Raw genomic sequence first — 109281 nt, 5'->3', positions numbered from 1 at the left:
GCCGCAGATCCTGATGATAGCCTACCCAGATATCGCGTGAAGGCGGCGGCTGTGGGGTTGGAATCCGCTGCAGTCCGGCGGTGGCATCGCCCAGCGGCTGGGGTAACACCGCCACGCCCATGCCGCGCCGGCACATCTGCGCCTGCACCGCCCGGCTGGTGCTGGTAAAAGCCCGCCGTGACTGTGGAAATTGATCGAGCAGCCAGACGACGTCCGGAAAATGGGCTTGTGCGGTATTCATCAGGATCAGCCCCACTGAGGCGGGGTCGTGTTGCAATGCGCGGGCATTTTCAGGCGTGCCGTATAACGCATAGGGCATGCTCATCAGGCGCCGCTGGACAATATCCGGCTCGGTAAAAGGCACAATGCGAAAAGCCACGTCGGCGTCGCGCCGCGACAGATTGAGCAAACGGTAGCTGGCGATGATTTCCGGCACGATAGCGGGATGGCGCTGAGTCAGCTCGCTCAGTACCGGTGCCAGCACGGCGGTGGCAAACCACTCGGCACAGGAGATGCGTAAAATGCCTTCCAGCCGCGGGTGATTGCCCGCCAGTCGTCTCTCCATCGCCAGCGCAGCATTTTCCATACTTTCTGCCAGGCCCAGCACGGCGTCACCGGCATCGGTTAACACCAGGCCATCCGGCGTGCGGCGAAACAGCGCCTGATGGGCCTGCGCTTCCAGCACCTTAATGCGACGACCCACGGTCGGATGGCTGACGCCGAGCCGGCGCGCGGCCTCGCCATAGGATCCGCTGCGCATCACTGCCAGAAAGATCCGTACATCGCTCCATTCCATTGCGCTCGCCCCCGTTCAAAAATGAACGTCGAATATACAAAAATGGCAGTTCTCAAACAACTTTGTAACTATCACCATAACGGCATCATCCAGACTGAACTGATTGAGGATTGCAGAGCATGAAGAAGCTTCAGGACAAAGTCGCCCTCGTAACCGGCGCATCTAAAGGCATTGGTGCGGCGATTGCCCGCCAGCTGGCCGCCGACGGCGCAAAGGTCGTCGTCAATTATGCCGCGGATAAAAACGGGGCGGATAAGGTGGTCGCCGCTATTGAGGCTGCCGGTGGCACGGCGGTGGCGCTGGCAGCGGATGTCACCGATCAGCCGCAGGTTGAGGCACTCATTCAATCTACCCTCGCGCAGTTTGGCCGGCTGGACATCGTGGTGAACAATGCCGGTGTGTATCAGTTTGCGAAGATTGAAGAGAGCAGCGAAGCGCTGTATCGCAAGCAATTTGACATCAATGTGCTCGGGCCGCTGCTGGTGACGGGCGCCGCGGTGCCACATCTGGGCAAGGGCAGCAGCATTATCAATATCAGCTCATTCGTGACGCGGGTATTTCTGGCGGAGAGCGCTATCTACAGCGGCAGCAAAGGCGCGATTGATGCTATTACCGGCGTGCTGGCGCGCGAACTCGGTCCGCGCGGCATCCGCGTTAATGCGGTCAATCCGGGGTTAATCGAAACCGAAGGCACGCACAGCACCGGCGCGATGGGATCGGAGTTTCAGCGCTGGAACGAAAGCCAGACGCCGCTTGGCCGTATTGGCCAGGTACAGGATATTGCGCCGATTGTGGCTTATCTCGCTTCCGACGATGCCGGATGGGTGACGGGCGAGGTGATGATGGCGTCAGGCGGCATGCGTTAACGGGAGAAAAGGATGCATCAAATGATGGTGGTGTGCGTCGGCGATGAAACCCATCGCTTTGACCGCGACTATTATACCCACACGCACCTGCCGCTGGCGCTGGCGTGCTGGCAGGATTATGGGCTCATTTCGGCGGAAGCGTTCTATCCCGCTTCAGACCGCAGCGGCTGGCTCTCCATCGGTGTTTACACGTTTGCCTGTCAGCAGGATGTCAACCGGGCGCTGGAGTCCGAACAGACCAAAAGGGTGATGGCCGATGTGGTGCATTTTACCGATGCCCCCACGGTGATCCGCAGCCATTTCATTCCCTTCTGAACGGCAGCGACGCCGCCGCGCGCTTATGTCCTCCATTCACCGGTTTGATAGCATGCTTAATGAACGCATTGTGCATTAAGCAGGCATCGCGGCAGCAAAAACGGGACGCGCTGGTGCCAAATCAGGACAAACCAATCCCTGAATCTGGTACGTGGCGCTGCCTTTTGCTATTTCATGTGTGAGCTATCACCGCAGCAGCACACAGGACGCAAACATGAATTTTTACAGCAGCAGAGAATTTACGGGTTCCAAAGCCTGGGAGTCTCAGCATATTGCCAGCTTTGATAACACCAGCGTTAAACTGCACTGGACCGATCAACCCTATAAATGGCATATCAATGATGGACAAGAGGTGTTTGCCGTTATGGATGGTTGCGTTGACATGTTCTATAAACAAGCGGGCGAAGTGAGAACTCAACGATTAACCACCGGCGATATTTTCTATGCCAGCGAAGGCACTGAACACGTGGCACATCCGCAGGGCGTAGCCCGGGTGCTGGTGATTGAACAAGCGGGATCGGTTTGATGCGACGCCTCAACCCCGGTTATTTCACGATCGACGAAGCCTGATCGGCGCGATTACCGGCTATGACGCGCCGGCGATGACAGTCGGCGGGATCGAGTCGTTCTCCCCGGGCAGAATAAACGGCCAGTTCAGGTAACGGTTCGCCGTTGGCGTTATCCAGCAATACCGAGTGTGTCTCGCCTTTTTCAAATAAATAACGCTCTCCCCACTGGCGCATCGCCACGACGATTGGGAAGACGGCTCGTCCCCGTTCGGTCAGCACATATTCCTTGTAGGCGCTGCCATCTGACGCCGGACAACTCTCAAGCACGCCGACCTCAACCAGCAGTTTCAGCCGTGACGCCAGGATATTTTTTGCCAGCCCAAGGTTTTTCTGGAAATCACTGAAGCGGCGCACATCATCAAACGCTTCACGGATGATCATCAGACACCAGCGTTCGCCAATCACCTCCACGGTCCGGGCGACCGGGCATTCGCTGGTTCTGAGCCCTTCCTGTTTGGCCATCTTCTCTCTCACTCTGCTGATTTACTGACGGCAGCTTAGCCTTCAGCAAAACAAGTTGCAAAAAAAAACCTCCGCTGCTACTTATAGAATAAATCGGTTTCAAATAAAAACCACATAAGGATGCAACATGACTTGCACCAGTGATACCCCTGCAACCTCTGAGGCGCCTCTTTCGCCGGCGACGATCTCAGTGCTGTCGCCTCACATCATTTTTCTGTTCTCACTGACCTGCGCGCTGGCTGTCGGCAATGTCTATTCTGCCCAGCCATTGCTGGAATCCATCTCCGCAGCGCTACAGGTTTCGCCCGGCACCATCGGCCTGGTCATCACGGCAACGCAGGTGGGTTATGCCATAGGATTGTTTTCGCTGGTGCCGCTCGGCGATCGCTTTGATCGCAAAAAGCTGGTGATCACGCACCTGCTGCTGTCGGTGCTGGCCCTGATCGCGGCGGCGTTAGCAGAGAGTTTGCTGGCGCTGCTGGGGGCGATGCTGCTGGTGGGTTTGATGGCAGTGGTGACGCAAACCGTGGTGGCGTGGGCCGCTATCCTGTCGGCACCGGCTCAGCGTGGCAAGGTGGTAGGCAGCGTCACCAGTGGCATCGTCATGGGCATACTGCTGGCGCGGCTGGTCTCTGGCATCATCGCCGATATCGCCGGCTGGCGGGCGGTGTATATGACCTCAGCCGCGCTGATGCTGCTGATTACCGTGCTGCTGGTAAAAGTGATACCGGCTGCCGGTCCGCAGAACACAGCCACTTCCGTGGCCGGGCTGCTGGGGTCTGTCCCGCGTCTTTTTGTCTCCGAGCCCTTGTTGCGTCAGCGCGGCGCGCTGGCTCTGCTGATTTTTGCCGCGTTCAGCATGTTGTGGAGTTCCATGGTTTTGCCGCTCACGGCCATGTCGCTTTCCCATACGCAAACAGGGCTGTTTGGTTTGGCTGGAATAGCCGGAGCGCTGGCGGCTTCCAGAAGTGGTGCCTGGGCTGACAGGGGAACCGGGCAGCGCGCCAGCGGATGCGCACTGGTTTTACTAACGCTCTCGTGGCTCCCGATCGCCTTCGCGCAGGCCTCTTTATTCTTGCTGGTTATTGGCGTGATCATGCTGGATTTCGCCGTGCAGACGGTGCATGTCATCAACCAGAGCATGCTGATTGCCGGCAAACCCGCTATCACCAGCCGACTCATCGGTGCCTATATGTGTTTTTATGCGTCTGGCAGCGCGCTGGGCGCTATTACTGCCACTCAACTCTATGCGCACTGGGGATGGTATGCCGTGTGCGGCGGCGGGGCACTGGTCAGTGCCTGCGCACTTATTCTCTGGTATGGAACACGTCAATCATGAAATTATCACACCTGCTGCTGGCCATCGGTATTACCGCCATCTGGGGCATTAATTTTTCGGTGATTAAATTAGGGTTGTACGCCATCGATCCATTTATTCTGGCAGGGCTGCGTTTTACGCTGTGTGCCATCCCGGCGCTCTTCTTTATTAAAAAACCTGACGTCCCGTGGCGCTACCTTATTGGCTACGGACTGGTGTTCGGCATTGGCTTGTGGGGCCTGGTAAATCTGGGGATAAAAACCGGGCTGTCGGCGGGGATCGCCTCGCTGGTGCTGCAGTTCAGTGCCTTTTTCACTCTGCTGCTCGGCAGTTATGTGTTTAAAGAACAGCTCAGCCGCTATCAGATCGCTGGCTTTGTGCTGGCGTGCAGCGGATTGATGAGCATTGTGTTTATTACCGACGGCTCGGTGACGTTTGCCGGGTTGCTGCTGGTGCTGGCAGGCGCCATTGCCTGGAGTATTGCCAATATCATCATGAAAAAAGCCGGCACGAAGCAGGTATTCGCGTTTCTGGTCTGGTCGAGCGCCTTTTCGCCGCTTCCGCTTTTTCTGCTGGACGGATTAATTAATGGCAGCGCGGGCTATAGCGCATTAATCAGCCATATGGATACCCGTGCGATATTGTCCATTCTGTTTCAGGTCTACCCTAATACGTTATTAGGCTACTGGATCTGGAATTCATTGCTTAAGCAGTATCCTGTCTCCACCGTCGCGCCATTATCGTTGCTGGTGCCGGTATTCGGCATTCTCGGTTCGATGATGATATTTGGTGAAGCTATTTCTCCGATGAAAATCGTGGCGCTGGTGCTGATTATTGCCGGGCTGGCGGTTGGGTTGTATGGACAACGCATCAAACGTTATTTCATTCCGCAGTCGGATTCGCTGTGATCAGCAGCCCGCTGATGAGCCGTGATCCGACAAGAGCGGGCATCCTGCCCGCTCTCTCTGTCAATGAAAATCCGCTTACTGCACCACGAAACGCGCGACTGAGCCTTCCAGAGTCGACGCCTGATCGCGCAGTGCGCTGGCGGCGGCCGATGATTCCTGCACCAGCGCGGCGTTCTGCTGCGTCACGCTGTCCATCTGAACGATAGCGACGCCGACCTGCGAAATGCCGCGATTCTGTTCATCGGATGCCTGCGCGATTTCGGCGAGGATGCTGGTTACGTTGCCAACGGAATGCACAATTTCATCCATGGTTTTACCGGCCTGACCCACCAGCTGTGAACCACTGCTGATACGCGCCACCGATTCGCCAATCAGGGTTTCAATCTCTTTGGCTGCCTGAGCGCTGCGCTGCGCCAGACTGCGCACCTCGCTGGCGACCACGGCAAAGCCGCGTCCCTGCTCACCGGCGCGCGCTGCTTCTACTGCTGCGTTTAACGCCAGGATATTGGTCTGGAAAGCAATGCTGTTAATGACGGTGGTGATTTCGGCGATTTTGCCGGAGCTGGCGCTGATCTGGTCCATGGTTTCAACCACGCCTTTGACCAGCGAGCCGCCCTGATTGGCCTTCTCCGAAGTGGCACGCGCCAGTTCGCTGGAGTGATGAATGTTTTCCACGTTCTGCTTCACGGTAGCGGTCAACTGCTCCATGCTGGCTGCCGTCTGCTCCAGCGCGGCCGCCTGCTCCTCGGTGCGGGCGGAAAGATCGTTATTGCCTGCAGCAATTTCTGCGGAAGCGTGGCTGACCTGCATCACGCCGCTGCGAATGTTACCAATGATGCCGCGCAGATCGTTGCTCATCTCACCGACCGCCTGCATCAGCTCGCCCAGTTCGTCCTTACGTGAAGTTTGCAGCTGTACGCTCAAATCTCCCTGCGCAATCTGCCGCGCGACGTTCAGTGTTACCGCTAAAGGACGGGTAATCTGCCGGGTGATAAACACCGCAATCAGAATGCTGATTACCACAGCCGTCGCCAGGATCAGCGACATCCACAGAATTGCCCGGGCGATATCCTGGTGCGTGGCGGCCAGCTGCTGGCTAAATAATTGATTACTGGTGTTAGTCAGATGCAGGCCCGCGATGGCAAGCTGGCGGGTCGCTTCCACTTCTTCTTCCGCGGAGGCGTTGTAGTCCTGCACGCTGTCGCGTCTGGCCGCCAGCGTTACGGCAATTTTATCCAGCGCGTTGCTGTCATCAGCGCTCAGGCGTGGTCGAGCCTGGTCAATCAGTTGAATCGTTTCAGCTATAAAGCCTGACAAAGCCAGACGGTTTTCTTCACTGTTGTCCAGCGCCATCAGCTTTACACGAATACTGATACCATTCAGATATTTAGCGATTTCATTGAGCGCGGTTGCCGTATCCTGCTGTGTGCTGACGTAGTTTCTGGCCAGCGCGGCAACCGCTGTGGTTTCGTCACTGAAGCGCAGCGCCTGCAGAATGCTCTGGCGCTTATGCACTTCGTTCACCGTTTCTGCACGATGCTGACGATAAAGGTTCATCGCAGCCGGCAGAGAGGCAATCAGCGCGGTCTGCGCGCTATCCCATTGCCAGGTTTTCAGCTGGTTGATACTGCCCTCAATCGCCTGCAGTCGCGATTCGTTGTCGGCAATGAATTTTTCATCGTGGGTTTTTACGTATTGCAGGCGGGCATCTTTAGCCTGCGCGAACTGATCGTTGATGCCTTTCAACTGGCTGAGTTTTTCCGCACGTTCCGCGATGTCGTGCAGGTTTTTGATGCCACAGGAAGCTACAGCAATGCTGAGGATAAGCAGCACACCAAACCCGAGCATGAGTTTTCTGCTGACTCTGATATCTTCCAAAAAAACACGTATTTTGTTCATTAAGGTGAATCTCCCTGGTTGTTGTTGTCCACGCTTTTGCCTGATGGCAATGGCGTTATCGGCAGGGAGATGATTAATTTCAATTAAAATAATTAAAAAACATATAATCACCTAAATTTATTAGATGAGCTATGCTTGGGGAAGGGCTGCAACGGTAGGGCAGGCGTGGAGCTCGGGTTTTCTGTTTTAAACTGGTACTGATTTTGGCGGATAGCGGTGCGGGGGAAAGTATTGACGCAACCTGCCGGTTTGTCAAAGCGCCGGGATTTCAGGCGAAGGGCCCGATAGCCCTCAGACCAGGCGTTGCGCCTGAGGACATTCTGCTACGCCTGAAATCCTCAGGAATCCGCTGGCTGGTTCGTCAGCCACTGAGCGGCGCTGGTGGTGGCAATGTGCTTGCGGTAATTAAATGTCTCCTGTTTAGGCCATGCCACACCGTCCGGACGGGCAAAGGCCAGCCGGTAGGCCGCGCCAGTGTCATGGGGATGACGCTCTGCATCTTCCCTTAGCCTTTCCCGGCTAAGTAATACTCGCCTGACCGCGCTTTGCCAGTGAGATTGCATCAGGTCAGCCAGCTCTGCGTAAGTCAGCGTATCGCCAGCGATATAAACAATGTCGTTCTGAAAAGCGGGCTGATGAAAGAAGATATCGGCTGTCAGCTGCCCGATGTCGTCGGGCGTGGTGAGTGTCAGGGCATAGTTCCAGTCACCGAGGGCATAAACCGTTTTATTCCCGGCATCGATCACGCCAAAATCGGGTTCAAACAGATAGCTGGTAAAAATACCGGTCGAAACAATTACCCAGTCAGTGTTGCTTTGGGCGCGCAGCAGGTGGCGCACTTCAAGCTGCTCATCCCATACCGGTTGCCCACTCTCTTTGCCGATAACGTCATAATCCACGCCAAACTGCCAGGGGAAATAGCGGGCGACACCCGCCTTCAGCACGGCCTGAGTGATTCTGAGCTGCGTTCCCGGCCCGCCGACAAAACCACTGCAATTAATGATGGCATCATAAGAACGAAATAATGCTGAGAGTTCGCTCAGGCTATTTTTCTGCAGGTCGCCTTCCACCACAGTGATATTTAGCTTTTGCAGCGCATCCAGCCGGGTTTTAAGTGGGCCGGACGCGGCATGCGCAGCCTCGCTTCTGAGTAATACACTTATTTTAATCAGAGGATGTTGCTGCACTTTTTTAGCCATGGCGTTTAACACCGCCATGCCTAATTCTCCTGCGCCGAGGATAAGAATATTTTCGACATGTTGATCAACGGGTAGCATGCTTGTCTCCTTAGGTTATATCCGTCATCCTGACAGCGGACAAACCCTGATTCAATCAGGTACACCCGTGATACCGGAGGAGAGATGGAACCTAATCGCGAAGCCCTGCTGCAGTTTTCCAGACAATTTTGTGAGGCGTTGAGTCACGATGATGAAACATTAAAGCGTGAAATTCTTTCACACGCCGGCAATCGCTGGTCGCTGGGTATATTGCATATTCTGGTCACCCATGGACCGTTGCGCCATGCAGAAATGGGTCGTTTACTGCATGGCGTCACACAACGAATGCTGACGCGCACACTGCGAACGCTTGAGCGTGACGGCCTTATATCCCGTTGTGATTATCAGGAAAAAGTACCGCGTGTCGTCTATACGGCCACGGACGCGGGCGAAGAAATGATGATGAAAATGATGCCGCTCTGGGCGTGGATTATTTCGTCGGCCGACTATTTTAAGCAAAGCAGGATTACGTTTGATACTCCTGATCAGTAATGGCATTAAATTGCGCGATGACGACCTTGCTGAGGATGCGTGATTATTTCCCTGCTGCCAATAGTGCAAATTTTTTTGCACTATTAATCCTGTCCCGGTTTTGACAGGTTGTCTCGTGAGAATTCACGCATTGAGAGCAGCACGGGCATCAGATTATGGCCTGCATGCGTGAGTGCGTATTCAACACGTGGGGGCTGTTCACCAAAATCAGTGCGGGTTATCAGCCCATCACGTTCAAGCTTGCGCAGATGTTGAGTCAGGACTTTATGTGATATCTCCGGCATACTCTTCATGAATTGCGAGTGACGCATCGAAGGCTCCGCAAATAATCTGAATAAAATCTGCAGTGTCCATCTGCCGGAAATAATAGTTAAACATTGCGTGACATAAGCGACCGAACCTTCTGGTCCGAGACAACGTGTTTTCTCATCATCGCCTACAGGCACTTTCAGGTGCGTAATTGATTCATTCATCAGTTTATTTTCCAATAGATTTTTCACGTATTCTGGAGAACAGTAATGGATCTGAAACTCGACGGCAAAATTGCTCTGATAACGGGTAGCACCAAAGGTATTGGAGAAGCGGTAGCCAGAGGGCTTGCCGCTGAAGGCACCCGCGTTATTATACATGGCCGGGATCCGGCTAAAGCTGAAAATATCGCCAGCGATATCATAAAGCAAGGTGGACAAGCGTACGCAGTAACGGGAGATTTAACCCGTGAGGCAGATATTCAACTGCTTTATCAGCAAGTCTGTTCGCTTGTACAATCCGTTGATATTGTTGTTAATAATGCGGGTGGCTCCGGCCCGACAGAGGACTGGACGTCTACTTTGCCAGAAACCTGGGCAGCTGGGTATGATAAAAATGTCCTTTCAGCCTTACGTGTCATTAATCTTTTTCTTCCTGGGATGCGTGAACAAAAATGGGGCAGAATCATTAATATTTCGAGCCTGGCAGCGTTGATGCCTCCCGCCAGGCGTCCGGATTATGCTGCTGCTAAAGCAGGGATTATTGCCATGACCTCATCGCTGGCAAAAGCGGTCGCACACGATGGCGTAACCGTAAATACTCTCTCACCGGGTACTATTCATAGTGCAAGCCTCGAAAAAGCATTTCGTCAAACGGCCAAAGATGCAGGGCTTTCAGCTGACGCGCCATGGGAAGATATTGAACAGGCCGTATTGCCCCTGTATGCCAATGTGCCCATGGCGCGCGTAGGGACGCTCAAAGAAATAGCGGACGCCATCACCTTTCTGGCCAGCCCGTTGTCGGGTTACATAACGGGTTCAAATTTAAGGCTTGATGGCGGTATGTGGCCCGGACTTTAAAACCAGCCGCACAACATCCTGAATAAAATCTCTGTTTCAGCTACTACTTCATTCGATGACATCATCACAGCCGATTTAATTATCAGAACTGGGCGGGCTGCTGTTGCAGCCCTGCTCATACCCTAACGTCATCCTCTTCATGATGCACGCAGTCCCGGTCGATATGCCCAATCCTGTTTATTGACAGTCCACACCTGGTCATGCATATTGTTATGTTATAACGTAACAATGAAAGTACCATGATGAAAAACTCGCTCTCCCTGATTATTACGGCGCTGCTGTCGCTTCCTGTATTCAATGCTAATGCCAGTAACTATCCGCTCACCGTTGATAACTGCGGTGTCAAAGAGACCTTCGCTCATCCGCCTGCGCGCGTCGTCACCGTTGGCCAGCATGAAACGGAACTGCTGCTGGCGCTCGGTCTGGCAGATAAAATTGCCGCAACCTCGGTATGGTTTGGCGCGCTGCCCGCCGATTTGCAAGGGCAGGGCAGCCAGCTTAAACGGCTGGCCGATAACGCCCCAGGCTTTGAAGCGGTGGTGGCGCAGCGCCCGGAGCTGGTGCTGGCGCAGTACAGCTGGCACGTCGGGCCGCAGGGTGAAGTCGCCACGCGTGAACAGTTTGAACAGCTCGGCATCCGAACCTGGATTTCGCCTGCCGACTGCATCGGCAAAGCCGTCACCACCACGTCCAATAGCGACGGTGCACGCACCACACCGTATGGGATCGAGGTAATCTTTGCGGAAATCAGCGCGCTGGCGCGCATTTTTGATGTGCCGGCGCGTGGCGAAGCGCTCAAACAGCAGCTGGCCGCTCGTATAGCACAGGTTCAGCAGCAGCTGCACAAATCACCGTCAGCGCCGCTGAAGGTGGTTTACTGGTTTTCCAGCCCGCGCCTGAAAGGCGATCCCTGGGTCGCTGGCAATAAAGGGGCGCCGGGCTGGATCAGCCAGACGCTTGGTCTGACTAACATTATCGATTCAGACGAAGAGTGGCCGGCGGTTACCTGGGAACACATCGTCTCCGCGCAGCCGGACATCATCGTTATTGCCAGCATGGCGCGGCGGCTCTATCCCGCCGATGACGTCGCGGTTAAAAAACACTTTCTGCAAAGCGATCCGGTGACGCGTGAAATGCCAGCGTTGAAAAACGGCCACATTGTGGTGGTACCGGCCATGTCACTGAATCCCTCGTTGCGCAACGTAGAGGCCGTGGAGCTGATCGGTCAGCAGATCGCTGCTTTCGCACCTGCCCGATGAGCGCTCACGCTGTCTGTTACTGGCGCACCGGCCTGCTGATTGCTGCGGGCGCGCTCAGCCTGCCGGTGATGATGACGCTGGCCGCGGCGACCGGTGATGTCGCGATCAGCTTTACCCTGACCGCGCAGGCCATCACCAATGGTCTTGGCATCACCCATTACGACCTGCCGGCGCTGGAAGCCGGCATCGTCTGGCAATACCGCATGAGCCGCGCGCTGATGGCGGCGAGCAGCGGCGGCGGGCTGGCACTGTGTGGGCTGGTGTTGCAGTCGTTGCTGCGCAATTCGCTGGCCGACCCTTATCTGCTGGGTATTTCCGCCGGCGCATCAACCGGCGCGGTGTGCGTGATGCTGCTTGGCATCGGTGGCGGCGCCATCACCACCGGTGCCGGCGCGTTTGGCGGTGCCTGTCTCGCATTTATGCTGATTGTTATGCTCTCCGGCGGCATGCGGGAAAACACCGCGCGCATCATTCTGGCCGGTATTGCCGGGACGCAATTATTTAATGCGCTGACCGCTTACATTGTCAGCACGGCGGCCAATGCTGAGCAGTCGCGCGGCGTGATGTTCTGGCTGCTCGGCAGCCTGAGCGGTGTGCGCTGGGCGGATGCATTACTGTGTTTTGCCGTAACCCTCGCCGGTCTGCTGACTGTGCTCTACCATGCGCGCGCGCTGGATACCTTCTCGTTTGGCGCGGAAGTCTCCGCGACGCTGGGCACGCAGGTTTCAGCGGTGCGCATCGTATTACTGCTGACCACTGCGTTAGTGACGGCGGTGATCGTCAGCGCGATTGGTGCGGTCGGTTTTGTCGGGCTGGTGATCCCGCATATCACCCGCATGATTGCCGGGCAGCGTCATCTGGTGACGATCCCGCTCGCATTCCTGGGCGGCTGCCATTTCATGGTGATTGCCGACCTGGTATCGCGCAAGTTAATCACCCATCAGGTGCTGCCGATAGGCGTGGTGACGGCGTTAGTCGGCGCTCCGGTGTTCGCCCTGATTCTGTATCGCAACCGGGAGAAATCATGAAATATGTCGCGGTGGATAAACTGAGCGTGACGCTACAGGCGCGCAGCGTGTTATCTGACATCAGTTTTGCGGCGCAGCGGGGACAAACGGTCGGGTTGCTCGGCCCTAATGGCTCGGGAAAATCGACGCTCATCCGTGCGCTGGCGGGCGTTCAGCCCTGTGCTTATAACGGACTGGAAATGGGCGGCACGCGGCTCAACCAACTCAGCCGGCGGCAGCGAGCCCGTGCGCTGGCCTTCGTGCCGCAGCATGCCGAAATGGAAGCTGAGATGTGCGTTAGCGACATCGTGCGTCTGGGGCGGGCGCCGCATCGCAACGCGTTCAGCCCGTGGCGGACGGCAGATGAAACGGCAGTGCAGCACGCGCTGTCGCTGATGAAACTGGATGCGCTGGCCGGGCGGTCGTGGCAGCGGCTGTCCGGTGGCGAACGCCAGCGCTGCCAGATCGCGCGTGCGCTCGCGCAGCAGCCGGATATCCTGTTGCTGGATGAGCCGATTAACCATCTGGATATTCAGTTTCAGCTTGAGCTGATGCGGCTGATTGCCGCACTGCCGGTCACGGTGATTGTGGCCCTGCACGATCTGAATCTGGCGGCAAAATTTTGCCAGCATCTGGTGGTGCTGCAGCACGGGCAAGTGGTGGCGAGCGGTGAGCCCGCCGCCGTGCTGACGCCTGCCCTGATTCAGCGGACGTGGCAGGTCGAGGCCATCGTCAACCGCAGCGAGCGCGGCTCCATGAATATTCAGTACGCCTGAACCGGGCTGATCTTAACGCTCGTCGAACGGCACGCCGCCTTTAGATTTATGATGCTTCGGCGTTTCGATAATCGACACGGTGACCACATCAGCATCGATCTCAAACGAATCCACCACCGCCTGGGTGATGGCTTTGAGTAACTTTTTCTTCTGCTCAACGCTACGGCCTTCCGCAGCATAAACGACAATCTCTGGCATAACGGCGTTTCCTCACGGGTTAGAGTTCTTCTCAAGCATACCTCAGCCACGCTGCCGCGCGCAGCGTTAACCTGTCGCGAAGGTTAAAAGGCAACAAGCGGCTGACGAATTCCCTGCAATCGCCGTGTGTTAAAGTGTGAATTGTTATGTTATAACGTAATTGATTCGATGATAGTGTAACGGTTTATTCGGAAAATTTAATGAAATCAATGCATAATTTGCTGATCGCTGCGGCGCTCGGCCTGGCTTCCTGCGCCGTTGTGGCGGCGAGCACCCCCGAAAAACCGGTGCGGATTGCCGCACCGTTTGAAATTAAAGGCAGCGATCCGGCGCTCTCCGGCGACATTCTGTTGCGCATGGATGTGGTTGAAACGCTGGTAGAAGTGAACGAACGCGGTGAGCCGGTGGCGGCGCTGGCGCAGCGCTGGCAGGTCTCTGACGATGGGCTGCGCTGGCAGTTCCAGCTGCGCGACGGCGTGCATTTTCACGATGGTTCGCTGCTGGATGCGGTTGCCGTGGTGAAATCACTCAACACCGCACGCGGCAAAGCGGGCTTACTGGACAAAACGCCAATCGCCGACATCAGCGGGGCAGGGCAGCTTGTCACCATCACGCTGCGTGAACCCTTCACGCCGCTGCTGTCGGTCCTGGCGGAAAGCCGCTCGCAAATCCTCGCACTGGCCAGCTGGGATGCGCAGGGCAACATCACGCGCATTATTGGCAGCGGACCGTTTAAGCTTACTTCCTTCCAGCCGCCGCAGTCGCTGACGGTGGCGCGCTTCGCGGATTACTGGGGCGAGAAACCGGCGATTGCCGCCGCCAGCTATCTGGCGACCGGTCGCGCGGAAACCCGTGCGCTGCTGGCAGAAAGCGGTGATGCAGATTACGTGTTTAACCTTGATGCCGCCAGCCGGCAGCGGCTGGCACGCAAAGCGTCGCTGCACATTCCGGCGATTCCGGTGCCGCGCACGTTGATGCTGAAGCTTAATCTGGCCGATCCGCTGCTGGCGGAACTGCCGGTGCGTGAGGCAATCAGCATGGCGATCGATCGCAACGCGCTGGCGCAGGCGGTGCTGCGTTATCCGGGCGCAGCCAGCCAGCTGTTTCCCCCTAACATGGCAGAGTGGCACAACCCGGCACTCACGCCGCTGCACTATCAACCGCAGCAGGCTGCTCAGTTATTACAGTCGGCCGGCTGGCAACGCGGCGCGGATGGCGTACTGACGCGCAACGGCCAGCGCTTTAGCCTGACGCTGCTGACCTATCCCGATCGCCCTGAGCTGCCGCTGATGGCGATGGTGATTCAGCAGCAGCTGCGTCAGGTTGGCATAGACGTGCGAATCAACGCGACCAACGCCAGCGAGATCCCGGCACAGCACCACAACAACCGTCTGCAGCTGGCGCTGTTTGCGCGCAATTTTGCCCTGACGCCCGATCCGACCGGAACGCTGCTGCAGGATTATGGCACCCACGGCGGTGACTGGGGGGCGATGAACTGGCATGCGGCAGGCTTCGACGCGGCGCTCCACACGCTGACGCAATCCACTGATGGCGCAGCCCGCGCCGGGGCGCGCAGCGTCATCACCCGCGCGCTGCAACAGGAACTGCCGGTGATTCCGCTGGCTTGGTATCAGCAGTCGGCGGCGGTTAACAGCCAGCTGCAGGGCGTCAAACTCGATCCGTTTGAACGCCACTTCGGCCTGCGCCAGATGCATTGGGGGAGCCATGATTAAACAACTCAGCTGGCGCATGGCGCAGGCGCTGTTCGTGGTGCTGGCGGTGGGATTACTGACCTGGCTGCTGGTGCAGGCGCTGCCGGGCGACATGGCGTGGCGCATCGCCACGGGGCGCTATGGTTACGATCGCGTCGATGCCGACGCGGTGGCGCGGGTACAGCAGGAGCTGAACGGAGCGCTTAGCGGCGGCAGTGCGCTGCTGCACTGGCTCTTCGATCTGCTGCAGTTTAATTTCGGCCGCTCGCTGGTTTCCGGTGAGCCGGTGATGGATGAGCTGCGCTGGCAGCTGGGCCAGACGCTGGCGCTGGCGGGTGTCTCGCTGCTGCTGGCGTTACTGCTGACGCTGCCGCTCGGCATCTGGGCCGGTTGCCACGCCAACGGCCGGCTCGACCGTGCGCTGTTCTGGCTGACCGCCTTGCTGAAATCGGTGCCGCATTTTGCACTCGGCCTGCTGCTGATCCTGCTGTTCGCGCTGCAACTCGACTGGCTGCCGAGCGCCGGTCACGGCGAGCTGCGCCATTTCCTGTTGCCGGCACTGACGCTGGCCCTGTCGCTGACGGCCGTCGGCGTGCGCGTGGTGCGCGAAGCCACCTGGCAGGTGGTGTCGTCCGGCTACTATCGCTGGGGAGCGCAAAAAGGACTGGCACCCGCGCGCCTGCTGCTGCGTCACGGCCTGCGTAATCTGAGCGCGCCGGTGCTGACGTGGTTTGGCATGCAGTTTGTCTGGCTGGTGGAAGGCGTGGTGGTGGTGGAAACCCTGTTTGCGTGGCCGGGAATCGGTCACGCTCTGGTGCACGCCATTTTTGCGCGTGACGTACCGGTAATTCAGGCCAGCGCCATGACGCTCGGCCTGCTGTTTGTCCTGCTGAACATGCTGGTGGATGCCGGTTGTCATCTGCTCGATCCCCGGGGGGCGCGCGCATGAAGATGACGTTTTCACGCTGGGTGGGTCTGGTACTGCTGGTGGCGCTGCTGGCTTACGCGTTTGTGCTGCCGCTGATTCAGCACGGCGATCCGCTACAGCAGGATTTGCTGCAGATGTTGCAGACGCCGAACCGCAGCCATTTGCTCGGTTTCGACCATCTTGGTCGCGATATGTTAACGCGCCTCAGCGCCGCGCTGCGCCTGTCACTCGGGCTGGCAGCCCTTTGCGTGATCAGTGCGCTGATAGCGGGCGTGTTCACCGGTGTGCTCAGTGCGCTGTACGGTGGCTGGCCTGAGCGATTGCTGAGCATCGTCGGCGATATGTGCCTCGCGCTGCCGGGATTGCTGCTGGTACTGCTACTGGCCGCCATTGCGCCAGACGCGCCCCAGATGCTGTGGCTGGGCATTTCGCTGGTGCTGTGGGTGGAATTTTTCCGCGTCACGCGTGCCACGCTGCGGCCAATTGTGCAGGCGCCCGGTATGCAGGCCAGCAAACTGCTCGGGTTCTCTGCCTGGTATCGTTTTCGTCATCATCTGTGGCCTGCGCTGGCACCGGTACTGCTGACGCTAACCTTGTTCTCTTTCAGCAGTGCCATCATGGTGGTGTCGGCGCTCGGTTTTATCAGTGTTGGCGTGCGTCCGCCCACGCCGGAGCTGGGCCTGATGATGACCGAACTGCTGCCGTTTGCGTGGGAAGCGCCGTGGCTGCTGATGCAGCCGGTAGCCGCACTGTTTTTACTGTTGATCAGCCTCAATCTGCTGATGAAAAAGGAGCGATGATGAAGGGATTACAGATCACCGGGCTGAGCGTTGCCACAGCGACTGAAACACTGGTTGAGCCGGTGGATGTGCGGCTACAACCCGGTCGGCCGCTGACGCTGCTCGGCGAAACCGGATCGGGGAAAAGTCTGCTGGCGCAGGCGATCATGGGGATATTGCCGCCATCGCTGCAGGCCAGCGGTGAGTTGATGATCAACGGTAGACGCTTTCAGCTGCCGCAGGATACGGTGCAGCTGCGTCGGCTGTGGGGCAATACGCTGGCTTCGCTGCCGCAGGAGCCGTGGTTGTCGCTCGATCCGACCATGGCGATTCAGCAACAGGTGGCGGAAGGGCATCGCTTCGTGCGCGGTTTGCCGCCCGCCGCCAGCGCTGCAGCGGCGCAGCAGGATCTGCAGCAGCTTGGCCTGGCCGCGGCGGCACGGCGTTATCCGTGGCAGCTTTCCGGCGGCATGGCACAGCGCGCCGCGTTTGCGGCAGCCCGTGCCGGTGGCGCGCAGGTTCTGATTGCCGATGAGCCGACCAAAGGGCTGGATGTGGCGCGCCGCGATGAAGTCAGCCAGCTGTTACAGCGCGAAGTGGCCGATGGCGGCATGCTGTTGACCATCACCCACGACATCGCCCTGGCACGCCAGCTGGGCGGCGACGTGCTGGTGATACATAAAGGCAGCGTGATTGAACAGGGCCCGGCGCAGCAGGTGTTTCAGTCACCGCAGCAGCCTTACACGCGCGCGCTGCTGGCTGCCGATCCGGCCGTCTGGCCCGCCCGACAGCAAACGGTGATCGGTGCCAGGCCGGTGATCAGCGCCCAGGACATTGTGCTGGCGCGCGGGGGCAAAAGATTGGGTGTGCCACGCGATTTCACGCTGCACGCCGGTGAAATCGTTGGCCTGCACGGTGCCAGCGGCAGCGGCAAAAGCAGCTTCGGCGACGTGCTGTTAGGGTTGCTCGCGCCGCAGCAGGGCCGCGTAACGCACCACGCTGATGCGGATGCGCTGAAATATCAGAAAATCTATCAGGATCCTTCCGCGCTGTTTCCGCCGCAGCGCACGCTGGGGCAAAGCATCAACGATGTGCTGCGGCGTCACGCTCTCCCGCCGGCACAGCGCGATGCGCTCATGGCGCGGCTGGCCTTGCATCCCGCGTTGCTGACGCGGCGACCAGAGGCGCTCTCCGGCGGCGAACTGCAGCGCTTCGCGCTGCTACGGGTGATGCTGCTGCGGCCGGTATTTCTGTTTGCCGATGAGCCGACGTCACGCCTCGATCCGCTGGTGCAGCAGCAAACATGGCAGTTGATCGCGGAACTGGCGCGTGAGCAGCAGTGCGCGGTGCTGCTGGTGAGTCATGACCGCGATCTGCTGGAGAAAGGCACGCATCGGGTGATTGCCATGGAAGCGGCTTAGCGATCGGGCGGCTGGCTGTCACCCGGCCCGAGGCTCCGCTGCATTACCACGGTGTCCAGCCAGCGGCCATGTTTGTAACCCACCGATTTCATCACGCCGGTGTGCTCAAAACCGAGCGCCCGGTGGACTCCCAGCGAGCCCTGGTTGGCGCTGTCACCGATAATCGCGATGATCTGGCGAAAGCCAGCGGCTTCGGCCAGCGCCACCGCTTTTTGCAGCAGCGCCTTACCGATGCCGCGTCCGGTTTGCTGCGGGTCGAGATAGATAGAGTCTTCCAGCGTGAAGCGGTAGGCGTAACGCGGACGATACGGCGCGAGATAGCAGTAACCCAGCACCTGATCCTGCTCCTCAGCCACCAGCCAGTAACCGCCGCGCTCATGCACGTCATTAATGCGCCGCAGCATTTCACTCTCCGCCGGCGGTTCCGTTTCGAAGGTTGCGGTGCCGTGCAGCACGTGCCAGGCGTAGATCATCTGAATCGCCGCCGCGTGATGCGGCTGCGCGGGAATAATGTCCATATGTTCCTGCTGTTCTGCCAATGATGCTGACAGCATGCCACCGCGCCGCAGCGCAATCATCCGCATTAGTCATAGGAAATTGTGATAGTCAGGCGCAGCGAAACTTCTTTAATTCTGCTCTGACAACTGTACCGCCATGGTGTCTGCTTCGAGCGCCTCGAAGATGTGCGGTTCATCGGCGGGATAACAAATATAATCGCCCGGGAACAGTTCGACCGGCGCTTCCATCAGGCCAACCCGCGCGCGGCCGCGAGCCAGGATGATGTGTTCGACGGAACCCGGTGGATGCGGTTTTGACGCGCGCGGTGCGCCGGGCTGGCTGGTAATCAAATACAGATCGCGGCGGCCGCCCGGCGGACAGCTGGCCAGTAGCGCGGCCTGAAAGTCCGCTAACTCTGCTGACACCACCATGCCTTCGCCACGCCGAATCACCTGCATCTTTTTCACTTCCGGCTCCATCAGCCGTGCAAATGGAATATTCAGCGCCACACACAGTGACCATAACGTCTCAATGCTGGGGTTACCGTTGCCTGCCTCCAGCTGCGACAGCGTTGACTTGGCGATGCCAGCGCGGCGCGCCACTTCCGTCAGCGAAAGTCCGGCGCGCTGGCGTTCGCGCACCAGTCCGGCGGCAATGATAGCAATGGGCGGGGTCACAATTACTCCTGTTCTTTATATCGAACGATTTGTTCATCTTGTAAAACACGTACGGCGCGTTCATTATAACGGCTTTCTTGTTCGTTATGAGATCAAATTGTGATGCGTCTGGGTGCCGTACCGCTTGATCGCGGCGTATTGAAAGCGATCTTCCTTGTTTGTCTGGCCGACGGCATCGTTGGCCTTTCCTATGGTTCTCTTGCCGCTGCCGACGGTTTTCCGCTCTGGGTGCCGATTGCGCTCTCGACGCTGGTGCTGGCGGGGGCGTCCGAGTTTTTGTTTATTGGCATCGTGGCAGGCGGCGGCAGTCCGCTAACCGCTGCCGCTGCTGGTTTACTGGTCAACGCACGTCATCTGCCGTTTGGCATTGCGGTGAAAGACCTGGTCGGGCAGGGCGGACGCAGCCTGCTGGGCTGCCATATCATGAATGACGAGAGCGTGGTGTTCGGTATTTCACAGCCGAAGCTGGCGCAGCGTCGGGCGGCTTACTGGATTTGCGGACTGGGTATTTTTGCCATCTGGCCGCTCACGGTGATTGCCGGTGCGGTGATTGGACGCTTTATTCCTGATGTGTCGGCGATTGGCCTGGACGCGGTGTTTCCGGCCATCCTGATCGCGCTGATTTTCCCGGCGCTGCGCCAGCGTCGCACGCGCATTCCGGCCACCCTCGGTGCGCTGCTGTCCGTACTGGCAACGCCTTTTGTGCCAGCCGGTATGCCGGTGCTGTTTTCTTTACTCGGTTTGCTGAGCTGGCGGGAGCGCAAAGATGCAAAATAGTTTAGTGATTGCCGGCATCGCGCTGCTGGCTGCAGGGACGTATGCGATTCGCTTTGCCGGTTACCGGCTGGGCAGCCGGATGCACATGTCGGAACGGGTGCGCAACATGCTGTCCGACGCGGCAACGGTGCTGCTGCTGGCTGTCGCTGTCACCACCGCGCTGTTTGAGGGCACCGATTTCGCCGGCGTCGCGCGACTGACCGGCGTGTTGTTCGCGGTGTTTCTCGCCTGGCGTCGCGCGCCATTGATCCTGGTAATCATCGGTGCGGCGGTGATGACGGCGCTGCTGCGCTATTTTGGCGTGCCGTAAGCGGCGGCGAGATGACCGGCGCAAAGATGACGGCGCACTGGCACCTGCTTTGCAGCTATGATTAGGGATAGTGAGTACAACAAGGACAACGCGAAAATGGTGATTAACTGCGTGGTGTATCGCCACGGCAAACGCGAAGAGCATGTCGAAGTCGATCAAATCAGCGAAGTGCTGAAAGAGGAAAAATCGTTCGTCTGGCTTGGCCTGTATCAACCCGATCCGGCGTTCATGCAAACGCTGCAGGAAGAGTTTAGCCTGCATGAGCTGGCGATTGAGGATGCGCTGGTGGCGCATCAGCGGCCCAAGATTGAGCAGTACGGCGAATCGGTATTTATCGTGGTGAAAACCGCACACATGGAAGATCGCCAGCGCATCAGCTTTGGCGAAACCCACTTTTTCCTCGGCAAAAATTTTCTGATTACCGTGCGTCACGGTTCGGTTGAGGGCTATAAAGCGATCCGCGCTAAAGCCGAGAAAAATCATGCCATGCTGTGCCAGGGACCCGGCTACGCGCTCTACTGCATTCTCGATTTTATCGTCGACAACTACAGCAAAATCACCGAATCGCTGAGTGAACGTATTGCTGACCTGGAAGACGGCATGTTCACCACCCGCTTTGACAGCGTCACGCTGGAGAATGTTTACCATTTGCGGCGTCAGCTGCTGTCGTTGCGCAATGCGGCGATGCCGGTGACAGAGATCTGTCCGCAGCTGGTGCGCTTCCATGAAGATATCATCCCGAAAAATCTGCGCGCCTATCTGCGCGACGTGCAGGATCACGCGCATCACGTCATGATTGATGCCGAAGATATGCGCGAAACGCTGGCCAGCGCCATGCAGGTGAATCTGGCGCTGGTCTCGGTACAGCAGAGTGAGGTGAATAAAAAGCTGGCCGGCTGGGGGGCAATCCTGATTGTGCCGACCATCATCTTCAGTATGTACGGTATGAACTTCTCAGACATGCCCGAGCTGCACAGCCACTTTGGCTATCCGGCGGCGCTGGCGGTCACGCTGGTGATCTGTTTCGTTATGTGGTGGCGGCTGAAAAAAGCGGGCTGGCTGTAAGCGTGATGGCCTGCGCGCGCTGTCACCAGACGCGCAGGCCAGGGCGATTTCAGCCTGAAATCGCCACGCTCCATTAGCCTCAATGCGCGCTGGCAGTAGGGCGCACCGTGATCTCATTGACATCAACTTCGCCAGGCTGATTAATGGCCCAGCTCACCGCCTGCGCAATGGCTTCGGGTTTTAACGCAATCTGACGATAGCTCTGCATGGCCACGCGTGCGGTCTCGTCAGTGATGGTGTCCGCCAGTTCCGATTCCACCACGCCGGGATTAATGACCGTCACCCGCAGCTGGCGCGATTCCTGACGCAGGCCATCCGAAATGGCGCGAACGGCGAATTTTGTGGCGCAATACACCGCTGCCGTCGGCGATACCGCCAGCGCACCAATCGAGGCGATATTGATGATATGGCCGCTTTGCTGCGATTCCATGACTGGCAGCACGGCAGCGATGCCGTACAGTACGCCACGCACGTTGACGTCGAGCATACGATCCCATTCATCCACCTTCAGCGAACTGAGCGGCGACAGCGGCATAACGCCGGCATTGTTGATCATTACATCAACCCGACCATATGTATCGCGGGCAAAATCGGCCAGCTGCTGCGTATCGGCTCGCTGCGTTACGTCGGTGGCCAGATAATCCAGTTGCGCGCCGCTGGCACGCAGTTCATCACACAGTATCGCCAGCCGATCGGTACGGCGCGCGCCCAGCACCAGTTTATGCCCCTGACTGGCCAGCAGACGCGCTATCGCTTCGCCGATGCCGCTGCTGGCGCCGGTCAGAATAATCACTTTCGCATTAGAATGAGCCATGAAGGTTTCCTCGTGTTGGTTGACGAGGCTATTGTGGAAAACGCCGGCTAAAGCGAACAGACCGGATTGTGGCGTATCATTGCCTGATTCTCTCGTCACCGTTGTGAGCAGGGAAGAAACCTGGCTATGCTTTGCCTGAACCTCTCACCGGAAACCCGTTATGTCGCAAACCGTACAACAGCAGACCTGCGCGCTGCTGCGCCAGCTGGCACCGCAGGAAGGTTATACTGCTTCACTGCTCGACAGCGTGCGCTTTATGCGTGCCGACCGGCAGTGGGCGCGCACGCCGGTTCTTTATGAGCCGAGCATCATCATTATCTGTCAGGGCTCGAAGCGGGCGTTTCTGGCCGACAAAATGTATCGCTACGACGCACAGCACTATCTGGTGTTGTCGGTGCCGCTGCCGTTCTCCGCTGAGACTGAAGCGACCTCGGCTGAACCGTTACTGGGACTGGCTATCCGTCTGGATGCGGCCACGCTGGCGCGCCTGGTGACGCAGGTCGCAGCGGCAGACATTCCGCTGGCGAAGACACCAGCCAGCATTATTTCGACGCCGGTAAATGAGACGCTGGCGGACAGCACGCTGCGCCTGTTGCAGGCGCTGAGCGATCCGCTGGAAGCGCAGGTTTTAGGCCCGGCACGGGTAGAAGAGATTTGCTTTCGTGTGTTGCTGGGTGAGCAGGGCGGTGCGGTGCGCGCAGCGCTGACCTATCAGGGGCATTTTGGCCGCATCGCGCGGGCGTTGCAGCGCATTCATGCTGACTGGCAGCAGCCGCTGGATGTGCCGCATCTGGCCAGCGAAGCGGGCATGAGCGTTCCGCGCTTCCATCTGCATTTCAAAAGCGTCACGCAGACCTCACCGATCCAGTATCTCAAGTCGCTGCGGCTGCATCAGGCGCGTTTGATGATGATTCGCGATAATCTCACCGCCGCCGGTGCCGCCGCACGCGTCGGTTACGAAAGTGATTCACAGTTTAACCGGGAGTTTAAGCGGATGTTTGGTCGCACCCCGGCTGACGAGGCGCGGGTGATGAAACGCGCATTTGCGCTGCTGCCGCCGGAACAATTATCCGCGCGGCTACAGGCACATTAAGTCAGTACGCGATGACGATTGCCGCCACTACGCCAATCCAGAACAGCAGGCTGGCAGCCAATGCCAGCTGGCACAGTAACCGGCGGGAAAAACTCAGCAGCGCACTGAGGCGCGGCGATAACATTAATACCATAATCATCCCTCACAACAGCCAGCAACTCATCAGCGCAGCCCCATCACGGCAACCACCAGCAGAATCCAGAAAAATGCACAACCTGTTAGCAGAAAACGCCAGACAAGATGGCGTTCGGGAGTCAGCAGCGTGTGCAGACGCATACGAAGAAGCAGTGGCATAGCGACCTCAAATCAGAAAGTTTTACCGGGAATATCCGGCAGCTGAGAACAGAAAATTCTGTCAGCGAATAAGAACATTCTGACGTGTTATAAGGCCGCGAAACGACAAGACCAGTCTTGAAAACAGGCTGAGAAATTCCTTAGCAGGCAGGTAATAGCCACAGCGGATATCAGATGCCGCTGTGACCATCAGGCACAGCAAAGCCGGTTACACGCTGCGCGTGACGCCGCCGTCCACGCGAATATTTTGCCCGGTGATATAAGCCGCGCCGGGCGAAGCAAGAAACGCAATGGTAGCCGCCACTTCTGCAGCCGTGCCATAGCGCTGCATGGGCACGCTGTCGCGCCGTTCATCCGTTTTCGGCAGGCTATCAATCCAGCCTGGCAGGACGTTATTGATACGAATATTCTCAGCTGCGTAGGTGTCGGCAAAGATTTTACTGAAAGAAGCCAGACCGGCACGGAACACGGCCGAGGTCGGGAACATGTCGGTGGGTTCAAACGTCCATGCCGATGAGATATTAATGATACTGCCGCCACCCTGCTGCTGCATGATCGGCGTGACCAGACGTACAGCGCGCACTACGTTGAGGAAGTAGGTTTCCATTCCCTGCTGCCACGCGTCATCGCTTAATTCGAGGATCGGCGCGCGCGGACCGTGACCGGCACTGTTAACCAGCACGTCGATACGTCCCCAGCGCGCCAGTGTGGCATCAACCAGTTGCTGCAAATCGTCTACTGACCGATTCGAACCGGTAATGCCGAGTCCGCCCAGACGATTCGCCAGCGCCTCGCCTTTGCCGGAGGAGGAAAGAATCGCGACCCTGAAACCCTCGCTGGCCAGCTTCTCCGCTGCCGCTGCGCCCATACCGCTGCCACCTGCGACAATTACCGCAACTTTTTCTACTGTCATGTGAGTCACCTCATCAATTAAATATCCTGTCATGTCAGTATAATGGCCGGGAGATGCCGCAGAGAGTCAGCTCAGCTGGCAATTGACGATAGGAAAACTACAGGATGAATCAGGGCTTTCAGGCATTACCGCCGCTGAATGCGCTACGGGTATTTGAAGCCGTGACGCGGCACCTTAATTTTCGCCTCACCGCTGAAGAGCTCGGCGTGACGCAGGGTGCGGTTGCGCAGCATATTCGCGGTCTCGAGGCCAGCCTGGGCCTGAAACTGTTCGATCGGCTGCCGCGTTCGCTGGCGCTGACCGCTGCCGGTGCAGGCTATGCGGTGCACATTCGACAGGCATTTGAGCTGATTGATGAGGCGACGCGCACGCTACGCCCGGAGCCGGATCGCCTGACGCTGAGCGTAACGCCAACCTTTGCCAGCCGCTGGATGCTGCCGCGTTTACCGGCATTTACCGCGGCCTGGCCGGATATCGACCTGCGCGTGCTGGCCTCTGAACGGCTGGTGCAGTTTCACCATGAAGGCGTCGATCTGGCGGTGCGCTATGGCCGACCGCCGTTTGGTAGCGGGCTGGAGGCCACGCTGCTGTTTAGCCAGACGGTGCTGGCGGTGGTCAGCCCGGCGCTGCTGGCACAACACGGTGATGCAGCGCAGCCAGAAAATTGCCTGCGCTATCCGCTGCTGCATGATGGCCATCACCTGTGGCCAGCGTTCCTGGCGTTTATGTTCCCTGGCCAGTCGCTGCAGCATCAGCATCATCTGCGCTTCAACCAGACCGCGCTGGCGCTGGAAGCGGCACTGAGTGGTCAGGGTATCGCACTGACCAGCCCGCATTTTGTGCAGAACGATCTGGCCAGCGGTCGGCTGGTTCCCGCCTGGCAGCGTGAGATGCCCGTTGATGCCGGCTGGTATCTGGTGGCTCCGCGACGTCCGCGTGAGCAGGCAACGGTGAGTGCGGTTCGTGCGTGGCTACTCAGTCAGGCGGAGCAGAGCAAAGCAAAGATTGATGGCTGAGCAACGCGATGCTTTTATGTTCAATAACAAAATCAGTAAAACTGATGATTGTCTGCGAATTATGAATGTTATAACTGACTGAGCATGCATTTTATAAGGTTTATCCTGCACAGGCAGGGTTTTAGAAAAATATCACGCAAATTCAGCAATTAAGGGAAGGAATTGTGCGTTGCAATCTGCTGAGGGCTGTGAATAAATAAAACGCTGAATTTCATAAAAATGCCATAACGGCCAGGCGACAGCCTGCATAACCGTATTACCACCATGACCGATCATAAAATTCTTTTAGCCAGGGATATCAGCGCCAGAAGTGAAAGCATGCAGGCGCACCTCATCGCCATCCGGCGCGATATTCACGCACATCCGGAACTCGGTTTCGACACCGTCCGCACCGCAGCCATTGTGGAGCAGGAGTTGCTGCGCCTCGGACTGACGCCGCAAACCGGCGTGGGCCGCACCGGCGTGATGGTGGACATTGCCGGCGCGCAGCCGGGCAAGACCGTGCTGCTGCGCGCCGATATGGATGCGCTGCCGATTCATGAGCAAACCGGTCTGCCGTTTAGCAGCATCTGGCCGGGTAAAATGCACGCCTGCGGCCACGATATCCACACGGCTACGCTGCTCGGCGTCGCGGCGATCCTCGCGGACCTGCGCAGCCAGCTGCACGGCACGGTGCGGCTGATTTTTCAGCCGGCGGAAGAGACGCCAGAGAGCGGCGCGCAAGCCATGATTGCTGCCGGCGCAGCGGACTGCATTGATGTGGCGATCACGCTGCACAATAAGCCAGAGCTGGCCGCAGGAGAAATCGCCCTGACGCGCGGTGCCAGCACCGCCTCCAGCGATGAATTCGACGTAGTGATTCACGGCAAATCCACCCACGCCGCCCGTCCGCACATGGGTACCGATCCGATCATTGCCGCCGCCAGCCTGGTAACGCAGTTGCAGACCATTGTGTCGCGCGAGCTCGATCCGGCGAACTCTGCTGTGCTGACGATTGGCCATATCCACGGCGGCACCACCCATAACATCATCTCCGACAGCTGCCTGATTCAGGGCACCATCCGCGCTAAATCACCGCAGGCGCGCGCTCACATGGAAGACGCTTTCCGCCGCATCTGTGCCGGTGTCGCGCTGTCGCTCAATACGCGTATTGAGGTCAATTATCAGCGAGGCGTACCGCCGCTGATGAATGATGATGCGCTGATTGATGCACTGGAGCCGATCCTCTCGCACCAGTTCGGCAAGCCGGTGGTGGCAAAACCCAGCAGCAGCTTTGGCGCGGAAGATTTCTCGCTGTTTACCGAGCGTGTGCCGGGCTGTCAGATCCATATCGGCTCTGGCGCGCCGGGGCGCGACGACCATCTGCACAACTCCGACTATCAGCCGGATGAACGCAGCATTCACGCTGGCACACAGGCTCTGGCCCGTATAGCGATCGACTTACTCTCCTGATAATAATGAGGTTTTATGATGATGCGTAAAGGGCTGTTCTCCGCCTCCGCGGGCCTGTTGCTGCTGGCTGCTGCCGCTGTGGTTCAGGCCAAAGATTTTGGCACGTTAAAATTCGCCACCGAAGCGGCCTATCCGCCGTTTAACCAGTCCACGCCGAGCGGCAAAATTGTCGGCTACGAGCCCGATATGGTGGCCGAACTGGCGAAACGCGCGGGATTCAAATATGAAATCGTCGCGCAAAAGTGGTCCGGACTGATCCCCGGCCTCGCTGATGGCAAATATGATGCGGTGGTCGATGCCGTCACCGTGACGCCAAAACGTCAAGAAGTGGTGGATTTTACCCATCAGTACACCGTGAGCGTTTCGGGCTTCGTCACGCTGAAGGGCAGCGCAGTAGATACCCTGCCGGGCAACGGTGAAGTGGTACAGGCAACCGATGAAGCCGGTATGAACAAAGCCATCGACGCGCTGAAGGCGAAGTTCAAAGGCAAAACCATTGCGGTGCAGGTCGCTACCATTCAGGCCGATTTCCTCAATAAATACCTCGGTGATGTCGCGACTATCCGTACCTATCAGGCCGGCCCGGAAACCTTCGCCGATCTGCTCAATGGCCGGGTTGATGCGGTCATGGCATCGCGCACCAACCTCAATGCTTATGTGAAAAAACACGCGGATACGGTAAATAGCACCGGTTACGGCTTTGTGGGGGGGGTACTGGGCCAGGGCTCGGCGATTGCCATTCGTAAAAACAATCCGGAGCTGAAAGCCGCGCTGGATCAGGCGCTGGTGTCGATGATCAAAGACGGCACGCTGAAGCAACTGTCAGAGAAATGGTTCGGCGAGAACGTCGCGCCTGCGGAATAATGCTGAGCGCTTATGACTATTGACTGGCAACTGTTAGGTTTTGGTGACGAAGGCTGGGGCGGCGTGCTGCTGGACGCCGCCACCGTCACGGTAACGGTCTCGCTGTGTGCGTGGCTGCTGGGCGCGATGCTCGGCAGCCTGCTGTGCTGGATGCAGATTGGTGGCGGCCGCTGGCAGCAGCGTGTTGCCAGCGGCTACATCACGCTGTTTCGCGGCGTGCCGGAGCTGCTGGTGATCTACCTGTTCTACTTTGGTGGCCGACAGGTGGTCGGGTTTATCGGTGAAGCTATCGGCCTGCAGGGACCGTTTGACGTTAACGGCTTCGTTGCCGGCGCGATCGCCATCGGGCTGATTTCCGGCGCTTATCAGAGCAGCGTATTTCGCGGCGCGTTTTACGCGATCCCCGCCGGCACGCTGGAAGCCGCTACGGTCACCGGTATGGGCCGTTTTATGCTGTTCCGCCGCATGATTGTGCCGCAGGCGCTGCGCACCGCGCTGCCGGGCATGGGTAATCAGTGGCAATCGGTGATTAAGGAGTCGGCGCTGGTATCGGTGACCGGGCTGGTGGAAACCATGAACCAGATTTCCACCGCGTCGAATTCCACCCAGATGCCGTTTTTCTTCTACAGCGTAGGCGCGGTGATTTACCTGATTATCACCACCTGTTCAGATTTCTTCTTCCGCTATGTGGAAAAAGTGGCCATGCGCGGGCAACAACGCGCGCGGTTGTAAGGAGCCACGATGGATTTCACCTTTTTACAGCACACGCTGGCGGCGCTGCTGCGCGGACTGCCGCTGACGCTCAACCTGGCGGTATTGTCCCTGCTGGGCGGCGGAATACTGGCGCTCCTGCTGAATCTGCTGCGTCAGCATCGCCTCGGCAGCTACGTTACGCGTTTTTATGTCTGGCTGTTCCGCGGTACGCCGCTGCTGATTCAAATCTTCATGATTTACTATGGCCTTGGCAGCCTGCCGGCGGTGCGCGAAAGCGTGCTGTGGCCGCTGCTGCGTGAGCCCTACTGGTGCGGGCTAATTGCGCTGATTCTCAACGACGCGGCTTACACCGCCGAGATCCTGCGCGGCGGACTGAATGCGGTTAGCGTGCAGTCACTGGAAGCGGCGAAAGTGTGCGGCATGTCGCGCTTCACCACGCTGCGGCGCATCACGCTGCCGCTGGCGGTGCGACAGGCGCTGCCGGCCTACAGCAATGAGATCATCTCGATGATCAAATCCACGTCGCTGGTGAGCACCATCAGCCTGATGGAGATGACCGGCATCGCCGATTCCATCGTGTCAGAAACCTTCCGCGCGCTGGAGGTGTTTATCAGCGCGGCGATTATCTATCTGCTGCTGACCGTGCTGGTGAGCAAAGCGGTGGCGCTGCTGGAGCGCCGTTTGTCCCCTTATCACGCTGGAGCACGTTAATGAACAAACCCACTATTGCCCTGAGCCATCTCAGAAAAAGTTATAGCGGGCATGAAGTGCTGCATGACATCAGCCTGACGGCGCAGGATGGCGACGTCATTTCGTTGATCGGCGCCAGCGGCTCCGGTAAAAGTACGCTGCTGCGCTGCATCCCGTTTCTTGAAGTGCCACAGGCCGGTGAGATTGCCGTCGGCGATGAAGTGGTCACCCTCGATAACGCGGACGAAAAGCTGAGCCGTGAACAGCGCCGCCGCATTAAGCTGATGCGCATGCAGCTCGGCTTTGTGTTTCAGGGCTTCAATCTGTGGCCGCACAAAACCGTGCTGCAGAACATCATTGAAGCGCCGATCCATGTGCAGAAGCGCAGTCATCAGGAGGCCGTTGCTGAGGCCGAAGCGCTGCTGCAAAAAGTCGGGTTATACGAAAAGCGAAACGCGTGGCCGTCGCAGCTTTCCGGTGGCCAGCAGCAGCGCGTGGCGATTGCCCGGGCGCTGGCGCAGCAGCCGAAAGCGATACTGTTTGATGAACCCACTTCCGCACTCGACCCGGAGCTGGTGGGCGAAGTGCTGCGCGTCATCCGCAGCCTGGCGGAAGAGGGGCGCACCATGATTATCGTCACCCATGAAATGGGGTTTGCGCGCGATGTATCAAACAAAGCGGTGTTTCTGCATCAGGGCAAAATCGAAGAGTCCGGATCGCCGCAGCAGGTGTTCAGCGAACCGATCTCGCCGCGCTGTCGCGCTTTTGTCAGCAGCCACCTGCAGCGCAACAGCTAACCAGATTTGTGCCAATGGTGTTCTAAGCCAAATTATGGAAAAATCGCCCTCCCTCAACGGAGGGCTTTTTTATCGGCGCAGGGAAGGTGCACGTCGTTGCGCACTTCACGTCCATCGATAACCAGCTACCGTCAGGTCTGGCTGCTGTTGCGTCACCGCGCGACAGAGAGGGCCGAAATTTTCCTCATTTTTCTACAGGCGGAGTACGTAATGGGCGCGAAGGTGTGGTTAGTGGATGATGATGTATCCGTGCGCGAGTCGCTGGGATTTCTGCTGCGAACCGTGGACTACGAGGTCGCCGACTTTGCCGACCTTGCATCGTTCGAAACCGCCGCCGCCGGTCAGCAAGCCGTATGCGGCTGTCTGCTGCTTGATGTGCGACAGCCAGAGAGTAGCGGCCTGAGCTGGCTGGCCCGGCAGGGCGCACGCCATCCGCTGCTGCCGGTGATCATCATGACCGGGCACGACACGCTGGAGGCCTGCCGTCGCTTGTTTGCTCAGGGCGCCTTTGCCTTTTTCACCCGGCCGCTGGAGATTGAATCGCTGCTGGAGACGGTCCGGCTGGCGATGCGTGAGAGTGAGCAGCGCGCCAGCCTCTAATGATGCCGCACCGTGTTGCCGGAAAGCGCGCGTCGGGAAGCCAGCGCGCACAGCAGCGGCACCGGCAGGGTAAACAGCAGTAACAGCCACAACAGCACATACACCGCATCCACGCCGTCGTTTTGCAGATTGTTGTACAGCTGCGCCGGCATTCCGTGGGGAAACCAGGCGAAAATCATCACAATGCCGAATTCGCCCATCGCCCGCACCCATGCCAGCGCCGTAGCCGACGCCAGGCCCGGTGCGGCCAGGGGCAGCGCCAGCCGCCAGAAGCGTGGCCACGGCGCGGCACCCAGCGTCCGACCCGCTTCAAGGATCTCCTGCGGCACTGCGATAAACGCCGAGCGTGCGCTGGTGACAAAGTAGGGCAGCGCGCCATACCACTGCGCCAGAATAAAGGCGGCGGGATTGTTCACCAGCGTCCAGCCCAGCTTGCTCAGCAGCTGGCCGGGTAAACTGTACGGACCGTACGCGCTGACCAGCAGGATTCCCATCGCCAGCGGCGGCGTCAGCAGCGGAATCATCACCAGCGTTTCCACCAGCCAGCGTATTTTTCCCCGCGCCTGCGACAGCCACCAGGCCAGCGGTAAGCCGGTCAGAAAAATCAGCACCAGCGCGATCGCTCCCAGACTGAGCGACGTGGTAATCGCCGCGCCGTCACCCCACGCCAGCCGCAGGTGTTGCCAGTGTGTGACGCCCGTCAGGGTGATAAACGGTACGGCCAGCAGCACCAGGGCGGGTAGCGACAGCCACAGCGCGCCAGCATGGCGGATTTTCATGGGATATAAAGCCCATCGCCCTTCGGTGCGGCATAACCTTGCTGTTTAAACAGCGCCTGTCCTGACGGACTCAGCATGAAATCTACAAAGGCTTTGCCAATGGCCGTACCGTGCGGCGCATTCCTGAGCACCGCCGCGTAGTAGACCAGTGGCTGGGTGTGCAGCATTTTATCTTTACCCTGGCTGTCTTTGACGCTAAAGCTGACCGTATTGTACCACTTAGTCGCCATCGCCGGATTGCTGAGGTTGATTTCATCGGGCAGCGCAATGTAAGGCAGATGGGCAGAGATCACTTCGCTTTCATAGCCTGCAGCCGCATCCACCTGACCGCTCTCGAGCCGCGTCAGCAAGCCACCCTCCAGATGGGTTTGCGCGGGATTCTGGTAACCGCCGAGAATGTTGTCAGCGATGCCGGGCTGCCGGTAATACTTCTGCGCCAGTAGCAGGGTAAAAATAATGTTCTGGCCTTTAGGATCGTTTACCGGATCGGTCCGGCCAAATTTCAGTCCCGGCGCTGCCAGCAGCTGAAGCCAGCGGCCATCATTGCCTTTGGCTGCGGCAAACTGCGGCGCAAACGGCCCTTTTGGGTTATAGGCAATCACCATGCTGGTGCTGGCTACCGGTACTGCGTTGTCGATCAGCCCGGCGTCTTTCAGGATCTGCATCGGACCGGGAGTAATAGACACGAACACGTCAGCGGTGATTTTTTTGCTCGCCAGCAGGCGCGCCATACCATAAGCCCCCTGGCCCTGACCTTCATACTTACCGTCATGCTGTTGTGCAAATGCCGGGCCCAGTGCCTGATCCATCACTTTTCCCATCGAACCGGCATACGTCACGCGGATATCCATGGCGGCCTGCGCCGGTAAACTCAATCCGCCGGCGGCAGTCATTAACAGTAGGGTAAGCGTCTTCACGCGGAGATTCCTTTTCGCTATATAAATGAGTAGATAGCGATTATCGGAATTCTCCGTTTTAGCGCAAGGTAAAATCTGTTGCGAAATCCTGCGGTCGCGCGCCAGCGCCGGGTTTTAGTACCATTGCAACGCGTGCTGAGAGAAAAAAATTCATTTACCGATCCGCAAGCTACCGCAAACGCAGGCGGCCAGCCGTTTGCTGGTTAAATAAGCGGCTATAGTTATCCCAGTTGGATTATTTTGCATGCCGCTGGGCGTGCACCTTTTCCTCATTTGCCTGGAGCCCGTTACTACGTCACGAGGTTTAACGTGTTTGCCGATCTTTCCTGGAAAATCATTCATCAGGTCATCAACCAAACCATCGCTGAGATGGTGGATGAACAGCAAACGCTGGACGTGCTGAGCCTGCGCAGGCGCTTGAGGGAAATGGCGGAGAACGAAACTAACGAAGAGATGGTGCTGTGTTACTGGCAGGCCAGCAAAGTGCTAACGCGTTTGCCGCCCACCGTCACCGCCAGCCAGCTGATAGAAGAGGCGCGCCATGCGTTCCGCAGTCCGCCCAGTCACGATTCGCTTTAACGCGAAATGCTTTTCTTTCCCCGTTGCGCTTAACAGACTCTAATTGGCTGAAATTTAATCATAATCATGCAATACGCTCTGCTAGACTTCCTGGGTTAACAATGCTGAAAACAGAGGACAGTAATGAAAATCAAAAGTTATGCCGCACACAACGCTGGTGATGCGCTGGTACCGTACGAGTACGAAACCGGTCCGCTGGCGGCGGAAGAAGTGCTGGTTGAGGTCGATTACTGCGGTGTGTGCCATTCTGATTTGTCGATGATTGATAACGAGTGGGGCATTTCCTCTTATCCGGTCATTGCCGGTCACGAAGTGATTGGTCGCATCAGCGCACTCGGCGATGCGGCGCAGGACAAAGGATTGAAGGTCGGCCAGCGCGTGGGTATCGGCTGGACCGCGAAAAGCTGCCAGCACTGTGATGCCTGCATCAATGGCGAGCAGGTCAACTGTGAGAACGGTTCAGTGCCCACCATCATGAACAAAGGCGGTTTCGCCAGCCATCTGCGCGCCGACTGGCAGTGGGTGATTCCGCTGCCGGAATCCATGGACATCACCTCTGCCGGTCCGCTGCTGTGTGGCGGCATTACCGTATTCAAACCGCTGCTGATGCACCATGTAACGGCCACCAGCCGCGTCGGCGTTATCGGTATTGGCGGCCTAGGCCATATGGCGATCAAACTGCTGCGCGCCATGGGTGCAGAAGTCACGGCGTTCAGTTCGAATGCCAGCAAAACCGAATCCATCAAAGCCATGGGTGCCGATCGTGTGGTCAACAGCCGCGATCCGCAGGCGCTGAACGCGCTGGCCGGGCAGTTTGATTTGATTATCAGCACCGTAGCCGTCGATCTGGACTGGCAGCCGTACTTCCAGGCGCTGGCTCCGCACGGTAAGTTCCACACCGTGGGCGCGGTGATGAAGCCATTTGAAGTGCCAGCGTTCAGTCTGATTCTGGGCGATCGCGCGGTAACGGGTTCTTCTACCGGTTCACCGGGCCAGCTGCGTAAGCTGATGCGTCTGGCGTCACGCGCCGATGTGGCACCGCAGGTGGAAGAGTTCCCGATGTCAAAAATCAATGAAGCGCTGGATCACGTACGCGCCGGTAAAGCCAATTACCGCGTGGTGCTGAAGGCCGATTTCTGAGTCGGAATCTGAGGCGGATAACACGCTGACGTTTGTCAGACAAAACGGCGGATGGGGGATCATCCGCCGTTTTTTACGCCTTATCCCTGCGAATCATCCTTTTCGCCGAGGAAGAAGTACCACAGCGGAATCGACATCAGTGCGGTGAACACCGTGGTGTAAAGCGCGATCATAAAGCCCTGCGTCAGATACATGGTCAGCGTCCAGTGGCTGAACGGGATGCCGTATTGATCGATCACGCCGCCGATAATCGCATTGCTCATCACCGTACCGACAATCAGCGCCAGAATAAACAGCCCACGCAGGTAGTAACGCATCTCCTTGCGTTTCACCGTGAAACGCGCCCGTACGATACCGAGCGGCGACTGCTGCGCGGCGAGAATTTCCGCTTCGCTCATCGGCGCCCGCTGTTGTCTGCGCCAGCGCAGTACGTCCACCAGCACGAAGGCCAGCAGGCTGACGCCCATCACCGGCAGGGCATAACCTAGCGCCAGCGCCAGCATCAGGCAGACCCCTTTGGCATAGTGCGGCAGCGCCAGCCAGCTTGCGCTCAGGGTTTGCGCCGGACTGGCCTGATCCAGCGCCGGGCGGCGCAGCCACCACATGCGATAACCCAGCACAATCATGCTGCACAAACCCAGGCCAAACAGCGCCAGCAACAGCTGATTAGGCCAGCCAAACAGCACGCCCATGTGCGCATCGACACCCCAGCGCGTCAGTTTTGCCACCAGCGGGAAGCGATCAAACCAGACGTGATCGACAATCGCGAAGCTGTGCGGATTCACGGACACCGCATCCACCTGGGTGGGCCAGCTGCGATCAATCTCACTGACCGTCCAGGCTTTGCCCTCGCTTTTCGGCTGGCGCAGCTCAACTTTAGCCGCGCGGATGCCATCCTGACGCGCCGCCGCCAGCACGCGATCCCAGTCAGCGTCGGCGGCATTTGCCGGCAGTGACTTCGCTGGCTGCGCCGCCGGTTTCGCCATCGACGACATTGGCATGCTGGTCATGTCCATGTCCGGCATACTGCGGTGATCGGCGTGAGGATCCGCCGGCGCGGCGGGCGCATCACCGCTGAGCGCCGTATTTACCTGTGGCGTCAGCCAGTTAAGCTCGGTGCGCATCTTATCGATATTGCTACCTGCCCATTGTGACCAGGTGAGGCCGGTAACAGAGAAGAACAGCAGCCCGAGCAGCAGCGTCAGCCCTAGCGTGATGTGCCAGTGCCGGTTAAAGACAAACCCCTTTCGCACGGTTTTCAGCCGGCGTTTTGGTCGCGTGCCCAGCCACAGCAGCACACCGCCGAGCGCGGCCACCCACAGCCAGCTCGCCGCCAGTTCGCTGTAGTTGCGACCAAAGTCACCGAGTAACAGGCTGCTGTGCAGCAGATCGAGCGTGGTGCGCAGCGGCAATACGCCACTGGTGCCATACACCGTCATGTCGCCGGTTACTTTGAGGCTGTAGGGATCGATAAACACCGCGCGCGACTGCGACGGACCGAGTGTGGCATCGCTGAACTGTACGCGCGTGGTATCGCGCGCGGCGGGCGCGGGTCGAACCGCATAAATGTGCTGATTTTCGCCCGCATAGGCGCGTGCCGCGGCGATCTGCGCCGAGAGCGGTTGCACATTGCCCTGCGGCTGCGCGGTGAGCGCATCGGCGTAGAGCAGATTTTCCAGCTGCGGCGTCAGCACATACAGCGTGCCGCTGAGCGCCGCCACGAAGATGAACGGCGCGACAAACAGGCCAATATAAAAATGTAAGCGGCGTAGCAGATTAAGCACCGCGCCGCGCGGTGCTGCAGAGTGAACAGCAGACAAAGCCGTCTTCCTTCCGATAAGAGAATGTCAGGGCACAGCGCAGGCGTTGTACCGATTAATGAGATTCAGCAGGAAAGAAAAACCGGTGGCGCGCGCGGACGATGGGTACCGCTGAAGCGGCGCGGCCGGGGTGCCACCAGCGGCAGCAGCGGTGGGGCGCGCGAGATCACCAGCATCAGCCAGATGAACGGGATAAACACCCACATCATCAGCGGCACATGCACCAGCAAATCACAATAGCCGCAGGCAAATTCGCCGTCGTCCATGTTGTGATGCATCATGCCCGGCATCGCCATCTCCATCGGCATATCGTGATGGTGCATTGGCATGGCAGATGAAAGGCTGTGCGACGCCACGGGGTCAATGCGCGTTTGCCGCTCCAGCAGCGTTTTCGACACAATCGGCGCGACGAACAGCAGCAGCACCGCCACAATGGCGACGCAGGCGGTCAGGCGCTGGCGAAAGTGATAGGAAAACGTCATGGCAAATACTGAGTGCTTCAACAAATGAGGCCGAAGTGTAACGCGATTGCCGCACAAGGGTTAATAAAAGTGAGGCTGGGAGCGACAAAATTCGCACCTTTTGAAAAGGGTCACTTAACGTGGTGTGTTTGTTAACTTAATTGCAACCTGATGAGTACATTAGAGAAACACTCTGAGCTGTACAGCGAGCTCTGACTGTCAGCAACGATTTGCTGCAATCAACGGTGTTTTCTGTTGTTGTTGCAATGGTGTGGAACCTGTACTATTGACCTGTACAAGTCTGAGGCCACTATGAATAAATTCACCTATACCAGCGCGCGTGAGAATTTTTCTCAGGTGCTTGACCAGGCCATTGCGGGCGAAGCTGTGGAAATTACACGTCGCAGCGGCGATTCTGCCGTCGTCATTAGCAAAGCGCATTTTGATGCCTATCGTAAAGCTGCGCTTGATGCAGAGTTTGCCGAACTGATCGGGGAGTTTGATGCCTCAAATCAGGCGCTGGCCGATAGATGAATCATGTTTCAGCCGATGAAGTCATTGCGCTTCACGATTATGTGTTGAGACGTTATGCCGGTGTTACGGGAATGCAGGATCCGGGCCGTGCGCAAGCCATCGTTACCCGAGTCATTAATCGGCAGTTTTATGAAGGTGTGCAGGATGTTTACGAGCTCGCTGCAACCTATTGGGTTGCTATTTCTCGTGGTCACATTTTTGCTGACGCTAATAAACGGACTTCTCTCAACGTCACCATGCTATTTCTGAAACGCAACGGGGTAAAGGTGCATGATCGGCCAGAGTTAGTTGAGCTGACCGTTATGGCTGCCACCGGTGAAGCGGGCATTGACGATCTTGCCCGCGCATTACGCTCATTCTTTAGCGCTCATTAACCCGCATCAAAATATCGATCGCCCCAGCCGCTCCGTGAGTTTCTCCAGCATGGCGGTGCCGGCCAGCGAGTTACCGGAATGATCCAGCGCCGGTGACCAGACGGCAATACTCATCTCACCGGGAATCACTGCGACAATCCCGCCGCCGACGCCGGATTTAGCCGGCATGCCCACGCGCCAGGCAAACTCTCCGGCGCCGTCGTACATGCCGCTGGTCATCATCAGTGCGTTCACCTGCCGCGCCTGGCGTGCAGAGATCACCGCCCACTCATCATCCAGCGTGCGGCCGTGATTGGCGAGATAGAGAAACGTGCGCGCCAGTTCGCTGCAGCTCATTGCCAGCGAGCAGTAGTGAAAGTAGGTTTCCATTACTTTACTGACGTCATTATGAAAGTTGCCAAACGACTTCATCAGCCAGGCAATGGCGGCGTTACGCGCCGAGTGCTCATATTCAGAGCGCGTGACCGCACGGTCATACTGAATGTCCGGCTGCTGTGCCAGACGACGCACAAACTCCAGCATGCGCTGGCGTGGCGCGGTGAGCCGGCTTTCCAGCAAATCGCACATCACCAGCGCGCCGGCGTTAATGAATGGATTGCGCGGCTTTCCCTGTTCCAGTTCAAGCTGCACCAGTGAATTGAATGCCTGGCCGGATGGCTCTTTGCCTACGCGCTGCCAGATCTCGGCGTCCTCGTACAGCGTCAGCGCGACGGTAAGCGACAGGACTTTAGAGATGGACTGGATCGAGAAGCGCGTGCCTGCATCGCCGGCCTGGTAGCTGCGACCATCGGCGGTGGCAATGGCGATGCCCAGTTGATCGGCATCCACGCCGGCCAGCGCCGGGATGTAATCTGCCACTTTCCCCTGACGGGTGAGGGGGCGTACGTCCGTGATAATTTCTTCAAGCAATGCATTACTGAGTTCCGACACCTTGTGGCTCCGGGGTGACTAATCCTGGCGCGATCATGGTGATTTGCCGTCGGCGCGTCAATCCACCGCGCAAAATTCTGTGAGCATGCTGCAGCAAGCCTGCCACCGCATTGCGGATTTTCTGCCCGGTTTGTTGCGCCCGATCGCAACCCAGCCTGGCGCCGACGCCACATTGCGCGGCCTGAGGTAAAATTATGTTGCGAATGATTGAGTTACCGATCAGGTAATTTTGGTTATGCTAAGCCCCAACTCTTTCCGGCGCTGCCAATGCGCTCAACTGTTGTAATTGAGGATGACGATGTCTGCCTTACCTGATGCCACCGAGCCTGCCAACGCGATGCGCGCCGGGCGCTTTATGCTGCTGCAAAAACTGCTGCGACGCGACAAAACCCCGCTGGCATTGCTGCTGCTGGCCGCGCTGGTCGGTATCCTCACCGGGCTGGTGGGTGTGGCTTTCGATCGCGCGGTCAATTTTATTCTCCACCTGCGGATCGGCTGGCTGACAGAGCGGGCGGATAACCTGGCCATGGCGTTGCTGAGCGCGTTTTTTATCTCGGCGCTGCTGGGCGGCATCGGCTATTTTCTGGTGCGCCGCTTCGCGCCAGAGGCGGGAGGCTCGGGCATTCCGGAAATCGAGGGCGCGCTGGAAGAGCTGCGCCCGGTGCGCTGGTGGCGCGTGCTGCCGGTTAAATTTATCGGCGGCATGGGCGCGCTGGGCTCTGGCATGGTGCTGGGACGCGAAGGACCCACGGTACAGATTGGCGGCAACATCGGCGGTATGTGCCTCGATCTGTTTCGCGTGCGCGATTCCGAATCGCGTCATACGCTGCTGGCGACCGGTGCGGCGGCGGGGCTTTCGGCGGCGTTCAACGCGCCGCTGGCCGGCATTTTGTTCATTATCGAAGAGATGCGCCCGCAGTTTCGCTATAGCCTGATATCGATAAAAGCGGTGTTTGTTGGCGTGATCATGTCGAGCATTGTCTTTCGCGTGCTCAACGGTAACGAAGCCATCATTAATATCGGTCAGCTGCGTGACGCGCCCACTGAGACACTGTGGCTCTATCTGGTGCTGGGTGTGCTGTTTGGCGGCTGCGGCGTGGCGTTCAACCGGCTGATATTTCTCGCACAGGACCAGTTTCAGCGCCTGCATCTCGGACGTACCGGGCGCTGGGTGCTGTTCGGTAGCCTGCTGGCCGGACTGTGCGGCGTGCTGGGTTTACTGCTGCCGCAGGCGGTGAGCGGCGGAACGACGCTGATTCCGGATTTCGCTACCGGACACTATGGCGCGCTGGCGCTGTTTGCTCTCTTCGCGCTGCGCACGCTGGTCACCATTTGCTGCTTCTCTTCAGGCGCGCCGGGCGGCATTTTTGCGCCCATGCTGACGCTGGGCACGCTGCTGGGCACCTGCTTTGGTCAGCTGAGCGCCGACTGGTTCCCGCATTATCAGCTGGAAGCCGCCACCTTTGCCGTCGCCGGGATGGGCGCGCTGTTCGCCGCCTCGGTGCGCGCGCCGCTTACCGGCATCGTGCTGGTGCTGGAGATGACCAATAACTATCAACTGATCCTGCCGATGATCATCACCTGCCTGGGCGCGACGCTGGCAGCGCAGTTCTTTGGTGGCAAACCGCTCTATTCCTCAATCCTGGCACGCACCCTGGCCAAAGCACAGCTCACTAACCGCGCCAGCGCCCGGACGGATTAGGCGTTTTTCCGGCGGCCATGACAGTTGAAGCCGGTTAACACTATCGGCTTCACTCTCCGTCCTTATCGTGCTGTTAAAACTCAACGGTGGCAGAATCGATCCCGCAGGCTTTGGCGTAACGCGCAATGGTTTCAAAGCTGGCAGAGGTAATATTCTTTTCCATGCGCGAAACCGTGGGCGGTTTTACCCCCATCCGCTCAGCCACTTGTGCACTGGTCAATCCGGCATGCTGCCGCCACGCTTTGAGCAAGGCTTGCATACGGTCTTTTCGTTCCTCTGCTTCCCAGGCTGCGCGGTATTCAGGATCCTGAAGCATTTCTTCATGTAGCTGATTATGGGTTTTATATTTCATTGAGCATCTCCTCCAGACGACGTAACGCTTTTTGAATCTCAGCTTCCGGGGTTTTTTGACTTTTCTAAATGAAAAGCTGCCACATATATCGTGGCGGGCCAGGTCTGCAGGAGTGTATTAACTCAGGGGGATTGAGACGCCCGATGCGATCAATGCTTCAGGTGCTGGTCTATGAAAGTTTTGATTCGATCGGGCGTGTTGATATCACCTCACGCCCGGCTTTTAACCCATCTGATGCGCTGGCTGAGGCTCCAGAGCATCAGTGCGGCGAGGGCAATGCTGCCGAGTACGGCGAAAGCGACCTGATAAGACCAGGCGGCGGCGATGCTGCCGGTCAGTGCCGGACTGCATGCCGCGCCCACGCCCTGCATCAGCATGACGAAACTCTGGCCGGCATTGGTGTGTCCGCTGCCGTCAAGCACGCTGACGATGTAGCCCGGTACTGCCACGCCCAGCAGCCCGGCGGCCAGACCATCAAGAATCTGTACCGGTACCATCGCATAGGTGCCATCGAACAGGGAGGCGATGCCGGCACGCACCGGCAGCACCACCAGCGCGAGGGTAATCAGCAATGGAAAACCGAGGCGGCTGGCGTTTCGGGCGGCGAATAACGCCACGGGAATCATCACGCATTGCGAAATCACCACGGTTGCAGCGGTATAAACACCCGGGCTGAGCTGTCCGCTGTGCGTTGCCGCCGCGCGAATGCCCAGCATCGGCAACAGCGCGGCGTTGCCGAGGTGAAACAGCAGCAGCGTCAGGCCGGTAATCAGCAGCACCGGATTGCGCAGCAGGGCAGAGAAACCCGGAAGCTCTGCGGCCTGCTGTCCGGCACCGCCGCGCGCCGCGCGGTCATCGATCGCGTTACGCTGAATGGCGGCCACTGCAAAACATGCGCACAGTGCCATCGCGGTCATCAGGATAAAAACCGCATCGGTGCCCCACAGCCAGACGGCAAACCCGGCAAACAGCGCGGCAGTCATATTGCCGCCATGATTGAACGCCTCGTTTCTCCCCATCTGCTGGCTGAACCCCTGAGAGCCGGTCAGGCCGAGGGTGACGCCGGTCAGTAACGGGGCAATAAGCGCGGCCGCGAGACCGGTAACCACCTGCGAGCCAACCACCACTCCACCGTAAGGAAACCACCACAGCATTAGGGTGGCCAGCGTAATGAGCAGTGAGGCCAGAATCAGCAGCCCTTTTTTATGGTGCGTGGCATCGGTTGCCAGACCCGCCGGCAGCGTAGCCAGCAGTCCGGCTAAACCACCGGCAGTCATCGCCCAGCCAATATCATCCGCTCTCCAGCCATGTTCAGTAAGAAATATTCCCAGGAAAGGGCCGAGTCCATCCCGCACATCGGCCATGAAAAAATTGACCAGGCACAACGCCTGGAGAGACCGCAAAGCAGCGGGATGCGCTATCGGATTTGCATTCATGTTGTGATGAGGAAAGAGTGGAGGATGGTGACAAGCATAGAGCAGCAATGTGACATCGTAAATTAGCGCAGCGCGATTGGCGCACCGCTCGTACTGCGCTATACATCGCCCGCCGACTCACGGATAATTTGCTGTCTTACGCCCTTACAGAGATAAGCAATGCTGGAAAATCATCCGTCGCGTGACGCCATCAGGCTGGAGAATGTGCTGGCCGCGCTGGGCAATCCGATGCGCATGGCGGTCGTCGCGCTGCTGGCACAGGGGGAGGCGCGCAGCTGCGGTTCGCTGCTGCAAGGCGTATCCAAATCAACCTTAACCCATCACTGGCGGGTACTGCGTGACAGCGGCGTAATCTGGCAAAAACCCTCTGGCCGCGAGAATCTGCTGTCACTGCGGCGCGACGATCTGGACGCGCGCTTTCCTGGTCTGCTTGATGCGCTGCTCAGCGCCGCCGTTGACGATGCCGCCACCCGAAGCGCGTTGCAGGCTTTTCAGCACGCGGAGTAGCGCCCTTTTCGCCGGAGCGGCTGCAATTGCAACAGCCTGGCGACAGCGGCTGCTGCATCCGCAACAGACATTCCTCATCCTATCATTCAGTTAGCCCGCAAATCAGACGTTTAATCTCTGCCAGCAACTGGCACGCTCACTGCATAGCTTCTTATAGCCAAAAGCATTAATGAAGATGATTTTCCATTAATCCAGCTATAAGAAGTCTCAGGAGAAACCTATGTCACAGGTAAAACCGCTGCAGTTTGCTTACTGGGTGCCTAATGTTTCAGGTGGTTTAGTTATCAGTCAGATCGAGCAGCGCACGCGCTGGGACGCGGAGTACAACCGTGAACTGGCGAAAATCGCTGAACGCGCTGGCTTCGATTATGCCCTGACGCAGATTCGCTTCACCGCCGGCTATGGCGCTGATAATCAGCACGAATCAGTCACCTTCTCTCAGGATTTGCTGAGCCACACCACAAAACTCAAAGTGATTGCCGCGCTGCTGCCGGGGCCGTGGAACCCGACGCTGGCGGCGAAGCAGATCGCTACCATCAGCCATCTGTACGGTCCGCGCATCGCGGTGAACATTGTCAGCGGCTGGTTTCGCGGCGAGTTCAAAGCGATTGGTGAACCCTGGCTCGATCACGAAGAGCGCTATCTGCGTTCGGAAGAGTTTATTCGCTGCCTGCGCGGCATCTGGCGTGAAAGCAGCTTCAGCTTCGCCGGAGATTTTTATCGCTTCCGCGACTACGCGCTCAAGCCTAAACCACTCGATCCGCTACCGGAAATTTTTCAGGGCGGCAGCTCGCGCGCCGCGCGGGACATGGCTTCACGGGTGTCTGACTGGTACTTCACCAACGGCAACACGCCACAGGGCGTACGCCAACAGGTGGACGATATCCGCGCCAAAGCCGCCGTCAATCAGCACGCCGTTAAAATCGGCCTGAATGGTTTTGTCATCGCCCGCGAGAGCGAACAGGAAGCTCAGGCGGTGCTGCAGGAGATCATCGCCAAAGCCAATCCGGATGCAGTGAAAGGCTTTCAGCATGAGGTGAAAAATGCCGGCAGCGCGTCGCCGGAAGGCGAGGGCAACTGGGCCAAATCCTCCTTCGAGGATCTGGTGCAATACAACGACGGTTTCAAAACCAATCTGATTGGCACGCCGCAGCAAATTGCTGAGGGCATCATGGAGCAGAAACGCGCTGGCGTGGATTTACTGCTGCTGGCGTTTCTGCATTTCCATGAAGAGGTGGAGTTCTTTGGGCGTGAAGTTATCCCACGCGTGCGCGAACTGGAACGACAGGAGGCGCTTAACGCCGTCACGGTCTGAGGTCAGATAGCGCGGTCGCGTCCGGCCAGCAGCGCCATCGCCATTTGCAGCGCGCTTACTGCCAACAGCATCAGCAGCGGGAGCTGCCAGCTGCCGCTGACATCATGCAGCATGCCGAAGCACAGCGGTCCCAGCGCCGCCAGCCCGTAACCCACGCACTGCGCCATGCCGGAGAGTTTCGAGGCCTGGCGATGGTCCCGGGTGCGTAAATTAAACAGTGACAGGCTGATCAGCAGCGAGGCGCCCGCACCGAGGCCTGCCAGAATCAGCCACAATAGCGACCATGCGGGTGCCAGCAGCAGGCCGGTCACCGCGATGAAGATCGACAGCGAGGCCAGCAGCCCGATCAGACGCTGATCGCGCAGCTGCTTCAGCGCCCGCATACAGGCCAGATTGGAGGCGATCGCCACAATTTGATAGACGAACAACATGCCGCCCGCCTGCAGCTGACTGATGCCATTATCCTGTGCGAACGGGGTAAACCAGCCAATCAGGGTATAAAACAGTAACGACTGGCTGGCCATGAACAGCGAAACCTGCCAGCCGATCGCGGAACGCCACGGCGAACGCGTTACGGTGACCTCTGTCGCGCGCTGCGCATGCGTCGCGGGATTTTTCAGCTGCGGCAGCCATGCCAGCAGCGCGATCAGCGCCGGAATCAGCCAGACCGCCAGCGACAGACGCCAGCCGGCGCTGCTGAGTTCGGCCAGCGGCACGGCCACGCCGGAAGCGATGCTGGCGGTGATGCCCATGGTCATGGCATACAGCCCGATATAACGCGCGGTGTGCGCGGTGTAATCCCGCTTAATCAGCGGCGGCAGCAGGACGTTGGCCGCCGCGATCCCGCTGCTGAGAATCAGCGTCCCCAGCCACAGTGCCGTTTCGCTGCCGCTGATTCGCAGCAGTGAACCCAGGACGATCAGGAGTAACGCTCCCCACAGACTGCGCTCCAGGCCAAAGCGATTGCCAAACCAGGCGGCTGGCGGAGCCAGCGTGGCGAACATCAGCAGCGGTAAAAAGTTAATCACGCCGGCAGCGCTGGCGCTCAGGCCAAATGTCAGGCGAATATTTTCCAGTACCGGCCCGGTGGCGGTGATGGGCGTGCGTAAGTTGGCGGCGGTCAGTAACAGCAGCAGCAGGAAAAACCCGGAACGACGCAGGACAGAATCAGCAGATAAAGCGGTATGGGACATGTTTGCGCACCATAGAAATGAGGCAGAAAGTCTCTGCATATGGTGCGTTGATTGACGTTAACGCGTACGCAGCAGCCTGGACCGCTGAACCGCTGGCTATACTAACCAGCTGTTAAATCGATGTAAAGCAGACCCACTCGGCCTCCATGCAGGATAACCTTCTTGCCGCTTTGCTTATCTGACGGTGATAGCACGCGTCCGTGACCTGGCTGGTATTTACGCTGCCGGTGCGTTTTTTTGCCGGGGACTTGCGCCTTTCGCTATCCACGTCCACCTTTATACTCTCACTCTTCGCAAATGGACCAATGATGCTCTGGTTATGGAATGCGCTTATCCTGCTGGCTACCGTGATACTGATGGAGATCGTCGCGGCGCTGTCGCATAAATATATTATGCATGGCTGGGGATGGGGCTGGCATTTGTCGCATCATGAACCACATGAGAGCAAATTTGAGCTCAACGACCTGTATGCCGTGGTGTTTGCGCTGCTGTCGATTGGCCTGATTTGGCTGGGTGTCAACGGTGTCTGGCCGCTGCAGTGGATTGGCGCTGGCATGACAACCTATGGCGCGCTCTATTTTATGGTGCATGACGGCCTGGTCCATCAGCGCTGGCCGTTTCGCTATATTCCACGCAAAGGCTATCTGAAGCGATTGTATATGGCGCACCGCATGCATCATGCCGTGCGGGGACGGGAAGGCTGCGTTTCCTTTGGCTTTCTTTACGCCCCGCCGCTGCACAAGCTGCAGGCGACGCTGCGCCAGCGCCATGGGCGTCGTGTCAACGCGGACGCTGCCACAGACCGGCAGGACGCGCCTGGGGATGAGCAAGGCGCGAAGTAAGCGCGACGCCGGCACCTTTTACCAGCAGCGCCAGCTTTTCGCCTTTACTGGTGCGCTGGCGCGTATCCCATGCCCGGGCACCGGCATGCTGCACTTTTACGCCAATTTCCCGGTAAACGCCGCGCGCGGTGGCGATTGCCCATGCCGAGCGCAGCGGCAATCCGGGCAGCCCGCTGCGCGCTGACTGATAGTACGGCTCGGCCTCGCGCACCAGACGCGCTGCCAGCGGGGCCAGCGCTGCGCGATGTTGCGGATCGGCAAGCTGGGCGGCGCTCAGTCCGGCCTCATCCAGCCAGCTTTGTGGCAGATAGCAACGGCCATTCTCCGCGTCCTCAACGATATCCCGTGCGATATTGGTCAGCTGAAACGCCAGACCCAAATCACAGGCGTGATCGAGTACGCGCTCATCACGTACGCCCATCACGCGCGCCATCATTAATCCCACCACGCCGGCCACGTGATAGCAGTAACGCAGCGTGTCCCCGAAACACGCGTAACGTTCTTCACGCGCATCCATCGCAAACCCTTCCAGATGATCAAACGCCAGCTGCTGGGGAAGCTGATGCGTCAGCGCCACTTCCTGAAAGGCACGAAACGCTGGTTCATCCATGTGGGCACCGCTGTAGGCGCGGCGGGTTTCGATTTGCAGGTGGCGCATCCGTGCCTGGGCATCTGCCACCGCGTGCTGCGTGCCGCCTTCGCCCAGCGTCTGACCATCAATCACATCGTCACAGTGACGACACCAGGCGTACAGCATCAGCGTACTGCGGCGCGTTGGAGGATCAAACAGCCGGGTAGCGCTGGCGAAACTTTTAGAGCCCTGCGCCATGGTTTGGGTGACCTGCTCAATCAGCGGCGGTTGGTTCATCCGGTCAGATCCTCCACCATCAGCTGGGCGGTCGCTTTCGCGGAGCCGATCACGCCTGGCACACCGGCACCGGGATGCGTGCCAGCCCCCACCAGATAAAGGTTATTAATGTCGGCATCGCGGTTATGCGGCCGGAACCAGGCGCTTTGCGTCAAAATGGGTTCGAGCGAAAACGCTGAGCCCTGATGCGCGTGCAGCGTGTCGCGAAAATCAAACGGCGTAAACATACGGTGTGTCACTAACTGCTGTCGCAGACCCGGCATATAGTGCTCCTCCAGATAAGCAAAAATGCGATCGCGCAAGCGCGGTCCTTCCTGTTGCCAGTCAATTGCGGCGGTACCGAGATGCGGCACCGGTGCCAGTACGTAAAAACTGCCGCAGCCCGCCGGTGCCAGCGACGGATCGCTGGAGCAGGGCGCGTGCAGATACAGCGAGAAATCTTCCGCCAGCTGGCTGCTATTGAAGATCTCATCGATCAATTCACGATAGCGCGGACCAAAGCACACCGTGTGGTGCGCCAGCTGCGGGTGGGCATGATTAAGACCAAAATAGAGCACAAACAGCGAGTTGCTCATCCGCTTGCGCTTCAGCGTCGCCGCGCGTTTACGCGCCGCAGGATGCTGGCTTAACAGGCGATCGTAGGTATGCACCACGTCAGCATTTGACGCAACGGCGGCGGCGGCAAAACGGCGCCCATCCTTCAGCTGGACACCGCTGATGCGGTTACCCTCGGTCTCCAGCTGGCTGACTTCGGCGTTGAGCAGCAGTTCACCGCCCAAATCGCGAAACAGCCGCGCCATGCCATCAACCAGCGCGCCGGTACCGCCGCGCGGAAACCACACGCCCCATTCGCGCTCCAGCGCGTGAATTAAGGTATAGATCGAAGACGTTGCAAAAGGATTACCGCCGACCAGCAACGAGTGAAAGGAAAAAGCCTGGCGCAGATGATCGTCCTGAATAAATTTCGCTACCATGCTGTAGACACTGCGCCAGGCCTGCAGCCGACCCAGCTGTGGCCCGGCACGCAGCATGTCGCGGAAATGCAGAAAAGGCACGGTGCCCAGTTTCAGATAGCCCTCACGAAACACATCCTGTGAATAGGCCAGAAACTGGCGGTAACCGGCGACATCCTGCGGATTAAAAGTAGCAATCTGCTGCTCCAGCTGCGCCTGATTGTTGTCGTAGTCCAGCTGCCTGCCGTCTTCCCAGCACAGGCGATAAAACGGCGTCACCGGCATCAGGTCGACATAATCACTGAGTTGCTTGCCTGCCAGCGTAAACAGCGCCTCGATAGCGCTGGGATCGGTAATCACCGTCGGACCGGCATCAAAGGTAAAACCCTGATCCTGATAAACATAGGCGCGCCCGCCAGGCTTATCGCGCTGCTCCAGCAGCGTGACCGGCACGCCGGCCGCTTGCAGACGAATCGCCAGCGCCAGGCCACCGAAGCCTGCGCCAATCACATAGGTGCGTTTCATTATTTCTTCCCTGGTAACGGAGAGGTCATCATCAATGCGCGCAGCGCTTCGCCGAGAGGGACCGGCGGTTTGCCGCACAGAATGCGTGCTTTATCGCTGAGGCGCAGTTGCCCGGCGTAAAAGCGGCTAATCAATCCGGCGTCAAGCCGGTAAAAACGCTGCATCACACGCCAGCGCTGTTCAGGCCGTCCGGCAAGAAACAGCATGCGATTTAACAGACGTAAAAAGCGCTGCTCGCGCCAGTGCTGACGGGCAAAGGATTCGATGCAGTGGCTCAGCGTATGGGCATCGGCGGGCAGCGTGCTGGCAATCATCTCCGCCAGCGCCACCGCGGCGGGCAGCGAGTAACCGGTGGTGGCGTGAAACAGTCCGGCGCGCAGCCCGCTGCACGGTTGTCCGTGCTGCTGTTGCCAGAACTGATCGATATCGCCGCTGAGCGTGATCGGCAGCGAACCGTGCTCCTCGCGCAGCAGCTGGCGCAGATTCCAGCCGCGCTGGTGGGCATAATCCGTAATGTGCCGGCGCGCCTGTGCGGCATCCAGCGTGGCATGGTTGATGTAATGGGTATCTTCAATCAGTAAACGGCTGGCACTGAGCGGCAGGGTGTAAACAAAGCGATAACCCTGCTGCTGATCGACGCTGGCGTCCATCAATATTGGCTGCTGCAGGCCATGCGGCGCGGCCAGTTGCCACTCCTGACCGACAAATGCCTGATAGCCGAGCTGCAGATGCGGTGTCGGCTGCAGCCCGCGTCCGTCAATCACCGCCTGCGCCTGTAACATCCCGCCATCCGCCAGCCTGACCCCGGTGGGTGAGACCTCGCTGACTGGCGCTGCGGTGCGTAGCGCGGCACCGAGCACCTGCTGCAAGTGCCGGGCAAAATCCGCCGAGGCAATCGAGCAATATTCACCATCCAGCTGGCGACGCAGGGTGGGGAAGCGTACCTGATAACCGGGCCAGCGCGCCGAAAGCAGCGGTTCGAGCCAGCGGAACTGCGCTTCGCTGACGTCTTCGCGATGGAACGACCAGGTATGATTGCCGGCCGGCTGCGCCTGGCTCTCCAGCAGCAAAATTTTAAGTGCGGGCTGCAGCTGGTGTAAACGCAGCGCAATCAGCCCGTTAGCCAGGCCAGCACCGACCAGAATGACATCATAGGGTGCGCGCATCAGGTGGCCTCCGCCAGCACGATTTGCTGCTGACACAGCGCCTGCTCGACAATATCCGCCGCGCGCGTACAGCCACCGGCCCGCTGCAGCTGCGCCTGAATGGCTGACATGCGCAGACGATAGCGATCGTCACTCAGCAACTGTTGCAGGTGTTGCTCCAGCTGCGCGACGCGGCTGAAACGTGAGGCGCGCCGGCCGACGCCATGCCACTCAATACGTGCCGCCACACCGGGCTGATCGAAGGCGATCGGCAGCGCCAGCATCGGCGTGCCGCATTCCAGTGCTTCCAGCGCACTGTTCAGACCGGCGTGAGTGATAAACAGTTGCGCATGCTGCAGCGCCGCCCGCTGATCCACAAAATCGGTCACCCACGCAGCACCGGCCAGTCTGAGCTGATGTGCCTGGCTGGCAGTCAACCCGCCGCAGTGTGCCACCACCAGCGACAGCTGCTGATTGCGGCAGGCCTGGGCCAGATGCAGAAACAGGCGAAAACGATGCCCCTGTAGCGTGCCCAGCGAGGCATACACCACTGGCTGGCGCAGCGCTGGCCAGGGTGCGGCGAGCGCGCCGCTAGCGACTGGAGTCCGCAGCGGGCCTACGCTGTGATAGCAGGCTGGCAGTTGCTGACGCGGAAAATCAAAAGCGGGCACCAGCTGACTGATTTGCGCCAGCGGCGACAGACACTGATGTAAGCCATGGCGTTCGGGCAGGCCGAAGGCGCGCGCATGACGAGCGATGACAGCGCCATGACGACGCATGATGCGGTCGTAGATGTCGCTGCTGGCCTGATAGCGCTGCAGCGCTTTCTCATCCTGAGCAAAGCGAAAGGGCATTACCGCCAGCGGAATGGCCGCTTCACGATTGACCGGCAGCGCGCAGGCCACCGACACGAACGGCAGCTGTAACGCCTCTGCCACCAGACCGCCAGCCGCTTCCATTTGATCGGCAATCACGCCATCGACCTGCAGGCGTTGCAGCACCGCGGGCAGTCCGCGGCATAGCATATCGGTGGTGCTGGCCAGATCGTGAATCACGCGAAACAGCGACAGCCCGCCCGGTGCGGCCAGCCGCCTGAGTTCGCTGGAGAGCGATCCGGCAGGATGCGTGCGCTCGCCGACGGCCACAAAGGCAATGCGCTCGTCGCTCAGCAAGGTACGTGCATCACTTTGCTGGATAAAGGTGATGCGATGTCCGCGCGCCAGCAGCGTTTGCGCCAGCGCCTGCAATGCGTGAAAGTGGCTGTAGAGCGGTGGCGCAATAACGGCAAAATGCCCCATAGGTATGACCGGCTTCAGTTGAACATCGCCAGCTGTTGATTAAACAGGGCGTGCATATATTGACGGGTGGCGACACCGCGATGGCAGGCGCAGGCAAGATGTGCATCGGCGCTGCTTAAATGGTCGCGCAAACGACGTTCAGCCCCTTCCGGGCCCAGCATCTGCACCAGCGTGGATTTGCCCTGATCCTGATGACAGTCCTTGCCGGTGTGTTTTGAGCCATCGGCCAGGTCGTCCAGTAACTGGAATGCCTGACCTAAATCCTGCGCAAAATAGCTTAAACGCTGACGCACCTGCACTGACGCATCGGCCGCAATCGCCGCCATCTGCAGCGTGGCGCGAAACAGGACGCTGGTTTTCAGTTCGTTGGTCAGGGTGATGGCTTCCGGACTGCGGCTGTGTGCGCCGTCATGCAGATCCTGGAACTGACCCTGAACCAGTCCCTGCAGGCCCACGGCAGAGGAGAGCTCGGCAATGGCTTCGGCTTTGTGCGTTGCCGGCAGACCCGGCGCGAGTGCAATCACCTCAAAGGCGCGGCTGAGTAGCGCGACCGCTGCCAGGATCGCCACGTTTTCCCCATATTCACAGTGGATTGCCGGGCGTCCACGTCGCATCCGGGCGTTATCCATTGATGGAATGTCGTCAAGGATCAGTGAGGCAGCGTGTACCATTTCGACCGCACAGGCAAGATCAAGGATGCCCTGCTGCGCCACGTCACAGCCCATATCGCGTGCTGCCAGCAGCAGCAAGAGCGGACGAATACGTTTGCCCGGTGCCAGCGTGCCGGCACGCATCGCGGCCCGAACGCGATCGGCCTGCTGCCCGGCAGGCAATAAATGTTCAAGATGGGCCTGCAATGCGTGATGCAACTGAAGGAGATCGCTTTCCTGGCTTGCTGTGGTATCGACATGGGCGGTCATAGCGGCTTTCCATGGTTAGTTAAATTCTTGTGCTTTTTCAATTAACCGTAGACCCGGTAAGGGGAGTGCGCCAGCGAGCGAAGCGACTTTAACGCACCGTCACGCTTTTTTTATTTATTGAATAATCTGAGAAGTAATTCCTATGACCCTCAGGCCAGTTTTCGCTGCGGTGACTGCTATGATGACGGGCAATCAGAGGAGACAGCTATGACGACGCAAAAAGTGGCGGTAATCGGTGCGGGTGTGATCGGCCTCGCCGTTGCGTGGGCGCTGGCAAGGCAGGGCGCGCAGGTGACCCTCTTTGACCGGCAACACATGGGCGCGGGCACCAGCAGCACCACATTTGCCTGGGTGAACTCCAACGGCAAACAGCCTGCCAGCTATCACCGCCTCAATGCGCTGGCGATGGAGGAGCATATCCGGCTGCAGCTGACGCAGACCAATGGCGTGCGCTGGCTGGAACCTTGTGGCACCTGGGAGTGGGCCGGCGCGGGTGAAGCTGAACAGCAACTGCAGCAGCGTGCCACCTCATTACAGGCCGCTGGCTATGCAGCACGGCAAAGGACGCTGGCCGAGCTGCAGCAGGAAATTCCTGAACTGCGCGCGTCTGCGGTACACGGTAGCATCTGGCATTTTCCAACGGAATCGGTGCTCTATCCAGCGCTGTATCTGGCACGGCTGTGGTCAGAGGCGCAGGCGCACGGCGCGGTACTGCATCAGCATCAGGCGATTTAGCATATTAGTGAAAATGCGGAAGGCGTGACGGTGCAGCTGGAGCAGGGTGAGCAGTGGCAGGGCGACCGGCTGGTGCTGGCGACCGGACGCTGGGCCAATCAGCTGCTGCATACGCTTGGTCTGGAACTGGCGCTGATTGACACCAGCAAGCCTGATGCGGTGGCCTGCAGCTTTCTGGCGCGCACTGCACCACAGCCGTTATCGCTTGGCACCAACCTGATTTCTCCGCAGCTGAACGTGCGGCCGGACGGCGGCGGGCGGTTACTGTTACAGGCGCTGGATCTCGATCACCTGGCCGATCCGGGCGCTCAGCCGTCGACTCATAGTGCCATCGCCGATCAGTTTCGTGAGCGCTACCGTGCGCTGTTTGCCACGGCTGGTGCGTTGCAGATCGAGCAGATTGTCGTCGGGCAGCGGGCGCGTCCGGCTGATGGCTTGCCGGCGCTGGGCTTTGTCACCCCGCATCAGCGCGTGTATGTCGCGGTGACGCACAGCGGCATCACGTTATCACCGCTGATTGGCCGGCTGGTGGCGGAAGAACTGATCGGCGACAGTCCCAGCGACCTGCTGAAAGAGTTCCGGCCACAACGGCTGATCGGCAAAACCGCCAGCGCGTTTGCACCGATTCGGCGAAACTTTCCGGCGGCACAGTGAGCGAAGCGATGGAGCAGACCACAGGGTGGCGGATTGATTAATTTTTAACCTGAATTAAGGCGTAGGCTGATCGCGATCAAAAAAACATCTGCCGGGCTGCTCAACCATGGAAGGCGAAACATAAGCCAAATGGAGGTGAGTATGCGTACCACCCTGATGACGCTGCCGCAGATGGCGCATTACCTTGATATCCCCTGTACCACGCTGGCGCGTGCTATGTGTAATCGTGGCACGCTGGAAAAATTGCCGCTGCCGGCGGCGGTTGATGACAGCCTGCCGCTCTCCTCTCGCTGCTGGTCACGCGAAGAGGTCAGGCAGTTTCGCCATCGGCTCCAGCGCCGCCGCCATCAGCGCTAAGCGAATCCAGCCGGTCGTCCTGACCGGCTGAATATCAGGCGGCGACACCATTTGGCCGTGCAGCGACATGACCGGCCCACAGGCTGGCAACCCACTTCACACCTTTCGCGGTGAATCGTGCCTGTGAAAAAGCATGATGGTTTTCACCCATTCCGCTGCGCAGTGCAAAATAGCCAGCCTGCAGATGGTGCTGCTGTGGCGTCAGCGCACCTTTGTCACGGTACATAATGTTGCGCTCAAGCAGAAACTGCCGAAACTCTGGCTCTTTCACCTTGAGCATTTTGCACAACTGGCGAAAACCCAGCGACTCATGCACATCAACAAAGCGATCAAAGAATTCTGCCTTTGGGGCCGTCAGCGCCAGTTGCTGTTCCGCCGCACGGCGTTGCTCAAACTGTTCTGCCCAGGCACGTGCCGCTTCCGCCGGATTGGTGAAGTCGGGCAGATGGGTGAATTTTTCCCGCTCCTGCCAGCGGTCCAGTAGTTCGGCGGTAAAGCCAGGGGAAAGACGAGCAACCGCCAGCAGCGAGTCACGTTTATTCAGCTGAAACTCCTGACGTGTCTCACCTTCATGCTCGTAATGATTCACCGTGACAGGCTGGGAAAGGCGCTGCGCGGTTTCCAGGCTTTTAATCAGGCGCTTCACTTCGCCATGCGTGATGCCGGTTATTCTGGCAATTTCACGGCTGCTCATCAGCAGAGTTGCGTTGAGAGCAGCAAGACTTTCCGTTGAGATCATCATCAGTATCACCTCTTACAAACGTGGAACAGTCCATCAGACTGCTGGATAAGTATACAATATACTGTTTGCATATCCAGTATTATTTTTAGCCGTTACTGTAAGAAATGCCTCTCTGCGAGATATCGCACAAAGCGCAACTGCGCCGGACCCCGCTCTGCACCCGATACCGATACGCTTGCCTATTCGACTATTACTACCAGGCTTAAGCGATTCAGGTTAAATAAAGACAGCCTTTCGTTACGCTTATTTATGAGGAGCCGATTATGAAAGCGTTAACTTATCATGGCCCACATCGGGTGCGTGTTGAAACTGTTCCTGACCCGATTTTAGAGCAGCCGGACGACATTATTTTACGCGTCACCGCGACGGCAATTTGCGGCTCCGACTTACATCTTTATCGCGGGAAAATTCCCGGTACCGATCACGGTGATATATTTGGTCACGAATTTATGGGTGAAGTAGTCGAAGCGGGAAGTGAAGTTACCAACGTAAAAATTGGCGATCGCGTTGTGGTGCCCTTTGTTATTGCCTGTGGCGACTGTTTCTTTTGTCATTTGCATCAGTATGCGGCCTGTGAAAATACCAATAGCGGGCGCGGTGCTATTTTAAACAAGAAAAATATTACCCCGCCTGCAGCGTTATTTGGTTACAGCAAACTGTACGGTGGCGTGCCGGGCGGCCAGGCGGAATATGTACGGGTGCCAAAAGCCAATGTCGGGCCATTTAAAGTGCCGCTGGCGCTACCGGATGAGAAAGTGCTGTTTCTCTCCGATATCCTGCCCACCGCCTGGCAGGCAGTGCAAAATGCCGGGCTGGATAAAGGCTCCAGCGTCGCCATTTTTGGCGCCGGCCCGGTCGGGTTACTGAGCGCCGCCTGCGCGCGCCTGGTAGGGGCGGAAGAGATCTTTATGATTGACCACAACGCTTATCGACTGGAATTTGCCCGCCAGCGTTATGGGGTTACGCCGATCAATTTTGACGAAATTGACGATCCTGCTGGCTGGATCATTGATCATACCCAGGGCCACCGGGGCGTTGATGCGGTAATCGATGCGGTAGGTTTTGAAGCCAAGGGCAGCCTGACGGAAACGGTGATGAGTAATCTGAAGCTGGAGGGCAGCAGCGGGAAGGCGCTGCGGCAGTGTATTGCGGCGGTACGCCGTGGCGGTGTGGTCAGCGTGCCGGGCGTGTATGCCGGCTTTATCCACGGCTTCCTGTTTGGCGATGCATTCGATAAAGGACTGACATTTAAAATGGGCCAGACGCATGTGCAGGCCTATTTACCGCGTCTGCTGTCGCTAATTGAGCAAGGGCTGCTGACGCCGGAAGAGATTGTGACGCACCATATGCCGCTGGAAGAGGCCGCGCGCGGCTATGAAATCTTTGAAAAACGCAAAGAGGATTGCCGCAAAGTGATTCTGGTGCCCGGTATGGCCAGTACCACGCCGGCGGCCTGAGTGCTGACAGGCTGCCTGACGGCAGCCTGCTTCAGTGGCTTAACGCACGATATCTTCATCGCGGTCGTTGAGCTCGGGTAGTGCAATTTGCCGTGAGGGCGCGTTATCCAGCCGATCGCCATAATCAGCACTGACATCGGGCAGGCTGGTAAACTGGCCATCGACGAACAAAAAGCTCAGGTGTTTTTCCACCTCCGCCAGTAATTCGTCCACTTCCTGCTCTGTTTCTCCCCCGGCATCTTTACCGTCCAGCTGCCAGCGATAACGATCGCCCACTCTTTCCGCACCGCCAATATCAACGATGTGGCCATCGATATTTTCCACCAGTAAACGCTGACGGGAAAAATAGAGTAAATAGGGCATCCGATCGCGGTTGTTTTCTGACATAACATAACTCCTTCATGACGTTACCACGGTTAGCGCAGAAAATAATAGCGAAACGCAAATACTGCCCAATATACCGCGTTCAGACCTAAATAAGCCCAGCACCCCCAATAAGCCACAGGCTCGCGACGGGTGCGCAGTTTAGGTAAGAAAGCCAGTAAATAACCGGCTGCAGCAATAAGCGAAACGAAATAAAGTAGTTTCATGCGCTCTCCTGAATTTATTATCGTCTGATAAGCATAGTCAGGATAAATAAGGTTGGGGATAGCGCAGGTGATTCAGGGATTAATCAGTTGCTGTAGCGCCGCTGCGCTGGCGGCATCATCCGGCACATACACCAGCAGGCGGTCACCGTTGCGTGACGCCGACCACCAGTTGTTCTGGCGCAGCGTCATTTCGCCTACTTCGGCACGGTAAAAGCGTTTTACGCGGTTTTCCACCTTGCCCAGTTCGTAGCGCTGCCAGGTGTGCGCGAACTCATCGGAACTGTTCAGCAATCGCGCCAGGAAGCTCTCCCAGTGCGGATCGCCCAGATGCTCGCCCATCTGACCGCGAAACATCGCCACCATCTGTGGCATTACTTCGTCCCAGTCGATCATCATGTTGCGCCAGCTGGCATGGTTGAACGCCAGCCAGATACAGTTGTGATCTTCCGGCGCGATCTGGTCTAAATCGATGCCCATCAGCGCACACCACGCCTGGTTATAGCCGAGGATATCGAAGCGCGGCGTTTCGATGATCGCCGGTAGCTGAATGGCATCCAGCATTTGCTGATTATGTCCGGCGAGTTTGCAGCAGGCAGCGGCGACGCGCGTCGATGGCAGGGTGTGTCCGGCCAGCGAGAAAAGATGCTGCGTCTCAACATCATTGCATTGCAGGGCGCTGGCGATGGCCGTCAGCGTTTTGGTGGAGGCTTTGATATCGCGCCCCTGTTCCAGCCAGGTGTACCAGGTGACGCCGACATCCGCCAGCTGCGCCACCTCTTCACGGCGTAAACCCGGCGTGCGGCGCTGACGCATACGCGGTAAACCGAGGCGGTTAGGATCCAGGCTCTCACGGCGCGTACGTAAAAAGGTACCGAGTAATTTACGGTTGTTCAGCTCAGCGGGGGTAAGGGTTTGCGCGGTGCTCATCAGCAGCTCTCCAGACGAGACGGGTAGAATTTATACCATGATAATCAAGAACTGGTACCCGTTTAACGGTTAGGTGATGCTATGCCGTAGTGAAACTAAAAACAAGGTTAACGCTATGCAGACATCGCAACTTCAACGTGCAGGACTGGTGATCCTGCTGGCCGGGCAACTATTGCCGATGATCGACTTTTCCATCGTCAACGTCGCGCTGGATGCGATGGCGCAATCGCTGCGTGCCTCGCCGATCGCGCTGGCGCTGATCGTGGCGGTGTACGGTATCGCTTTTGCTATTTGTCTGGCGATGGGCGGACGCCTGGGCGATAACTTTGGCCGCCGTCGCGTGTTTCTTGCCGGCGTGTGGATCTTTGGCATTGCGTCATTATTGTGCGGCATCGCTAACAGCGTCGGCATGCTGATGTTTGCGCGCGCGCTGCAGGGCGTCGGTGCCGCTTTTATGGTGCCGCAGATTCTCGCCACGCTGCACGTTACGCTGCAGGGCAGGGCACATGCGCGGGCGATTGGCCTGTACGGCGGTATCGGCGGGCTGGCTTTTATTATTGGCCAGGTGCTGGGCGGTTTTTTGATCAAAGCCGATATTGGCGGCTACGGCTGGCGCAGCGTGTTTCTCATCAACCTGCCGATCTGCCTGTTCGTCCTGCTAACCGCGCGCCGCTTCGTGCCGGAAACGCATAACCTCAAGCGGGTGCCGGTGGATGTGAGCGGTACGCTGCTGCTGGCTGGCGCGATCGGCTGTCTGATGCTGGCACTCGCGCTGGGGCCGCTGCTGCACTGGTCGTGGCCGTGCCTGTTACTGCTGGCGCTGTTTCCGTTGTTTCTGCATCGACTGCGCCACAGCGCGCTGCGACTGGAAGCCGCTGGCGGATCGCCGCTGCTGCCGCCCTCGCTGCTGCGTCTCTCCAGCGTGCGTTTTGGTCTGACGCTGGCGGTGCTGTTTTTCTCCTGCTGGAGCGGCTTTATGTTCGCGGTGGCGCTGACGCTGCAATCCGGCATCGGCATGACCGCTTTCCAGTCCGGCAACGCGTTTATTGCCCTGGGCGCGGCCTATTTTATCGGCTCAATGCGTACTACCCGCATGGTTGAGCGCTATGGTAAACGTGCCACGTTACTGTCTGGCTGTGCGATTCAGATGGTCGGGCTGGTGGCGCTGATCGCGACGCTGCAGCTGGCGTGGCCGCGGGTGGGCATTGTCACGTTGATTCCGGCTACCGCGCTGATTGGCTTTGGCCAGTCGTTTATTGTCAGCACCTTCTACCGCATTGGCATGAGCGGGGTGCCGCATCATCAGGCCGGCGCAGGCAGTGCGGTGCTGTCTACCGTGCAGCAATCGGCGCTGGGACTGGGACCGATGCTGCTCGGCGGCGTGTTCACCCAGATCAATCAGCATGGTAATCATCTGGCAGCCATCAGCGGTACGCTGGCGGTGGAGTTGCTGATGATGGCACTGCTGGTGGTGCTGACCAGCGTCAACCGCCGGACATTCCAGCCGGCGACGGCTGAAGGCTGACGCCGGAGGGAAAAAGTCAGCCATTCTGGTCACCGTAAACGCTGACCCTGCAAGGTAATAACAGGTTTTTGGGCCGGGTGCGCATTGATGCGCCCCGGCACCTGAAAACCGCGCCGCGCTTACTTTTCCGCCAGGCGTAAACCACTTTCGGCATCGAACAGATGAATTTTTTGCGGATTGAAACCGATGCGCAGCGTCGCACCACTGCTGGCTGCATGCCGTCCGGCCATCTGCATATGCAGCGCATGACCGTGCCAGTCAAGGTGCAGCAGGGTTGATTCCCCGGTAATCTCCACCACGTTCACCCTCGCAGGCGCGCCGTCCTGCACTTCGCACAGATCGTGCGGGCGCACCCCCAGCGTCACGGCAGCGCCTTCACGTTCCCGTGCCACCGCCTGCCACTGCGCGGGCAGCGGCTGCCACCAGTCCTGACACTGCACGCCCGGCACGCCGTCATGCGCCAGCAATTGTGCCGGTAACAGGTTCATGGGCGGCGAACCAATAAAACGCGCCACAAAGGTATCTGCCGGACGATCGTAGATCGCCAGCGGTGCGCCCTGTTGCACGATGCGTCCCTCTTTCATCACCACAATCTGGTCGGCCAGCGTCATCGCTTCTACCTGATCGTGCGTGACATACACCATGGTGGTTTTGAAACGCTGATGCAGCGACTTGATCTCGGCGCGCAGCTCCATGCGCAGCTGGGCATCAAGGTTAGAGAGCGGTTCGTCAAACAGAAACACCTGCGGATTACGCACCATGGCGCGGCCCATCGCCACGCGCTGACGCTGCCCACCCGATAGCGCGCGCGGGTAGCGCTGCAGCAGCTTATCAATGCCAAGAATCGCGGCGATACGCGCGATTTTCTGCTGCTGCTCATCGCGGCGTACCTTTTTCACCTGCATATGAAACGCCAGGTTTTCGGCCACCGTCAGGTGCGGATAGAGCGCATAACTCTGAAACACCATCGCAATGTCGCGATCGGCGGGATCGCGATCGTTAATCTGCACTTTATCCATCAGAATCGCGCCGTCGGACAGGCTCTCCAGTCCGGCGAGCAGGCGCAGCAGCGTCGACTTGCCGCAGCCGGACGGGCCAACCAGCACGGTAAAGCTGCCGTCGGGAATGGTCAGGTCGAGCGGATGCAGCACCGACTGTTTACCGTAGCGCTTGGCCACTTTAACGAGTTCAACACCGGCCATAATTTAAAACTCCTGTGCGCATAGTTGCAGTTGTTGCCAGTCGGGATAGCGACGTGGCTGCGTGCTGATTGCCAGTGAGGCCACCGCAATGCCCCATTGCAGCGCGGTGGCAAGATCCTGCTGATGCAGCAGCGCGGTAAGAAAACCGGCGTTAAAGCTGTCGCCGGCACCGATGGTGTCGACCACCGCGACCGCGCGACCGGGCTGTTGCAGGCTGTGCTGACGTTGCCAGCAGCCCGCGCCCTGCGCACCGCATTTCACCACGCAGCCACCGCGCCCGCTGAGCCGTTGCGCCAGCAGGTGCGCGCCGGTGTGCAGATCATCTGCTCCACTCAGCCCGAGCGTTTCGACTTCATTGAGCAGCAGCCAGTCGCACTGCGGCAGCCAGCGGCCGATCTGCGCACGTACCTCATCGCTCCAGCCCTGCGGCGGCCAGCCGGTATCGACGGCGGTGATAAACCCGCGCTGCTGCAGTTCGGCCAGCAACTGCGGATAGTCCTCATACAGTTGCAGGCAGAGAAACGTGCCGCACAACAGCACGATATCGCCGCTGCTGGCTTGCGCCGGGAGCTGGCTCAGCACGTCCTGCGCGCTGAGCCGCACAATGTGACCGAGATTGCTGAGGAACGATCGCTCGTGATCGGAGTGCGTGACGCCAACGGTGAGCGAGGTTTCGCAGGGATAGCGTGTCCAGTGCGCCGCGCTGTGCGGAAAATGGCTCGCCAGCCATGCGCTGAGGCCGTCATCACCCTGATTAGCGACGGCGCGATGGCGCACCTGCATCGCTTCCAGCGCCAGCGCGCAGTTGCCCGCCGAACCGCCCGGACGCAGCTCACTGTGCTGCAGCATCACTTCGGTGCCGCGCTGCGGCCAGCTGTCCAGCGTACCCATGATGACATCGACATTGATATTGCCCACCACGTAGAGCGTGGCGCGGGCTTCCTTATTGCTCATCATCCTTTGCTCCCGCCACTGGCAAGGCCGCTGACCAGCGTTTTTTGCAGCCAGATAGCGATAAAGAGAGGAGGAACCGACGCCAGAATACCGACGGCGGCAATCAGCCCATCGTCGGTGGCGCGGCCTGCGGTAAAGCCGGCAATGGTGACCGGCAGGGTTTGCGCGGCGATGTTACTGGTGAACAGCAGGGCGTAGAAAAATTCATCCCACGCCAGCAGCCAGCCAAACAGCGCCGCCGCGCCCAGCACCGGTTTCGCCAGCGGCAGCGTAATGCGCAGCAGCACCTGCCAGACGCGCAGCCCATCAAGACGCGCGGCCTGTTCGATATCCTGCGGCAGGGCATCAAACTGGTTTTTCAGCATCCAGGTGAGAAACGGCAAAATCAGCGAGCAGTAGACGATGATCAAACCGGGTCGGGTGTTGAGCAGATCGAACTGCTGCAGCAGAAAGTAGAGCGGCAGCACAAACGCCACCGGCGGCACCATATAGATGGCCAGAGAGGCGAACAGCCAGCCGTCACGGCCGCGATAGCGCGAGAAGCTGAACGCTGCCGGGATCGCCAGCAGCAGGCACACCAGGGTTGCGCCGGTTGCCACCAGCAGGCTATTACCCAGCGCATGCAGAAACAGCGCGCCGGGCTGGCCGGGTTCCAGCGAGATCAACCTGCCGTAGCGGCTGAAATCCCACTGGCGCGGCAGCCACTCCAGCGGCACGCGTGTCAGATCGCTGGTGGCGCTGACGCTCATCAGAAACAGCCAGCCCATCGGTGCCACGACGGAGAGCGCCACCAGCAGCGCCGCCGCGTATTTAGCGCAGGTACACAGTTTAACCTTCATAGGCACTTCCCCGACGGCGCTGCCGCCACAGTAATAGCATGTAAAGGGTGATCAGCACTGCGCACAGCAGCGTCATTAACATGGCATAAGCCGCACCGCTGCCGGCGCGCAGGTAGCTGAAGGATTCCTGATAGACGTAAAAGCTCAGCGTTTTGGTGCTGTCGACCGGACCGCCGCGCGTCATTACATAGATGATGTCGAAGATCTTAAAGGCGTCGATGGTGCGTAACACCAGCGCCACGCTGAGCGAGCCAACAATCGCCGGAAAGGTGATGGCACGGAAACGCCGCCATGCCGATGCGCCATCCAGCCGTGCCGCTTCGTAAAGATCCTCCGGCACCGACTGCAGCGCTGCCAGCACCAGCAGCGTCACCAGCGGATAGTTTTTCCAGATGTCGGCAAACATTACCGCGTTGAGTGCGGAAGCCGGGGACCCGAGCCAGCTGCGGTAGCCATCAATGATACCGAGCTGCGTCAGCAGGGCGTTGATACTGCCGTAGTCCGGATTGAAATTGAGGCGCCACATCATGGCGTTCACAATGGTTGGCAGCGCCCACGGCAGAATCACCAGCACGCGCAGCACGTTACGTCCGGCGAATTTCTGGTTGAGCAGCAGCGCAACCAGCACGCCGATGACGCCTTCAATCGCTACCGACACCACGGTGAAGTAGAGCGTGCGCCACTGCGAGGTTTGAAAATCCGCATCGGTAATGGCGTAGAGATAGTTCTCCAGGCCAATCCATTGCGGCGCTTCACCGCCGCTGCCAATCAGCGCGGCATCGGTAAAACTCAGCCAGATAGTGCGCAGCAGCGGCCAGGCGGTGAGCAACAGCATCACCAGTAGCATGGGTGCCAGCAGCACCCACGCCTGCCGTTGTTCGCGTTGACGCAAACTCAGCATACTGACCCCTTAACGCAGACGCGCCGCACTATTGTCTACCGCCTGCATGGCCGCTTCCGGTGTCGCGCTGCCGACCAGAACCTGTTGCAGCTGCTGCTGCAGGGTGTTGGAGAGACGTGAGTAATCAGCGGTTTCCGGACGCGACAGCATGACATTCAGCGATTTGTCGGCAGCAGCGATCAGGCTCTCCTGATTCTTACTGACCGCGGGATCCTGATAGGAGCTTTTCCAGATCGGCAGACTGAGCGTGGCGTATTTATTCTGTACCGGCTGCGAAGTCATGTAACTGATGTACTGCCACGCCTGCTCCGGATGGCTGCTGCCTTTGGCAATGCCCAGACCCATCGAACCGTTGACCGCGCCGAAACGATTGGGCGCATCGCCAGGTGCCGGCATGATGCCAACCTGGCCGGCGACTTTACTCTGTTTGGCATCGTTGGCCATGTTGTACATGTAGGTCCAGTTGAGAGCGAAAGCCGCATCGCCGTTGGAGAAGGCTTTGCGCACGTCCTCTTCCAGATATTCGCGCGAAGCCGGGTTGGTCAGCCCCTCATCAAGCGAGCTTTTCATCAGCTTCACCGCCTGCAGCGAGGCTGGCGTAGAGAAATCGAGCTTACCGTTGTTATAGAATTTGCCGCCGAAGCCGGAGACCAGCGTGGTGTAGTCACACACCAGCGCTTCCGCCTGTGACCAACTCCATACCAGCGGATATTTAACGATATTTTTCTGCTTAATGATGCGCGCATCATCCATCACCTGCTGCCAGGTTTGCGGCAGATCTTTGATGCCGGCTTTTTCCAGCATCGCTTTGTTGTAATAGAGATATTTGGTGTCGAGGATCCACGGCATGCCCAGTGTTTTGCCTTTGAACACCACGGTGTTCATTGCGCCGGGGAAGATTTTCTCTTTTTCATCTGCGCTGATGCGGCTGCTGACATCCTGCAACAGGTCGAACTTACTGAATTCCGCCGGCCAGATGGCATCAAACAGCACCACATCGTAACCGTTACCGCCCGCGCCGCGTGCCGCGACGATCTTATCGTGCAGCGCTTCGTAAGGAACAAACTCCAGATTGACCTGTACGTCCGGGTGCGCTGTCTGAAACGCCTGAGTCATGGCGCGGATATCGTTTTCACTGTAGGCCGCCTGGGTCATAAACAGGGCGTTAAGCGTAGTGGTAGCCGCTGCCGCGCTGCCCGCGCAGGCGAACAGTACGGCGGCAAAACAACCTTTCATCTGATTTTTCATTGCGTTCTCGCCTTCATGCAGTAGAGGGTGTTTAATTAAATCAATTTGATTGATTTAATATCGCGCACAGATTGCCAGCGCGCAGTGGCTGACAGCAGTGAGCTAAAGCAAGGGACGTGCCAGGGCAGAAAACAACGCTGCCATCCGACACTACTTTGCACAGATTTTTGCCGCTGTCAGGTAAACAGGTTGTAAAATGTGTGGCCGATCATAGATATTGAGGCGGCGGTCCGCAGCGGTGGTTAAAAGAGGGAAGCGAGCAGGATGAAAACGTCGGGAACCAATCTTGAACATGCGCGCGCGCACAATCGTCGGGTGATTATCGAAGCGATACGCCTGCACGGTGAGCTGACCCGTGCCGAGCTGGCGCGACTGACCGCGTTAACGCCGCAAACCGTCTCGAATATCGTCGCTGAACTGGAGCAGGCGGAGTTGCTCACCAGCCGTCAGCCGCGTAAGCAGGGCCGCGGTCAGCCGGCGATTCCGGTCACCCTGAATCCGGCCAGTGCGTTTTCCATCGGCATCCATCTCGACCATCAGACGCTACTGATTGTGCTGGTGGACCTCACCGGTGAAATCCATTTTCGCCGCCTTATTATGGTGCAAAAACCGCAGCCGGATGCCACATTAGCGCGCATTGCCGGGGTGCTGGCGGAGATCAAACAGCAGACCGGGCCGCGCTGGCAAAAAGTGCTGGGTATTGGCGTGGTGATGCCGGGGCCGTTTGGTGTGGAGGGTATCTCGTCAATGGGGCCGACCACGCTGCACGGCTGGGAGGATGTTGATATCGCTGCGCGTCTTGCTGAGATGAGCGGGCTGCCGGTGACGCTGGAGAATGATGCCACCGTCGCGGCGATTGGCGAACGCTTTCACGGCGTGGCGCGTCATCTTAATTCCTTTATTTATCTGTATATTGGCACGGGCCTGGGCGCGGGCATCATCATGGATGGCCATGTGTATAGCGGCCATGCGCACAACGCCGGTGAAGTGGGGCATGTGGTGGTTGAACCCGGTGGACGTGAGTGTTACTGCGGCAATCATGGCTGCCTGGAGCGTTATGTTTCGCTGCAGGCCGCTTACGAATTCTGCGGGCTGGACCCGATGAGCGCGCTGCCGGAAGATTTACTGCAGGTTGATCCGGCGCTGTTTGATCGCTGGATCGATACTGTGCTCACGCCGCTGCGCCAGGGTATTAACATGCTGGAGTGTATCTTTGATGCCGAGAGCGTGATTATCGGCGGCATGATGCCTGCGGTGTTGCTGGATAAAATTATTCAGCGCCTGCCGCCGCTCTACCAATCGGTGCGCGGCCGCTATCTGACCGGTACGCGACTCAAGACCGGCATGACCGGCAGCGACACCGCCGCCCTCGGCGCAGCGGCTCTGCCAATTTTTGATGAGTTTAATCCGCAGTTCCAGGTGCTGATGAAGTGAAAAACGCGGCCAGCGTCTTACCGCATCACCCAGTGTCCGGCGCTCACTTCCTGATAATGCCGTGTTTCCGGCACAAATCCATTGGCACGCACCGGGCTCTTCAGCTCGCTGACGTCCACGTGCCGTTTTAAATGGCGGCGCGCCGGATCGGGCACCGGCACCGACGCGAGCAGTTTTTGTGTGTAAGGGTGCTGCGGATTCTCAAAAATAGCCGCGCGCGGTCCAATCTCAACAATCTCTCCCAGCAGCATCACCGCCACACGATGGCTGATGCGCTCCACTACCGCCATATCGTGTGAGATAAACAGATACGACAGATTCAGGCTGTGTTGCAGATCGAGCAGCAGATTGATGATCTGCGCTTTCACGGTGACATCAAGGGCGGACACCGACTCGTCGGCAATGATCATTTTCGGATCGAGCATCAGCGCACGGGCAATGCAGATGCGCTGACGCTGGCCGCCGGAAAATTCGTGCGGATAGCGTTTCAGCATAGTTGCGGGCAGGCCAACGCGCGTCATCAGTTCGGCCGCTTTGCTCTGTGCAGCGGCCTTACTGCCCAGCCGATGCTGTAAAAAAGGTTCGGTGAGGGCTTCCAGGACCGACATACGCGGGTTAAGGCTGGCAAACGGATCCTGAAAAATCATCTGCATGGCGCAGCGCAGCTTGCGCAGTTCCTGCCGGGAGAGGGTCAGCACGTCGCTGCCATCAAAAGCAATCTGTCCGGAGGCCGGCTGCACCAGCCGCGTCAGCGAGCGGCCGGTGGTGGATTTACCACAGCCGGATTCGCCGACCAGCGACAAGGTTTCACCCGGCAGCAAATCAAATGAGATATTCTCCACGGCGTGCACCGCACCGGTTTTACGGCTGAACAGCCCTTCGTGAATGCTGAAGCGCGTGCTGAGGTTCTTCACTGACAGCAGCGGCGTTTGCCCTTGCGGCGTCTGCCGCGCCTGCGCCACCGGCGCTTCGCCGTTGAGCGCAAACTTACGCGGTCCATCAATGCCGCGCATGGCACCCAGCTGCGGCACGGTTGCAATCAGCGTGCGGGTATACTCTGCCGCCGGGGCTGAAAAAATCGCGGCGGTGCTGCCGCTTTCAACCATCTCGCCCTGGTACATCACCAGCGTTCGGTCGGCGACTTCTGCCACCACACCCATATCGTGGGTGATGAACAGCACGGCGGTGCCTTCCTCCTCCTGCAGGGTCTTGATCAGGTCAAGGATTTGACCCTGAATCGTGACGTCGAGCGCCGTGGTCGGCTCGTCAGCAATCAGCAGTTTCGGACGCAGCGCCAGCGCCATGGCGATCATCACGCGCTGACGCATGCCGCCGGAAAAGTGGTGCGGGTAGTCACTGAAGCGTTTGGCCGCGTTGGGAATACGCACTTTCTCCAGCAGCCGGATGGTCTCTTCGCGGGCGGCGCGTGCGCTGATTTTGCGGTGTGCGATCAGCGCCTCAGCAATCTGATGACCAATAGTGAACGACGGATTAAGGCTGGTCATCGGCTCTTGGAATATCATCGCGATGGCATTGCCGCGGATATCGCGCATTGCACGTTCGCTCAGCGTGAGCAAGTCCACGCCGTTCAGCAGCACTTTGCCGCTGATACGTGCGTGACGGCTATTCAGCAGACGCATGATCGCCATCGAGGTAACGCTTTTGCCTGAGCCCGACTCACCGACGATCGCCAGCGTTTCACCGGCCCCGAGGGTAAAAGAGACGTTTTTCACCACCTCACGCCAGCGGTCATCGCTGCGAAACGCGACGGTGAGATTTTCGATGCTCAGCACCGGCGGATCAGCGCGATTCATTGTGCCGCCACAAAGCGCGCCGAGCGGGTGCTGACCGGCACATAGGTAAAATCGGTGTCGAACGGATAAGCCGGCTGCAGCTTGCGCTTGCGCACCAACCGTTCAACATACTGATCGACCACACCTTCCGACAGCGCCATCAGGTTGGGATTGGCAATCGGCGCCAGCTCGGGCGACAGGTAACCGGATTTCACCACCACAATTTTTGCCTGGCGCGGATCGAGTCCGAGCAGGGCGAAATCTGCCAGGTTGTGATAAGGACGACGCCGATCGGCAACCACCACGGTAATGCCTGCGATCTTCAGCAGCGCCTGACGGGCAACTGAACGGGCATCATCACTCAGCAGTAGCACGTCAAACTCGCCACTGACTTTGCCGCCAGCAGGATCCAGCGTGGCACCGATAGTCAGGGAGAGCCGGGCACCGACGCCCGCGGCGAAGGCCGCCTCCGTGGCCGGTTTATCGGTAATACCCGCAACAATGACATCCTGCGCATTTTGCCGCAGCAGTTCGGCCAGTACATCGGCCCGATCGCCCACGCCGCCGCCGGTCGGGTTATCGCCGGAGTCGGCGAGAATCACCGGTCCTCCAGGGCTGGAAATCGCCATGCGTACGCACTCTTCAGTACTGCCGGTCACGCAGCCAAATACAAATTGCTCACGCGCCTGCCAGTAAGCCAGCGCCAGTTTGGCCGCCTGCTCAGACAGCACATCGGCATCGGTACCGGTCATGATGGCGGCCGCCGTGGCGCGTGGCTCATCCGCCCAGACATAGCCAACCATCAGCGAAGCATCCCAGATATGTTCAAGTGCGTTAATCCCGGGCAGGCTGGCGTAAAGGCTTTTGGCCGGTTCATCTTCCGTGCTGGTGCGCTCGCCTGGCAGCACCACGGGGATCGGTGCCCACACCACGCCCGGTCGGATGCCGCTTTGCAGGCTATTGACCAGCATTGAGACGGAGCGGCGCATGGTCTCTTCCACATCGATATGCGGTGCCGTGCGGTAGGTCGAAAACATATCGATCGCGTCGATGATGCGCTGCGAGACATTACCGTGCAGATCGTAGCTGACGCTAATCGGACAATCGGGCCCGACCAGCTCGCGCGTCGCGCTAATCCAGTCGCCTTCCGCGTCTTCCATCCCTTCGACATAAACTGCGCCGTGCATCGCCAGGTAAACGCCATCCACGGGCAAATACGCCTCGAGCCGATGGAGAAACTCCTGTTTGAAGGCATCATAGGTCACACGTGCTACTGGCCCACCGGCAATGGCGCGGGCGTGAAAGGTCGGCAGAAATTCGGCCGCGTAATCCTGCAGAAAGGCGAAATAGGGATTGGTCGTCATCGCTTCACCCCGCACGATGCGGAAATCGTCGGCGTAATTGAGCACCGGATTCCAGGTACTGCATTCAGTATGAATTCCACCATAGGCAATGCGCATAACAGACTCCGCTAGTCGGGTAAGTGAACGATAAAACGGTAAGCCGCCACACTGGCTGCGGCGCGGGCCCAGCTCAACTGATCAATCGCCATGCTGGCGATGGGCGTCTTGCCCATGATTGAAGGCAACACGTGACTATCTACCGCCTGCATCACCACGGTTCTGAGCAGGCCGTCGAATGCATCCGGCTGATGGGCGATGACAATCATCTCCGGATCGTTCATCTGAATGATATTGGCGATGGCGAGGCCAAGTGCGTCACCTGCCTGGTGCAAAATGGCGATCGCGGCGCTATTGCCTTTTACCGCCAGCGCTTCCAGTTCGGCAACGCTGGTGCAGGGCAGCTGTTTGTCACGCATGCTTTCACGCATTGCAGTGAGCGACGCCAGCGTATCAAGGCAGCCGCGTTTGCCGCAGCGGCACGGACGCCCGCCGGGCTCTACGGTACAGTGAGCAATTTCACCGGCCCCACCGTGCGCGCCGCGGTGCAGCTGTCCCTGAAAGAAGTGCGCGGAGCCAATGCCGTCGCCGTGGGAAATCAGGGTGAAATTCCGTGCCTTTTTCGCCACGCCGAAAATCTTTTCGCTGACCGCCAGAGCTTTGGCATCGTTTTCCAGTGATACCTCCAGACCGGTTTGCGCGTTAAGCAGTGCCGCCAGCGGGACGTTTTTCCAGCCCAGCAGTGCAGACTGGACGCACACCGCCTGGTTTTCATCCACAAAGCCGGAAAGCGTGACGCCCAGCCCGATGAGCTGATCGGCGGAGATGCCTTTTTGTGCAAGCAGGCCGGGGATGGCGGCGGCCAGCGCACCAGCCAGCAGCGCAGGATCGGGATTCAGCGGCATGTGGGTACTGGCCAGGATGCGGCCATGCATATCCGTCAGCACCAGATACACATCGTCACCGAGCAACGACGCACCGAGAAAATAGGCGCTGTCGGCACGCATTTTTAATAACACCGAAGGCCGACCCTGACCGTTACTTTCCGGAATGCTCTCTTCAAGCAGTCCTGCGCTAAGCATCTCTTTGATTAATGTGCTGATTGCGGCTTTACTCAGCTTCATTTTTTCCGCAATTGCCGTGCGGCTCATGCCATGCGAAGCAATTAATAAACGCAGAATTTGTTGCTGATGAGCATTAAGCATCCGGGTTCTCACGGCACAGGCTGTATTTGGCCGACATTAATCAGCCGTGAAAACAAATTCAAGCGTATTTAGTTTATTTTCTGAATGCAGATCGAATTATAAGTAAAATATATGAACTGACATCTTGGCTTTTGTTTGCAGAGTGTGCCTTATATATCGTCGAGCCCGTTCTTCTGCTGCCGTTAACACATCCAAAGCGTATGGCAGGCGATGGCGTGCATTGACGGTCAGCTGCCTGCCGGGCAATGACTCTTCACTCTTTGTCACTGATTCACTGAGGCCTTCATGCAAAGCACACTCAAGCATTTCAGGGTACTGACACTTGCCGCGGGTATTCTGGCGTCGTTTTCCAGCGCATCGGTTTTGGCTGCTCAGCTGGTCATTATGCAAAACGAACCGCCGCGCAGCATGGACCCGGGCAATCAGACCGCGACCTTTACCGGCACGGTGCTGGACCCGATGTATGAAGGCCTGACGCGGCTCGGTGACGATGGCAAAATCATGCCGGCCCTGGCGCTCTCCTGGCATGCTGACGACAGCGGACTGCACTGGGAATTTACGCTGCGTCCCAACGTTAAATTCCACGATGACACGCCATTTAATGCCGATGCGGTCGTTGAAAACTTTCAGCGTCATCTGGATACGAAGCGCGGTCTCGCCGGAAGTGGGAAAATTCGCACCTTTATTCAGGACGTGCAGAAAAAAGATGACTTAACCGTCACCTTTACACTGAAGAAAATTAATCCGGCGTTTTTAACCGTGCTGGCCTCCGGTCCGGGATTAATGGTGAGTCCAAAAGCTGACAAAGCCGGCACGATCAATAATAAAGCCGACGGTACCGGACCCTATAAACTGGCGCAGTATAAATCCGGTGAATTTGTCCTGGAGCAGAAGAATCCGGACTATTGGGGCAAGTCTGCCGGGCCGGACGAAATAAAATGGACCTGGAGCAGTGAGCCGTCAGTCATGAATATGGCGCTGCAATCCGGTCAGGTCGATATTATTAACCCGGTGCCGCCGCAATTTGCCGGCATGTTAAAAAATAATCCCGGCGTGCAGTTAAAACAGTCGCCGGGCGCGGCGGTATTCTGGATCGATCTCAATACGCAGAGTAAAGCCCTCAGCGATGTCAGAGTACGCCAGGCGCTGAACTTCGCGACCGACCAGCAGGCGCTGGTGAAAGCGGTGATGTTTGGTTATGCGCAGCCGGCCAATTCCCCGCTGGCGCCAGTCGATGCCAACTACGACAAAGCGTTGCATGACTATCCGTACGATGTGCAGAAAGCCAAAGACCTGCTTAAGGCAGCGGGCTATGCCGACGGCTTCGCTATGTCGATTGCCGTGCAGGCACCCGACGCACGCACCGCGCAGGTTCTGCAGGGTATGTGGAGCAAAATTGGCGTCAAGCTCAGCGTGCGCCAGATGGAGAGCGGCGTATGGGCCAAAGCGGCGTTTGCCGATGCCAAAGAGAAAGCCGCGCAGGGTACGGACGCGGTGCTGGCGTCCTGGTCTTCGGGGCTGTACGGCTCGGATCTGCAGTTGCGTCCGCTGTATCACAGCAGCAGCTTTGCGCCCGGCGGGGCCAACCTCGGCTTCTTCAGCGACAAACGTACCGATGAGCTAATCGATAGCGCCGCCTCCACGCTCGATGATACCCAGCGCAAAGCGCTCTATTTCCAGGCACAGCAGCGGATCAGCGGACTCGCCCCGCAGGTGCTGCTCTACTATCAGGACGATCTGTATGCGACGCGCAAAAATATCAGTGGCGTGACAATGCAACCGGGCGGCCAGATTGTGGTCCGTGATGCCGTGAAGAAATAGTGCTGATGGCTGATTGATATGAAAGCGTATGTCGCAAAAAAGGTGCTCTCGCTGCCGTTAATTATCTTCGGTGTGTCGATCATCGTGTTTATCGCCATCCGCGCGCTGCCGGGCGATCCGGCACGCCTGATGGCCGGCCCGGAAGCGCCACAGGAAGCGGTGGACAGTATGCGCGTGCGCCTCGGGCTGGATCAGCCTTTGCCGCTGCAATACGTCAGGTTTGCCGGTGAAGCGCTACATGGCAATCTCGGGCTGTCGCTGCAGTCGCAGCGTCCGGTGATGACCGAAATCAGCGAACGCCTGCCGTACACGCTGTCGCTGGCTGCGCTGGCGTACCTGCTGGCGATTGCCATCGGCGTGCCAGCGGGCATGACCGGGGCCATTTACCGGCAGCGCATTCCCGATCAGATCGTCATGGTACTGACCATTGCCGGTGCCTCGATTGCGAATTTCTGGCTGGCGTTGCTGGCGATGAACTACTTTGCGGTACAGCTCGGCTGGCTGCCGCTACTCGGCGCTGATTCGTGGCGCAACTATGTGATGCCGACCGTGACGCTGGCGATTCTCCCGATGGCGATGATCGCGCGGATGACGCGCTCCAGCATGCTGGATGTGCTCAGTCAGGACTACATCCGTACCGCCAGAGCCAAAGGGTTATCGTCGGCCAGCGTTAACTGGAAACACGCGCTGCGCAATGCGCTGATACCGATTGTCACCATCGTCGCGCTGAATTTTGGCAGCCTGATCGGGGGTGCAGTGGTCACTGAGTCGGTGTTTAACTGGCCGGGTATTGGCCGCCTGCTGGTGGATTCGGTGAAATACCGCGATTATCCGGTGATTCAGGGCGTAACGTTAGTGGCGGTAACCGGCGTGGTGTTGATGAATCTGGTGGGTGAGATAGTGATTGGCCTGCTCAACCCGAAAATAAGGTTCGACTGATGAACAGTTTCGACACGTCTCTCCAGCCGCCGCCCGCGCGCCGCCGCCAGATCGTGAGGTTTTTGCTTGGCAACCCTTCCATCACGACCGGAGGCGGGCTGGTGCTGCTGGTGGTGCTGGCTGCCCTTTTCGCACCGCTGATTACTCACTGGGACCCCATCGAGCAGGATCTGTTGAACACGTTGCAGGCGCCTTCCGCTGCCCACTGGTTCGGCACCGATGATTACGGCCGCGATATTTTTGCCCGCGTCATCTATGGCGCACGCATCACGCTGTTTGAAGTCAGCCTCAGCGTAGCCATCTCGATGGCGATCGGCATTCCTCTGGGCATCATCTCGGGGCTGGCTGGACGCAAAATTGATGCGCTGATCATGTGGCTGATGGATATTATTTTCGCCTTCCCCGGCATCGTACTGGCGATTCTGATTGTCAGCGTGCTCGGCGAGGGGCTGACAAACATGCTGATCGCCATTTCGTTGTTCTCGATCCCGGTGTATGCACGTCTGAGTCGCAACCTGACGCTGGGACTGAAAAATATGGAGTATATCGAAGCGGCGCATATGCTTGGCGTGCGATACCCGCGCATTATCACGCACTATATTCTGCGCAACGCCATTGGCCCGCTGATTGTACAGTCGACGCTGACGGCTGGTGCGGTGGTGCTTTCTGCCGCCAGTCTGTCGTTTCTCGGGCTCGGCGTGCAGCCGCCGATGCCGGAGTGGGGCACCATGATGAGCGATGGCCGCAACTTTCTCGGGCTAAATATTTACGTCTCCCTATTTCCCGGACTGGCGATTTTGATTACCGTGCTCGGTTTTAATGTGCTGGGCGACGGCCTGCGCGATGTAATGGATAAACGTTTATGACTCACCCGCACTCAACCGTGATCTGCCTCGATTTGGGCGGCTCCTTTATCAAGCTTGGCGTGATGGATGCACAGGATCGGCTAACCCTGCTCGATCAGCAAAAAATCCCGGCGACGGACTGGCAGGCATTTTGCGCCAGAGTCAGCGAGATGATCGCCGGGCAGCATAACCATTTCAGCAGCCAGGCGGCTGTCGCCATCTCTACGGCGGGCATTGTGGCACCGCAAACCGGCGAAATGTTTGCCAGCAACATCCCGGCTTTTCACCGGCGTAATCTGGCGCGGGAACTGGGTGAGGTGCTGCAGCGGCCGGTGATCGCGCACAACGACGCCGACTGCTTTGCCCTGGCCGAGGCGCTGGCCGGCAGCGGCAAAGGGCACAAAGTGGTGTTTGGCGCGATTCTCGGTTCCGGCGTGGGCGGTGGTCTGGTGGCGGACGGCCGCATTATCACCGGACAAAACGGCCTGACCGGCGAATGGGGCCACGGGCCGATTACCCTCACGGAAGTGACGCTGGCGCATGGTCGCGTGCGCGTGCCGCGCCAGGCGTGTCCGTGCGGCCAGACAGGGTGTCTGGACACCTACGGCGGCGCACGCGGACTGGAAACGCTGCATCAGGTATTGCACGCTGAAAGCGCCAGCAGCGTGGAAATCATTGCTCGCTGGCAGCAGGCAGAAGCGCGGGCGCAGCAGACGATAGAAGCCTGGCTGCAACTGGTAAGCGAGCCGCTCGCCTACACCATTAACATTACCGGCGCGTCGCGGGTGGCGGTAGGCGGCGGCCTGGCTTCGGTCACCCCGCTGATTGCTGCGCTTAATGATGCGGTGCAGCGCTGTGTGTTGCGCAGCACAGCGCATGCGCTGGTGGTGCCGGGCGAGTTTGCCCACCAGGGCGGCATGGTGGGCGCGGCGCTGCTGGCGCGGCAGGCGCTCAGCGCGTCCTGAGCTTTTGCCCTTTCGCCCGTTGCAGGCGCTTTTCGGTTACCGTGTTGCGCTCAAGACTTCGTTGAACCCGATTCAACCTTAAATGCGCTAAGCTTGACGCGCTAAAACCCGCAGCAAAGAGGCTGGTGAACAGACACTGTCGCCAGCCTCTTTGCTGTTTTTTTCACCTGCGGTACGGAAAAAAACATGTCATCAGTACAACCTCAACTTTCTCAGCTTCCGGACGAGGCCTCGCTGCCGCGTCACAGCGTGCCAAAAGCGCTGTTCGCGCTGGGCACCGGTGGATTTGCCATCGGCACCGGTGAATTTGTCATCATGGGCCTGCTGCCCGATGCGGCGAAAAGCCTGAACGTCACCATTCCTGAGGCCGGCCATCTCATCAGCATTTATGCCCTCGGCGTAGTGATTGGCGCGCCGCTGCTGGCTATTCTCGGCGCGCGGGCTTCACGGCGTAATTTCCTGATGACGCTGATGGGCCTGTTTGCGCTGGGTAATCTGCTAAGCGCTGTCGTGCCGGGCTACCCTGCGATGCTGGTGGCCCGCTTTCTGGCGGGCTTTCCGCATGGTACTTTCTTTGGCGTTGCGGCGCTGGTGGCGGCAGGACTGGTGGAGCGCGCACGGCGCGCGCAGGCGGTGTCGATGGTGCTGCTGGGATTAACCATCGCCAACCTGATTGGCGTACCTGCCGTTACCGCCATCGGCCAGTGGTTTGGCTGGCGTGATGCGTTTGCCATTGTTGGCGGACTGGCGCTGCTGACGCTGCTACTGGTATGGCTTTGGGTACCCAATGTGGCCGGTGACAAGCAGGCCAGTCCACTGCGCGAGCTCTCGGCGCTGACGCGCAAGCAGGTTTTGCTGACGCTGGCGATTGGCGCGATTGGCAGCGGCGGCATGTTCTCGGTATTCAGTTACGTTAAACCCACCATGATGGAACTGGCCCACCTGCCGGAGAATCTGGTACCGGCGATACTGGCGCTGTTTGGTCTTGGCATGATTATCGGCAACCTTGTCGGGGGACGTCTGGCCGACCGCGGGCTGGAGAAAACCATCCGCATTGTGCTGGTGTGGTCGCTGCTGGTATTGAGCGCGTTTGTCTTCGCGGCGCATTATGCGCTGGCGGGGGCGCTTAACGTGATGCTGGTCGGTACCATGGTGGCGCTGGGAAGCGTACTACAGATCCGCCTGATGGACGTGGCCGGTGATGCACAAACCCTCGCGGCCGCGCTTAATCACTCAGCGTTTAACATTGCCAACGCGCTGGGGGCGTGGCTCGGCGGCATCACCATTTCCGCCGGGCTGGGCTGGCAGTCCACCGGCTGGGTTGGGGCCATTCTGTCCGTGCTGGGACTGCTGATTCATGCCATTGCGGTGCGCGATGCGCGCCGGACGCCGGCGCTCGCCATAAAATAATTTTTACCGCGCGGGAATAAACGCCGCGCTGGTTCGTCTTATGCCCACTTTTCCTTACTGAGTTGGCTAAGATGAACTTTAAACCTATGGTCAGACATCTGCCGTTGTTACTGCTGGTGGTCATTATTCCCGGATTACTGCTGGTGCTGTTTCTTGCTGCAGGCGGTTGGCTGACGCCGCAGCGCCTCAGTGCGCAAAGTCTGGTGCAGTCGCTGCAGCAAAACAGCGGTGTGCATCCGGGATACCGGCGCAATCATGCCAAGGGCGTGTGCGTTACCGGCGATTTTACCTCCAGCGGCAACGCGGCGTTTCTGTCACTCGCCAGCGTTTTCCAGCCGGGTACGGTGCCGGTGATTGGCCGCTTTGCCATTGCCGGCGGTAATCCGCACGCGCCTGATTATGGCGTGCCGGTGCGCAGCCTGGCGCTGGAATTTCAGCTGGCGCACGGCGAGCAGTGGCGTACCGGCATGAACGCGCTGCCGTTTTTCCCGGTCAGTACGCCGCAGGCTTTTTACGATCAGCAGCAGGCCAGCCGACCGCTGCCGCAGACCGGCAAGCCTGATGCGCAAAAGCTGATGGCGTTTACCGTTGCCCATCCCGAAGTTAAACCTTTCTTTGCCTGGGTAAAAACCCACGTACTGGCCGCCAGCTGGGCACAGGAGCAGTACAACAGCCTGAATGCCTTCCGCTTTACCAATGCGCAGGGGGAAACGCGCTTTGTGCGCTGGAGTCTGGTGCCGCGTACGCCATGGCAGCCGATTAGCGCCGCTCAGCAGCAGCAGCCGGATTATCTGCAGAGCGACCTGCATGACCGGCTGGCGACCGCACCGCTGAAGTGGGATCTGGTGATCAGCGTGGCTCAGCCCGGCGATGCGGTGAACGATGCCAGCAAGGTGTGGCCAGCCGATCGGCAACAGGTTGTCGCCGGTACGCTGACGCTGCGCGACAGCAGCCCGCAACAGGGCGGCAGCTGCAATGACATCAATTACGATCCGCTGATTTTGCCGCAGGGCATCAGCGGTTCGGACGATCCGCTGCTCAACGCGCGCTCCGCCGCTTACGCGAAATCTTTCAATCTGCGCACGGCTGAACAGGCGCGCCAGCAGGAGAAAAAATCATGAGTCACCAGACAACCCTGTTTCATCCGCTGCTGCGCATCGTACACTGGTTGATGGCGCTGGCCGTGCTGACCATGCTATTTATCGGCGTGGCGATGGTGGCGGATATCTCGGCTGCCCATTCACTGCTGCTGGCGATACACAAACCGCTCGGCGTGGTAATCGCGTTGCTGGTGGTCGTGCGTATCGGGCTGCGGCGTTACTATGGTGTGCCCGCCATGCCCGCGTCGGTGCCGGGCTGGCAGCAAACGGTGGCACATTTGACCCATCTGGCGCTCTATTTACTGATGCTGGCGCAACCACTGGTAGGCTGGGCGATGCTGTCGGCAGGCGGGTTTCCGGTGACGATTGGCGAAGGTCTGGTGCTGCCGCCGCTGCTGCCGGTTAGCGTGGAAAGTTATGCCGTGCTGCGCCCGTTACACTCGCTGCTGGCGTTTAGTCTGTTCGCGCTGATCCTGGCCCATCTGGCTGCCGCACTGCTGCATGGTCTGATTTTACGTGATGGCGTGCTGAGTAGCATGACCGGCCTGCGCCGGGTGCGAGAGCAAAAATAATGTCTGCATTGAGCGATGACGAAATCCGCGCATTACTGCCGCATTTGCAGCGTTTTGCGCTGGGGCTGACGCGTGAGCGCATGGCCGCTGAGGATCTGGTACAAAACACGCTGGTCAAAGCACTGGACGCGGCGCGCGATGACACGCGCAGTTTGCGTGCCTGGCTGTTTTCCATTCTCTGGCATCAGTTCATTGATGGCGAACGCCGCCGCAAGCGCTGGCAGGCGATTATGACGCTATTCAGCCGCGCCGAGCCCTTTGCCGAGTCGGCTGAGCATCATGCCATCGCCGATGAGATGCTGGCGCTGTTCGCCCGTCTGCCGGCTGACAGTCGCGCATTGCTGCTCCTGGTTAACGTTGAAGGCATGCGTTATCAGGAAGCGGCTGACACGCTGGACATTCCGCTGGGCACCGTGATGTCACGGTTGTCGCGGGCGCGAAAACAGTTGCAGCACATGACCGAAGGCCTGCCGGCCCCGGTGACGTTGAGGAGATTAAAATGAATATCCCGCCCGATGAGAACCAGCTGCACGCCTGGCTGGATGGTGAACTGGATAGCGCCAGCCATCAGGCCGTCAGCGTCTGGCTGGCGCAGCATCCTGACGTCGCCGCCCAGGTTGAGGGCTGGCGTCAGGACAAGCTGCGCTTGCAACAAAGCCTGCAACGCAACATGGCGCGAACCGCCTTTACGCCACTGCAACCAGCACAGCTGCGCCAGCGGCGTGCGCGACAGCGTTATCAGCGGCTGGCGCTGGCCTGCTCGCTGGTGCTGGCGTTGGGGATCGGCAGCCTGTCCGGCTGGCAGATGACTGAACGCTTACAGAATCATCCGTTACCGATGGAGGATGCGGTACAGGCTTACCGGTTATTCGGCGATGGCGCGCAGCAGGCGACGATGGACATTAACACCCATCAGACAACACAGCTGGCCAGCTGGCTGGGCCGCTATTTTATCAACGGCCCGCTGCCGCCCAATCTGGAGCGCTTTGGCTATCAGCTCATCGGCGCGCGCCTGATGGCGAATGAGCATGGCGCCTCGGCGCTGGTGCTGTATCAGACCGCCAGCGGCACGCGCGTTGGCTGGTACATCCGCCCGCAAACCGTGCGGCTGGAAAAGGGGTCGCGCCAGGCGGACAATCTGGTGGCGCAATACTGGAGCGATCGCCACTATAACTATGCGCTGGTGAGCCCGATGAGCGGCGAAGCCGCACCGGCACTGCGTGCTGCGATAGGCAGCGAAGTGGGCTGATTCATTTGCCTGCCAGCTTTGCCTGCAGGAACGTCATAAATACCCGATTGATCTCGCTGCGCTGGCGATGCTGCGGATAAAGCGCATTCAGGTGCAGCGAGGCCGGATGCCAGTCATCCAGTACCGTTACCAGCTCACCACGCGCCAGCGCCGGAGCCACGATAAACTCCGGCAGCAGGATCAGCCCCAACCCGGCGACGGCCGCATCACGCAGCATTTCTCCGTTATTGCTGACCATCGGTCCCTGGACCGCCAGCACTTTACGCGTGTCGCCCTGAAACAGCTCCCAGCCGGTCTGGCTTTCACGTCCATAGCGCAGACAGAGATGCTGCAGCAGATCCTCCGGCTCACGCGGTGCGCCGGCGCCCTGCAGGTAGGCCGGGCTGGCACAGATCACGCGGCGGAATTCGCCCAGCCGTTTGGCGATCAGGCTGGAGTCCGGCAGCGTGCCGATGCGGATCGCCATATCAAAACCTTCACCCACCATATCCACATGCCGATCGGCCAGTTCCACCTGGAACTGGATACCGGGATGCTGGCTCAGGAATTCGGCGATATAAGGGGAAAGATGGCTGATGCCGAACGACATCGGCACGCTGAGACGAAAACTGCCGCGCAGCACCTGACGACGACCAGACACCGCCAGTTCGGCTTCCTGCACATCATCCAGAATGCGCTGCGCATGCTGGGCAAACAGCTGGCCGTTGTCGGTTACGGACAGTTTGCGCGTGTTGCGATTCAGTAAACGCGCCCCGAGCGACTCTTCCAGCGCGGCGATGCGCCGGCTGACGTACTGCTTGGAGAGCATCAGCTGTTCAGCCGCAGCGGTAAAGTTGCCCGCTTTGATTACGGCGACGTAAATCCGGAGATCTTCAATCTGCATATTGTCCACTTATCTGTGACAGTCATTGTCATCCAAGCGCATTGTTGGGCAAATCAGTTTACGTATACTGGTCAGCAACGGGAAGGGCCTTCGCCCTCCAGCTAAAAATTTAAGGAGCAGACCATGATTGAACAACGACTGTCCGAACAACGTGGCTTAGGCGATCACGGCTGGCTGCATTCACGCCATACCTTTTCGTTTGCCAGCTACTGGGACCCACAACAGACCGGTTTCTCCGATCTGCTGGTGATTAACGATGATCAGGTAGCACCGGGTCGCGGTTTCGGTGCGCATCCGCACAACAACATGGAGATTATTTCTTACGTGCTGGAAGGCGCGCTGGAGCATAAAGATTCCATGGGTACCGGTTCGGTTATCGTGCCCGGTGACGTGCAGCTGATGAGCGCCGGCAGCGGCGTAACGCACAGCGAGTTTAACCACTCGAAACAGGATAATGTGCACTTCCTGCAGATCTGGATCGTGCCGGCAGAACGCGGTACCGAGCCAGGTTACCAGCAGGTGTCAGTGGCAGAAGCCGACAAACGCGGTCAGCTGCGCCTGATTGTTTCGCCACAAGGCGACAACGGCTCGCTGCGCGTACGTCAGGATATGCGTATTTACGCGGGACTGTTTGACGGTGCCGAGCAGCAGACGCTGGAACTGGCTAACGATCGCTATGCTTATATTCACGTGGCGCGCGGCAGCATTGAAGTGAATGGCGTGAGCTTTAAAGCCGGCGACGGCGCGCGCGTACGCAATGAGACGGCGCTACAGTTCGCTAACGGTAACAATGCTGAAGTGCTGGTGTTTGATTTACGACCAGTAGAAGTTAATCACCCGCAGCGTTAATTCATTGCGCGGTAAGTCAGCGAGGCATGGCGTGAACCTTCACGCCATGCCTTTTTATTTGGCTTAAGGTACGAATAATAACCAGCACCTGACAGGTCCGGCATAAAATAGGAATTTTTACCTTCCACAAAAATGCAAAGCCCCTTAAATTTGCCTCCAGGATAAGCACGCTACGCCAGGTATTAGGCGGCTAAACAACAAACAAAGTTAACACTATTACATTCCATTAGAATTAATGGTAATGAGGATTTTGATGGTTTTAAAACGCAGCTTTAATATCGCAGTGGTATTGGTTTTAGCCTTTTCTGTAACGGCTTGTGGCATGTCTCATCGTGGTCGCAACACCGCCATCGGTGCGGGTGTGGGTGCGGTGGGTGGCGCCGTTCTGACCGGCGGCAGCACTTTCGGTACCCTCGGGGGCGCGGCTATTGGCGGCCTGATTGGTCACGAAGTCAGCCGTTAATTTCACCGCTACTCAGGATTTCGCCAGCCGGAATGCTGGCGAAATTTTAAACCACTTCATTCTTAAATCCTTATTCGTCCACTTTTCTCTTTTATCCATCGCCGGATAGCATCGTGGTTTATTTGGCTGCAATGATAAACACACCTAATCGCGATGCGAGATGTAAAACCTCGCCATAAGTATCGGAATCATCAATCAGGCTTAATGATTTATTAAGTGGCGTCAGCATGCCCGGTGAAATTCGATCGCCAAATAACATCACTGCCCGCGCTGAATCATCCTGACGGGATATCCATGAAAGGCCCTGCGCTGATTCGCTCTGATGATGCAGAGCGGCTGCCCAGCGTCGGGTGAGGGGATAGTGATGTTTTTCTGTATCAATAAGCTGCTTACGCGTGATACCTAACTTGCGCAATGCGATGCTGCTCAGGTCGATTAGCAGCATATCTTCATTAACTTTAAGACAGGAATGAAGTTGATGATGTAATTTGTTCTTATCCAGCGTCTTAAGACCGGGTGCGAAGGGCACGTCATGAAATACCGTTTCCATTAATGCGCAGTCTCTGGTCGAACCGCCGTAAAGGGTCGGTATTGGCTGCCCATGTCTGGTTTTTATCGGACTGAAGCGGGCATTCCCTTTCACTCCGGGATTGAACTGGTTGGCGGCATAACGCGACAGATGGACCCGGTGCAGAATGCTTCCTGCTGAAAGCGTAATAAATGAAAGCTGAAGTAAAGCGCCTGGCAATGGCGCACCTTCTTCGGCAGTAATAACAGGCAGAGTTGATAAATCATCAGGTTGCGCCGCAGTGCTGCGCTTATCCATGCGTTATTCCTTCCATTTCATCCAGAGCGGCGTCGATGACGCGTTGCGCTTCGGTTAGCAGTAGATCCTGTGGCCGTTTGCCCGCAAGGAAACTGTTATTCGACAGAAACCACAATGCGATAGCCCAACTGTCTTTGTGTCCGGCAAAAATCCTGAGTATCTGAGCCAGTGGTTTAACCGGGCGAAAGTGCGTGTCGCGATCCAGGCCATAATCGGGGAAATAATCTATCCCATTGTGATTGATGGCAAATATCTGGCCGCTTTTTTTCCATTTATTCGGCTGAGCGCTCGGATTTGTGGAACTCAACCCTGCCAGTTGCGCCACTTCTGCGGCGCTGAGCCAGTTTCCGCTCTCCAGTACGGCATTGCGCGCCTCTAGTAACATCGCCGCTTCTTTGAGTAAATGAGGCGAAGCTGGCACGCGCGGTAACATCGCACTGGCCAGTTGCTCCAGCGATTCCTGCCGCTGCCGCTGTTGAAAAATTGCAAACATGGATGAAGCGATTGCGGAAAGATTTTCTGACAGGTTGCGTAGCGTCAGCGCATCGCCTGGATGGTCAAAAGTAATGGCAACAACGTGACTGGCATGTGATTTTGACAGCCGACCCTGAATCTCCTGCGGGGTACCTGTCAGTGCAGAAACCCCGGTGTGATCTTTATTGCTAACCATCAGTTTACTCCCGCAAGGTTATTTGGGTTATCTGATTTTAAAGATATCTCGAATAACTTGCAATGGCATTGACGGTGCTGCTTTAAGTAAGCAAGAGGCAAGAGGTAAGAGGGAGCACACTGCAGGAAACGGATTGTTAAAAGTGGAAAAGTTAACAATCCGTTTGAGGTTCAGTCGATCTGAAGCTGATGAATCATCAGAGCGGCGCGTGCGGCTTCTTTGCCTTTTTTAATAAAATGTTCGGTATAAAACGCTTCAATCGCATCGACCGGCTGAAAATTGTGCGGAGTGAGTGATACCGAAAACACCGGAACATTGGTGGCGAGCTGCACATTCATCAGGCCATCGACGACGGCCTGCGCGACAAAGTCATGGCGATAGATGCCACCGTCGACCACCAGCGCGGCACAGACAATCGCATCAAATTTGCCGGTTTCGGCCAGGCGTTTGGCCAGCAGCGGCATTTCAAACGCGCCGGGTACGTCATAGCTTTTTAAAGTATTTTCGACGCCTTGTTCTGCCAGTTCCTGCTCAAATCCTACCAGCGCGTTGTTCACGATCGCCTGATGCCATCCTGCTTTGATAAAAGCCACACGAAACTTATTCATAATGCTTCCATGATTAGCTGAAAAATTTATAAGTGAATAATAAAAAAGTCTTTTTTATCATCTGTCCGCTATCCGTCTGGTATACCATATGTTGCAATTTTGATCCACAACGCGGGCAGCGCGGTTAACGTGCTGCTTGACGCCAGCCAGCGCCTGCAATACAAATAGACGCGTCGGGGGAGTCTCGCCTGAGAGACTGAGAGGCTAATAGCGCACTGCGCGGCTTAGCGACCCTTTGAACCTGACCCAGTTGATACTGGCGTAGGAAGACTGACGGCTTCATGTGCAAAGCCGTCTGGCGCAAAGGCGAGCCCGATCGCTGGCGTCGATTCCCTTCACCTGTATCTGCGGGTCTCAGTTATCACTGAGAGGCCGATGTGAATTTCCCAGATTATTTACCGGAATATTGTTCATGAGCCGCTGGAGCGTGCTCGGTAGCGGCGTGTCCGGACTTTGTGTCGCCACGCTGCTGGCTGAGCGCGGCGAAACCGTCGAGGTCATTGATGATGAAGCGCGTCAGCCTGCCTCGTGGTTTGCCGGTGGCATGCTGGCGCCGTGGTGTGAAGCAGAAAGCGCGCCAGCGGAGGTGATTACACTCGGCCAGCATGCTGCGGCCTGGTGGCAAACGCGCGTCAGCAGCGTGGTGCATCAGGGTACGTTAGTGCTGGCACCGCCGCGTGATAACCCGGAGTTAAACCGCTTCGCGCGCATGACGACGGCGCATCAATGGGTTGATCCGGCGTCGCTTGAACCGGCGCTGGAAAACCGGTTTGCGCGCGGACTGTTTTTCCCGCGCGAAGCACATCTCGATCCGCGCCGTGCGCTGGCTGAACTGCGTGACAAACTGCTGCAGCGCGGCGTCCGCTTTGATGCGCGCCAGCCATCGGGCCGGATCATCGACTGTCGCGGTATCCATGCCAGAGCGCAGCTCTCCGGCCTGCGCGCGGTGCGCGGGGAAATGCTGATCCTGCAGAGTCATGAGGTGACATTTTCCCGGCCGATTCGTCTGCTCCATCCGCGTTTTCCCTGTTATCTGGTGCCGCGTCGCGACGGCCACTTCATGCTCGGTGCCACCATGATCGAAAGCGACGATGCCAGCGCTATCAGCGCGCGCGCCATGATGGAACTGCTCAGCGCGGCCTACACCCTGCATCCGGCGCTGGCGGAAGCGCGCGTCATCGAAAGCGGCAGCGGTCTGCGTCCGGCATGGCCGGCTAATCTGCCGGAAATCCACTATCACAACGGTATTTTTTATCTTAACGGCATGTATCGTCACGGTTTTCTGCTGGCACCAATGATGGCAGAACAGCTGATGCAGCGCCTGTCCGGGGAGGTTAGCCATGAATATTCAGCTTAACGGCCGCACCATCAGCACTGAGGCCACCAGCCTCAGCGAATTGCTGATCGAACAGCAAATCGATGCGGCCTGTGTTGCCACCGCCTGCAATGGCGATTTTGTGCCGAAAAGTCAGTATGCCAGCCTGCAGTTACAGGAAGGCTGGCAGCTGGAAGTCCTGTCACCGATGCAGGGAGGCTGAGCGATGTTTTACGATTTTACACCGCAGTCACGCTTGCTGCTTGGCACCGCAGGCTACCCTTCACCGGCGATTTTGCAGCAGGCGATCGCCGCATCCGGCAGTGAAATTATCACTGTCAGCCTGCGCCGCGAAGGCACAGCGGGCGCGGCTTTTCGCGAGCTGCTGACAGGCCTGAATGTGCGCGTGCTGCCCAATACTGCTGGCTGCCACACGGTCAAAGAGGCCGTCACCACCGCGCACATGGCGCGCGAGCTGTTTAACACGCCGTGGATCAAGCTGGAAGTGATTGGTCATGCCGACACGCTGCAGCCCGATCCGTTCGCGCTGGTCGAAGCGGCACGCATTTTGTGCGCCGACGGCTTCCAGGTGTTTCCCTACACCACGGAAGATCTGATTGTCGGTGAAAAACTGCTGGCCGCCGGCTGTGAACTGCTGATGCCGTGGGGGGCGCCCATCGGCTCCGGCCAGGGACTGCGAAATATTGACGGGCTGCGGGCGATGCGTGCCTGGTTCAGCGATATTCCACTGATCATTGATGCTGGCATCGGCGCGCCGTCACAGGCAGCGCAGGCGATGGAGATGGGCTTCGATGCCATCCTGCTCAATACCGCTGTGGCGAAAGCGGGCGATCCGGTGGCGATGGCGCGCGCGTTCCGCCAGGCGATTGCTGCCGGGCAGGGGGCGCGCGAAGCCGGGCTGATGGAGAAGCGTGATATGGCCATGGCCTCAACGCCGATCTTCGGCCTCGCTAACCTGAACTAAGGAGCGCGCAATGGAACGCTACCAACGCCAGATGATGCTGCCGGAGATTGGCGTCGTCGGGCAGCAGAAACTGGCTCGCGCCCGCGTGCTGGTAGCCGGTGGCGGTGGGCTGGCCGCCACGCTGCTGCCTCAACTGACGGGCGCGGGCGTCGGTCAGCTGTGTCTGTACGATGACGATCAGGTCGCGCTGCATAACCTGCATCGCCAGACGCTGTTCACCCTGCAGGATGTGGGGCGCAGCAAAACTGTGGCGGCGCAGCAGGCTTTGCAGCAGCGTAATCCTGAGGTGCAAATCGAAGCGGTGCCCGAGGCGCTGAGCGCCAGCAATATCGCGCAGGCGCTGACGGGGTGCGATCTGGTGATTGATGCCGCCGATAACTTCGCGGTGACTTACCAACTGTCGGATGCCTGTTTCCAGGCAGGCATCCCGCTGATCAGCGCCTCGGTGCTGGGTCGTCAGGGCTATGCTGGCGGTTTTTGCGGCGGCGCACCGAGCTACCGTGCGCTGTTTCCGCAGCTGCCCGCCTCCGCAGCTAACTGCAACACCGCCGGCGTGATGGGGCCAGCCGTGGCGGCGCTGGGGGCGATGCAGGCGCAGATGGCGCTCAGCGTACTGCTCGGGCTGCAACCCTCACCGCTCGGCTGCATGGTCAACTGTGACTTCGTCAGCTGGCACTTTCGTTCGTTCCGCTTTGATGCGGCACAGGAACCGGCCCAGCCCGGCGTGCCGTTTATTGATGCTCACCTGTTACAACCCGGAGACTGCATTGTGGAGCTGCGCAGCTGCGAAGAGGCGCCCGCCAGCGTGGCCGATCGGGTTGAGCGCGTATTGCCGCACGAACTGGACGCCTGGCAGCCACCGGCGGATCGCCGCATCGTACTGGTCTGCGCCAGCGGCATCCGGGCAGCGCGGGCGGCCAGCGCGCTGGCGCAGCGCGGCTTTAATCAGCTGGCGATTCTGGCGGCGCGCCGGCCATGACGCAGGACATCCGCTTTGAGCAGGTGAGCTTTGCCTGGGGCGAAAAACAGCTATGCGATCGGCTCAATCTGCAACTGCGCGGCGGCAAAACCACGGTGCTGCTGGGCTGCAGCGGCATTGGTAAAAGCACGCTGCTGCGTCTGGTGGCCGGCCTGGTGCAGCCGCAGCAGGGCAGCCTGAGCGGTATTGCGCAGCACGTGGCATGGATGGGGCAGCAGGATCTGCTCTATCCGTGGCTAACGGTGCTGGAGAATGTGATGCTGACGGCGCGTCTGAGCGGTGCGAAGCCGGACCGCGTGCGGGCGCACCACTTGCTGGCACAGGTGGGACTGGAAGACGAGGCGCAAGCCGCGCCCTCACAGCTCTCGGGTGGCATGCGGCAGCGGGTCGCGCTGGCGCGCACGCTGTATGCGCAGCGCGAGCTGGTGCTGATGGATGAGCCGTTCGCCACGCTGGATGTGATGACCAAACACCAGCTGCAAACGCTGACCGCGACGCTGCTGCGCGGCAAAACGGTGCTGCTGGTGACCCACGATCCGCTGGAAGCCTGCCGCATGGCCGATGACATTCTGCTGTTGCACGGCCAGCCGCTGCAGGTGACGCACTGGCCTGTGCCGGCAGGTACGGTGCCGCGCGCGCTCAATGATGCCGGACTGCTGCAGGCGCAGGCCGAACTCTTTTCCCGACTGAATTCCTATGAAAAAGCTGAGTAGTGGTATCTACCTGATCGCGGTGGTGCTGGGCGTGTGGCTGCTGGCGCGCCACAACGGCGTACCGGCATTTCTGCTGCCGGCACCGCAGGCGGTGCTGGAGGCTCTGTGGCAAAAGCGGCAGCTGCTCGCGCATCACGCAATGTTTACGCTGGCGGAAATTGTGCTGGCGCTGCTGCTGGGTGTCGGCGGTGGCGTGGTGCTGGCGGTACTGATGGCCTCCAGCCCGCTACTGCGTCGGGTGCTGTTTCCGCTGGTGACAGCCAGCCAGACCATCCCGGTATTTGCGCTGGCCCCGCTGCTGGTGTTGTGGCTGGGTTTTGGCATCGCGTCAAAAGTCGTGGTGGCGGCGCTGATTTTGTTTTTCCCGCTGTGCCTGTCGCTGTTCGACGGTTTATGCCGTACGCCTGCCGGCTGGCTGGAGCTGGCGCAAACGCTGTATCCCTCGCGCTGGCGTATTTTCTGGCGCGTGCGCTGGCCGGCTGCGCTGCCGCAGTTTTTCGCCGGCCTGCAGATGGCGGTGGTGCTGGCACCCATTGGGGTGGTGATCGGCGAGTGGGTCGGTGCCAGCGAAGGGTTAGGCTACCTGATGATGCAATCCAACGCGCGGCTGGAAACGGCCACCAGTTTTGCCGCACTGCTGCTGTTAATGAGCCTGGCGCTGCTGCTCTCAGCGGCCGTAGCGCTGGTGCGTAAAAAATTTCTCTGGCAATCATACTAAGGAACTTGAGTGAATAGACTTCTTCGTGCCATCGCTTCGTTACTGCTGCTGGCCACCATCAACGCGCAGGCAGCCGAAAAGGTGCGGCTGCTGCTCGACTGGTTCATTAACCCTAACCACGCGGCGATCTTTGCCGCTCAGTACAGCGGGGCGTTTAAACAGCAGGGGCTGGATGTCGAGATGATCGCACCGGCGGATTCCGCGTCGGTACCGCTGTTGCTGGCGGCAGGCAAAGCGGATCTGGCGATTAGCTATCAGCCTCAACTCTATACGCTGGTGGACAAGCAAGTGCCGGTGATCCGGGTTGGTACCCTGATTAACCAGCCGCTGAACACCCTGACAGCGGTATCGGGCGATATCCACAGTATTAAAGATTTCGCCGGTAAATCGATTGGCTATGCGATTCCCGGCGCGGAAGATGTGGCTATCCGCAATATGCTGAAATCGCAGGGCGTCGACGTTAACAGCGTGAAACTGGTAAATCTGAATATGGACGCCGTCTCCGCGCTGCTGACGCATAAAATTGACGGCGCGCTGACCATCTTCCGTAACTACGAGCTGCTGGATTTGCAGGACAAAGGCGCAAAGCCGGTGTCGTTTAAACCGGAAGATTACGGCGTGCCGGCCTACGATGAGTTGATTATTCTAGCCAACAGCAACACGGCGGCAAACGATCCCCGCATCCCGGCATTTCTGCGTGGGCTGGATGCGGGCATCGCCTGGCTGCGCGCTCACCCGCAACAGGTGTGGCAGGCGTTCATTAAGCGTTATCCTGAACTGGATACGCCGCTCAATCATCAGGCCTGGCAGGCGACGCTGCCTTATTTTGCAACGCACAGTGCGGAATTTAATCAGGCGCGTTATCAGGCATTTGGTGAATATATGAAAGCCAACGGGCTGATCACCACCGTGGCGCCGCTGGCGCGCTATTCACTGTAATCCGTCCGCTTGCGCCGTTTTCCCGGGCCGGGAGAACGGCGCGCGTTGACATTGTGTGCGGCCGGGGGACAAACGGAGACCCGTATCCCCGGTTTTCGGAAAATACTGGATTTCTGTGACTGTTATCACTGCGCGGGTAACGCTAAAATAAATACTTCTCATTTAGCAGAAGGTTTTTCGTCACGATGTTTTCGCGTTTCACACTGGCCACGTTAACGGCCACACTCCTGCTCACCGGCTGCGCGCGTCATGCTGCCAGCGACAGCAGCGCTGATGCTGCCGCCGCAGAAGCCCCGGCTACTGCTTCCGCTCCGGTCGAAAACAACGACAGCGCTTCGCCGTTTGCCAGCGGACCGACCGTCATCAATGTCTCCCATCTGGTGACGCGCACCGACGATGGCTCATCCGTGTACGTGACGGTGGATGGCCAGGAAGCCGGACTGCTGCAAAAGGGCGAAAGTAAAGAGCTCCGCGTCCCGGCCGGTAAACACCAGATTGGCGGCTACGTACAAACCCTGTTTGGTTTTGGCAAAGTGACCATTCCTGCGGTCGATGTCACCACAGACACCAATGGCCCGAAAAACGTGGTCTATTCCGTTACGCGGCAAAAACCGCAGTTCAGCGAAAGCGCTGCCACGCCAAACAACTCCTGATTGACTGCGGTGCGGGTCAGATGTCGGCACCGTTGATCGGAGTCTGGGGCAGGGCGTAATGCGCTCTGCCTGAACGGTCAGATAATTAAGTCGACATGCTGGCCACCCGGCATCTTTACACCCAGCGTCAGCTCTCCACCCAGTGCCTCAATGTAGCGCTTCAGCGTGGAAATTTTTAACTCTGCGCCACGCGCTTCCATCGCCGCCACAGATGACTGGGCAATGTGCATGGCCTGCGCTTGCTGACGCTGAGTCCGCTGCATCTGCTCACGTAATTGGTAAAGCTGGTATTCCAGACGCATCTGGCTGACGCGTTCATCGACCTGATGTTGCTGTTCGGGCGTCAGCGCCGCCAGCATCTCATCCAAGGTTTTCATTATGAGTTTCCCCGATTGCGTTCAGATGATAATGGTATTCGGTTTCGGCAATGCGAAGCATCTGCTGATAGAAACGCTTCTGATTTTTACCCTGTTTGTTGCCGGCACACAGCACAATCGCATGGCGGCGCGGATCGAAAACAAAAAAGCTGCGGATGGGACGACCTTTACTTTGCACGCGTAGCTCTTTCATATTGGGCACCCGCGATAACATCAGGGTATCAACGAAAGGGCGGCCGAGGTGCGGACCGTCCTGCGCCAGAAGCTTCATGGCGGCAAGCACATCGAGACGCAACGCTTCATCCTGAGCCTGCAACCATTTCCAAAACCGATCTGTTGCTTCAACCTGCCACACGATGCCATCCTTGATAGTCTGTAGTCTATTTTATCGTCTGCAGTCTATCAAGGCTCGCGGATTAAAAAATCCGTGACGGGGAATTTATCTCATCCTTCGAATCTGGCTCGCAAAAACAGCGGTAAAGCGCAATAAGCCATCAGTGCATCAACGCATACACGACATCAATCGCGTTGATGACCAGGAAGAACAGGATAATGTGGGTGAGGGCATTAACGGACATCGCTTTGGGTTGAGACATCATCAGTCCTGAATAATTAACGTGAATACAGTGAAGTAACGTTAAATATTACCTGTTAAGAATAAGATTACTATGCTGTGCCACGGTTATCAGAGGTGCCGGACGGCTGCGTTTTCATGCGCGGGTTCAGAAGGCGCAGCATTTCATTTGCTTGCGGCCGCGCGTCCTTAATTTTAAAGATAAATCGCAGGGGCATTCGCCTGATGGCTGGCCCGGATTGCGTGGCTGATGGCGTTGAGGCGCAGCGGTGAGATTAAATTGCCGGTAAGATTTGCGCCGTCAGAGTGCGTAAATGTTCACGCAGTAATTGATGTAAAGCGCGAATCGCCGGCGAGAATTGTTTGCGATGCGGGCAGATTAAATGCAGCGGCGTGCTTTCGCCTGGCAGCTGCGGCAGCACCCGTTCCAGCCGGCCGTGTCTGATATCGTTGCAGACATCAAGCCAGGATTTATAAGCAATCCCCATTCCGGCAATCGCCCAGCGGCGCGCCACTTCAGCGTCGTCGCACAGCAGCCGGCTTTTCACCGTAATCTGTCGCCGCATCCCTTCCTGCGGAAAAGTCCATTTATCATACACGTGACCGCCCATGACAAACGGCAGACAGTGATGCTGTGCCAGATCCTCGAGTTTTTCCGGACGGCCATGTCGATCGAGATAATCGGGTGCGGCGACCATCACACGGCGGTTTTCTTCCGCCAGCGGTAGCGCGACATAGCTGCTGTCCTCCAGCTTACCGTAGCGAATAGCGATATCCACCGGATCGCGGAACACGTCACTCACCTGATCGGAAAACGAGAGACGCAGCCCGAGCGCCGGATGCGCCCGGCAAAATTCTGTCAGCAGCGGCAGGATAATATGGCGGCCGATGTCAGACGGCAGAGCGATTTTCAGCTCGCCGCTCAGGGCATCGTCATGGCTTTGCAGGCTTTCCGCACCGGCGTGCATCAGCGCCAGCATCTCCTGCGCGAACGGCAGATACTTTTCGCCTTCCGCCGTTAAACGCAGGCTGCGCGTCGATCGCGCAAACAGGCGGCGATCGAGATCGCGCTCCAGCCGCTGAATGGCGGCGCTGACCTGACCGGGCAGTAGGTTGGCTTCGCGCGCTGCGCGGGAAAAGCTGCCCAGCGCGGCAGAGCGCACAAACAGGGTGACATCTTCTAAACGAATCATCGACGTTCTCGCCATTATCGGGATTTTCACTCTACGAGTGAAAGTGTTGTCCTGCAACAGGCATTTTTCCCGGCGCGATGTCTGGCTATGCTGCTGTCAACACCCTGAAAATATTCATTCACCTGGAGCCTGTTGCATGAAAGCGATTGTTTATAGCCAAAACGGTTTACCGATTTCAGATGAAAATGCGTTGTATGAACTGGACGTGGCGAAACCGCAGCCAGGCGCACGCGATCTGCTGGTAAAAATCAGCGCGATTGCGGTTAACCCGGTTGATACCAAAGTGCGTGCTGGCGCCCCGACGGACACGCCGCGCATTCTCGGCTGGGATGCGGTGGGCGTGGTCGAGGCGGTGGGCAGCGATGTCACACTGTTTCAGCCCGGCGATGAAGTTTACTATGCCGGCGACATCACACGCGCTGGCAGCTATGCCGAGTACGGACTGGTGGATGAACGCATCGCCGGACTCAAGCCGCGCACGCTGAGCGACGCCGATGCCGCCGCGCTGCCGCTGACGTCGCTCACCGCGTGGGAACTGCTGTTCGATCGCCTAGAAATTGATGCTGCCGACGAAGGCACATTGCTGATCATCGGCGCGGGCGGCGGCGTGGGTTCGATGCTGACGCAGCTGGCGCGCAAACTGACCCGACTGACGGTCATTGGTACCGCCTCTCGCCCGGAAACCGCTGACTGGGTGCGCTCGCTGGGTGCCCATCATGTTATCGATCATCAGCGTCCGCTGGGTGAGCAGCTGGCAGCGATTGGCCATAAAGAGGTGCGCTACGTGGCCTCACTGACCCATACCGACAGCTACTATCCGCAGTTGATCGATGTGCTGGCTCCGCAGGGCAAACTGGCGCTGATTGACGATCCGGAAACACTGGATGCGGTGCCGCTGAAGCGCAAAGCCATCTCGCTGCACTGGGAACTGATGTTTACCCGCTCGCTGTTCCATACCGCCGATATGCAGCGCCAGCATCAGATTCTGCAGCAGGTGAGTCAGCTGATTGACGATCAAACCCTGCAGACCACCGCTGGCGAGCATCACGGCAGCATCAGCGCGGCCAACCTGCGTAAAGCGCATGCGCTGATTGAAAGCGGTCGCGCACGCGGCAAGATTGTCCTCAGCGGCTTTTAAGTCATTAAAACACGTAAGGTTAACCGTCCGTCAGCCCGGGCGGTTATGTTAGCGACTTTGCTATTTATCTGCGCTCTGGCGCAATCTTCAATCAGGAGACTCTCATGACCCTTAATGATGCGGTTGCCCGCCGTCACACCGTAAAAGCTTTCTCTGCGGGCAAAACGCTGCCGCAGCAGGAGATCGACACGCTGCTTAACCTGCTGCGCAACAGCCCGTCATCGGTTAACTCGCAGCCGTGGCACTTTGTTGTCGCGTCGACTGCGGAAGGGCGGGAAAAGATGGCGCAATCCACCAGTGGCGCGTTCATTTACAACAACCCTAAAGTGCTGAACGCCTCACACGTGATTGCGCTGTGCATGCGCACCGATCTGGATGAAGCGCACCTGCAAAATGTGCTGGCGCAGGAAGAGAAAGACGGGCGTTTTGCCAAACCCGAAGCCAAAGCCGGGCAGGATAAGAGCCGCCGCAGCTACGTGGATATGCACCGTTATGAGCTGCGCGATGTGCCGCAGTGGATGGAGAAACAGGTCTATCTGGCGCTGGGCGGACTGTTACTGGGCGCAGCGATGCTCGGCATTGATGCCACCCCGATGGAAGGCTTTGATGCGCGCGCACTTGACCAGGCGCTGGGCCTGCGTGAACAGGGCTTTACCAGCGTGGTGCTGGTTTCGCTTGGCTATCGCAGTGAGGAAGATTTCAACGCCACGCTGCCGAAATCGCGACTGCCGCAGGACGAAATTTTCACCTTTATCTGAGGGACTTACCCAGGTGCGCACCTGCGCACCTGCGCGCTTAACGTGGGAACCGCAGGCAGAAACGGGTGATGCCGTGTTCGCTGCTCACCGTGCAACTGCCCTGATGCAGTTGCATGATCCCGCGCACGATCGACAGACCCAGTCCACTGCCGCCCTGCTGGCGTGACGCATCGGCGCGCCAGAAGCGGTCAAACAGGCGTGCCTGCTGCGCCTGACTTAGCGTCGGCCCCTGATTCTCCACCACCAAAAGCACGGCGTCTGGCTGCGTGATGCTGGAGACGTGAATGGTGCCGTCGCGCGTGCCGTAATGCAGCGCGTTAGCGATCAGATTCGCCAGCGCGCGCTGTAACAACTGTGGATCGGCGTGCAACTCGCCGTGAAGCGAGATGACAAGCTTCATGCCATGCTCTTCCGCCATGCCCTCAAAATAGTCACTCAACCGCTCACCCAGCGGGGTCAGATCGATGCGTTGCCTGTCCAACGCCTGGCTGGCGTCTGCGGCTTTGGCGAGAAACAGCATGTTATCAATCATCTTCGCCAGCCGCTCCAGCTCCGCATAATTGGAACCCAGCAGCGTTTGATATTCGCTGACGCTGCGCGGCTGGTTTAGCGCCACTTCCGTCTGGCCAAGCAGCGTGCCAATCGGCGTGCGCAGATCGTGTGCCATGTCCGCTGAGACCTGGCTAAGTTGCTGATAACCTTGCTCCAGCCGGCTCAGCATCTGGTTGAGCGCCGCCAGCAGCGGTAGCAGCTCGCCTGGCGCACTGGTCAGTTCAATGCGATGCGACAGCCGCCGCACGTCGATCACCCCGGCTTCCGCTGCCAGCCGGCGCAGCGGCGTCAGGCCGCGGCGCACCAGCAGCACACTGATCGCGGCGACCAGCAGCGCCGCCAGCGCGGTGCACAGGATAATCTGGTGGCGATAGCCGGTGAGGGTCTGCGTGCGGTCGCTCATCAGGCGACCGGTGATGATTTCGATCTGGCCGCTGCCATCGCGCGTTGGCGTTAACGCGGCGGCGGCAATAAACGGCGTGCCGTCCGCCGCCTGCTGATGGTGGACCGATTGCAGGGTTAACGGCTGATCGGCGGCGACCGGCGTAATGGCTGGCACCGGACGCCCGCCAGGATTGATCACGATCAGCGGCGGCTGGCCGGGAAAGCGCAGCACCAGCAACGATTCGGTATTGCCCAGCATGTTGGCGAACAGCCGCGGCTTCTGCTCAATCAGCGTCAGCGCATCTTCATCGCGCAGCAGCGTGCGCATTTGATCGATGCGCGTCAGCAGGGCTGCGTCATCGCGCACGCCGATCTGCTTTGCCAGTGCGTGATACAGCGCCATGCCGCTGAGTGTAAAAATGACCACCACCGTAGCACTGAGCAGTAGCGAAAGGCGGACGGCGAGCGAGCGGGGTTTCATGTTTCAGCTTCGCAGCGATAACCGACACCGTGCACGGTATGAATTAATGGTCGGGTAAAAGGGCCGTCAATTTTCTGCCGCAGCCGTTTTACCGCCACATCCACCACGTTGGTGTCGCTGTCAAAATTCATATCCCAGACGCGCGACGCAATCACCGTGCGTGTCAGTACCTCGCCGGGATGCAGCAGAAACAGATGCAGCAGATTGAACTCTTTGTTGGTCAGGTCGATGCGCTGTCCGGCGCGCTCGACCCGGCGACGGGCAATATCCAGCTGCAGATCGGCCAGCGTCAGGATGTCGGGCAGCTTTTGCTGGCTACCGCGCCGCAATTGGGTGCGCACGCGCGCCAGCAGTTCGGCGAAGGAGAAGGGCTTGACCAGATAGTCATCGGCACCCAGTTCCAGCCCTTTGATGCGATCTTCCACCGTGCCTTTGGCGGTGAGGAAAATCACCGGCGTTTGCAATTGCTTATCCAGCTGCGCCATCACCTCCCAGCCATTGATGCCGGGCATCATCACATCCAGCAGAATCAGATCGTAATGGTGCTCCTGCGCATAAAACAGGCCATCCTGACCGTTTTCCGCCACGTCGACGATAAAACCGGCCTCGGTCAATCCTTTGCGCATGTAATCACGCGCCCCGGCTTCATCTTCTATCACCAATATTTTCATGCGATCTCCCGGCAGTGGCGGCCGCTTGCTGATGGCGGGCAGTATAACGCGGGTTAGCATAGAAAACCGAGGCTGACAGCGGCATGAGCCCCTGATGACAAAATCATGACAGAGCGTTAAGTAAAACTTAATGGCGCGACAAATTTCGCTAACTCATTAACATATATAAGAATTTGCTCTGCATTTTTGCGCGCTTTTGATGGTGGCGTCAGCGGCATCGTGTTATTACAAGGTTAAAACCTGTGAGATAGCCTGCCGGAGAGCATCATGAAAAAGCGTTGGTCTTTTGCCTTACTGTTGTCACTCAGCGCCCTCAGCCAACTGGCTGCGGCGCAGCAGACGCTGCGTTTTGGCGTCGATCCCACTTTTCCACCGTTCGAATCCAAAGCCAGCGATGGCTCGCTGCAGGGTTTTGATATTGATCTGGGCAATGCCATCTGTGCGCAGGCCAAAGTGAAATGTCAGTGGGTGCAGATTGGCTTTGACGGCAGCATTCCGGCGCTGCAGGCGAAGAAATTTGACGCCATTCTGTCGGCGATGTCGATGACGGAGAAGCGCCGCGAGCAGGTGGCGTTCAGCGATATGCTGTATATCACGCCCAGCGCGCTGCTGACACCTGCCAATAGCACGCTGACGGCGGACGTCAGCACGCTGCGCGGGAAGAATATCGGCGTCGCGCAGGGCACCATCCAGGAAACCTACGCCAAAACGAAATGGGCTCCGCAGGGCGTCAACGTGGTCTCGTATCCGAATCAGATGGAGATCTATCCGGATCTGGTAGCGGGTCGACTCGATGCCAGCCTGGCGAATGCGGTTTCGGCCGAGCAGGGCTTTCTCAACACGCCGGAAGGCAAGGGTTATGTCAATAAAGCCACGCTGGTGGATAAAGCATTATTGGGGAACGGCGTGGGTATCGGGCTGCGTAAAGGCGATACGGCCAATCTTACTTTAATTAACAATGCGCTGGCCGCGCTGCACAGCAATGGCACCTACGACCGGCTGGCGCAGAAATACTTTAAGGTTAAGGTTTATCCCTAATCGCAGGGCGATTTGCCTTCATTACGCACAGGAAAATCATGTCTTTACTCCCTGATTATACCCAGCAGCGGGCACGATTCCTGGCCGCCGTCACGCGCCAGCACGGCGCGCTGACTGCCTATCGCCATCCGCTGACCGCGCCCGACGGGGCCGCGCTGTACACCGACGTCGCGGTGATCGGCGATCCGGTGGCTCCCAAACGCATGCTGATTCTCTCCGGCACACATGGTGTGGAGGGCTATTACGGTTCAGACAGCCAGATCGCCTGGCTTGATAGCTTCGATGTCGCCGCGTTACCGCCCGACTGCGCCCTTGTGCTGGTCCATCTGCTGAATCCGTGGGGCGCTGCGCATCTGCGGCGCGTCAATGAAGACAATATCGATCTCAACCGGAATTTCATCGATTTCAGCCAGCCCGCACCCGCTAATCCGCACTATGCGCTATGGCACGATCTGTACCATGGCGACCGCGCACATGCCGATCGGCTGCTGGCGGAGACGCTGCAGCAGTCAGGCTGGCCGGCGCTAAAACGGGTGGTGGAAGCGGGCCAATATCAGGCAGCAGATGGACTGTTTTATGGCGGGCAGCAACCGGCCTGGTCGCACCGCACGCTGCACGCCATTGTCGAACAGCATCTGCGTCAGGCGCAGGTCATCCTGAGTTTCGACCTGCACACCGGTGCCGGCGCGTGGGGCCATCCGATGCTTCTGGCGATTGCTGAACAGCGCTATCCGGCGCATGACTGGGGCAAGTCGTTATACGCTGAGTGGCTGACGCTGCTGTTTACCGGCGCCGGGCGCGACAGCGACACCGGCGTGACCGCCACGGCAACGGGCTATGTCTCGCAGTTTCTGCTGACGTCGCTGCCTGACACGCAGCTGCTGCCATTGGTTGTGGAGTGTGGCACTTATCCGGGTGAGGAGATGCACCGCCGGGTGCGCGACGATCACTGGCTGCATCTGCAGGGCGATCCGGCAAGCCACGCCGGACGCGCGCTGAAGCAGCAGCTGGTGGAGGGGTTCTGGCCCGCCGATGAGGACTGGCGCGCCTTAACTGCGTTTCGTACCCGGCAGATTTTCCTGCGCGGCTGGCGCGCGCTGGTGGCTTACAACCGGCCGTAAAAGGTCATGCGCGCGGTTTCGGACAGTGCGATACCGGGCTGGGTGTTGTAGGCCAGCACCGCCAGCATGCGCGTAACATCACCTTCGGTGGGTGTCACGCGATGCAGCGAATTGCGGCCGCGAAACAGCACCAGATCGCCGGCATCGATCTCCAGCGCCTCAACCGGCTGGCGCTGATCAAGCACGGCGGCGACGCCGTCGTAGTTCATCTCGCCGGCATCGGCATCGCGCAAATCTTTTACATACTCAAATACACCTCCGCCGCGCGGTTTTTGCACCAGCAGCGTGATGGCGAATGAGGAGTTGTCAAAATGCCAGCCGAGTTCCTGACCGTCAGGTGCGTAATGCAGATTGATGGACGACAGCGGGTCGGCATACGGATACAGCGCGTCTTCGTCCAGCACATCACACAGAAAGCGTTTAAACAGTTCGTCATTGTACAGCTGACGCAGCGGCGATTCCGCCGCAATCACATCGTCGGTGATGCAGCCTTTAGTGCTGATCACGTCACGATTGCGCGGATGATCGGCACGGTACGCCTCGTCCGGCTTCAGCAGATAGACGTTGTGCTTGCTGACGGTGTGGTAAGCCAGATGGCGCTGGGCCAGTCCGTCAGCCACGATCGCCTGCAGCGCAGCCGGTTGCAAAAACTGACGCAGCACCAGCGCGCCGTGTTGCTCCAGCTGCTGGCGACAGTGCCGACGCCAGTCGGCGTCGGCCAGTGGGTGCAAATCAAATCGAATCAAAGCAGACATCGCGGTGGTTCTCTGAGTTGGCAGGTGTAGAGACTGTAACGGCCTGATATGTTGATGCCTAACGATAAATATTTAACGCCTTGCTAAGGAAACCTTAATGCCTGCACCCGCGTCGCGTTTGCCGAAAATCAGCGTGATTCAGTCGTTCAAAGTGGCGGCGGAACTTGGTAGCCTGGCGAAAGCCGCCGCACAGCTGGCGCTGACGCCGGCTGCCGTCAGCCAGCAAATTCGTCAGCTGGAAGCGCAGCTGGGCAGCGCACTGTTTGTGCGTACCCAGAGCGGCGTGATGCTGACGGAAACCGGCAAAGAGTATCTGCGCTACGTCAGTGAAGCGTTCGACATTCTGCATCTGGGGCAGCAAAATTTGCGCCATGCGGCCAGCATGCCAAAGCTGACGCTCTATTCACTGCCGGCGCTGGCGTCGAAATGGCTGCTGCCGAATATCACCGCCTGGCGGGCTCACTGCCCGGACTGCGATCTCAGCCTGCACGGCACTCATGCGCCGGTGGATTTCAGCGCCACACCGGCAGATTTTGTCATCTGCTTTGGTGAGGATCGCTACCCGCAACTCGACAAGCAACGGCTGTTCTGTGACGAGGTGCTGCCGGTCGCCAGTCCGGCGCTGATACAGCGTTACCCGGGCGAGTCGTTGCTCAGCCAGGCGCCGTTGATCCATCTGGACTGGGGCAATGAAGGCCGCTTTCTGCCCGACTGGCGTAGCTGGTTTCAGGCCAAAGGCAGCATGGAGCCGGCGGCCCAGCCAGCATTCAGTTTTAATCTCACTTCCCTGGCCATAGACGCGGCGGTAGCCGGGGCCGGTGTGCTGCTGGGGCAGCGTCGCCTGATTGCCGGCGAACTGACGCGCGGCGCGCTACAGGTGGTGGATCCGCTCAGCCTGCCGCTGAGCAAACCCTATTTCCTCGCCTGGCCACAGCGCTCCCGCAGTCAGCCCGGCAGCGAGGCGCTGATTCAGTGGCTGACGCAGCTGGCGAGTTAACAAACTGTTAACTGCCGCAGCGTTCTGCGACAGGGATTGCCCTATGCTGATGCGCTTTGTGCGCAGTTGCGAAGAAAGGGAGTTCAGGCACGATGATTGATACCTCATTCTGGCTGACCACGCTGGTGGTCAGCATCACAATTTTGCTGTGGGCGCTGGCGCGGTTGCCGGAATACCTTACCGCGCTGCTTTTTTTTGCGGCGGCGATGCTGCTGTCCATAGCGCCAGCCAGCAGCGTATTCAGCGGTTTTGCCTCCTCAGCGTTCTGGCTGGTGCTGAGCGGTTTTGTGCTGGGCGCGGCGATCCGCAAAGTGGGCCTTGCCCAGCGCTGGGCCAACTGGCTGGTGGTGCCGTTCAGCCAGAGCTGGCCGCGGATGGTGGCGGGCACGGTGCTGCTGAGTTATCTGCTGGCGCTGGTGATGCCGTCGAACATGGGACGCATCGCGCTGCTGATGCCGGTGGTGCTGGCGCTGGGCGAGCGGGCCGGTATCCGGCCGGGCAGTCGCGGCAGCATTGGACTGGCGCTGGCGGTGGGCTTCGGCACCTTTCAACTCTCTGCCAGTATTCTGCCCGCCAACGTACCAAACCTGGTGCTGAGCGGCGCGGCGGAAAGCGCGTATCAGCTGCATTTGCAATGGCTGCCGTGGTGGCTGCTGCACATGCCGGTGGTGGGGCTGGGCAAAGGTATTCTGCTGGTTGCCTGCATTACGTTACTGTTCCGCGCTCAGCCGCAGCCGGTGGCAACGCGGGAAGCATTGCCGGCGCTCAGCGGGCGCGAATGGCGGCTGATTGCCCTACTGGCCGTCACGTTACTGTTGTGGATGACCGACAGCCTGCATGGCTTATCCGCTGCGTGGATCGGACTGGCCGCGGCTTGTCTGTGTTTGTTACCGCGCGTGGGCTTTCTTTCGGGTGACGATTTTGCCAGCGGCGTCAATTTCCGCACCTGCATCTACATCGCCGGCATTCTCGGCGTCGCCACGGTGGTGGTGGACTCTGGCCTGGGGCGGCTCATCGCCAATGCACTGCTTCACCTGCTGCCGCTGCATGATTCGCCGTCATTCAGTAATTTTGCCGTGCTCAATGCGCTGGTGACGCTGCTGAATTTTGTGCTCACCGCCAACGGCGTGCCGGCGATGGTCACGCCGATGGCGCAGGAGCTGGCTGCCGCTTCGGGCTTTCCGCTACTGAGCGTGGTGATGTTGCAGGTTTTTGCCTACGCCACCCCGCTGCTGCCATATCAGGCGTCGCCCATCGTGGTGGCAATGGGGCTGGGGAATGTGCCTGCCAGAGCCGGTCTGCAGCTGTGCCTGCTGGTGTTTGTACTGAGCGCGCTGCTGCTGTTACCGCTGGATTATCTGTGGTTCCGGCTGCTAGGCTATGCCTGATACGCCGTCAGAGGTCACGAATTCGCTATGTCAGCTACTAACGATTGGGTTGATTTCCGTCGCGATGAGGAGACGGGCATCGAAAGTGTTAACGCGCACTTCTGCGGCCACGCTTACGATCCGCACGACCACGACGAATTGCTGGTCGGCGTGACGCAGCAGGGGCTGCAGCGCTTTAACTGTCACCGCGCGCTGCACACCAGCACGCCGGGCCGCGCTATTCTGATTGAGCCGGGCGCGGTACACGATGGTCACGCGCCCGATGCCGCCGGTTTTACCTATGTGATGCTTTATCTGCCGCAACCCTGGGTGGCGGAGATGATGCAGCGCCGCGGGCTGGGCGATGTGGCGAATATTCAGGGGGCGTTTCGCTCCACGCTCACCGATGATGCGCAGCTGGCCTCCGCGATTCAGCAGGCATGGTTTGCGGTGCATCAGCAGGAAGGGCGACTGGCGCGCGATCAGAGCCTGGATCATCTGCTCACGCTGCTGTCCCGGCATCTGGAAAATAAACCCGGCGTGCAGCTCAGTGACGCCCAGCGGCAGATGCATCTGCTGCGTGACTATCTGCACGATTTTATGGCGCATGATATCGGGCTGGACGATCTGTCGCGCTTGTCCGGCATCGATCGTTTCCGCCTGACGCGCCAGTTTAAGCAGGCGTTTGGTCAGTCGCCGCATGCCTATCTGGTGCGGCTGCGGCTGCGTAGCGCGCGTGCGCTGCTGGCACAGGGCGTTGAGCCAGTGCAGGTCGCAGCGCAGGTGGGCTTTGCCGACCAAAGCCACCTTGGCCGCTGGTTCCAGCGTGCTTATCGCCTCACGCCCGCCGCCTATCAGCGCCAGTGCACAAACGTTCTATACCGCTCTCTGCCAGCTATCCGATGATGGGATTTTTAATCCTCAGCGGAGAGTTCTGACAGATGTTTGATACCAAAATTGCCCTGATCGTACGTGATGATTTAGCCACCTGGCAGCGCCTGAATGTGGTGGCTTTTCTGGCGACCGGCATTGCGGCAGCCGCGCCGGAGATGATGGGTGAACCCTACGTCGACGCGCTCGGTCGTCAGTACGGCAACATGGCCGGTCAGCCGATGCTGGTGTTTGCCGCCGATTTAGCCGGCCTGCAACGGGCGCATCGCCAGGGCGTAGAGCGTGAATTAACGCTGATTCCTTACGTCGAAGCGATGTTTTCCACCGGCCACGATGCCGCCAACCGCGCGGTGTTTCTGGCCGAAGACGCCGATAATCTCAACCTGGTGGGGATCGCGCTGCGCGGCCCGAAAAAGGCGGTGGATAAAGCCATTAAAGGGCTGGCGCTGCATGGTTGAACGGCGGGTGCGCCTGTTCAATCTGTTCTGCCGCCATTAACAGCACATCTTCCCGGTCGCGCAGCGCCAGAAGCTCCAGGCCGATGGGTAATACTTCCGTACTCAGGCCGACCGGAATGCTGATTGCCGGTGCGCCGGTGACGGCTGAGATCAGCGCGTTGCTGCCAGGCTGTAACTCGCCATGCTTCACCGGCGGATGGCGGACGACCGGATAAGCGAGCAGGTCGATCTGCTGCTGCTGAAAAAACTGCGCCAGCTGCTGATACAGCCTCTGCTGGCGCAGCTGCACCTCGCGATAGCCGTCACTCTTCATGCCGGGATGCTGCGCGCGGGTTTTGAAGGTGGCCTCCAGCTGGGGATGATAGCGTCCTGACGCGGCAATCGCCGCCAGCGTGCGCAGCGATGCCTGCGGTTTATCCGCCAGCCAGGCGGCCAGCGCGTCGGCAAATTCATAGGCAATAATATTGGCTTCCGTCGCCAGCGTCTCCAGCTGCGGCCAGCTCAGCATGCGCGGCTGAAACGGTGCCACAGCATCCTGCACCGCCTGGTTAATCTCCGTTTCCTCTACGGCAAATCCTTCCTGCCAGATGCCGATACGCAACGGCCGGTCGGGACGGGAAAAATGCTGGCCCGTGAGTATTTCACTGATCAGCCGCAAATCAGCCGCGTAGCGCACCAGCGGTCCGGGGATATCCTGGGTAGGCGACAGCGGCACGATGCCAGCGCTGCTCAGTGCACCGCGCGTCATACGTAAGCCAAACAGGCCATTAAATGCGGCCGGAATGCGCACCGAACCGGCGGTATCACTGCCTATCGCCAGCGGTACGAAGCCTGCGGCCACCGCCACGGCTGAACCGCTGCTTGAACCTCCCGGAGAACGGCCTTGCTGCCAGGCATTATGGGTGAAGCCGCTCAGCGACGACGCGCCGGTGATGCCTGCCGCCAGTTCATGCATGGTGGTTTTGCCGATGAGGATTGCGCCAGCCTGACGCAGAGCCGTAACCAGCGGTGCATCCTCGCTGGCAATCACATCGCGCAGCAGCGCCGAACCGGCACTGGTCGGCCAGCCTTTGACTTCAATGTTGTCTTTAATCAGCAGCGGAATACCGGCCAGTGGGCCAACTGGCGCATTCTGCTGCCGTGCGGCATCGCTGGCAGCGGCCGCAGCCAGCGCGTCATCGGCAAACAGCCAGCTGATGGCGTTGTAGCGCGGCTGATCTACGTCAGCAATGCGCTGCAGCGCAAATGTGGTGAGCTGGCGTGCGCTCACCCGGCGCTGGGCCAGCGCCTGTTGCATATCCCCCAGCGACGCGGTGAGGTAATCAACGTATTGCATGGTTCAGGCCTCCACAGGAATCCATTGCCGCTCTGGCGAAACCCGGCCGCACGAATTGCCGGCAAAGTGTGAGCTGCACCAGAGTGCCTGATGGCGGATGCACCAGTCTATCAGTAACTGACGTGACGTTACGGCGCGTGGTAAATCCTCACAAAAAACTGAGTTCCATTGCGGATGTGCAAACTGAACTGGATGATGCATCACATCACCGCTAAATACCGCGTGGGCACCGGCGCTTTGCAGCACAATTGAAGCGTGATCGACGCTGTGGCCCGGCGTCGGCATATAGCGCAGCACACCGGCAAACAGCGGGGAGTGCTGCACATCAATGGTTTCCAGCTGGCCGCTCGCCAGCAGCGGCGCAAAACTATCGTGATACAGCGCCTGCATCGACGGCAAGCTGCGGCACTGTGCCAGTTCACGCGCTGAACAGATGTAACGCGCATGACGAAACATCGGCTGCCAGCGGCCAGCGCGCCAGCAGGTATTCCAGCCGACGTGATCGGTGTGGATATGCGTCATCAGCACCAGCGTCACTTCATCAGGGTCGACGCCCGCTTCGGCCAGACGTTGCGGCCACGCGGTTTGCAGCTGGTGAAACAGCGGCTTGTTATCGCGGTTACGGCCATTGCCCGTTGCGGTATCAATCACGATGGTGTCGCGAGCGGTGCGCACCACCCAGCTATGGATGGATAGCTCTGCTGGCTGCTGTGCCAGCGTGTCGCCCATCGTCTCGCGGTGTGCCGGAAACAGCGCAGCGAAGGGGAGTGAGCTGGTCTGCTCGATCACTTTATCAATGCTGCATTCACCTATGTGCAGGGTCATATTGCCTCCTTAAAGCGTGGTGCCTGTTACTGCAGGTCACTATACTGAGGGCTATGTCATTATTTAAATCGATTAAAATCATGAAAAGCATCAATGAAAATGATTTCAGCAAAATCGACCTTAACTTATTGATTGTGCTGATGGTGATGTATGACGTGCGCAGCGTAACCCAGGCGGCAAACCGGCTTTATCTGGGGCAGCCGGCGGTCAGCGCGGCATTAAAAAGATTGCGGGCAATGTTTGACGATGCGTTGTTCGTGCGTTCCTCGCAAGGCATGACGCCCACGCCACGCGCAGAGCAGCTGGTGCGGCAGATCGCACCGCTGCTGCAGAGCGTCCATCGCGTTATTTTCACTGCCGATCGTTTTGATGCCGCGCACGATAGCTGCAGTTTTACGCTCGGCATGAGCGACTGGCTCGAGCACTGGCTGATGCCCGATTTACTGCTGCAGCTGGCCGACTCGGCTCCGAATATTGATATCCGGGTGGTGGCTGCCGATCCGTGGCAGGCCATTCCGCTGATGGAGCAGCAGCAGGCTGACGTGGTGGTGACCGTCGGAGAGGAAACCAGCCGCGATCTTACGCGGGAGCACATTGCGCGCGCCGGCTTCCGCACGGTATGGCATCGCGGACAAATTGACCTTGCGCCACCGCTGACGCTGGCGCAGTTCGTGCAGTATCAGCATGCGCTGGTCTCCTATCGCGGCGTGAGTGAAAGTGCGCTGGACGCCGCGTTAGCCCGCGAGGGACTGACGCGCCGCGTACGCTATGTCACGCCGCACTTCTCGGTGTTACCGCTAATGTTGCAGCGTCTGCCGCTGTTCGCGACCGTTCCGCAGGGGCTGGTGCAGGCATGGCAACAGCGCTATGCGCTGAGTACGGCGGCGGTGCCGATCGGCATGCCGGATTATGCGCTTTCGCTGCTGTGGCATAACGCCCGGGCCGAAGACCCGGCGCACCGCTGGCTGCGCGCCACGCTGCGTCAGCTGATCGAACGCAAGCTGGCGTGAAACGCTTACCACGGCACTACGCGGCCGAGGTAATCGAGATAGTGCAGGCCGCCGCGTCCGGTCTGGCTTTCCACCGTGTTGAGCAGATTCGGGATGCTCTCCTCAATGCTCAGTCGCGCCCCGGCACCACCCATGTCGGTGCGCACCCAGCCGGGGGCCAGCAGCAGTAGCGTGCGTGCATCGTCGTGACGCGCGGCGAAGCTGCGCATAAACATATTCAGCGCCGCTTTACTGCCGCGATACACCTCGTAGTTGCCATGGGTGTTGTTGGTGAGACTGCCCTGGCCGGAGGACATCACCGCCAGCGTGCCGCGCGCGCTGACGTTGTTTCTGAAGGTTTCCAGCACACGCAGCGGGCTCAGCGCGTTGGTGACCATTACGCGAATAAACTCTTCCGTCGACACATCGGCAAGGGTTTCGCGATCGTCATTTTTCACGCCCGCATTGACCAGCAGCAGATCGAACTGCTGGCCGCTTAGCCGCAGATGCAGGGCGTTGACCTCTGCTGGCACGGTGATGTCCACGCTCTCCACCGTCAGCTGCTGCGGGTAGCGCTGCGCCAGCTGTTGCAGCGCGTGAAGGGAGTGCTGGCGGCCGGTCGCCACCACCTGATAGCCACGCTGCAGCATATTCTCCGCCAGCGCGAAGCCGAGGCCGCGCGAAGCACCAATTAATAAAGCACGGGAAGCCTTGTTCATAACCCTCTCCTGGTTTTGGGGTGAGTGAAAAGTCTACCCTTGCATGACAACAGGCGGAACGCGCAGCATCTGCATAGATAACCTGCAGCAAACGCCTTGCCAGATGGCGCTCAATCGATAAGGATGATGCGATGAATAGCGTCGATTTGAATTTACTTCCTGCGCTGGACGCGCTGCTCAGTGAAGGCAGCGTAGTGGGCGCTGCGCGTCGCCTGGGGCTGAGCGAGTCAGCAATGAGCCGCACGCTGGGGCGACTGCGTGCTGCCACCGGCGATGCGCTGCTGGTGCGCGCCGGGCGCGTGATGGTGCTGACGCCACACGCCGAAGCGCTGCGCAGCCAGGTGCATGCCACTTTGCAGGACACGCAGGCGCTGCTGAGTCCACCCGCGCAACGCTTTGCCGCCGCTGAGCTGCAGCGCCACTTCACGCTGCGTACCAACGAAGGATTTGTCGAAGCGTTTGGCAGCGCGCTGATCGCCGCAGTCCGCGCACAGGCGCCTGGCGTGCAGCTGCGCTTCATGCCGAAAGCAGAGAAAAATGATCGACCGCTGCGCAGCGGCGACGTCGATCTGGAGATTGGTGTTCTGGGCAATATGGGACCGGAGATTCGGCTGCAGGCGCTGTTTCGCGATCGCTTCGTCGGCGTGGTGCGCGCCGGGCATCCGTTACTCGCGGACGTGACGTTGGCGCAGCTGGCCGCATATGGTCACATCGTGGCGTCAAGGCGTGGTGAGCTGGGCGGGCCGGTGCATGAGGCGCTGCTCGCCGCCGGTTTTACCCGCCAGGTGGCCGCCGTGGTACCCGCTTTTTCCACTGCCGTCGCGCTCACGCTGCACAGCGACTGGCTGGCGCTGGTGCCGCATACGCTGTGCCTGCACCATCCGTTAATCAAAGATAATCCGGCATTTGCGATATTTGAATTACCGTTTGCCACGCCAGAGGTGACGGTGTCACAGCTATGGCATCCGCGACTGGAGCAGGATGCCGCACATCGCTGGTTGCGTGACACGGTACGGCAGGTATGCCGCGCTTAGATCAGCCGCCGCGCACCGATCCGCGCCATACCACATCAGCCTGATACAGTAGCGTGTCGTGCTGCTGCTCACTCTGCGGCGTAAAACCACTCTCCGCCTGTTCCGTCTGCGTCAGCCAGGCGATGGCGTCGCGGGCAAAGCGCTCCACCGGCTGGGCGAAGGTGGTGAGATTGTAAGAGGACCAGCCAGCCTGCGCGATGTTGTCATAGCCGATAAGGCACAAATCCTCCGGTACGCGCAACTGGAAACGGTGGCGCGCTTCATCCATGAAACCGCAGGCCATCAGGTCGGTGACGCAGAACACTGCGTCCGGGCGCTGATGACGCGTCAACAGGCGATGCGCCAGAATCTGACCACTCTCATACGAGGTGGTGCCAAACCGCTCCACGCTGACCGTCAGTCCGGCGCGCTCCGCCACGGCGATAAACGCCGCTTCGCGTTTGATCAGGCTCGGCGTACCGGCCAGCGAATTGGCGAACGCCAGCTGACGACAGCCGGCGCGCTGAAACGCCATCACCGCCGTTTCGGCCGCCGCCTGCGCGTCGAGGTTGATGCTGAGCGAGCCCGGCAGCGCTTCGTCGCGGTTGATCAGGATGATGCGCTGACCGTGCTGATAACACTGGCGGGTGATGGTGCGATCCGGCATGCCGGAAAGGATGATGGAGGCGTCGGCGCGAAAATTGATCGCCTGCAGCAGCGCGGCGGAAACGCTGTTGTCGGAACGATCGGTATTAATCAGCATCGCCACTTTGCCCGCTTCCTGTAAAAACTGCGTCAGCCAGCGCACCAGCGTGGCGCGGTAAGGCGTGGCGATTTCAGAGACGATCAGGCAGACGATGCCGCTGCGGTTGCGCACCAGCCCGCGCGCCAGGTGGTTAACGTGATAGCCCAGCTCCTGCGCCGCTTTCATCACCCGGGCACGCGTGGCTGCAGAAACGCTGGCACCGGGCGTAAAGGCGCGCGACACCGCCGAACGCGACACGCCCGCGCGATCGGCCACATCCTGTGCGCTCACCCCGGCTTTGTCATTCTGCATCTTCAACTCCTCACAATTACGGCTGAAAAGCAGTCTGCCGTAAATTGCAAAGCTGTGCAATTTGTCTGCGATCACATTTGTTGCATTTTTGTGACACATCCTGTCAATTACAGATTGCGCTATTTGACAGGCTATTTTCTGTTCATTACTAATTTGCACACACGTGCAAATAAAAACCTCTGTTAAGCACGGAACCCTGCCAACCAAGGAGAACATCATGCGCTACACCTCACTGGCCACTGCGCTGTCCCTCAGTTGCACCGCGCTGCCGTTTGCTGCGACGGCCGCTGGCAATCTCAATATGGTCTGCTCGGCGGACGTGGTGGTGTGCGAACACATGACGCGCATTTTCAGCCAGGCACATCCGGATATTAAAGTCAGCATGGTGCGCCTGTCAGCGGGTGAAGCCTATGCCCGCCTGCGCAGCGAAGCGCGTAACCCGCGCACCGACATCTGGTGGGCCGGCACCGGCGATCCGCATATGCAGGCGGCGGAAGAGGGGCTGACGCAGCCGTATAAATCGCCGCTGCTCGACCAGCAGCAGGACTGGGCGCAAAAGCAGGCGGAAAACTCAGGTTACCGCACGGTCGGGATTTATGCCGGTGCGCTCGGCTGGGGCTACAACACCAAACTGCTGGCGGATAAAAAGCTCAAAGCGCCAGCCTGCTGGGCTGATTTGCTTGATCCGGCCTTCAAAGGCGAAATTCAGATTGCCAATCCGAACTCGTCCGGCACCGCCTATAACACCCTGGCGACGCTGGTGCAGATCATGGGCGAGGACAAAGCGTTTGATTACCTGAAAAAGCTCAACGCCAACATTTCCCAGTACACCAAATCCGGCTCGGCGCCGGTGAAGGCGGCGGCGCGCGGCGAAACCACCGTGGGCATCGTGTTTATGCACGACGCGGTGGCGATGGAAGTCGACGGCTTCCCGATCAAAACCGTCGCGCCCTGTGAAGGCACCGGCTACGAGATTGGCTCAATGTCGATCGTCAAAGGGGCACGCAATCTGGCCAATGCCAAAGTGTGGTACGACTGGGCGCTTAGCGCCGAAGCGCAGTCGCACATGAAAGAGGCCAAATCCTTCCAGCTGCCGTCAAACCGCAACGCAGAGATCTCCGAATACGCGCCGCGCTTCGAGAACATCAAACTGATCGATTATGACTTCAAAACCTACGGCGATTCCGCCAAACGTAAAGCGCTGCTGAGCCGCTGGGATAAAGAGATCGGCGCCAGCGCGCAGTAATGCCGCATCGCCGGACGCTGCCGCTGACGGCGGCTTGCCGGTTCCGACAGCGCTAAGGATGGCGCGATGATCCCGCATTGAGGTAACACATGAACGCAAATAATCGCCGTCTGACAGGCGCGCTGCTGCTGGGCGCCGTCGCGCTGTTGCTGCTGCCGTGGTACAGCCTGGAAGCAGGCTTTTTCGATAGCGGCTGGCTGCTTAACCTGTGGCGTGATGAAGCCAGCGCGCCGGCGCTGTGGCAGATCGGCAGCCATCCGTGGCTGGCGCTCGCCGTGGCGCTGCTGGCGCTGTGCGCCGCCTGCGGTTTACTGCCCGGCAGCGCACGCAGCAGGTTGCTGCTGCTGTTCAGCGCGCTGGGCGTGATCTTCCTGATTGTGGAAGGGCACGCGATTGGCTACA

At 58.8% G+C, this 109281-nt stretch carries 118 protein-coding genes, 2 pseudogenes and 1 riboswitch (2 of these 121 cut by a window edge); of the genes and pseudogenes, 69 read left to right on the top strand and 51 right to left on the bottom strand.

The annotated features are described in order from the left end of the window. A protein-coding gene (locus CBW22_RS18400) for a LysR family transcriptional regulator (protein WP_058758955.1) crosses the window boundary here: on the bottom strand, positions 1-796 show its 5' portion. Its footprint begins 59 nt before the window's first position; 796 of the gene's 855 nt are visible here — the first part of the coding sequence; its start codon is at positions 794-796; the stop codon falls past the left edge of the window. A gap of 119 nt (positions 797-915) precedes the next feature. On the opposite strand from CBW22_RS18400, the gene CBW22_RS18395 reads away from it, so the two are divergent. From CBW22_RS18395 to CBW22_RS18385, 3 genes are all read left to right on the top strand, one after another. Then, entirely contained in the window at positions 916-1662 is a 747-nt protein-coding gene (locus CBW22_RS18395) for an SDR family NAD(P)-dependent oxidoreductase (RefSeq protein ID WP_088517448.1), read from the top strand. Positions 1663-1674: 12 nt separating this feature from the next. After that, positions 1675-1977 carry an EthD family reductase gene (locus tag CBW22_RS18390; RefSeq protein ID WP_088517447.1) on the top strand — a complete coding sequence of 101 codons (303 nt, stop codon included), beginning with the start codon at positions 1675-1677 and terminating at the stop codon, positions 1975-1977. Positions 1978-2191: 214 nt separating this feature from the next. Beyond that, on the top strand, positions 2192-2503 hold the full coding sequence (locus tag CBW22_RS18385; protein WP_058758957.1) for a hypothetical protein: 312 nt from the start codon (positions 2192-2194) through the stop codon (positions 2501-2503). A 19-nt stretch (positions 2504-2522) separates the two neighbouring features. Here the strand turns inward: CBW22_RS18385 and CBW22_RS18380 are convergent, their stop codons facing one another. After that, positions 2523-3008: a winged helix-turn-helix transcriptional regulator gene (locus tag CBW22_RS18380; RefSeq protein WP_088517446.1), complete on the bottom strand. Its 486-nt coding sequence runs from the start codon at positions 3006-3008 to the stop codon at positions 2523-2525. Between the two features lie 127 nt (positions 3009-3135). Here CBW22_RS18380 and CBW22_RS18375 point away from each other — a divergent pair, with 127 nt between their 5' ends. Beyond that, on the top strand, positions 3136-4347 hold the full coding sequence (locus tag CBW22_RS18375; RefSeq protein ID WP_088517445.1) for an MFS transporter: 1212 nt from the start codon (positions 3136-3138) through the stop codon (positions 4345-4347). Continuing rightward, positions 4344-5234 (top strand): EamA family transporter, encoded by an 891-nt coding sequence (locus CBW22_RS18370; protein WP_088517444.1) that lies wholly within the window; start codon positions 4344-4346, stop codon positions 5232-5234. Before CBW22_RS18375 ends, CBW22_RS18370 begins: the two co-directional genes overlap by 4 nt. 75 nt (positions 5235-5309) lie before the next feature. Here CBW22_RS18370 and CBW22_RS18365 read toward each other — a convergent pair whose 3' ends face one another. After that, positions 5310-7133, bottom strand: a complete 1824-nt coding sequence (locus tag CBW22_RS18365) for a methyl-accepting chemotaxis protein (protein WP_088517443.1) — start codon at positions 7131-7133, stop codon at positions 5310-5312. 338 nt (positions 7134-7471) lie between these two features. Next, complete coding sequence (locus CBW22_RS18360) at positions 7472-8410, bottom strand: aromatic alcohol reductase (RefSeq protein WP_088517442.1); 939 nt, start codon at positions 8408-8410, stop codon at positions 7472-7474. An 84-nt stretch (positions 8411-8494) separates the two neighbouring features. Between CBW22_RS18360 and CBW22_RS18355 the strand changes: the two genes are divergently transcribed. Continuing rightward, a complete protein-coding gene (locus tag CBW22_RS18355) occupies positions 8495-8902 on the top strand; it encodes a winged helix-turn-helix transcriptional regulator (protein WP_021508842.1) in 408 nt (135 codons plus the stop codon). Between the two features lie 83 nt (positions 8903-8985). Here CBW22_RS18355 and CBW22_RS18350 read toward each other — a convergent pair whose 3' ends face one another. Then, on the bottom strand, positions 8986-9390 hold the full coding sequence (locus CBW22_RS18350; RefSeq protein WP_217899530.1) for a winged helix-turn-helix transcriptional regulator: 405 nt from the start codon (positions 9388-9390) through the stop codon (positions 8986-8988). A 30-nt stretch (positions 9391-9420) separates the two neighbouring features. Between CBW22_RS18350 and CBW22_RS18345 the strand changes: the two genes are divergently transcribed. From CBW22_RS18345 to CBW22_RS18330, 4 genes are all read left to right on the top strand, one after another. Then, complete coding sequence (locus CBW22_RS18345; RefSeq protein WP_088517440.1) at positions 9421-10230, top strand: SDR family NAD(P)-dependent oxidoreductase; 810 nt, start codon at positions 9421-9423, stop codon at positions 10228-10230. A gap of 242 nt (positions 10231-10472) precedes the next feature. Beyond that, on the top strand, positions 10473-11489 hold the full coding sequence (locus tag CBW22_RS18340) for an ABC transporter substrate-binding protein (protein ID WP_176428152.1): 1017 nt from the start codon (positions 10473-10475) through the stop codon (positions 11487-11489). Beyond that, complete coding sequence (locus tag CBW22_RS18335; RefSeq protein ID WP_088517438.1) at positions 11486-12517, top strand: FecCD family ABC transporter permease; 1032 nt, start codon at positions 11486-11488, stop codon at positions 12515-12517. Before CBW22_RS18340 ends, CBW22_RS18335 begins: the two co-directional genes overlap by 4 nt. Next, complete coding sequence (locus CBW22_RS18330) at positions 12514-13272, top strand: ABC transporter ATP-binding protein (RefSeq protein WP_088517437.1); 759 nt, start codon at positions 12514-12516, stop codon at positions 13270-13272. Before CBW22_RS18335 ends, CBW22_RS18330 begins: the two co-directional genes overlap by 4 nt. 12 nt (positions 13273-13284) lie before the next feature. Here the strand turns inward: CBW22_RS18330 and CBW22_RS18325 are convergent, their stop codons facing one another. Beyond that, positions 13285-13470, bottom strand: a complete 186-nt coding sequence (locus tag CBW22_RS18325; RefSeq protein ID WP_021508848.1) for a tautomerase family protein — start codon at positions 13468-13470, stop codon at positions 13285-13287. Positions 13471-13670: 200 nt separating this feature from the next. Between CBW22_RS18325 and CBW22_RS18320 the strand changes: the two genes are divergently transcribed. The 4 genes from CBW22_RS18320 to CBW22_RS18305 are packed head-to-tail and all read left to right on the top strand — an operon-like array spanning position 13671 to position 18310. Further along, a complete protein-coding gene (locus CBW22_RS18320; RefSeq protein WP_088517436.1) occupies positions 13671-15203 on the top strand; it encodes an ABC transporter substrate-binding protein in 1533 nt (510 codons plus the stop codon). Next, positions 15196-16131 (top strand): ABC transporter permease, encoded by a 936-nt coding sequence (locus tag CBW22_RS18315; protein WP_088517435.1) that lies wholly within the window; start codon positions 15196-15198, stop codon positions 16129-16131. The genes CBW22_RS18320 and CBW22_RS18315 overlap by 8 nt, the downstream gene beginning before the upstream one ends. 2 nt (positions 16132-16133) lie before the next feature. After that, entirely contained in the window at positions 16134-16910 is a 777-nt protein-coding gene (locus CBW22_RS18310; protein WP_088517434.1) for an ABC transporter permease, read from the top strand. Beyond that, positions 16910-18310 (top strand): ABC transporter ATP-binding protein, encoded by a 1401-nt coding sequence (locus CBW22_RS18305; protein WP_088517433.1) that lies wholly within the window; start codon positions 16910-16912, stop codon positions 18308-18310. The genes CBW22_RS18310 and CBW22_RS18305 overlap by 1 nt, the downstream gene beginning before the upstream one ends. On the opposite strand, the gene CBW22_RS18300 is transcribed toward CBW22_RS18305, so the two are convergent. Together CBW22_RS18300 and CBW22_RS18295 are read right to left on the bottom strand one after the other, a co-directional pair. Next, positions 18307-18828 carry a GNAT family N-acetyltransferase gene (locus CBW22_RS18300; protein ID WP_088517572.1) on the bottom strand — a complete coding sequence of 174 codons (522 nt, stop codon included), beginning with the start codon at positions 18826-18828 and terminating at the stop codon, positions 18307-18309. The two genes, CBW22_RS18305 and CBW22_RS18300, sit on opposite strands and share 4 nt — an antisense overlap. A gap of 108 nt (positions 18829-18936) precedes the next feature. Next, on the bottom strand, positions 18937-19485 hold the full coding sequence (locus CBW22_RS18295; RefSeq protein ID WP_058758972.1) for a helix-turn-helix domain-containing protein: 549 nt from the start codon (positions 19483-19485) through the stop codon (positions 18937-18939). Positions 19486-19587: 102 nt separating this feature from the next. Between CBW22_RS18295 and CBW22_RS18290 the strand changes: the two genes are divergently transcribed. The 3 genes from CBW22_RS18290 to corA all read left to right on the top strand — a co-directional run bounded on the left by CBW22_RS18290 (position 19588) and on the right by corA (position 21637). Beyond that, positions 19588-20262 (top strand): AzlC family ABC transporter permease, encoded by a 675-nt coding sequence (locus CBW22_RS18290; RefSeq protein WP_021508855.1) that lies wholly within the window; start codon positions 19588-19590, stop codon positions 20260-20262. Further along, complete coding sequence (locus CBW22_RS18285) at positions 20252-20572, top strand: AzlD domain-containing protein (RefSeq protein ID WP_021508856.1); 321 nt, start codon at positions 20252-20254, stop codon at positions 20570-20572. The genes CBW22_RS18290 and CBW22_RS18285 overlap by 11 nt, the downstream gene beginning before the upstream one ends. Before the next feature lie 96 nt (positions 20573-20668). After that, the gene (gene corA / locus CBW22_RS18280; protein ID WP_021508858.1) at positions 20669-21637 is read left to right on the top strand and encodes a magnesium/cobalt transporter CorA; all 969 of its coding nucleotides are present in this window, start codon (positions 20669-20671) and stop codon (positions 21635-21637) included. Between the two features lie 79 nt (positions 21638-21716). On the opposite strand, the gene CBW22_RS18275 is transcribed toward corA, so the two are convergent. Beyond that, on the bottom strand, positions 21717-22451 hold the full coding sequence (locus CBW22_RS18275) for an SDR family oxidoreductase (RefSeq protein ID WP_088517432.1): 735 nt from the start codon (positions 22449-22451) through the stop codon (positions 21717-21719). 160 nt (positions 22452-22611) lie between these two features. Here CBW22_RS18275 and CBW22_RS18270 point away from each other — a divergent pair, with 160 nt between their 5' ends. Beyond that, positions 22612-23544 (top strand): AraC family transcriptional regulator, encoded by a 933-nt coding sequence (locus CBW22_RS18270; protein WP_088517431.1) that lies wholly within the window; start codon positions 22612-22614, stop codon positions 23542-23544. Position 23545: 1 nt separating this feature from the next. Here the strand turns inward: CBW22_RS18270 and CBW22_RS26815 are convergent, their stop codons facing one another. From CBW22_RS26815 to CBW22_RS18265, 3 genes are all read right to left on the bottom strand, one after another. Continuing rightward, entirely contained in the window at positions 23546-23677 is a 132-nt protein-coding gene (locus tag CBW22_RS26815; RefSeq protein WP_254919538.1) for a hypothetical protein, read from the bottom strand. 29 nt (positions 23678-23706) lie between these two features. Next, positions 23707-23838, bottom strand: coding sequence for a hypothetical protein (locus tag CBW22_RS26810; RefSeq protein WP_254919537.1), 132 nt, complete (start codon positions 23836-23838; stop codon positions 23707-23709). Between the two features lie 208 nt (positions 23839-24046). Beyond that, positions 24047-24751, bottom strand: coding sequence for an SDR family oxidoreductase (locus CBW22_RS18265; protein WP_088517430.1), 705 nt, complete (start codon positions 24749-24751; stop codon positions 24047-24049). A gap of 104 nt (positions 24752-24855) precedes the next feature. Here CBW22_RS18265 and CBW22_RS18260 point away from each other — a divergent pair, with 104 nt between their 5' ends. The 7 genes from CBW22_RS18260 to CBW22_RS18230 all read left to right on the top strand — a co-directional run bounded on the left by CBW22_RS18260 (position 24856) and on the right by CBW22_RS18230 (position 30884). Continuing rightward, positions 24856-25767 (top strand): LysR substrate-binding domain-containing protein, encoded by a 912-nt coding sequence (locus CBW22_RS18260; protein WP_088517429.1) that lies wholly within the window; start codon positions 24856-24858, stop codon positions 25765-25767. Between the two features lie 264 nt (positions 25768-26031). Then, positions 26032-27219: a M20 metallopeptidase family protein gene (locus CBW22_RS18255; protein ID WP_088517428.1), complete on the top strand. Its 1188-nt coding sequence runs from the start codon at positions 26032-26034 to the stop codon at positions 27217-27219. A 15-nt stretch (positions 27220-27234) separates the two neighbouring features. Continuing rightward, positions 27235-28083: a transporter substrate-binding domain-containing protein gene (locus CBW22_RS18250; RefSeq protein WP_254919535.1), complete on the top strand. Its 849-nt coding sequence runs from the start codon at positions 27235-27237 to the stop codon at positions 28081-28083. A 12-nt stretch (positions 28084-28095) separates the two neighbouring features. Next, a complete protein-coding gene (locus CBW22_RS18245) occupies positions 28096-28815 on the top strand; it encodes an ABC transporter permease (protein WP_058758979.1) in 720 nt (239 codons plus the stop codon). Positions 28816-28824: 9 nt separating this feature from the next. Next, positions 28825-29508 (top strand): ABC transporter permease, encoded by a 684-nt coding sequence (locus CBW22_RS18240; protein ID WP_058758980.1) that lies wholly within the window; start codon positions 28825-28827, stop codon positions 29506-29508. Next, positions 29508-30284: an ABC transporter ATP-binding protein gene (locus tag CBW22_RS18235; RefSeq protein WP_021508869.1), complete on the top strand. Its 777-nt coding sequence runs from the start codon at positions 29508-29510 to the stop codon at positions 30282-30284. The genes CBW22_RS18240 and CBW22_RS18235 overlap by 1 nt, the downstream gene beginning before the upstream one ends. Positions 30285-30380: 96 nt before the next feature. Beyond that, the gene (locus CBW22_RS18230) at positions 30381-30884 is read left to right on the top strand and encodes a response regulator transcription factor (protein WP_254919534.1); all 504 of its coding nucleotides are present in this window, start codon (positions 30381-30383) and stop codon (positions 30882-30884) included. Here CBW22_RS18230 and CBW22_RS18225 read toward each other — a convergent pair. Then, positions 30881-31663 (bottom strand): molybdate ABC transporter permease subunit, encoded by a 783-nt coding sequence (locus CBW22_RS18225; protein ID WP_088517426.1) that lies wholly within the window; start codon positions 31661-31663, stop codon positions 30881-30883. The genes CBW22_RS18230 and CBW22_RS18225 overlap by 4 nt on opposite strands. Continuing rightward, positions 31660-32556 (bottom strand): extracellular solute-binding protein, encoded by an 897-nt coding sequence (locus CBW22_RS18220; RefSeq protein ID WP_088517425.1) that lies wholly within the window; start codon positions 32554-32556, stop codon positions 31660-31662. Before CBW22_RS18220 ends, CBW22_RS18225 begins: the two co-directional genes overlap by 4 nt. A gap of 333 nt (positions 32557-32889) precedes the next feature. Between CBW22_RS18220 and CBW22_RS18215 the strand changes: the two genes are divergently transcribed. Continuing rightward, positions 32890-33159 (top strand): hypothetical protein, encoded by a 270-nt coding sequence (locus CBW22_RS18215; protein ID WP_010616678.1) that lies wholly within the window; start codon positions 32890-32892, stop codon positions 33157-33159. Positions 33160-33282: 123 nt separating this feature from the next. Beyond that, the gene (gene ahr, locus CBW22_RS18210; protein ID WP_021508873.1) at positions 33283-34299 is read left to right on the top strand and encodes an NADPH-dependent aldehyde reductase Ahr; all 1017 of its coding nucleotides are present in this window, start codon (positions 33283-33285) and stop codon (positions 34297-34299) included. 80 nt (positions 34300-34379) lie between these two features. Here ahr and CBW22_RS18205 read toward each other — a convergent pair whose 3' ends face one another. Both CBW22_RS18205 and CBW22_RS18200 read right to left on the bottom strand, forming a co-directional pair. Next, complete coding sequence (locus CBW22_RS18205) at positions 34380-36119, bottom strand: DUF2534 family protein (protein ID WP_088517424.1); 1740 nt, start codon at positions 36117-36119, stop codon at positions 34380-34382. Between the two features lie 65 nt (positions 36120-36184). Beyond that, positions 36185-36601, bottom strand: coding sequence for a DUF2946 domain-containing protein (locus CBW22_RS18200; protein WP_088517423.1), 417 nt, complete (start codon positions 36599-36601; stop codon positions 36185-36187). Between the two features lie 291 nt (positions 36602-36892). Between CBW22_RS18200 and CBW22_RS18195 the strand changes: the two genes are divergently transcribed. Both CBW22_RS18195 and CBW22_RS18190 read left to right on the top strand, forming a co-directional pair. Further along, positions 36893-37114 carry a type II toxin-antitoxin system Phd/YefM family antitoxin gene (locus CBW22_RS18195; RefSeq protein ID WP_088517422.1) on the top strand — a complete coding sequence of 74 codons (222 nt, stop codon included), beginning with the start codon at positions 36893-36895 and terminating at the stop codon, positions 37112-37114. Then, the gene (locus tag CBW22_RS18190) at positions 37111-37488 is read left to right on the top strand and encodes a type II toxin-antitoxin system death-on-curing family toxin (RefSeq protein WP_088517421.1); all 378 of its coding nucleotides are present in this window, start codon (positions 37111-37113) and stop codon (positions 37486-37488) included. Before CBW22_RS18195 ends, CBW22_RS18190 begins: the two co-directional genes overlap by 4 nt. Positions 37489-37494: 6 nt before the next feature. Here CBW22_RS18190 and glsB read toward each other — a convergent pair whose 3' ends face one another. Then, on the bottom strand, positions 37495-38418 hold the full coding sequence (glsB, locus tag CBW22_RS18185) for a glutaminase B (RefSeq protein WP_088517420.1): 924 nt from the start codon (positions 38416-38418) through the stop codon (positions 37495-37497). 298 nt (positions 38419-38716) lie between these two features. Between glsB and clcA the strand changes: the two genes are divergently transcribed. After that, positions 38717-40120 (top strand): H(+)/Cl(-) exchange transporter ClcA, encoded by a 1404-nt coding sequence (gene clcA, locus CBW22_RS18180; RefSeq protein ID WP_088517419.1) that lies wholly within the window; start codon positions 38717-38719, stop codon positions 40118-40120. A gap of 73 nt (positions 40121-40193) precedes the next feature. On the opposite strand, the gene CBW22_RS18175 is transcribed toward clcA, so the two are convergent. Both CBW22_RS18175 and CBW22_RS18170 read right to left on the bottom strand, forming a co-directional pair. After that, a complete protein-coding gene (locus tag CBW22_RS18175) occupies positions 40194-40472 on the bottom strand; it encodes a helix-turn-helix domain-containing protein (RefSeq protein ID WP_088517418.1) in 279 nt (92 codons plus the stop codon). A 209-nt stretch (positions 40473-40681) separates the two neighbouring features. After that, positions 40682-41908, bottom strand: a complete 1227-nt coding sequence (locus tag CBW22_RS18170) for an MFS transporter (RefSeq protein WP_058758987.1) — start codon at positions 41906-41908, stop codon at positions 40682-40684. Between the two features lie 159 nt (positions 41909-42067). Here CBW22_RS18170 and CBW22_RS18165 point away from each other — a divergent pair, with 159 nt between their 5' ends. After that, entirely contained in the window at positions 42068-42415 is a 348-nt protein-coding gene (locus tag CBW22_RS18165; protein WP_021508880.1) for an ArsR/SmtB family transcription factor, read from the top strand. 220 nt (positions 42416-42635) lie between these two features. After that, positions 42636-43730 (top strand): dimethylsulfone monooxygenase SfnG, encoded by a 1095-nt coding sequence (gene sfnG / locus CBW22_RS18160; RefSeq protein WP_088517417.1) that lies wholly within the window; start codon positions 42636-42638, stop codon positions 43728-43730. Positions 43731-43732: 2 nt separating this feature from the next. On the opposite strand, the gene CBW22_RS18155 is transcribed toward sfnG, so the two are convergent. Then, complete coding sequence (locus CBW22_RS18155; protein WP_088517416.1) at positions 43733-44923, bottom strand: CynX/NimT family MFS transporter; 1191 nt, start codon at positions 44921-44923, stop codon at positions 43733-43735. A 308-nt stretch (positions 44924-45231) separates the two neighbouring features. On the opposite strand from CBW22_RS18155, the gene CBW22_RS18150 reads away from it, so the two are divergent. Further along, the gene (locus CBW22_RS18150) at positions 45232-45765 is read left to right on the top strand and encodes a sterol desaturase family protein (protein ID WP_022547228.1); all 534 of its coding nucleotides are present in this window, start codon (positions 45232-45234) and stop codon (positions 45763-45765) included. On the opposite strand, the gene crtB is transcribed toward CBW22_RS18150, so the two are convergent. The 5 genes from crtB to CBW22_RS18125 are packed head-to-tail and all read right to left on the bottom strand — an operon-like array spanning position 45704 to position 51474. Continuing rightward, positions 45704-46633: a 15-cis-phytoene synthase CrtB gene (crtB, locus tag CBW22_RS18145; RefSeq protein ID WP_088517415.1), complete on the bottom strand. Its 930-nt coding sequence runs from the start codon at positions 46631-46633 to the stop codon at positions 45704-45706. The two genes, CBW22_RS18150 and crtB, sit on opposite strands and share 62 nt — an antisense overlap. Beyond that, complete coding sequence (locus CBW22_RS18140) at positions 46630-48111, bottom strand: phytoene desaturase (RefSeq protein ID WP_088517414.1); 1482 nt, start codon at positions 48109-48111, stop codon at positions 46630-46632. Before CBW22_RS18140 ends, crtB begins: the two co-directional genes overlap by 4 nt. After that, the gene (crtY, locus tag CBW22_RS18135) at positions 48111-49277 is read right to left on the bottom strand and encodes a lycopene beta-cyclase CrtY (protein ID WP_088517413.1); all 1167 of its coding nucleotides are present in this window, start codon (positions 49275-49277) and stop codon (positions 48111-48113) included. Before crtY ends, CBW22_RS18140 begins: the two co-directional genes overlap by 1 nt. Continuing rightward, complete coding sequence (locus CBW22_RS18130) at positions 49277-50554, bottom strand: glycosyltransferase (RefSeq protein ID WP_088517412.1); 1278 nt, start codon at positions 50552-50554, stop codon at positions 49277-49279. Before CBW22_RS18130 ends, crtY begins: the two co-directional genes overlap by 1 nt. Positions 50555-50568: 14 nt before the next feature. Next, positions 50569-51474 carry a polyprenyl synthetase family protein gene (locus CBW22_RS18125; protein WP_022547229.1) on the bottom strand — a complete coding sequence of 302 codons (906 nt, stop codon included), beginning with the start codon at positions 51472-51474 and terminating at the stop codon, positions 50569-50571. A gap of 117 nt (positions 51475-51591) precedes the next feature. Between CBW22_RS18125 and CBW22_RS18120 the strand changes: the two are divergent. Both CBW22_RS18120 and CBW22_RS18115 read left to right on the top strand, forming a co-directional pair. Next, positions 51592-52863 (top strand): annotated as a pseudogene (locus CBW22_RS18120) (NAD(P)/FAD-dependent oxidoreductase). A gap of 141 nt (positions 52864-53004) precedes the next feature. After that, a complete protein-coding gene (locus CBW22_RS18115; RefSeq protein ID WP_021508891.1) occupies positions 53005-53220 on the top strand; it encodes a hypothetical protein in 216 nt (71 codons plus the stop codon). 34 nt (positions 53221-53254) lie between these two features. On the opposite strand, the gene CBW22_RS18110 is transcribed toward CBW22_RS18115, so the two are convergent. Further along, positions 53255-53962: a phage antirepressor KilAC domain-containing protein gene (locus CBW22_RS18110; protein ID WP_176428142.1), complete on the bottom strand. Its 708-nt coding sequence runs from the start codon at positions 53960-53962 to the stop codon at positions 53255-53257. 263 nt (positions 53963-54225) lie between these two features. On the opposite strand from CBW22_RS18110, the gene CBW22_RS18105 reads away from it, so the two are divergent. Further along, complete coding sequence (locus tag CBW22_RS18105) at positions 54226-55419, top strand: zinc-dependent alcohol dehydrogenase (RefSeq protein ID WP_058781047.1); 1194 nt, start codon at positions 54226-54228, stop codon at positions 55417-55419. Positions 55420-55458: 39 nt separating this feature from the next. On the opposite strand, the gene CBW22_RS18100 is transcribed toward CBW22_RS18105, so the two are convergent. From CBW22_RS18100 to CBW22_RS18095, 3 genes are all read right to left on the bottom strand, one after another. Further along, complete coding sequence (locus CBW22_RS18100; RefSeq protein WP_021508894.1) at positions 55459-55806, bottom strand: hypothetical protein; 348 nt, start codon at positions 55804-55806, stop codon at positions 55459-55461. 29 nt (positions 55807-55835) lie between these two features. Then, the gene (locus CBW22_RS26395; RefSeq protein ID WP_021508895.1) at positions 55836-56009 is read right to left on the bottom strand and encodes a hypothetical protein; all 174 of its coding nucleotides are present in this window, start codon (positions 56007-56009) and stop codon (positions 55836-55838) included. A gap of 72 nt (positions 56010-56081) precedes the next feature. Further along, on the bottom strand, positions 56082-56936 hold the full coding sequence (locus CBW22_RS18095) for a helix-turn-helix transcriptional regulator (protein ID WP_088517411.1): 855 nt from the start codon (positions 56934-56936) through the stop codon (positions 56082-56084). Positions 56937-57051: 115 nt separating this feature from the next. Between CBW22_RS18095 and CBW22_RS18090 the strand changes: the two genes are divergently transcribed. Continuing rightward, the gene (locus tag CBW22_RS18090; protein WP_088517410.1) at positions 57052-58461 is read left to right on the top strand and encodes an MFS transporter; all 1410 of its coding nucleotides are present in this window, start codon (positions 57052-57054) and stop codon (positions 58459-58461) included. A gap of 119 nt (positions 58462-58580) precedes the next feature. Here the strand turns inward: CBW22_RS18090 and CBW22_RS18085 are convergent, their stop codons facing one another. The 5 genes from CBW22_RS18085 to CBW22_RS18065 are packed head-to-tail and all read right to left on the bottom strand — an operon-like array spanning position 58581 to position 63605. Further along, positions 58581-59663, bottom strand: coding sequence for an ABC transporter ATP-binding protein (locus CBW22_RS18085; RefSeq protein WP_088517409.1), 1083 nt, complete (start codon positions 59661-59663; stop codon positions 58581-58583). Positions 59664-59666: 3 nt separating this feature from the next. Then, positions 59667-60617, bottom strand: a complete 951-nt coding sequence (locus CBW22_RS18080) for a carbohydrate kinase family protein (RefSeq protein ID WP_441339120.1) — start codon at positions 60615-60617, stop codon at positions 59667-59669. After that, on the bottom strand, positions 60617-61456 hold the full coding sequence (locus CBW22_RS18075; RefSeq protein WP_088517407.1) for a carbohydrate ABC transporter permease: 840 nt from the start codon (positions 61454-61456) through the stop codon (positions 60617-60619). The genes CBW22_RS18080 and CBW22_RS18075 overlap by 1 nt, the downstream gene beginning before the upstream one ends. Then, the gene (locus tag CBW22_RS18070) at positions 61446-62357 is read right to left on the bottom strand and encodes a carbohydrate ABC transporter permease (protein ID WP_088517406.1); all 912 of its coding nucleotides are present in this window, start codon (positions 62355-62357) and stop codon (positions 61446-61448) included. The genes CBW22_RS18075 and CBW22_RS18070 overlap by 11 nt, the downstream gene beginning before the upstream one ends. 9 nt (positions 62358-62366) lie before the next feature. Next, positions 62367-63605 (bottom strand): extracellular solute-binding protein, encoded by a 1239-nt coding sequence (locus tag CBW22_RS18065; protein ID WP_088517405.1) that lies wholly within the window; start codon positions 63603-63605, stop codon positions 62367-62369. Between the two features lie 264 nt (positions 63606-63869). Between CBW22_RS18065 and CBW22_RS18060 the strand changes: the two genes are divergently transcribed. Beyond that, on the top strand, positions 63870-65039 hold the full coding sequence (locus tag CBW22_RS18060) for an ROK family transcriptional regulator (protein WP_058759002.1): 1170 nt from the start codon (positions 63870-63872) through the stop codon (positions 65037-65039). Positions 65040-65056: 17 nt separating this feature from the next. Here CBW22_RS18060 and CBW22_RS18055 read toward each other — a convergent pair whose 3' ends face one another. From CBW22_RS18055 to CBW22_RS18045, 3 genes are read right to left on the bottom strand one after another with little or no spacing between them, the layout of a single operon-like run. Next, a complete protein-coding gene (locus CBW22_RS18055; protein ID WP_088517404.1) occupies positions 65057-66853 on the bottom strand; it encodes an ABC transporter ATP-binding protein in 1797 nt (598 codons plus the stop codon). After that, positions 66850-68292 carry a M81 family metallopeptidase gene (locus CBW22_RS18050; protein WP_088517403.1) on the bottom strand — a complete coding sequence of 481 codons (1443 nt, stop codon included), beginning with the start codon at positions 68290-68292 and terminating at the stop codon, positions 66850-66852. The genes CBW22_RS18055 and CBW22_RS18050 overlap by 4 nt, the downstream gene beginning before the upstream one ends. A gap of 11 nt (positions 68293-68303) precedes the next feature. Continuing rightward, positions 68304-69437: an ROK family transcriptional regulator gene (locus tag CBW22_RS18045; protein ID WP_088517402.1), complete on the bottom strand. Its 1134-nt coding sequence runs from the start codon at positions 69435-69437 to the stop codon at positions 68304-68306. A 285-nt stretch (positions 69438-69722) separates the two neighbouring features. Between CBW22_RS18045 and CBW22_RS18040 the strand changes: the two genes are divergently transcribed. From CBW22_RS18040 to CBW22_RS18000, 9 genes are all read left to right on the top strand, one after another. Beyond that, positions 69723-71258: an ABC transporter substrate-binding protein gene (locus CBW22_RS18040; RefSeq protein WP_088517401.1), complete on the top strand. Its 1536-nt coding sequence runs from the start codon at positions 69723-69725 to the stop codon at positions 71256-71258. Positions 71259-71276: 18 nt separating this feature from the next. Next, a complete protein-coding gene (locus CBW22_RS18035) occupies positions 71277-72197 on the top strand; it encodes an ABC transporter permease (protein WP_021508908.1) in 921 nt (306 codons plus the stop codon). Next, on the top strand, positions 72197-73063 hold the full coding sequence (locus CBW22_RS18030; RefSeq protein WP_058776091.1) for an ABC transporter permease: 867 nt from the start codon (positions 72197-72199) through the stop codon (positions 73061-73063). The genes CBW22_RS18035 and CBW22_RS18030 overlap by 1 nt, the downstream gene beginning before the upstream one ends. Further along, positions 73060-74007 carry an ROK family protein gene (locus CBW22_RS18025; protein WP_088517400.1) on the top strand — a complete coding sequence of 316 codons (948 nt, stop codon included), beginning with the start codon at positions 73060-73062 and terminating at the stop codon, positions 74005-74007. The genes CBW22_RS18030 and CBW22_RS18025 overlap by 4 nt, the downstream gene beginning before the upstream one ends. Before the next feature lie 186 nt (positions 74008-74193). Beyond that, complete coding sequence (locus tag CBW22_RS18020; protein WP_088517399.1) at positions 74194-75417, top strand: MFS transporter; 1224 nt, start codon at positions 74194-74196, stop codon at positions 75415-75417. Between the two features lie 71 nt (positions 75418-75488). Beyond that, the gene (locus tag CBW22_RS18015; RefSeq protein WP_088517398.1) at positions 75489-76538 is read left to right on the top strand and encodes a catalase family peroxidase; all 1050 of its coding nucleotides are present in this window, start codon (positions 75489-75491) and stop codon (positions 76536-76538) included. Then, on the top strand, positions 76535-77089 hold the full coding sequence (locus tag CBW22_RS18010) for a cytochrome b (RefSeq protein ID WP_021508913.1): 555 nt from the start codon (positions 76535-76537) through the stop codon (positions 77087-77089). The genes CBW22_RS18015 and CBW22_RS18010 overlap by 4 nt, the downstream gene beginning before the upstream one ends. After that, complete coding sequence (locus CBW22_RS18005) at positions 77089-77592, top strand: sigma-70 family RNA polymerase sigma factor (protein WP_058781060.1); 504 nt, start codon at positions 77089-77091, stop codon at positions 77590-77592. The genes CBW22_RS18010 and CBW22_RS18005 overlap by 1 nt, the downstream gene beginning before the upstream one ends. Beyond that, a complete protein-coding gene (locus CBW22_RS18000) occupies positions 77589-78338 on the top strand; it encodes an anti-sigma factor family protein (RefSeq protein WP_088517397.1) in 750 nt (249 codons plus the stop codon). Before CBW22_RS18005 ends, CBW22_RS18000 begins: the two co-directional genes overlap by 4 nt. A 1-nt stretch (position 78339) precedes the next feature. Here CBW22_RS18000 and CBW22_RS17995 read toward each other — a convergent pair whose 3' ends face one another. Next, on the bottom strand, positions 78340-79221 hold the full coding sequence (locus tag CBW22_RS17995) for a LysR family transcriptional regulator (RefSeq protein ID WP_058776085.1): 882 nt from the start codon (positions 79219-79221) through the stop codon (positions 78340-78342). 123 nt (positions 79222-79344) lie between these two features. Between CBW22_RS17995 and CBW22_RS17990 the strand changes: the two genes are divergently transcribed. Both CBW22_RS17990 and CBW22_RS17985 read left to right on the top strand, forming a co-directional pair. Further along, positions 79345-80070: a pirin family protein gene (locus CBW22_RS17990; RefSeq protein WP_021508917.1), complete on the top strand. Its 726-nt coding sequence runs from the start codon at positions 79345-79347 to the stop codon at positions 80068-80070. Between the two features lie 253 nt (positions 80071-80323). Next, the gene (locus CBW22_RS17985) at positions 80324-80533 is read left to right on the top strand and encodes a glycine zipper 2TM domain-containing protein (RefSeq protein WP_031279978.1); all 210 of its coding nucleotides are present in this window, start codon (positions 80324-80326) and stop codon (positions 80531-80533) included. Positions 80534-80651: 118 nt separating this feature from the next. Here the strand turns inward: CBW22_RS17985 and CBW22_RS17980 are convergent, their stop codons facing one another. The 3 genes from CBW22_RS17980 to CBW22_RS17970 form a co-directional block, all read right to left on the bottom strand. Next, positions 80652-81359, bottom strand: a complete 708-nt coding sequence (locus tag CBW22_RS17980; protein ID WP_088517396.1) for an RES family NAD+ phosphorylase — start codon at positions 81357-81359, stop codon at positions 80652-80654. Continuing rightward, positions 81352-82029 carry a hypothetical protein gene (locus CBW22_RS17975; RefSeq protein ID WP_088517395.1) on the bottom strand — a complete coding sequence of 226 codons (678 nt, stop codon included), beginning with the start codon at positions 82027-82029 and terminating at the stop codon, positions 81352-81354. Before CBW22_RS17975 ends, CBW22_RS17980 begins: the two co-directional genes overlap by 8 nt. A gap of 170 nt (positions 82030-82199) precedes the next feature. Continuing rightward, positions 82200-82637, bottom strand: coding sequence for a 6,7-dimethyl-8-ribityllumazine synthase (locus tag CBW22_RS17970; RefSeq protein ID WP_088517394.1), 438 nt, complete (start codon positions 82635-82637; stop codon positions 82200-82202). Between the two features lie 165 nt (positions 82638-82802). After that, a riboswitch (TPP riboswitch) is annotated at positions 82803-82922 on the top strand. Positions 82923-83049: 127 nt separating this feature from the next. Between CBW22_RS17970 and CBW22_RS17965 the strand changes: the two genes are divergently transcribed. The 8 genes and pseudogenes from CBW22_RS17965 to CBW22_RS17930 all read left to right on the top strand — a co-directional run bounded on the left by CBW22_RS17965 (position 83050) and on the right by CBW22_RS17930 (position 88939). Next, positions 83050-83994, top strand: coding sequence for an FAD-dependent oxidoreductase (locus CBW22_RS17965; protein ID WP_088517393.1), 945 nt, complete (start codon positions 83050-83052; stop codon positions 83992-83994). Beyond that, positions 83978-84175: a sulfur carrier protein ThiS gene (thiS, locus tag CBW22_RS17960; protein WP_010615679.1), complete on the top strand. Its 198-nt coding sequence runs from the start codon at positions 83978-83980 to the stop codon at positions 84173-84175. Before CBW22_RS17965 ends, thiS begins: the two co-directional genes overlap by 17 nt. A 3-nt stretch (positions 84176-84178) precedes the next feature. Then, on the top strand, positions 84179-84937 hold the full coding sequence (locus CBW22_RS17955) for a thiazole synthase (RefSeq protein WP_088517392.1): 759 nt from the start codon (positions 84179-84181) through the stop codon (positions 84935-84937). Between the two features lie 10 nt (positions 84938-84947). Next, a complete protein-coding gene (locus CBW22_RS17950; RefSeq protein WP_088517391.1) occupies positions 84948-85916 on the top strand; it encodes a HesA/MoeB/ThiF family protein in 969 nt (322 codons plus the stop codon). 77 nt (positions 85917-85993) lie between these two features. After that, positions 85994-86629 (top strand): annotated as a pseudogene (locus tag CBW22_RS17945) (ABC transporter ATP-binding protein); the annotation flags it as partial. Beyond that, positions 86613-87347, top strand: a complete 735-nt coding sequence (locus tag CBW22_RS17940; RefSeq protein ID WP_058776076.1) for an ABC transporter permease — start codon at positions 86613-86615, stop codon at positions 87345-87347. The pseudogene CBW22_RS17945 and the gene CBW22_RS17940, both read left to right, overlap by 17 nt. A 9-nt stretch (positions 87348-87356) precedes the next feature. Next, positions 87357-88286, top strand: coding sequence for an ABC transporter substrate-binding protein (locus CBW22_RS17935; protein WP_088517389.1), 930 nt, complete (start codon positions 87357-87359; stop codon positions 88284-88286). A gap of 185 nt (positions 88287-88471) precedes the next feature. Then, the gene (locus tag CBW22_RS17930; RefSeq protein WP_058759022.1) at positions 88472-88939 is read left to right on the top strand and encodes a hypothetical protein; all 468 of its coding nucleotides are present in this window, start codon (positions 88472-88474) and stop codon (positions 88937-88939) included. 77 nt (positions 88940-89016) lie between these two features. Here CBW22_RS17930 and CBW22_RS17925 read toward each other — a convergent pair whose 3' ends face one another. The 3 genes from CBW22_RS17925 to CBW22_RS17915 all read right to left on the bottom strand — a co-directional run bounded on the left by CBW22_RS17925 (position 89017) and on the right by CBW22_RS17915 (position 91083). Further along, entirely contained in the window at positions 89017-89316 is a 300-nt protein-coding gene (locus tag CBW22_RS17925; RefSeq protein WP_021508926.1) for a helix-turn-helix domain-containing protein, read from the bottom strand. Then, positions 89300-89671: a type II toxin-antitoxin system RelE/ParE family toxin gene (locus CBW22_RS17920; protein ID WP_088517388.1), complete on the bottom strand. Its 372-nt coding sequence runs from the start codon at positions 89669-89671 to the stop codon at positions 89300-89302. The genes CBW22_RS17925 and CBW22_RS17920 overlap by 17 nt, the downstream gene beginning before the upstream one ends. 494 nt (positions 89672-90165) lie before the next feature. Next, positions 90166-91083, bottom strand: a complete 918-nt coding sequence (locus CBW22_RS17915; RefSeq protein WP_088517387.1) for a LysR family transcriptional regulator — start codon at positions 91081-91083, stop codon at positions 90166-90168. 136 nt (positions 91084-91219) lie between these two features. Between CBW22_RS17915 and CBW22_RS17910 the strand changes: the two genes are divergently transcribed. Further along, positions 91220-92221, top strand: coding sequence for a zinc-binding alcohol dehydrogenase family protein (locus CBW22_RS17910; protein ID WP_021508931.1), 1002 nt, complete (start codon positions 91220-91222; stop codon positions 92219-92221). A 104-nt stretch (positions 92222-92325) separates the two neighbouring features. After that, positions 92326-92979 (top strand): oxygen-insensitive NAD(P)H nitroreductase, encoded by a 654-nt coding sequence (gene nfsB, locus CBW22_RS17905; protein ID WP_058770319.1) that lies wholly within the window; start codon positions 92326-92328, stop codon positions 92977-92979. A gap of 37 nt (positions 92980-93016) precedes the next feature. Here nfsB and CBW22_RS17900 read toward each other — a convergent pair whose 3' ends face one another. Both CBW22_RS17900 and CBW22_RS17895 read right to left on the bottom strand, forming a co-directional pair. Further along, positions 93017-94396 carry a heavy metal sensor histidine kinase gene (locus CBW22_RS17900; protein ID WP_088517386.1) on the bottom strand — a complete coding sequence of 460 codons (1380 nt, stop codon included), beginning with the start codon at positions 94394-94396 and terminating at the stop codon, positions 93017-93019. Continuing rightward, the gene (locus CBW22_RS17895) at positions 94393-95067 is read right to left on the bottom strand and encodes a heavy metal response regulator transcription factor (RefSeq protein WP_021508934.1); all 675 of its coding nucleotides are present in this window, start codon (positions 95065-95067) and stop codon (positions 94393-94395) included. Before CBW22_RS17895 ends, CBW22_RS17900 begins: the two co-directional genes overlap by 4 nt. Positions 95068-95334: 267 nt before the next feature. Here CBW22_RS17895 and CBW22_RS17890 point away from each other — a divergent pair, with 267 nt between their 5' ends. Both CBW22_RS17890 and CBW22_RS17885 read left to right on the top strand, forming a co-directional pair. Further along, entirely contained in the window at positions 95335-96105 is a 771-nt protein-coding gene (locus CBW22_RS17890; RefSeq protein ID WP_088517385.1) for an ABC transporter substrate-binding protein, read from the top strand. 38 nt (positions 96106-96143) lie between these two features. Next, complete coding sequence (locus tag CBW22_RS17885; protein ID WP_088517384.1) at positions 96144-97226, top strand: DUF2817 domain-containing protein; 1083 nt, start codon at positions 96144-96146, stop codon at positions 97224-97226. Here CBW22_RS17885 and CBW22_RS17880 read toward each other — a convergent pair. Beyond that, on the bottom strand, positions 97211-97981 hold the full coding sequence (locus CBW22_RS17880; protein WP_088517383.1) for a HalD/BesD family halogenase: 771 nt from the start codon (positions 97979-97981) through the stop codon (positions 97211-97213). The two genes, CBW22_RS17885 and CBW22_RS17880, sit on opposite strands and share 16 nt — an antisense overlap. 97 nt (positions 97982-98078) lie before the next feature. Here CBW22_RS17880 and CBW22_RS17875 point away from each other — a divergent pair, with 97 nt between their 5' ends. From CBW22_RS17875 to CBW22_RS17860, 4 genes are all read left to right on the top strand, one after another. Continuing rightward, positions 98079-98978, top strand: coding sequence for a LysR substrate-binding domain-containing protein (locus CBW22_RS17875; RefSeq protein WP_088517382.1), 900 nt, complete (start codon positions 98079-98081; stop codon positions 98976-98978). Between the two features lie 92 nt (positions 98979-99070). Beyond that, complete coding sequence (locus CBW22_RS17870; RefSeq protein WP_088517381.1) at positions 99071-100366, top strand: SLC13 family permease; 1296 nt, start codon at positions 99071-99073, stop codon at positions 100364-100366. Between the two features lie 27 nt (positions 100367-100393). Continuing rightward, a complete protein-coding gene (locus CBW22_RS17865; protein ID WP_088517380.1) occupies positions 100394-101251 on the top strand; it encodes an AraC family transcriptional regulator in 858 nt (285 codons plus the stop codon). 35 nt (positions 101252-101286) lie between these two features. Further along, positions 101287-101694: a DUF2000 family protein gene (locus tag CBW22_RS17860; protein ID WP_058770312.1), complete on the top strand. Its 408-nt coding sequence runs from the start codon at positions 101287-101289 to the stop codon at positions 101692-101694. On the opposite strand, the gene CBW22_RS17855 is transcribed toward CBW22_RS17860, so the two are convergent. Both CBW22_RS17855 and CBW22_RS17850 read right to left on the bottom strand, forming a co-directional pair. Beyond that, complete coding sequence (locus CBW22_RS17855; protein ID WP_088517379.1) at positions 101669-103030, bottom strand: amidase; 1362 nt, start codon at positions 103028-103030, stop codon at positions 101669-101671. The two genes, CBW22_RS17860 and CBW22_RS17855, sit on opposite strands and share 26 nt — an antisense overlap. 3 nt (positions 103031-103033) lie before the next feature. After that, positions 103034-103855: an MBL fold metallo-hydrolase gene (locus CBW22_RS17850; protein ID WP_088517378.1), complete on the bottom strand. Its 822-nt coding sequence runs from the start codon at positions 103853-103855 to the stop codon at positions 103034-103036. A gap of 53 nt (positions 103856-103908) precedes the next feature. Between CBW22_RS17850 and CBW22_RS17845 the strand changes: the two genes are divergently transcribed. Next, entirely contained in the window at positions 103909-104865 is a 957-nt protein-coding gene (locus CBW22_RS17845; RefSeq protein ID WP_254919533.1) for a LysR family transcriptional regulator, read from the top strand. 5 nt (positions 104866-104870) lie between these two features. On the opposite strand, the gene CBW22_RS17840 is transcribed toward CBW22_RS17845, so the two are convergent. Further along, complete coding sequence (locus tag CBW22_RS17840) at positions 104871-105563, bottom strand: SDR family NAD(P)-dependent oxidoreductase (protein ID WP_088517377.1); 693 nt, start codon at positions 105561-105563, stop codon at positions 104871-104873. Positions 105564-105694: 131 nt separating this feature from the next. On the opposite strand from CBW22_RS17840, the gene CBW22_RS17835 reads away from it, so the two are divergent. Then, positions 105695-106597: a LysR family transcriptional regulator gene (locus CBW22_RS17835; RefSeq protein ID WP_088517376.1), complete on the top strand. Its 903-nt coding sequence runs from the start codon at positions 105695-105697 to the stop codon at positions 106595-106597. A gap of 1 nt (position 106598) precedes the next feature. On the opposite strand, the gene CBW22_RS17830 is transcribed toward CBW22_RS17835, so the two are convergent. Further along, positions 106599-107633, bottom strand: coding sequence for a LacI family DNA-binding transcriptional regulator (locus tag CBW22_RS17830; RefSeq protein WP_058759034.1), 1035 nt, complete (start codon positions 107631-107633; stop codon positions 106599-106601). A 217-nt stretch (positions 107634-107850) separates the two neighbouring features. On the opposite strand from CBW22_RS17830, the gene CBW22_RS17825 reads away from it, so the two are divergent. Together CBW22_RS17825 and CBW22_RS17820 are read left to right on the top strand one after the other, a co-directional pair. Next, the gene (locus CBW22_RS17825) at positions 107851-108879 is read left to right on the top strand and encodes an ABC transporter substrate-binding protein (RefSeq protein WP_088517375.1); all 1029 of its coding nucleotides are present in this window, start codon (positions 107851-107853) and stop codon (positions 108877-108879) included. 89 nt (positions 108880-108968) lie between these two features. After that, positions 108969-109281, top strand: the beginning of a protein-coding gene (locus CBW22_RS17820; RefSeq protein WP_058781082.1) for an ABC transporter permease. It continues 1910 nt past the right edge of the window; the window shows 313 of its 2223 coding nt (coding positions 1-313); it begins with the start codon at positions 108969-108971; its stop codon lies off the right edge, out of view.

The sequence above is a fragment of the Pantoea sp. VS1 genome, from assembly GCF_002207995.1.
Classification (GTDB): Bacteria; Pseudomonadota; Gammaproteobacteria; order Enterobacterales; family Enterobacteriaceae; genus Pantoea; species Pantoea dispersa.
This window is presented reverse-complemented; position numbering and strand designations above follow the sequence as displayed.

Bases quoted from the DNA above. Each gene is read 5' to 3' on its own strand.
- CBW22_RS18025 (WP_088517400.1), top strand. From the start codon at position 73,060: ATGACTCACCCGCACTCAACCGTGATCTGCCTCGATTTGGGCGGCTCC.
- CBW22_RS17970 (WP_088517394.1), bottom strand. From the start codon at position 82,637: ATGAATAAGTTTCGTGTGGCTTTTATCAAAGCAGGATGGCATCAGGCG.
- CBW22_RS18260 (WP_088517429.1), top strand. From the start codon at position 24,856: ATGAATCAGGGCTTTCAGGCATTACCGCCGCTGAATGCGCTACGGGTA.
- CBW22_RS17950 (WP_088517391.1), top strand. From the start codon at position 84,948: ATGGAACGCTACCAACGCCAGATGATGCTGCCGGAGATTGGCGTCGTC.
- CBW22_RS17885 (WP_088517384.1), top strand. From the start codon at position 96,144: ATGTCTTTACTCCCTGATTATACCCAGCAGCGGGCACGATTCCTGGCC.
- CBW22_RS18040 (WP_088517401.1), top strand. From the start codon at position 69,723: ATGCAAAGCACACTCAAGCATTTCAGGGTACTGACACTTGCCGCGGGT.
- CBW22_RS17930 (WP_058759022.1), top strand. From the start codon at position 88,472: ATGTTTTCGCGTTTCACACTGGCCACGTTAACGGCCACACTCCTGCTC.
- CBW22_RS18195 (WP_088517422.1), top strand. From the start codon at position 36,893: ATGAATAAATTCACCTATACCAGCGCGCGTGAGAATTTTTCTCAGGTG.
- CBW22_RS18115 (WP_021508891.1), top strand. From the start codon at position 53,005: ATGCGTACCACCCTGATGACGCTGCCGCAGATGGCGCATTACCTTGAT.
- CBW22_RS17955 (WP_088517392.1), top strand. From the start codon at position 84,179: ATGTTTTACGATTTTACACCGCAGTCACGCTTGCTGCTTGGCACCGCA.
- CBW22_RS18290 (WP_021508855.1), top strand. From the start codon at position 19,588: ATGCGTCTGGGTGCCGTACCGCTTGATCGCGGCGTATTGAAAGCGATC.
- CBW22_RS18045 (WP_088517402.1), bottom strand. From the start codon at position 69,437: ATGCTTAATGCTCATCAGCAACAAATTCTGCGTTTATTAATTGCTTCG.
- CBW22_RS17900 (WP_088517386.1), bottom strand. From the start codon at position 94,396: ATGAAACCCCGCTCGCTCGCCGTCCGCCTTTCGCTACTGCTCAGTGCT.
- CBW22_RS18190 (WP_088517421.1), top strand. From the start codon at position 37,111: ATGAATCATGTTTCAGCCGATGAAGTCATTGCGCTTCACGATTATGTG.
- CBW22_RS17975 (WP_088517395.1), bottom strand. From the start codon at position 82,029: ATGGTTAGCAATAAAGATCACACCGGGGTTTCTGCACTGACAGGTACC.
- CBW22_RS18050 (WP_088517403.1), bottom strand. From the start codon at position 68,292: ATGCGCATTGCCTATGGTGGAATTCATACTGAATGCAGTACCTGGAAT.
- CBW22_RS18095 (WP_088517411.1), bottom strand. From the start codon at position 56,936: ATGAGCACCGCGCAAACCCTTACCCCCGCTGAGCTGAACAACCGTAAA.
- CBW22_RS18225 (WP_088517426.1), bottom strand. From the start codon at position 31,663: ATGAAAATCCGCCATGCTGGCGCGCTGTGGCTGTCGCTACCCGCCCTG.
- CBW22_RS17880 (WP_088517383.1), bottom strand. From the start codon at position 97,981: ATGTCTGCTTTGATTCGATTTGATTTGCACCCACTGGCCGACGCCGAC.
- CBW22_RS18240 (WP_058758980.1), top strand. From the start codon at position 28,825: ATGGATTTCACCTTTTTACAGCACACGCTGGCGGCGCTGCTGCGCGGA.
- CBW22_RS18360 (WP_088517442.1), bottom strand. From the start codon at position 8,410: ATGCTACCCGTTGATCAACATGTCGAAAATATTCTTATCCTCGGCGCA.
- ahr (WP_021508873.1), top strand. From the start codon at position 33,283: ATGAAAATCAAAAGTTATGCCGCACACAACGCTGGTGATGCGCTGGTA.
- CBW22_RS18255 (WP_088517428.1), top strand. From the start codon at position 26,032: ATGACCGATCATAAAATTCTTTTAGCCAGGGATATCAGCGCCAGAAGT.
- CBW22_RS18060 (WP_058759002.1), top strand. From the start codon at position 63,870: ATGAAAACGTCGGGAACCAATCTTGAACATGCGCGCGCGCACAATCGT.
- CBW22_RS18080 (WP_441339120.1), bottom strand. From the start codon at position 60,617: ATGAGCAATAAGGAAGCCCGCGCCACGCTCTACGTGGTGGGCAATATC.
- CBW22_RS18140 (WP_088517414.1), bottom strand. From the start codon at position 48,111: ATGAAACGCACCTATGTGATTGGCGCAGGCTTCGGTGGCCTGGCGCTG.
- CBW22_RS18165 (WP_021508880.1), top strand. From the start codon at position 42,068: ATGCTGGAAAATCATCCGTCGCGTGACGCCATCAGGCTGGAGAATGTG.
- CBW22_RS17940 (WP_058776076.1), top strand. From the start codon at position 86,613: ATGAAAAAGCTGAGTAGTGGTATCTACCTGATCGCGGTGGTGCTGGGC.
- CBW22_RS17865 (WP_088517380.1), top strand. From the start codon at position 100,394: ATGTCAGCTACTAACGATTGGGTTGATTTCCGTCGCGATGAGGAGACG.
- CBW22_RS18345 (WP_088517440.1), top strand. From the start codon at position 9,421: ATGGATCTGAAACTCGACGGCAAAATTGCTCTGATAACGGGTAGCACC.
- CBW22_RS18245 (WP_058758979.1), top strand. From the start codon at position 28,096: ATGACTATTGACTGGCAACTGTTAGGTTTTGGTGACGAAGGCTGGGGC.
- CBW22_RS18155 (WP_088517416.1), bottom strand. From the start codon at position 44,923: ATGTCCCATACCGCTTTATCTGCTGATTCTGTCCTGCGTCGTTCCGGG.
- CBW22_RS18380 (WP_088517446.1), bottom strand. From the start codon at position 3,008: ATGGCCAAACAGGAAGGGCTCAGAACCAGCGAATGCCCGGTCGCCCGG.
- CBW22_RS17985 (WP_031279978.1), top strand. From the start codon at position 80,324: ATGGTTTTAAAACGCAGCTTTAATATCGCAGTGGTATTGGTTTTAGCC.
- CBW22_RS18370 (WP_088517444.1), top strand. From the start codon at position 4,344: ATGAAATTATCACACCTGCTGCTGGCCATCGGTATTACCGCCATCTGG.
- CBW22_RS18000 (WP_088517397.1), top strand. From the start codon at position 77,589: ATGAATATCCCGCCCGATGAGAACCAGCTGCACGCCTGGCTGGATGGT.
- clcA (WP_088517419.1), top strand. From the start codon at position 38,717: ATGTCTGCCTTACCTGATGCCACCGAGCCTGCCAACGCGATGCGCGCC.
- CBW22_RS18375 (WP_088517445.1), top strand. From the start codon at position 3,136: ATGACTTGCACCAGTGATACCCCTGCAACCTCTGAGGCGCCTCTTTCG.
- CBW22_RS17870 (WP_088517381.1), top strand. From the start codon at position 99,071: ATGATTGATACCTCATTCTGGCTGACCACGCTGGTGGTCAGCATCACA.
- CBW22_RS18065 (WP_088517405.1), bottom strand. From the start codon at position 63,605: ATGAAAAATCAGATGAAAGGTTGTTTTGCCGCCGTACTGTTCGCCTGC.
- CBW22_RS18235 (WP_021508869.1), top strand. From the start codon at position 29,508: ATGAACAAACCCACTATTGCCCTGAGCCATCTCAGAAAAAGTTATAGC.
- CBW22_RS26395 (WP_021508895.1), bottom strand. From the start codon at position 56,009: ATGAAACTACTTTATTTCGTTTCGCTTATTGCTGCAGCCGGTTATTTA.
- CBW22_RS18085 (WP_088517409.1), bottom strand. From the start codon at position 59,663: ATGGCCGGTGTTGAACTCGTTAAAGTGGCCAAGCGCTACGGTAAACAG.
- CBW22_RS17850 (WP_088517378.1), bottom strand. From the start codon at position 103,855: ATGACCCTGCACATAGGTGAATGCAGCATTGATAAAGTGATCGAGCAG.
- CBW22_RS18335 (WP_088517438.1), top strand. From the start codon at position 11,486: ATGAGCGCTCACGCTGTCTGTTACTGGCGCACCGGCCTGCTGATTGCT.
- CBW22_RS17845 (WP_254919533.1), top strand. From the start codon at position 103,909: ATGTCATTATTTAAATCGATTAAAATCATGAAAAGCATCAATGAAAAT.
- CBW22_RS18005 (WP_058781060.1), top strand. From the start codon at position 77,089: ATGTCTGCATTGAGCGATGACGAAATCCGCGCATTACTGCCGCATTTG.
- CBW22_RS18390 (WP_088517447.1), top strand. From the start codon at position 1,675: ATGCATCAAATGATGGTGGTGTGCGTCGGCGATGAAACCCATCGCTTT.
- CBW22_RS17860 (WP_058770312.1), top strand. From the start codon at position 101,287: ATGTTTGATACCAAAATTGCCCTGATCGTACGTGATGATTTAGCCACC.
- crtY (WP_088517413.1), bottom strand. From the start codon at position 49,277: ATGCGCGCACCCTATGATGTCATTCTGGTCGGTGCTGGCCTGGCTAAC.
- CBW22_RS17965 (WP_088517393.1), top strand. From the start codon at position 83,050: ATGAGCCGCTGGAGCGTGCTCGGTAGCGGCGTGTCCGGACTTTGTGTC.
- CBW22_RS18170 (WP_058758987.1), bottom strand. From the start codon at position 41,908: ATGAATGCAAATCCGATAGCGCATCCCGCTGCTTTGCGGTCTCTCCAG.
- sfnG (WP_088517417.1), top strand. From the start codon at position 42,636: ATGTCACAGGTAAAACCGCTGCAGTTTGCTTACTGGGTGCCTAATGTT.
- CBW22_RS18220 (WP_088517425.1), bottom strand. From the start codon at position 32,556: ATGACTGCCGCCGGCGGATTGAGTTTACCGGCGCAGGCCGCCATGGAT.
- CBW22_RS18090 (WP_088517410.1), top strand. From the start codon at position 57,052: ATGCAGACATCGCAACTTCAACGTGCAGGACTGGTGATCCTGCTGGCC.
- CBW22_RS18330 (WP_088517437.1), top strand. From the start codon at position 12,514: ATGAAATATGTCGCGGTGGATAAACTGAGCGTGACGCTACAGGCGCGC.
- CBW22_RS17855 (WP_088517379.1), bottom strand. From the start codon at position 103,030: ATGCAATACGTTGATTACCTCACCGCGTCGCTGGGGGATATGCAACAG.
- CBW22_RS18265 (WP_088517430.1), bottom strand. From the start codon at position 24,751: ATGACAGTAGAAAAAGTTGCGGTAATTGTCGCAGGTGGCAGCGGTATG.
- CBW22_RS18305 (WP_088517433.1), top strand. From the start codon at position 16,910: ATGAAGGGATTACAGATCACCGGGCTGAGCGTTGCCACAGCGACTGAA.
- CBW22_RS17895 (WP_021508934.1), bottom strand. From the start codon at position 95,067: ATGAAAATATTGGTGATAGAAGATGAAGCCGGGGCGCGTGATTACATG.
- CBW22_RS18315 (WP_088517435.1), top strand. From the start codon at position 15,196: ATGATTAAACAACTCAGCTGGCGCATGGCGCAGGCGCTGTTCGTGGTG.
- CBW22_RS18385 (WP_058758957.1), top strand. From the start codon at position 2,192: ATGAATTTTTACAGCAGCAGAGAATTTACGGGTTCCAAAGCCTGGGAG.
- CBW22_RS18200 (WP_088517423.1), bottom strand. From the start codon at position 36,601: ATGACGTTTTCCTATCACTTTCGCCAGCGCCTGACCGCCTGCGTCGCC.
- CBW22_RS18355 (WP_021508842.1), top strand. From the start codon at position 8,495: ATGGAACCTAATCGCGAAGCCCTGCTGCAGTTTTCCAGACAATTTTGT.
- CBW22_RS17990 (WP_021508917.1), top strand. From the start codon at position 79,345: ATGATTGAACAACGACTGTCCGAACAACGTGGCTTAGGCGATCACGGC.
- CBW22_RS26815 (WP_254919538.1), bottom strand. From the start codon at position 23,677: ATGGTATTAATGTTATCGCCGCGCCTCAGTGCGCTGCTGAGTTTTTCC.
- CBW22_RS18175 (WP_088517418.1), bottom strand. From the start codon at position 40,472: ATGAAATATAAAACCCATAATCAGCTACATGAAGAAATGCTTCAGGAT.
- thiS (WP_010615679.1), top strand. From the start codon at position 83,978: ATGAATATTCAGCTTAACGGCCGCACCATCAGCACTGAGGCCACCAGC.
- CBW22_RS18320 (WP_088517436.1), top strand. From the start codon at position 13,671: ATGAAATCAATGCATAATTTGCTGATCGCTGCGGCGCTCGGCCTGGCT.
- CBW22_RS18125 (WP_022547229.1), bottom strand. From the start codon at position 51,474: ATGACCGCCCATGTCGATACCACAGCAAGCCAGGAAAGCGATCTCCTT.
- CBW22_RS17830 (WP_058759034.1), bottom strand. From the start codon at position 107,633: ATGCAGAATGACAAAGCCGGGGTGAGCGCACAGGATGTGGCCGATCGC.
- CBW22_RS17840 (WP_088517377.1), bottom strand. From the start codon at position 105,563: ATGAACAAGGCTTCCCGTGCTTTATTAATTGGTGCTTCGCGCGGCCTC.
- CBW22_RS18015 (WP_088517398.1), top strand. From the start codon at position 75,489: ATGAACTTTAAACCTATGGTCAGACATCTGCCGTTGTTACTGCTGGTG.
- CBW22_RS17915 (WP_088517387.1), bottom strand. From the start codon at position 91,083: ATGATTCGTTTAGAAGATGTCACCCTGTTTGTGCGCTCTGCCGCGCTG.
- CBW22_RS18105 (WP_058781047.1), top strand. From the start codon at position 54,226: ATGAAAGCGTTAACTTATCATGGCCCACATCGGGTGCGTGTTGAAACT.
- CBW22_RS18275 (WP_088517432.1), bottom strand. From the start codon at position 22,451: ATGGCTCATTCTAATGCGAAAGTGATTATTCTGACCGGCGCCAGCAGC.
- CBW22_RS18100 (WP_021508894.1), bottom strand. From the start codon at position 55,806: ATGTCAGAAAACAACCGCGATCGGATGCCCTATTTACTCTATTTTTCC.
- CBW22_RS18055 (WP_088517404.1), bottom strand. From the start codon at position 66,853: ATGAATCGCGCTGATCCGCCGGTGCTGAGCATCGAAAATCTCACCGTC.
- CBW22_RS18075 (WP_088517407.1), bottom strand. From the start codon at position 61,456: ATGAAGGTTAAACTGTGTACCTGCGCTAAATACGCGGCGGCGCTGCTG.
- CBW22_RS18395 (WP_088517448.1), top strand. From the start codon at position 916: ATGAAGAAGCTTCAGGACAAAGTCGCCCTCGTAACCGGCGCATCTAAA.
- crtB (WP_088517415.1), bottom strand. From the start codon at position 46,633: ATGAACCAACCGCCGCTGATTGAGCAGGTCACCCAAACCATGGCGCAG.
- CBW22_RS18310 (WP_088517434.1), top strand. From the start codon at position 16,134: ATGACGTTTTCACGCTGGGTGGGTCTGGTACTGCTGGTGGCGCTGCTG.
- CBW22_RS18020 (WP_088517399.1), top strand. From the start codon at position 74,194: ATGTCATCAGTACAACCTCAACTTTCTCAGCTTCCGGACGAGGCCTCG.
- CBW22_RS18250 (WP_254919535.1), top strand. From the start codon at position 27,235: ATGATGATGCGTAAAGGGCTGTTCTCCGCCTCCGCGGGCCTGTTGCTG.
- CBW22_RS18035 (WP_021508908.1), top strand. From the start codon at position 71,277: ATGAAAGCGTATGTCGCAAAAAAGGTGCTCTCGCTGCCGTTAATTATC.
- CBW22_RS17910 (WP_021508931.1), top strand. From the start codon at position 91,220: ATGAAAGCGATTGTTTATAGCCAAAACGGTTTACCGATTTCAGATGAA.
- CBW22_RS18130 (WP_088517412.1), bottom strand. From the start codon at position 50,554: ATGGGGCATTTTGCCGTTATTGCGCCACCGCTCTACAGCCACTTTCAC.
- CBW22_RS17890 (WP_088517385.1), top strand. From the start codon at position 95,335: ATGAAAAAGCGTTGGTCTTTTGCCTTACTGTTGTCACTCAGCGCCCTC.
- CBW22_RS18340 (WP_176428152.1), top strand. From the start codon at position 10,473: ATGAAAAACTCGCTCTCCCTGATTATTACGGCGCTGCTGTCGCTTCCT.
- corA (WP_021508858.1), top strand. From the start codon at position 20,669: ATGGTGATTAACTGCGTGGTGTATCGCCACGGCAAACGCGAAGAGCAT.
- CBW22_RS18270 (WP_088517431.1), top strand. From the start codon at position 22,612: ATGTCGCAAACCGTACAACAGCAGACCTGCGCGCTGCTGCGCCAGCTG.
- CBW22_RS18070 (WP_088517406.1), bottom strand. From the start codon at position 62,357: ATGCTGAGTTTGCGTCAACGCGAACAACGGCAGGCGTGGGTGCTGCTG.
- CBW22_RS17835 (WP_088517376.1), top strand. From the start codon at position 105,695: ATGAATAGCGTCGATTTGAATTTACTTCCTGCGCTGGACGCGCTGCTC.
- CBW22_RS18010 (WP_021508913.1), top strand. From the start codon at position 76,535: ATGAGTCACCAGACAACCCTGTTTCATCCGCTGCTGCGCATCGTACAC.
- CBW22_RS17980 (WP_088517396.1), bottom strand. From the start codon at position 81,359: ATGGATAAGCGCAGCACTGCGGCGCAACCTGATGATTTATCAACTCTG.
- CBW22_RS17825 (WP_088517375.1), top strand. From the start codon at position 107,851: ATGCGCTACACCTCACTGGCCACTGCGCTGTCCCTCAGTTGCACCGCG.
- CBW22_RS17925 (WP_021508926.1), bottom strand. From the start codon at position 89,316: ATGAAAACCTTGGATGAGATGCTGGCGGCGCTGACGCCCGAACAGCAA.
- CBW22_RS17875 (WP_088517382.1), top strand. From the start codon at position 98,079: ATGCCTGCACCCGCGTCGCGTTTGCCGAAAATCAGCGTGATTCAGTCG.
- CBW22_RS18300 (WP_088517572.1), bottom strand. From the start codon at position 18,828: ATGGACATTATTCCCGCGCAGCCGCATCACGCGGCGGCGATTCAGATG.
- CBW22_RS26810 (WP_254919537.1), bottom strand. From the start codon at position 23,838: ATGCCACTGCTTCTTCGTATGCGTCTGCACACGCTGCTGACTCCCGAA.
- CBW22_RS17995 (WP_058776085.1), bottom strand. From the start codon at position 79,221: ATGCAGATTGAAGATCTCCGGATTTACGTCGCCGTAATCAAAGCGGGC.
- nfsB (WP_058770319.1), top strand. From the start codon at position 92,326: ATGACCCTTAATGATGCGGTTGCCCGCCGTCACACCGTAAAAGCTTTC.
- CBW22_RS18150 (WP_022547228.1), top strand. From the start codon at position 45,232: ATGCTCTGGTTATGGAATGCGCTTATCCTGCTGGCTACCGTGATACTG.
- CBW22_RS18325 (WP_021508848.1), bottom strand. From the start codon at position 13,470: ATGCCAGAGATTGTCGTTTATGCTGCGGAAGGCCGTAGCGTTGAGCAG.
- CBW22_RS18365 (WP_088517443.1), bottom strand. From the start codon at position 7,133: ATGAACAAAATACGTGTTTTTTTGGAAGATATCAGAGTCAGCAGAAAA.
- CBW22_RS18110 (WP_176428142.1), bottom strand. From the start codon at position 53,962: ATGATGATCTCAACGGAAAGTCTTGCTGCTCTCAACGCAACTCTGCTG.
- CBW22_RS18030 (WP_058776091.1), top strand. From the start codon at position 72,197: ATGAACAGTTTCGACACGTCTCTCCAGCCGCCGCCCGCGCGCCGCCGC.
- CBW22_RS18285 (WP_021508856.1), top strand. From the start codon at position 20,252: ATGCAAAATAGTTTAGTGATTGCCGGCATCGCGCTGCTGGCTGCAGGG.